The 114,207-nt window shown below is 61.7% G+C and carries 102 protein-coding genes and 1 tRNA gene (1 of these 103 only partly in view); 65 read left to right on the forward strand and 38 right to left on the reverse strand.

Annotation, left to right across the window (positions count from 1 at the left end; translation table 11 throughout):
- From EIY71_RS12790 to EIY71_RS12810, 5 genes are all read left to right on the forward strand, one after another.
- On the forward strand, positions 1-1,383 hold a 1,383-nt coding region (locus tag EIY71_RS12790; RefSeq protein ID WP_256661091.1), incomplete at its 5' end, for an Ig-like domain-containing protein.
- 46 nt (positions 1,384-1,429) lie between these two features.
- Entirely contained in the window at positions 1,430-2,944 is a 1,515-nt protein-coding gene (locus EIY71_RS12795) for a TolC family protein (protein ID WP_134021886.1), read from the forward strand.
- Entirely contained in the window at positions 2,928-3,533 is a 606-nt protein-coding gene (gene cysC, locus EIY71_RS12800; protein ID WP_129973838.1) for an adenylyl-sulfate kinase, read from the forward strand. The genes EIY71_RS12795 and cysC overlap by 17 nt, the downstream gene beginning before the upstream one ends.
- Positions 3,530-4,315 carry an aspartyl/asparaginyl beta-hydroxylase domain-containing protein gene (locus tag EIY71_RS12805; protein WP_134021888.1) on the forward strand — a complete coding sequence of 262 codons (786 nt, stop codon included), beginning with the start codon at positions 3,530-3,532 and terminating at the stop codon, positions 4,313-4,315. Before cysC ends, EIY71_RS12805 begins: the two co-directional genes overlap by 4 nt.
- Positions 4,303-5,277, forward strand: a complete 975-nt coding sequence (locus tag EIY71_RS12810) for a sulfotransferase family protein (protein ID WP_134021890.1) — start codon at positions 4,303-4,305, stop codon at positions 5,275-5,277. Before EIY71_RS12805 ends, EIY71_RS12810 begins: the two co-directional genes overlap by 13 nt.
- Here the strand turns inward: EIY71_RS12810 and EIY71_RS12815 are convergent.
- Positions 5,243-6,001 carry a slipin family protein gene (locus EIY71_RS12815; RefSeq protein WP_007957673.1) on the reverse strand — a complete coding sequence of 253 codons (759 nt, stop codon included), beginning with the start codon at positions 5,999-6,001 and terminating at the stop codon, positions 5,243-5,245. The genes EIY71_RS12810 and EIY71_RS12815 overlap by 35 nt on opposite strands.
- Positions 6,002-6,003: 2 nt before the next feature.
- Positions 6,004-6,531, reverse strand: coding sequence for an NfeD family protein (locus EIY71_RS12820; protein ID WP_085746279.1), 528 nt, complete (start codon positions 6,529-6,531; stop codon positions 6,004-6,006).
- A 196-nt stretch (positions 6,532-6,727) separates the two neighbouring features.
- On the opposite strand from EIY71_RS12820, the gene EIY71_RS12825 reads away from it, so the two are divergent.
- From EIY71_RS12825 to pgaD, 13 genes are all read left to right on the forward strand, one after another.
- Complete coding sequence (locus tag EIY71_RS12825) at positions 6,728-7,189, forward strand: aminoacyl-tRNA deacylase (protein WP_134021892.1); 462 nt, start codon at positions 6,728-6,730, stop codon at positions 7,187-7,189.
- 128 nt (positions 7,190-7,317) lie between these two features.
- Positions 7,318-7,563 (forward strand): DUF2789 domain-containing protein, encoded by a 246-nt coding sequence (locus tag EIY71_RS12830; RefSeq protein ID WP_085697944.1) that lies wholly within the window; start codon positions 7,318-7,320, stop codon positions 7,561-7,563.
- 212 nt (positions 7,564-7,775) lie between these two features.
- On the forward strand, positions 7,776-8,204 hold the full coding sequence (locus tag EIY71_RS12835) for a MarR family winged helix-turn-helix transcriptional regulator (RefSeq protein ID WP_011331882.1): 429 nt from the start codon (positions 7,776-7,778) through the stop codon (positions 8,202-8,204).
- Positions 8,201-10,264, forward strand: coding sequence for an FUSC family protein (locus EIY71_RS12840; RefSeq protein ID WP_134021894.1), 2,064 nt, complete (start codon positions 8,201-8,203; stop codon positions 10,262-10,264). The genes EIY71_RS12835 and EIY71_RS12840 overlap by 4 nt, the downstream gene beginning before the upstream one ends.
- Positions 10,261-10,470 carry a DUF1656 domain-containing protein gene (locus EIY71_RS12845; RefSeq protein WP_007957657.1) on the forward strand — a complete coding sequence of 70 codons (210 nt, stop codon included), beginning with the start codon at positions 10,261-10,263 and terminating at the stop codon, positions 10,468-10,470. Before EIY71_RS12840 ends, EIY71_RS12845 begins: the two co-directional genes overlap by 4 nt.
- Positions 10,467-11,354, forward strand: a complete 888-nt coding sequence (locus EIY71_RS12850) for an HlyD family secretion protein (RefSeq protein ID WP_134021896.1) — start codon at positions 10,467-10,469, stop codon at positions 11,352-11,354. The genes EIY71_RS12845 and EIY71_RS12850 overlap by 4 nt, the downstream gene beginning before the upstream one ends.
- Positions 11,351-12,793: an efflux transporter outer membrane subunit gene (locus EIY71_RS12855; RefSeq protein WP_064382679.1), complete on the forward strand. Its 1,443-nt coding sequence runs from the start codon at positions 11,351-11,353 to the stop codon at positions 12,791-12,793. Before EIY71_RS12850 ends, EIY71_RS12855 begins: the two co-directional genes overlap by 4 nt.
- 93 nt (positions 12,794-12,886) lie before the next feature.
- Complete coding sequence (locus EIY71_RS12860) at positions 12,887-13,522, forward strand: NADH:ubiquinone oxidoreductase subunit N (protein ID WP_085746283.1); 636 nt, start codon at positions 12,887-12,889, stop codon at positions 13,520-13,522.
- A 199-nt stretch (positions 13,523-13,721) separates the two neighbouring features.
- On the forward strand, positions 13,722-15,227 hold the full coding sequence (locus tag EIY71_RS12865; RefSeq protein WP_134021898.1) for a YdgA family protein: 1,506 nt from the start codon (positions 13,722-13,724) through the stop codon (positions 15,225-15,227).
- Between the two features lie 256 nt (positions 15,228-15,483).
- A complete protein-coding gene (gene pgaA, locus EIY71_RS12870) occupies positions 15,484-17,964 on the forward strand; it encodes a poly-beta-1,6 N-acetyl-D-glucosamine export porin PgaA (protein WP_134021900.1) in 2,481 nt (826 codons plus the stop codon).
- Positions 17,965-17,976: 12 nt separating this feature from the next.
- Complete coding sequence (gene pgaB / locus EIY71_RS12875; RefSeq protein ID WP_134021902.1) at positions 17,977-19,974, forward strand: poly-beta-1,6-N-acetyl-D-glucosamine N-deacetylase PgaB; 1,998 nt, start codon at positions 17,977-17,979, stop codon at positions 19,972-19,974.
- A 1-nt stretch (position 19,975) separates the two neighbouring features.
- Positions 19,976-21,331, forward strand: coding sequence for a poly-beta-1,6-N-acetyl-D-glucosamine synthase (pgaC, locus tag EIY71_RS12880; RefSeq protein WP_134021904.1), 1,356 nt, complete (start codon positions 19,976-19,978; stop codon positions 21,329-21,331).
- Positions 21,328-21,861, forward strand: a complete 534-nt coding sequence (pgaD, locus tag EIY71_RS12885; RefSeq protein ID WP_074689361.1) for a poly-beta-1,6-N-acetyl-D-glucosamine biosynthesis protein PgaD — start codon at positions 21,328-21,330, stop codon at positions 21,859-21,861. The genes pgaC and pgaD overlap by 4 nt, the downstream gene beginning before the upstream one ends.
- Here the strand turns inward: pgaD and EIY71_RS12890 are convergent.
- Positions 21,854-23,383: an FAD-dependent oxidoreductase gene (locus tag EIY71_RS12890; RefSeq protein WP_134021906.1), complete on the reverse strand. Its 1,530-nt coding sequence runs from the start codon at positions 23,381-23,383 to the stop codon at positions 21,854-21,856. The two genes, pgaD and EIY71_RS12890, sit on opposite strands and share 8 nt — an antisense overlap.
- Positions 23,384-23,522: 139 nt before the next feature.
- Here EIY71_RS12890 and EIY71_RS12895 point away from each other — a divergent pair, with 139 nt between their 5' ends.
- The 5 genes from EIY71_RS12895 to EIY71_RS12915 all read left to right on the forward strand — a co-directional run bounded on the left by EIY71_RS12895 (position 23,523) and on the right by EIY71_RS12915 (position 27,374).
- Positions 23,523-24,083 carry a YbhB/YbcL family Raf kinase inhibitor-like protein gene (locus EIY71_RS12895; RefSeq protein ID WP_102687455.1) on the forward strand — a complete coding sequence of 187 codons (561 nt, stop codon included), beginning with the start codon at positions 23,523-23,525 and terminating at the stop codon, positions 24,081-24,083.
- 87 nt (positions 24,084-24,170) lie between these two features.
- Complete coding sequence (locus EIY71_RS12900; protein WP_102717904.1) at positions 24,171-25,862, forward strand: VWA domain-containing protein; 1,692 nt, start codon at positions 24,171-24,173, stop codon at positions 25,860-25,862.
- 29 nt (positions 25,863-25,891) lie between these two features.
- Positions 25,892-26,473, forward strand: a complete 582-nt coding sequence (locus EIY71_RS12905) for an RNA polymerase sigma factor (protein WP_240866618.1) — start codon at positions 25,892-25,894, stop codon at positions 26,471-26,473.
- Complete coding sequence (locus EIY71_RS12910; RefSeq protein ID WP_134021908.1) at positions 26,470-27,084, forward strand: hypothetical protein; 615 nt, start codon at positions 26,470-26,472, stop codon at positions 27,082-27,084. Before EIY71_RS12905 ends, EIY71_RS12910 begins: the two co-directional genes overlap by 4 nt.
- A gap of 20 nt (positions 27,085-27,104) precedes the next feature.
- On the forward strand, positions 27,105-27,374 hold the full coding sequence (locus EIY71_RS12915) for a hypothetical protein (RefSeq protein ID WP_011331897.1): 270 nt from the start codon (positions 27,105-27,107) through the stop codon (positions 27,372-27,374).
- Positions 27,375-27,439: 65 nt separating this feature from the next.
- Here EIY71_RS12915 and EIY71_RS12920 read toward each other — a convergent pair.
- A tRNA-Arg gene (locus tag EIY71_RS12920) sits at positions 27,440-27,516 on the reverse strand.
- A gap of 443 nt (positions 27,517-27,959) precedes the next feature.
- On the opposite strand from EIY71_RS12920, the gene gabD reads away from it, so the two are divergent.
- The 3 genes from gabD to EIY71_RS12935 all read left to right on the forward strand — a co-directional run bounded on the left by gabD (position 27,960) and on the right by EIY71_RS12935 (position 32,219).
- On the forward strand, positions 27,960-29,402 hold the full coding sequence (gabD, locus tag EIY71_RS12925; protein WP_102717905.1) for an NADP-dependent succinate-semialdehyde dehydrogenase: 1,443 nt from the start codon (positions 27,960-27,962) through the stop codon (positions 29,400-29,402).
- Between the two features lie 186 nt (positions 29,403-29,588).
- Complete coding sequence (gabT, locus tag EIY71_RS12930; protein ID WP_007957613.1) at positions 29,589-30,866, forward strand: 4-aminobutyrate--2-oxoglutarate transaminase; 1,278 nt, start codon at positions 29,589-29,591, stop codon at positions 30,864-30,866.
- A 141-nt stretch (positions 30,867-31,007) separates the two neighbouring features.
- Positions 31,008-32,219, forward strand: a complete 1,212-nt coding sequence (locus EIY71_RS12935) for a response regulator (protein ID WP_102687459.1) — start codon at positions 31,008-31,010, stop codon at positions 32,217-32,219.
- 27 nt (positions 32,220-32,246) lie between these two features.
- On the opposite strand, the gene EIY71_RS12940 is transcribed toward EIY71_RS12935, so the two are convergent.
- Entirely contained in the window at positions 32,247-33,236 is a 990-nt protein-coding gene (locus EIY71_RS12940) for a sensor domain-containing diguanylate cyclase (protein WP_085746294.1), read from the reverse strand.
- A gap of 145 nt (positions 33,237-33,381) precedes the next feature.
- The gene (desA, locus tag EIY71_RS12945) at positions 33,382-34,566 is read right to left on the reverse strand and encodes a delta-9 fatty acid desaturase DesA (RefSeq protein WP_134021910.1); all 1,185 of its coding nucleotides are present in this window, start codon (positions 34,564-34,566) and stop codon (positions 33,382-33,384) included.
- 146 nt (positions 34,567-34,712) lie between these two features.
- On the opposite strand from desA, the gene dibA reads away from it, so the two are divergent.
- The 6 genes from dibA (at position 34,713) to EIY71_RS12975 (ending at position 40,919) form a co-directional block, all read left to right on the forward strand.
- Positions 34,713-36,632 carry a phosphodiesterase DibA gene (dibA, locus tag EIY71_RS12950; protein WP_134021912.1) on the forward strand — a complete coding sequence of 640 codons (1,920 nt, stop codon included), beginning with the start codon at positions 34,713-34,715 and terminating at the stop codon, positions 36,630-36,632.
- A 190-nt stretch (positions 36,633-36,822) separates the two neighbouring features.
- Positions 36,823-37,005, forward strand: a complete 183-nt coding sequence (oscA, locus tag EIY71_RS12955) for a sulfur starvation response protein OscA (RefSeq protein ID WP_007952821.1) — start codon at positions 36,823-36,825, stop codon at positions 37,003-37,005.
- 132 nt (positions 37,006-37,137) lie between these two features.
- Entirely contained in the window at positions 37,138-38,151 is a 1,014-nt protein-coding gene (locus EIY71_RS12960; protein WP_085746296.1) for a sulfate ABC transporter substrate-binding protein, read from the forward strand.
- 70 nt (positions 38,152-38,221) lie between these two features.
- The gene (gene cysT / locus EIY71_RS12965) at positions 38,222-39,040 is read left to right on the forward strand and encodes a sulfate ABC transporter permease subunit CysT (RefSeq protein WP_007952818.1); all 819 of its coding nucleotides are present in this window, start codon (positions 38,222-38,224) and stop codon (positions 39,038-39,040) included.
- Between the two features lie 13 nt (positions 39,041-39,053).
- Positions 39,054-39,926 (forward strand): sulfate ABC transporter permease subunit CysW, encoded by an 873-nt coding sequence (gene cysW / locus EIY71_RS12970; RefSeq protein ID WP_064361637.1) that lies wholly within the window; start codon positions 39,054-39,056, stop codon positions 39,924-39,926.
- Between the two features lie 3 nt (positions 39,927-39,929).
- On the forward strand, positions 39,930-40,919 hold the full coding sequence (locus tag EIY71_RS12975) for a sulfate/molybdate ABC transporter ATP-binding protein (protein ID WP_134021914.1): 990 nt from the start codon (positions 39,930-39,932) through the stop codon (positions 40,917-40,919).
- 123 nt (positions 40,920-41,042) lie between these two features.
- Here the strand turns inward: EIY71_RS12975 and EIY71_RS12980 are convergent, their stop codons facing one another.
- Positions 41,043-41,567 (reverse strand): DUF962 domain-containing protein, encoded by a 525-nt coding sequence (locus tag EIY71_RS12980; protein ID WP_134021916.1) that lies wholly within the window; start codon positions 41,565-41,567, stop codon positions 41,043-41,045.
- Between the two features lie 85 nt (positions 41,568-41,652).
- Between EIY71_RS12980 and EIY71_RS12985 the strand changes: the two genes are divergently transcribed.
- Together EIY71_RS12985 and EIY71_RS12990 are read left to right on the forward strand one after the other, a co-directional pair.
- Positions 41,653-42,336 (forward strand): Crp/Fnr family transcriptional regulator, encoded by a 684-nt coding sequence (locus EIY71_RS12985; protein ID WP_134021918.1) that lies wholly within the window; start codon positions 41,653-41,655, stop codon positions 42,334-42,336.
- Positions 42,337-42,406: 70 nt separating this feature from the next.
- Positions 42,407-42,727, forward strand: coding sequence for a hypothetical protein (locus tag EIY71_RS12990; protein WP_085746300.1), 321 nt, complete (start codon positions 42,407-42,409; stop codon positions 42,725-42,727).
- A 123-nt stretch (positions 42,728-42,850) separates the two neighbouring features.
- Here EIY71_RS12990 and uraH read toward each other — a convergent pair whose 3' ends face one another.
- Both uraH and EIY71_RS13000 read right to left on the reverse strand, forming a co-directional pair.
- Positions 42,851-43,261, reverse strand: a complete 411-nt coding sequence (gene uraH, locus EIY71_RS12995) for a hydroxyisourate hydrolase (RefSeq protein WP_085746301.1) — start codon at positions 43,259-43,261, stop codon at positions 42,851-42,853.
- 16 nt (positions 43,262-43,277) lie between these two features.
- Positions 43,278-43,760, reverse strand: coding sequence for a heme-binding protein (locus tag EIY71_RS13000; RefSeq protein ID WP_102687467.1), 483 nt, complete (start codon positions 43,758-43,760; stop codon positions 43,278-43,280).
- Positions 43,761-43,896: 136 nt separating this feature from the next.
- Between EIY71_RS13000 and EIY71_RS13005 the strand changes: the two genes are divergently transcribed.
- The 4 genes from EIY71_RS13005 (at position 43,897) to EIY71_RS13020 (ending at position 47,534) form a co-directional block, all read left to right on the forward strand.
- Positions 43,897-44,577 carry a heavy metal response regulator transcription factor gene (locus EIY71_RS13005; RefSeq protein ID WP_085697973.1) on the forward strand — a complete coding sequence of 227 codons (681 nt, stop codon included), beginning with the start codon at positions 43,897-43,899 and terminating at the stop codon, positions 44,575-44,577.
- Complete coding sequence (locus EIY71_RS13010) at positions 44,567-45,955, forward strand: heavy metal sensor histidine kinase (RefSeq protein WP_134021920.1); 1,389 nt, start codon at positions 44,567-44,569, stop codon at positions 45,953-45,955. The genes EIY71_RS13005 and EIY71_RS13010 overlap by 11 nt, the downstream gene beginning before the upstream one ends.
- A gap of 114 nt (positions 45,956-46,069) precedes the next feature.
- Positions 46,070-46,318 (forward strand): helix-turn-helix domain-containing protein, encoded by a 249-nt coding sequence (locus tag EIY71_RS13015; RefSeq protein ID WP_085746304.1) that lies wholly within the window; start codon positions 46,070-46,072, stop codon positions 46,316-46,318.
- A complete protein-coding gene (locus EIY71_RS13020; protein WP_134021922.1) occupies positions 46,311-47,534 on the forward strand; it encodes a type II toxin-antitoxin system HipA family toxin in 1,224 nt (407 codons plus the stop codon). Before EIY71_RS13015 ends, EIY71_RS13020 begins: the two co-directional genes overlap by 8 nt.
- A gap of 14 nt (positions 47,535-47,548) precedes the next feature.
- On the opposite strand, the gene EIY71_RS13025 is transcribed toward EIY71_RS13020, so the two are convergent.
- A complete protein-coding gene (locus EIY71_RS13025) occupies positions 47,549-48,553 on the reverse strand; it encodes an AraC family transcriptional regulator (RefSeq protein WP_134021924.1) in 1,005 nt (334 codons plus the stop codon).
- A gap of 100 nt (positions 48,554-48,653) precedes the next feature.
- Here EIY71_RS13025 and EIY71_RS13030 point away from each other — a divergent pair, with 100 nt between their 5' ends.
- Entirely contained in the window at positions 48,654-49,727 is a 1,074-nt protein-coding gene (locus EIY71_RS13030; protein ID WP_129973823.1) for a fatty acid desaturase, read from the forward strand.
- Between the two features lie 222 nt (positions 49,728-49,949).
- On the opposite strand, the gene EIY71_RS13035 is transcribed toward EIY71_RS13030, so the two are convergent.
- From EIY71_RS13035 to EIY71_RS13045, 3 genes are read right to left on the reverse strand one after another with little or no spacing between them, the layout of a single operon-like run.
- Positions 49,950-51,560: an arylsulfatase gene (locus EIY71_RS13035; protein WP_134021926.1), complete on the reverse strand. Its 1,611-nt coding sequence runs from the start codon at positions 51,558-51,560 to the stop codon at positions 49,950-49,952.
- A 14-nt stretch (positions 51,561-51,574) separates the two neighbouring features.
- Positions 51,575-52,390 (reverse strand): ABC transporter ATP-binding protein, encoded by an 816-nt coding sequence (locus EIY71_RS13040; protein ID WP_085746309.1) that lies wholly within the window; start codon positions 52,388-52,390, stop codon positions 51,575-51,577.
- Entirely contained in the window at positions 52,387-53,985 is a 1,599-nt protein-coding gene (locus tag EIY71_RS13045) for an ABC transporter permease (RefSeq protein WP_134021928.1), read from the reverse strand. Before EIY71_RS13045 ends, EIY71_RS13040 begins: the two co-directional genes overlap by 4 nt.
- Before the next feature lie 304 nt (positions 53,986-54,289).
- Between EIY71_RS13045 and EIY71_RS13050 the strand changes: the two genes are divergently transcribed.
- Positions 54,290-55,303: an ABC transporter substrate-binding protein gene (locus EIY71_RS13050; protein ID WP_011331920.1), complete on the forward strand. Its 1,014-nt coding sequence runs from the start codon at positions 54,290-54,292 to the stop codon at positions 55,301-55,303.
- A 95-nt stretch (positions 55,304-55,398) separates the two neighbouring features.
- On the opposite strand, the gene EIY71_RS13055 is transcribed toward EIY71_RS13050, so the two are convergent.
- Positions 55,399-56,319: a LysR family transcriptional regulator gene (locus EIY71_RS13055; RefSeq protein WP_041475105.1), complete on the reverse strand. Its 921-nt coding sequence runs from the start codon at positions 56,317-56,319 to the stop codon at positions 55,399-55,401.
- Between the two features lie 180 nt (positions 56,320-56,499).
- Here EIY71_RS13055 and EIY71_RS13060 point away from each other — a divergent pair, with 180 nt between their 5' ends.
- Entirely contained in the window at positions 56,500-57,408 is a 909-nt protein-coding gene (locus EIY71_RS13060) for a TauD/TfdA family dioxygenase (RefSeq protein WP_129973819.1), read from the forward strand.
- Between the two features lie 222 nt (positions 57,409-57,630).
- Here the strand turns inward: EIY71_RS13060 and EIY71_RS13065 are convergent, their stop codons facing one another.
- Together EIY71_RS13065 and EIY71_RS13070 are read right to left on the reverse strand one after the other, a co-directional pair.
- Complete coding sequence (locus tag EIY71_RS13065) at positions 57,631-59,241, reverse strand: alkaline phosphatase family protein (protein ID WP_129973818.1); 1,611 nt, start codon at positions 59,239-59,241, stop codon at positions 57,631-57,633.
- A 101-nt stretch (positions 59,242-59,342) separates the two neighbouring features.
- Entirely contained in the window at positions 59,343-60,287 is a 945-nt protein-coding gene (locus tag EIY71_RS13070) for a LysR family transcriptional regulator (protein ID WP_039764502.1), read from the reverse strand.
- A 165-nt stretch (positions 60,288-60,452) separates the two neighbouring features.
- Between EIY71_RS13070 and EIY71_RS13075 the strand changes: the two genes are divergently transcribed.
- From EIY71_RS13075 to EIY71_RS13135, 13 genes are all read left to right on the forward strand, one after another.
- Positions 60,453-62,813, forward strand: coding sequence for a TonB-dependent receptor (locus EIY71_RS13075; protein ID WP_129973817.1), 2,361 nt, complete (start codon positions 60,453-60,455; stop codon positions 62,811-62,813).
- Positions 62,814-62,836: 23 nt separating this feature from the next.
- Entirely contained in the window at positions 62,837-64,180 is a 1,344-nt protein-coding gene (locus tag EIY71_RS13080; protein ID WP_129973816.1) for an aryl-sulfate sulfotransferase, read from the forward strand.
- A 181-nt stretch (positions 64,181-64,361) separates the two neighbouring features.
- Positions 64,362-64,688: a hypothetical protein gene (locus EIY71_RS13085; protein WP_039764506.1), complete on the forward strand. Its 327-nt coding sequence runs from the start codon at positions 64,362-64,364 to the stop codon at positions 64,686-64,688.
- A 381-nt stretch (positions 64,689-65,069) separates the two neighbouring features.
- Positions 65,070-65,882: an energy transducer TonB gene (locus EIY71_RS13090; protein WP_134021930.1), complete on the forward strand. Its 813-nt coding sequence runs from the start codon at positions 65,070-65,072 to the stop codon at positions 65,880-65,882.
- Between the two features lie 45 nt (positions 65,883-65,927).
- Positions 65,928-66,653 (forward strand): MotA/TolQ/ExbB proton channel family protein, encoded by a 726-nt coding sequence (locus EIY71_RS13095; protein WP_085608585.1) that lies wholly within the window; start codon positions 65,928-65,930, stop codon positions 66,651-66,653.
- 1 nt (position 66,654) lies between these two features.
- Complete coding sequence (locus EIY71_RS13100; protein WP_003220570.1) at positions 66,655-67,056, forward strand: biopolymer transporter ExbD; 402 nt, start codon at positions 66,655-66,657, stop codon at positions 67,054-67,056.
- Positions 67,057-67,225: 169 nt separating this feature from the next.
- Positions 67,226-67,807 (forward strand): alpha/beta hydrolase, encoded by a 582-nt coding sequence (locus tag EIY71_RS13105; RefSeq protein WP_007952774.1) that lies wholly within the window; start codon positions 67,226-67,228, stop codon positions 67,805-67,807.
- Positions 67,808-67,863: 56 nt separating this feature from the next.
- On the forward strand, positions 67,864-68,796 hold the full coding sequence (locus EIY71_RS13110; RefSeq protein WP_085746316.1) for a sigma 54-interacting transcriptional regulator: 933 nt from the start codon (positions 67,864-67,866) through the stop codon (positions 68,794-68,796).
- Positions 68,797-68,960: 164 nt separating this feature from the next.
- The gene (locus EIY71_RS13115; protein WP_011331930.1) at positions 68,961-69,758 is read left to right on the forward strand and encodes a MetQ/NlpA family ABC transporter substrate-binding protein; all 798 of its coding nucleotides are present in this window, start codon (positions 68,961-68,963) and stop codon (positions 69,756-69,758) included.
- A gap of 463 nt (positions 69,759-70,221) precedes the next feature.
- Positions 70,222-70,887, forward strand: coding sequence for an amino acid ABC transporter permease (locus EIY71_RS13120; RefSeq protein WP_102718549.1), 666 nt, complete (start codon positions 70,222-70,224; stop codon positions 70,885-70,887).
- Complete coding sequence (locus EIY71_RS13125; protein WP_134021932.1) at positions 70,868-71,527, forward strand: amino acid ABC transporter permease; 660 nt, start codon at positions 70,868-70,870, stop codon at positions 71,525-71,527. The genes EIY71_RS13120 and EIY71_RS13125 overlap by 20 nt, the downstream gene beginning before the upstream one ends.
- A complete protein-coding gene (locus EIY71_RS13130; protein WP_134021934.1) occupies positions 71,524-72,321 on the forward strand; it encodes an amino acid ABC transporter ATP-binding protein in 798 nt (265 codons plus the stop codon). The genes EIY71_RS13125 and EIY71_RS13130 overlap by 4 nt, the downstream gene beginning before the upstream one ends.
- Positions 72,318-73,196, forward strand: coding sequence for a transporter substrate-binding domain-containing protein (locus EIY71_RS13135; RefSeq protein ID WP_134021936.1), 879 nt, complete (start codon positions 72,318-72,320; stop codon positions 73,194-73,196). The genes EIY71_RS13130 and EIY71_RS13135 overlap by 4 nt, the downstream gene beginning before the upstream one ends.
- 230 nt (positions 73,197-73,426) lie before the next feature.
- Here EIY71_RS13135 and EIY71_RS13140 read toward each other — a convergent pair whose 3' ends face one another.
- Positions 73,427-74,587 (reverse strand): AAA family ATPase, encoded by a 1,161-nt coding sequence (locus EIY71_RS13140; RefSeq protein ID WP_085746320.1) that lies wholly within the window; start codon positions 74,585-74,587, stop codon positions 73,427-73,429.
- 144 nt (positions 74,588-74,731) lie between these two features.
- Between EIY71_RS13140 and EIY71_RS13145 the strand changes: the two genes are divergently transcribed.
- The 4 genes from EIY71_RS13145 to EIY71_RS13160 all read left to right on the forward strand — a co-directional run bounded on the left by EIY71_RS13145 (position 74,732) and on the right by EIY71_RS13160 (position 82,301).
- Positions 74,732-75,835, forward strand: a complete 1,104-nt coding sequence (locus EIY71_RS13145) for an efflux RND transporter periplasmic adaptor subunit (protein ID WP_134021938.1) — start codon at positions 74,732-74,734, stop codon at positions 75,833-75,835.
- Positions 75,832-76,896, forward strand: a complete 1,065-nt coding sequence (locus EIY71_RS13150; protein ID WP_129973810.1) for an efflux RND transporter periplasmic adaptor subunit — start codon at positions 75,832-75,834, stop codon at positions 76,894-76,896. Before EIY71_RS13145 ends, EIY71_RS13150 begins: the two co-directional genes overlap by 4 nt.
- Positions 76,893-79,958, forward strand: a complete 3,066-nt coding sequence (locus EIY71_RS13155) for an efflux RND transporter permease subunit (protein WP_129973809.1) — start codon at positions 76,893-76,895, stop codon at positions 79,956-79,958. Before EIY71_RS13150 ends, EIY71_RS13155 begins: the two co-directional genes overlap by 4 nt.
- Positions 79,959-80,048: 90 nt before the next feature.
- Positions 80,049-82,301 carry a glycoside hydrolase gene (locus EIY71_RS13160; RefSeq protein ID WP_134021940.1) on the forward strand — a complete coding sequence of 751 codons (2,253 nt, stop codon included), beginning with the start codon at positions 80,049-80,051 and terminating at the stop codon, positions 82,299-82,301.
- A 3-nt stretch (positions 82,302-82,304) separates the two neighbouring features.
- Here EIY71_RS13160 and EIY71_RS13165 read toward each other — a convergent pair whose 3' ends face one another.
- From EIY71_RS13165 to EIY71_RS13225, 12 genes are all read right to left on the reverse strand, one after another.
- The gene (locus EIY71_RS13165; protein WP_085746324.1) at positions 82,305-82,931 is read right to left on the reverse strand and encodes a bifunctional 2-polyprenyl-6-hydroxyphenol methylase/3-demethylubiquinol 3-O-methyltransferase UbiG; all 627 of its coding nucleotides are present in this window, start codon (positions 82,929-82,931) and stop codon (positions 82,305-82,307) included.
- Between the two features lie 48 nt (positions 82,932-82,979).
- A complete protein-coding gene (locus EIY71_RS13170; RefSeq protein ID WP_085746325.1) occupies positions 82,980-83,624 on the reverse strand; it encodes a methionine ABC transporter permease in 645 nt (214 codons plus the stop codon).
- Positions 83,614-84,738, reverse strand: coding sequence for a methionine ABC transporter ATP-binding protein (locus EIY71_RS13175; protein ID WP_085746326.1), 1,125 nt, complete (start codon positions 84,736-84,738; stop codon positions 83,614-83,616). Before EIY71_RS13175 ends, EIY71_RS13170 begins: the two co-directional genes overlap by 11 nt.
- A gap of 2 nt (positions 84,739-84,740) precedes the next feature.
- Positions 84,741-85,550, reverse strand: a complete 810-nt coding sequence (locus EIY71_RS13180) for a MetQ/NlpA family ABC transporter substrate-binding protein (RefSeq protein WP_007952748.1) — start codon at positions 85,548-85,550, stop codon at positions 84,741-84,743.
- 13 nt (positions 85,551-85,563) lie between these two features.
- The gene (locus EIY71_RS13185; RefSeq protein ID WP_134021942.1) at positions 85,564-86,928 is read right to left on the reverse strand and encodes an LLM class flavin-dependent oxidoreductase; all 1,365 of its coding nucleotides are present in this window, start codon (positions 86,926-86,928) and stop codon (positions 85,564-85,566) included.
- On the reverse strand, positions 86,928-88,121 hold the full coding sequence (locus EIY71_RS13190) for an SfnB family sulfur acquisition oxidoreductase (protein ID WP_134021944.1): 1,194 nt from the start codon (positions 88,119-88,121) through the stop codon (positions 86,928-86,930). The genes EIY71_RS13185 and EIY71_RS13190 overlap by 1 nt, the downstream gene beginning before the upstream one ends.
- A gap of 38 nt (positions 88,122-88,159) precedes the next feature.
- Positions 88,160-89,401, reverse strand: coding sequence for an SfnB family sulfur acquisition oxidoreductase (locus tag EIY71_RS13195; RefSeq protein ID WP_011331944.1), 1,242 nt, complete (start codon positions 89,399-89,401; stop codon positions 88,160-88,162).
- 266 nt (positions 89,402-89,667) lie between these two features.
- Positions 89,668-90,432 carry a hypothetical protein gene (locus EIY71_RS13205; RefSeq protein ID WP_134021948.1) on the reverse strand — a complete coding sequence of 255 codons (765 nt, stop codon included), beginning with the start codon at positions 90,430-90,432 and terminating at the stop codon, positions 89,668-89,670.
- A 456-nt stretch (positions 90,433-90,888) separates the two neighbouring features.
- Positions 90,889-91,638 (reverse strand): L-cystine ABC transporter ATP-binding protein TcyN, encoded by a 750-nt coding sequence (tcyN, locus tag EIY71_RS13210; RefSeq protein WP_085684197.1) that lies wholly within the window; start codon positions 91,636-91,638, stop codon positions 90,889-90,891.
- Positions 91,639-91,642: 4 nt separating this feature from the next.
- Positions 91,643-92,308 (reverse strand): cystine ABC transporter permease, encoded by a 666-nt coding sequence (tcyL, locus tag EIY71_RS13215; protein WP_085746331.1) that lies wholly within the window; start codon positions 92,306-92,308, stop codon positions 91,643-91,645.
- Complete coding sequence (tcyJ, locus tag EIY71_RS13220) at positions 92,308-93,108, reverse strand: cystine ABC transporter substrate-binding protein (RefSeq protein ID WP_085746332.1); 801 nt, start codon at positions 93,106-93,108, stop codon at positions 92,308-92,310. The genes tcyL and tcyJ overlap by 1 nt, the downstream gene beginning before the upstream one ends.
- Positions 93,109-93,353: 245 nt before the next feature.
- Positions 93,354-94,358, reverse strand: coding sequence for a D-cysteine desulfhydrase (locus EIY71_RS13225; RefSeq protein ID WP_007952732.1), 1,005 nt, complete (start codon positions 94,356-94,358; stop codon positions 93,354-93,356).
- 190 nt (positions 94,359-94,548) lie between these two features.
- Here EIY71_RS13225 and epsC point away from each other — a divergent pair, with 190 nt between their 5' ends.
- Both epsC and betT read left to right on the forward strand, forming a co-directional pair.
- Positions 94,549-95,475: a serine O-acetyltransferase EpsC gene (epsC, locus tag EIY71_RS13230; protein ID WP_007952730.1), complete on the forward strand. Its 927-nt coding sequence runs from the start codon at positions 94,549-94,551 to the stop codon at positions 95,473-95,475.
- 288 nt (positions 95,476-95,763) lie between these two features.
- Positions 95,764-97,725, forward strand: a complete 1,962-nt coding sequence (gene betT, locus EIY71_RS13235; RefSeq protein ID WP_164872166.1) for a choline transporter BetT — start codon at positions 95,764-95,766, stop codon at positions 97,723-97,725.
- A 23-nt stretch (positions 97,726-97,748) separates the two neighbouring features.
- On the opposite strand, the gene EIY71_RS13240 is transcribed toward betT, so the two are convergent.
- Together EIY71_RS13240 and EIY71_RS13245 are read right to left on the reverse strand one after the other, a co-directional pair.
- Positions 97,749-98,009, reverse strand: a complete 261-nt coding sequence (locus tag EIY71_RS13240; RefSeq protein ID WP_007952727.1) for a hypothetical protein — start codon at positions 98,007-98,009, stop codon at positions 97,749-97,751.
- 113 nt (positions 98,010-98,122) lie between these two features.
- Entirely contained in the window at positions 98,123-99,160 is a 1,038-nt protein-coding gene (locus EIY71_RS13245) for a LacI family DNA-binding transcriptional regulator (RefSeq protein ID WP_134021949.1), read from the reverse strand.
- 206 nt (positions 99,161-99,366) lie between these two features.
- On the opposite strand from EIY71_RS13245, the gene EIY71_RS13250 reads away from it, so the two are divergent.
- From EIY71_RS13250 to mgrA, 3 genes are read left to right on the forward strand one after another with little or no spacing between them, the layout of a single operon-like run.
- Positions 99,367-101,592, forward strand: a complete 2,226-nt coding sequence (locus tag EIY71_RS13250) for a TonB-dependent receptor (protein WP_134021951.1) — start codon at positions 99,367-99,369, stop codon at positions 101,590-101,592.
- Position 101,593: 1 nt separating this feature from the next.
- Complete coding sequence (locus EIY71_RS13255; RefSeq protein ID WP_134021953.1) at positions 101,594-102,913, forward strand: LLM class flavin-dependent oxidoreductase; 1,320 nt, start codon at positions 101,594-101,596, stop codon at positions 102,911-102,913.
- Positions 102,914-102,952: 39 nt separating this feature from the next.
- On the forward strand, positions 102,953-103,990 hold the full coding sequence (gene mgrA / locus EIY71_RS13260) for an L-glyceraldehyde 3-phosphate reductase (protein WP_134021955.1): 1,038 nt from the start codon (positions 102,953-102,955) through the stop codon (positions 103,988-103,990).
- Positions 103,991-104,224: 234 nt separating this feature from the next.
- Here mgrA and tauD read toward each other — a convergent pair whose 3' ends face one another.
- From tauD to EIY71_RS13295, 7 genes are all read right to left on the reverse strand, one after another.
- Positions 104,225-105,067: a taurine dioxygenase gene (gene tauD, locus EIY71_RS13265; protein WP_129974194.1), complete on the reverse strand. Its 843-nt coding sequence runs from the start codon at positions 105,065-105,067 to the stop codon at positions 104,225-104,227.
- Between the two features lie 57 nt (positions 105,068-105,124).
- Positions 105,125-105,964 (reverse strand): taurine ABC transporter permease TauC, encoded by an 840-nt coding sequence (gene tauC, locus EIY71_RS13270; RefSeq protein ID WP_064382739.1) that lies wholly within the window; start codon positions 105,962-105,964, stop codon positions 105,125-105,127.
- Positions 105,961-106,755 carry a taurine ABC transporter ATP-binding subunit gene (tauB, locus tag EIY71_RS13275; protein WP_011331959.1) on the reverse strand — a complete coding sequence of 265 codons (795 nt, stop codon included), beginning with the start codon at positions 106,753-106,755 and terminating at the stop codon, positions 105,961-105,963. The genes tauC and tauB overlap by 4 nt, the downstream gene beginning before the upstream one ends.
- 16 nt (positions 106,756-106,771) lie before the next feature.
- A complete protein-coding gene (gene tauA / locus EIY71_RS13280; protein ID WP_134021957.1) occupies positions 106,772-107,749 on the reverse strand; it encodes a taurine ABC transporter substrate-binding protein in 978 nt (325 codons plus the stop codon).
- 346 nt (positions 107,750-108,095) lie between these two features.
- Complete coding sequence (gshA, locus tag EIY71_RS13285; RefSeq protein WP_085746339.1) at positions 108,096-109,679, reverse strand: glutamate--cysteine ligase; 1,584 nt, start codon at positions 109,677-109,679, stop codon at positions 108,096-108,098.
- Between the two features lie 214 nt (positions 109,680-109,893).
- A complete protein-coding gene (locus tag EIY71_RS13290; protein ID WP_102687497.1) occupies positions 109,894-110,277 on the reverse strand; it encodes a PaaI family thioesterase in 384 nt (127 codons plus the stop codon).
- Positions 110,277-112,601, reverse strand: coding sequence for a Tex family protein (locus tag EIY71_RS13295; protein WP_134021959.1), 2,325 nt, complete (start codon positions 112,599-112,601; stop codon positions 110,277-110,279). Before EIY71_RS13295 ends, EIY71_RS13290 begins: the two co-directional genes overlap by 1 nt.
- Positions 112,602-112,961: 360 nt before the next feature.
- Between EIY71_RS13295 and ompR the strand changes: the two genes are divergently transcribed.
- Positions 112,962-113,702, forward strand: coding sequence for a two-component system response regulator OmpR (gene ompR, locus EIY71_RS13300; protein WP_007952694.1), 741 nt, complete (start codon positions 112,962-112,964; stop codon positions 113,700-113,702).
- Between the two features lie 114 nt (positions 113,703-113,816).
- Positions 113,817-114,207 carry the beginning of an ATP-binding protein gene (locus EIY71_RS13305; protein ID WP_007952691.1) on the forward strand. The gene runs 923 nt beyond the window's last position, so the window shows 391 of its 1,314 coding nt (coding positions 1-391); its start codon is at positions 113,817-113,819; its stop codon lies beyond the right edge, outside the window.

The following is a 114,207-nucleotide window of genomic DNA, read 5'->3' on the forward strand; positions in this document are numbered from 1 at the left end:
GTCGCCAACGGTTCGTTGTCAAACCTGACCAGCAGCGACGGCGGCGTGACCTGGACCGCAACCTTCACGCCGACAGCCAACGTCAACGATCCGACCAACCTGATCCTGATCGACACCGGCGGCGTCCAGGACCTGGCCGGCAACCTCGGGGCGAGCATCGCCATCTCCAACAACTACATCCTCGACGCGACCCGGCCGACGGTGAACATCGTAGTCGCCAATCCGAATCTGGGCATCGGCCAGAGCACCACGGTGACCTTCACCTTCAGCGAGGCGGTGAGCAATTTCGACCTGTCCGACCTGAGCGTGACCAACGGTGACCTCAGCAACCTGACCAGCAGTGACGGCGGCAAGACCTGGACCGCGACTTTCACGCCGACCGCGAATGTCACCGACCCGAGCAACTTCATCGCGCTGGACACCAGCAACGTCACCGACCTTGCGGGCAACGCCGGCAGCACGGTGGCGGTGTCGAACAACTACGCCCTCGACAGCGAACGGCCGACCGCGACGGTGGTGATCGCCAATCCGAACCTGGGCGTCGGTCAGACTTCGCAGGTGACCATCACCTTCAACGAAGCGGTGAGCGGTTTCGACCTGTCGGACCTCAGCGTGGCCAACGGCACTCTGTCCAAACTGAGCAGCAGCGACGGTGGCAAGACCTGGACCGCAACCCTGACGCCGAACGCCAACGTCAACAGCGCCAGCAATGCGATCAGCATCAACACCGCCGGGGTCAGCGACCTGTCGGGCAACAGCGGCAGCAGCGTCAGCAGTTCCGGCAATTACGTGATCAACACGGTGCCTGTGCCTCCTGTGGCACCGACTACTCCGTTGATCGTGGTGACACCGGATCCGGAGTTCCGCAGCAGCGATCCGGTCGCGCCGCCGCCACCGCCGAACGTTCCGCTGCAGCCGATCGTCTTCACCGCGCCCACTGGCGACCTCGGTTCACCGCTGACTTTCGCGCCGTTGTTCGAGCAACGGGTGATCGGCAACGGCATCCGTCCACTGGGGGATATTTTCATCAATCGCGGTGCGCTGAGCCCCAGCTTCATTGCCCAGGTGTTCAGCAGCAGCGACAACCAGGGTGACGGCTCTGGTCATGGCTTCCTCGGGTTTGGCGGTGGCGATGGCGGGGTGTTCGGCAGCAGCACGCTGTCGAGTCTGTTCAATCAGGACAGCAGCGCCGAGCGCGATTCGCTGAACGCCTTCGGCAGTCAGTCGATCAAGGGCGGCGATATTTCCCAGGGCCTGCGCGGTGTGTTCGGCGCGCCGACCCTTGGCCAGCAACTGCAACAGATCAAGGACAGCGAGCAGCACCGGGTCGACAACCTGGCCGCCGCACTGCAACAGGTCGGCATCAGCGAAATGCCGGCCTGACCAACATTACAACTCAATATATGCGGGACCTAGGGGCGATCCAGGGATGAAGAAAAGTCAGAAGTTGTTCGGCGTCAGCTTGCTGGCGCTGGCGATCAGCGGATGTGCAGTGACCAGTGAACCGATCGAACGCAGCGTCAGCGAGCAACGGGCCAGAGCTGACCTGCAGAGCATGTACAAGGGCCAGGAACCGCTGAGCGGTCCGCTGACCCTGCACCAGGCGATGGCCCGCGCGGTGAAATACAACCTCGAAGGTCGCTTGAAAATCATGGAGGAAGCGCTGGCCAAGCGGCAGCTCGACCTCGCCAGTTTCGACATGCTGCCGCGCATGGCGCTGGACGCCGGTTACGTCGGACGCAACAACGTCAGCGCCTCCAGCAGCCAGAGTGTGCGCACCGGCACCCAGTCCCTGGAACCGTCGACCTCCCAGGACCGCGACCGTGACGTCGCCGACCTGACCATGGTCTGGAACGTCCTCGATTTCGGTGTCAGCTACATCAGCGCCAAGCAGCAGGGCGACCAGCGCCTGATCGTTCAGGAGCGCCGGCGCAAGGTGATCAACACCATCGTTCAGGACGTGCGCTCGGCCTATTGGCGGGCGATGGCTGCCGAACGTCTGCTCAAGCAGATCGACAGCCTGATGGCGCGAGTCGACACCGCCCGCCGTAACAGCGAAAGCATGAGCGAACAGCGCATCGGTGATCCGGTGCAGTCCCTCGGTTATCAGCGTTCGCTGATCGAAGCGACCCGGCAACTGGAAGAACAACGCCGCGCGCTGTCGCTGGCGAAAACCGAACTGGCGACCCTGATCAACCTGCCGCTGGGCACCAACCTGACCCTGGCCACCGATGACGGTTACCGGATCCCGGAACTCAAGGTCGATCTGAGCAAACTCGAGCAGGAAGCCCTGACCAGCCGCCCGGAACTGCGCGAGCAGGATTACCAGACCCGGATCAGCGCCGCCGAAACCCGCAAGGCCATGCTGCGTCTGCTGCCGGGCCTGGAGTTCTCCGCCGGCGGGCACTACGACAGCAACTCGTTCCTGGTCGAACAGGGCTGGGCCGACTACGGCGTCAAAGTCACCTGGAACCTGTTCAACGTGATCTCTGCCCCGGCGGCTATCGATGTGGCGAAGGCCGGTGAAGAAGTGGCTGCCGCGCGACGTCAGGCGATGTCGATTGCGGTGCTGGCGCAGCTCTACGTGGCCAATGCCAACTATCAGGAAGCGCTGCGCCAGTTCAAGACCAACCAGCAACTGTCGGACATCGACGGGCAAATTGTCGGTCAGTTGCGTAACCGTCGTCAGGCCGACGGCATTGGTGAGCTGGACCTGATTCAGGGCGAGCTCAACACCTTGCAGGCCGATCTGCGGCGTGACCTGTCATACGCCGATCTGCGCAATGCTTACGGGCAGATCTTCGCCAGCGCCGGCCTCGATCCGCTGCCGGATCAGGTGCAGTCGACCGAAGTGCAGTCGATCGCCACCGCCCTGGCCAACCGCGAAGCCGCGTGGGCCTCGGGGGATATTTCGCTGCCGGTGGCCCATGCCGCCGCGCAGTGACGTATTGGCGCCGACTGCCAGCATCAGCCGTGCCCAACGCGAGGCCCGCAACGGCCATCGCGGCACGGCGATGCTGCTGACCGGTTTGCCGGCGGCGGGCAAATCGACCCTTGCCCAGGCGTTGCATGCCGAGTTGTTCAGTCGTGGTCTGCAAAGTGTGGTGCTCGATGGCGATGGCCTGCGCGTCGGGCTCAACCGTGACCTGGGTTTTACCGATGCCGACCGCCTGGAAAACATCCGCCGCGCCAGTGAGCTGGCGGCGTTGCTGGTGGAGAACGGGCAGATCGTGATTCTGGCGATGATCGCGCCGTTGGCGGAACTGCGCGAAGTGTTTGCCCGCCGTTTGAGCGAGGACTATCGCGAAGTCTGGTGCAGCGCCGCGCTGGCGGTGTGCGAGCAGCGCGATCCGAAAGGGCATTACGCCCGGGCCCGGCGTGGCGAGCTGGCCGGGTTCACCGGCGTGTCGGCGCCTTACGAGGCACCGGCCCAGGCTTCGCTGGTGCTCGACACCGGCACGCTGACGGTCGAAGCCTGTCTCGACCGGTTGCTGACCTGGCTCGGCGAATCCGCGGTGTTGCCCAAGGCATGAGCCGGCCGGCGTTCTCACGGTTGCCAGTGACGGTGGACCTGCCGTTGCTGTTGCAGGCGCTGGCGGCGATTGAAGACGCTGCCTGGCGCGGTCATTTCAACACCGCTTATTTCGCCGGCGACTGGAGCGGCGTGGCGCTGATTTCCGCCGCTGATGCGCTGACCGAACTGTCCCCCGGCAGTGCCGAACCCGTACGACGCGCCCCTTGGCTGAATGATGGTCGCTGGCAGCAGGCCCTGCGGGATCTGCCGCTGGAAATCGTCAGTGCTCGGTTGTTGCGACTGGGCCCGGGCGGGCAGATTCATGAACATCGCGACTACGACCTTGAGGGCGTGGACGCCGATTTGCGCCTGCACATTCCGCTGCTCAGTCCGCCTGCCGTGGACTTCTGGCTCGACGGCCAGCGGATGCCGATGGCGAAGGGAGAATGCTGGTTTCTCGATCTCGCCCGACCGCATCGGGTCGACAATCGCGACAGCACGGTTCGGGTTCATCTGGTGCTCGATTGCCGCCCCGCGCCCTGGCTGGAGCAGATGATTGTTGACGGTTTGCCGAGCACTCCGCGGCCCGATGGCGCGGAGACGGCGCTGCAGCGTTTTCAACGGTTGCTGGTCACGGATCCGTTGCTGTCCGCAACGTTGCAGGCACTGCACGACCCTGACGCATTCACCGCTCAGACGCTGGCGCTGGCCGCTGAACGCGGTCTGCACTTTTCCCGTGAAGAACTGCTGGCGGCGATGCGCAATGGTCGCCGGTCATGGAACGAACAATGGCGTCTGTGAATTTCGACGGCTGGCTGCCGATCCGCATCTGGAAAACCGCCGGGCAATGGCAGGTCGACTGGTGCTGGTTTGGCGACACACCGCTGCATCAGCCGTTCTTTCGTGAAGCCGTCGAAGACGCGTTGCGCCTGCCGTTCAATCAGGCGTTCCGCCGGCAAACGCCCTTGTCGGCACTCATGGATTGGCAGGCGCTCAGTCCGGGTCTGCCGCCGAGTGCCTTCATCCTGCACGCCTCTCGTTGCGGCTCGACGCTGATCAGCCAGATGCTCGCCCGGCTCGACGATCACATCGTGGTCTCGGAGCCGCCGCCCCTCGATGCCTTGCTGCGTAGTGATCTGCCGGGCGAAGAACGCCGCGCGGCCATCGCCGGATTGCTCTCGGCGTATGGTCAGCGGCGGCGCGGTACGGAGCAGCGGCTGGTGATCAAGCTCGACGCCTGGAACATCGGCGAATGGCCGTTGCTGCAGGAATGCTTTCCCGATACGCCTTGGCTGTTTGTCTATCGCGATCCGCTGGAAATCGCCGTCTCGCACCTGCGCCGCCCCGGCCTGCACATGGTGCCGGGTGCACTCGGCGATTGTGTGCTGGACGACGATTTGCCGTTCGAGGGCAGCGAGGATTTCATCGCCCGGCGGCTGGGGCGCCTGCTGGAGGCGGGGTGGGTGCATTGCCGTGATTCTGCCGGGCTGGCGCTGAACTACAGCGAATTGCCCGACGCGATGAGCGGGCGGCTGGCGCGGTTTTTCGGGCTCAGCGCCACGCAGTGTGAACAGGCGCTGACAGCGACGGCGCAGCACGCGAAGCAGCCGTCACAACCCTTTGTCGTCGATGGCGAACACAAACGCCGGGAGGCATCGGCGCTGTTGCGGGCACGGATCGAAGATTGCGCCCGTGCGCCCTATGCCGCGCTGGAACGCTTGCGCGCGCTTACGATTTCGCCGACAGATCCGCCATCCCCTTGAGCAGTTCGATCGGCAACGGAAAGACGATGGTCGAGCTCTTGTCGCCGGCGATCGAACTCAAGGTCTGCATGTAGCGCAGTTGCATGGCGCCGGGCTGGCGACCAAGCATTTCGGCGGCCTGCATAAGTTTTTCCGAGGCCTGCAATTCGCCTTCGGCGTGGATCACCTTGGCTCGCCGTTCCCGTTCGGCTTCGGCCTGTTTGGCGATGGCGCGCACCATTGATTCGTTGAGATCGACGTGCTTGATTTCGACATTGGCGACCTTGATCCCCCAGGCGTCGGTCTGGGCGTCGAGCACTTGCTGGATGTCGATGTTCAGACGTTCGCGCTCGGCCAGCAGTTCGTCCAGCTCATGTTTGCCGAGCACTGCGCGCAGGGTGGTCTGGGCCAGTTGGCTGGTGGCCATGAGGAAATCTTCGACCTGGATGATCGCTTTCTGTGGGTCGAGCACTCGGAAGTACAGCACCGCGTTGACCTTCACCGACACGTTGTCGCGGGTGATCACGTCCTGCGGCGGCACGTCGAGGACGATGGTGCGCAGATCGACCCGGACCATTTGCTGCACCACCGGAATCAGCAGGATCAGACCCGGTCCCTTGACCTGCCAGAAGCGTCCGAGCTGGAACACCACGCCGCGTTCGTATTCGCGCAGGATGCGGAACGTCGAGCCGGCCAGGGCGATCAGCAACAGCAGCAGCGCGACAAAACCGATTTGCAGACCCATGATCACTCTCCGAGCGGTGCCGCGTCAGTCGCGGCCACTTGCAGCAACAGACCCTTGCGCCCGACCACGCGCACCGGTTGCCCGGTGTGCAGCGGCGTGGCGCTCAGCACCTGCCAGCGTTCTCCTTGTAATTGCACCCAGCCGTTGCGGCTGTCTTCCGGTTGCACCACCGTCACCGCCGTGACACTGCCGAGCAGGCCGGCATCGCCGCTGACCGGTTGGCGCGGTCGGGTTTTCAGGGCGCGGATCAGCAATGCGATCAGCAACAGGGCGCTCACCAACCCGAGGCCGATCATCATCGGCACCGGCAGTTCGGCGTTGCTCAGGATCAGCGCGCCGATCACGAACATGACGATACCGCCGAGGCCGATCAGCCCGTAGTTGGGCAGCGCGGCTTCGGCGATCAGAAATGTGATGCCCAAGGTAATCAGCCACAGGCCGACCGGACTGACGGCGGTAAACGGACCGTCCGCCGCAACCACCGATCCACTCAGCAGCAACAGGGCAAGCGCACAGCAACGGATGTTCACGTGACCCTCCGCGAGAGTCAGGACTTGTTCTTACAGTCTAGTTGAGGCTGCGGCTGGATGATTTTTAACCAGTTTGCCCGCCCCGCCAGTGGGCGGATTTCCCGGTGTTCGCGGCCCGCCGGACTAGACTTTCAAGGACAGCCACAGCGTTTCATTACCGTCCGCCGCGCAGCGTCGGCGGGCACCGAGGTGCATCATGCGTATGGCCAAGAAAGTGCAGAGCAGCCTCAACCGGGCGCAATGCGAATATGACATCGTCACCCACCCGCACTCGTCCAGCAGCCTGGAAACGGCGCGGGTCTCCGGGATTGCCGCAGAGCGGGTGGCCAAATCGGTGATTCTGGACGACCGCCACGGGCACTACCTGATGGCGGTGCTGCCCGCCAGCCGCCACCTGAACTTGAGCAAGGTGCGCAGCAGCGGCGAATGGCAGATCACCCGCGAAAGCAATCTGGCGCACATTTTCGACGACTGCGAACGCGGCGCCGTACCGCCACTGGGCGGCTCCTATGGCCTGGACATGGTCATCGACCCGCTGCTGACCCGGCAAAAAGACATCTACCTGGAAGCCGGCAACCACAACAACCTGCTGCACATGAGCATGCCCGAATTCCTGAAAATGGTGCCGCATGCGCAGGTGCGGGAGTTGAGTCAGTAGGTTTGCGGCGTTTTTGACGACGCTAATCGCGAGCAGGCTCGCTCCCACAGGTTCTGCGCTAGACCTGTGGGAGCGGGCCTGCTCGCGAAAAATCTTTCACACCCTATAAATCTCGCAGGAGTTCCGACATGGAAAACCCGACGCACAGCCTCCCATCCCTGTTCAAGCAACTCGGCCTGGACAACGACCCGGTCAGCATCGACCAGTTCATCGCCACCCATTCTCCGCTCAAACCGGAACTGCACCTGTGCGACGCGTTTTTCTGGACCAAGAGCCAGGCGGATTTCCTGCGCGACGAGATTCTCGATGATGCGGATTGGGCGGAGGTGGTGGATCAGTTGGATGTAATGTTGAGGAAGGGGCGGGGAATGTAAAAAAAAATGATCGAAAAGACCGAAATGTAAAAAAATTTGTGAGTTGTAAAAAAATAGCGCAAAGGTCAGGTTGAGATAGTTTTTCTGAATTCGCCTTCGGACATGAATTTGTTTCAAAACTTGACTGAATTTCCCCACCAATGCGATATTGATAGTTAGCAAACTAACAGTGTGTGCATTCCCTCGTGCCGAATAACCTCGACGCTCTCCAGATGAATATCAGCAGTGCCATGGTGGTGGCCGCCAGGCATTGGCGGAAGATCTGCCAGACCACGCTGGTCAATTATGGAATCTCCGAAGCCTGCGCCGTCCCGTTGTTGATGATCGGGCGGTTGGGCGAGGGTGTGCGCCAGGTGCAGGTGGCGCAGGCGGCAGGGATGGAGTCGCCGTCGCTGGTACGCCTGCTCGATCAGTTGTGTCACGCCGGATTTGTCTGCCGCACCGAAGATGCCCAGGACCGTCGCGCCAAATGCCTGAGCCTGACCGACACCGGCCGTGAGCTGGTGCAAGCGGTGGAGGCGCAACTGGTGCGTCTGCGTCATGAAGTGCTCGAAGGCATCGACCAGCGCGATCTGGAGGCTACGCTTCGGGTACTGAGAGCTTTTGAGGCGGCCACTCCGCCAACGGTGATCAATCCGTGAACGGGTTCTTTTCCGGCATGCCCCCGGCGCGGGACTGGTTCTATGGGGTCCGCACGTTCGCGGCCTCGATGACTGCGCTGTACATCGCCCTGCTCATGCAGATGCCGCGCCCTTACTGGGCGATGGCCACGGTGTACATCGTTTCCAGCCCGTTCCTCGGCCCGACCAGTTCCAAGGCGCTGTATCGGGCGATCGGCACGTTTCTCGGTGCGGCGGCGGCGGTGCTGTTCGTGCCGATGTTCGTCCAGAGCCCGTATGTGCTGGTGGTGGTCATCGCCTTGTGGACGGGGATTCTGCTGTTCCTGTCCCTGCACCTGCGCACCGCCAACAACTACGCGCTGATGCTGGCCGGCTACACCTTGCCGCTGATCGCCCTGCCGGTGGTGGATAACCCGCTGGCGGTGTGGGACGTGGCCGAGTCGCGGACTGAAGAGATCTTTCTCGGCATCGCCGTGGCGGCGGTGGTCGGCGCGATGTTCTGGCCACGACGCCTGGCGCCGGTGTTCAACGACGCCGTGGGCAAATGGTTCGCCGACGCCACGACCTACAGCCTTAAATTCCTCAGCCGCGACGTGCAGCCCGAAGAGGTCGCAGCCCTGCGCATGGCGATGGTCGGCAGTTTCAACAGCCTGGAGTTGATGATCGGCCAGTTGCCGCACGAGGGTGCGCGGCCGCAGACGGTGCGCAACACCAAGGAACTGCGCGGGCGGATGATCCATCTGCTGCCGGTGATCGATGCCCTTGAAGATTCGCTGTACGCCCTCGAACGGGGCACGCCCGAGCTGGTGGAAAAATTCGCCCCGCTGCTCACTGCGACCCGCGAATGGCTTGGCCACAAAGACGCCGATCTGGAGCGCTGGCAAGCCCTGCGGGATCAGCTCGAAGCGCTGCAACCGAGCGCCGAAGCCCTGGAAGATCGCAAACAGTTGCTGTTTTCCAACGCGCTGTATCGCCTCGGCGAATTCATCGATCTGTGGCAGGACTGCCGCAGTCTGCAGGACGCAATCCTGTGCGAGCGCCAGGACAGCTGGCGCGCGGTGTATCGTCACTGGCGCCTCGGTCGCCTGACGCCATTCATCGACCGCGGGCTGATGCTGTATTCGGTGGCCTCGACCATTCTGGCGATCATCGTTGCCTCGGTGTTGTGGATCCTGCTGGGCTGGACCGACGGCGGCAGCGCGGTGATTCTGGCGGCGGTGTCATGCAGCTTCTTCGCCTCGATGGACGACCCGGCGCCGCAGATCTACCGGTTCTTTTTCTGGACCGGGATGTCGGTGCTGTTTGCCAGTCTGTACCTGTTTCTGGTGCTGCCAAACCTGCATGACTTTCCGATGCTGGTGCTGGCGTTCGCGGTGCCGTTCATCTGTGTCGGTACCCTGACGGTGCAGCCACGTTTCTATCTCGGCATGCTGCTGACGCTGGTCAACACTTCGTCGTTCATCAGCATTTCCGGTGCTTACGACGCGGACTTCTTTGCCTTCGTCAATTCCAACCTGGCGGGCCCGATCGGGTTGTTGTTCGCGTTTATCTGGACCCTGATCGCCCGGCCGTTCGGCGCCGAACTGGCGGCCAAGCGCCTGACCCGTTTCAGCTGGAAAGACATCGTCAGCATGACCGAACCGGCCAACCTCGCCGAACACCGGCAACTCGGCGTGCAATTGCTCGATCGCCTGATGCAGCACCTGCCGCGTCTGGCGCTGACTGGCCAGGACACCGGCATCGCCATGCGCGAAGTGCGCGTGGGGCTGAACCTGCTCGACCTGCTCGCGTACACACCGCGAGTGACGGGCGCACCGAACGCGCTGCTCAAGCAAGTGGTGGCAGAGGTCGGCGAGTATTTCCGGGCCTGCCTCAAGGCCGGCGAACGCCTGCCGGCGCCGAGCGCCCTGCTGATGACCATGGATCGCACCCGCCGCGCGCTCAACGGCCACGGCGATGAAGAAACCCGGCTCAACCTGTTGCACGCCTTGAGCGGTTTGCGCCTGGCGCTGTTGCCCGGCGTGGAATTCGTTTCCAACGCAGAGCCCGAAGAACCGCTGCCCGAAGGAGCGCCCCTATGATCGGTGATCTGGATATCAGCGGCATTTTCCTGCCGACCCTGCTGGTGTTGATGGGCATCACTTATGTGCTGTTTGTGTTGGTACACGGCGTGCTCACACGCCTGCATTTCTACCGTCTGGTCTGGCACCGGGCATTGTTCAACGTGGCTCTCTACGCCGTGATGCTGTACGGCGTGGATTCACTCAGTCGATACCTGATGACATGAAAAAACCGTTTCTGACCCTCGGTCGCGTCGTCCTGACGCTGCTGATCGTGACTTTCGCCGTCGTCGTGGTCTGGCGCATGGTGATGTATTACATGTTTGCGCCCTGGACCCGCGACGGCCACATTCGCGCCGACATCGTGCAGATCGCCCCGGACGTGTCCGGGCTGATCCAGCAGGTCGAAGTGAAGGACAACCAGTTGGTGAAGCGCGGCCAGGTGCTGTTCAGCATCGACCAGGACCGTTTCAAACTGGCGCTGCGCCAGGCTAAGGCCGCGGTAGCCGATCGCGAAGAAACCCTGGCTCAGGCGCAGCGTGAAGCCAAGCGTAACCGTGGTCTGGGCAATCTGGTGCCGGCCGAACAGCTGGAAGAAAGCCAGTCGAAAGTGGCGCGCGCGCAATCGGCCCTGGCCGAAGCGCTGGTGGCGGTGGACAGCGCTCGGCTCAACCTCGACCGCTCGGTGATCCGCAGCCCGGTGGATGGCTACGTCAACGACCGTGCGCCGCGTTCGCAGGAGTTCGTCACCGCCGGGCGTCCGGTGTTGTCGGTGGTCGACAGCAATTCGTTCCACATCGACGGTTATTTCGAAGAGACCAAACTCGACGGCATCCACATCGGGCAGTCGGTGGATATCCGCGTGATCGGCGACCGCGCTCGCCTGCGCGGGCACGTCGAAAGCATCGTCGCCGGTATCGAAGACCGTGACCGTTCGAGCGGCAGCAACCTGCTGCCCAACGTCAACCCGGCGTTCAGCTGGGTGCGTCTGGCGCAACGGATTCCGGTGCGCATTGCCTTCGACGACGTACCGGATGACTTCCGCATGATCGCCGGGCGTACCGCAACCGTGTCGATCATCGACGATCAACCGCAGGAGCCCGCAAAATGAGCAGGGCTCTGATGATCGCCGGACTGGGCATGATGCTGTCGGCCTGCTCGATGGTCGGGCCGGATTATCACGTGCCCGAAGACGCGGCGATCCAGCGCAAGGATTTCCAGGGCGACCTGGCGGTGGCCGGCAAACCGGTGGTGTCGGCCCCGGTGCCGGCGGACTGGTGGCGGCTGTATCAGGATCCGCGTCTTGATCAACTGGTGCAGCAGGCCATGGCGTCCAACACCGATCTGCGGGTGGCGGCGGCGAACCTGTCGCGGGCTCGCGCGCAGGTCGATGAAGCCGAGGCGGCCGGTGGCTGGAGCGGCGGCGTGAAAATGGGCGCCCAGCGCTTGCAGGAATCCGGCGAGGCATTCCTGCTGCCGGAGAAAGTGCCGGTGGCCAACATCGGTGATATCGGTATCAGCGCGTCCTACCAGTTCGATCTGTGGGGCACCCTGCAACGCGGGATCGAAGCGGCGAAGGCCAACGCCGACGCGACCCAGGCCGCTGCCGATACCGCGCGCATCACTCTGGTCGCCGACGTGGTGCGGGCCTACACCCAGGTCTGCGCGGCGAACGAGGAGCGGGAAATCGCCCAGCATTCCCTCGACCTGCAATCCCAGAGCACCACCCTGATCCAGCGTCTGCGCGATGCCGGGCGCGGCGACGAAACCCAGGTCACCCGTTCGCAGACCCAGTTCAAATCCTTGCGCGCCGACATGCCGCGTTATGAGGCGGCGCGGCAGGCCGGGTTGTTCCGGCTGTCGATGCTGCTGGCCAAGCCTGTCGATCAATTGCCGGCCGGCACCGCGACCTGCGCCGAACTGCCGAAAATCGCCCAGTTGGTGCCGGTGGGCGATGGCGCTGCGCTGCTCAAGCGTCGGCCGGACATCCGTCAGGCCGAGCGGCGTCTGGCGGCTGCGACGGCTGGTATCGGTATCGCCACCGGCGAGCTGTACCCGGACATCAGCTTCGGCGCGACGATCGGCACTGTCGGCATTCTGGACAACCTTGGCAAACCGTCCACCAACCGCTGGGGCTTCGGCCCGTCGCTGAGCTGGAGCGTACCGACCAACGGCGCCCGGGCCCGAATCCGCGAAGCCGAAGCCACGACCCAGGGCGCGCTGGCGCATTTCGACGGCGTGGTGCTCAACGCCATCCGCGAAACCCAGACCGGCCTGTCCCAGTACTCCGCGCTGCTGCAACGCCGCGATGCGCTGGCCGATGCCGAGCAGTCGGCGAAGCTGGCGGCCGACCAGACGCACCGCTTCTTCCAGGCCGGCCGCGAGTCATTCCTCGCCGACCTGCAGGCCACCCGCACCTACACCGACGTCACTGCGCAACTGGCCGCCGCCAACACCCAGGTTGCCATGAGCCAGATCGATTTATTCCTTGCCCTGGGTGGCGGTTGGGAAAGCGGACGAACGCAAGCCTCGAGCGCCAGCAAACCCTGAGGCCGTTGCTATGCTTTGAAGTATTGAAAGGGCGCCCCGAACCAGGCGCCTTTTCAGTGCACATCGCTAGCGCAGGTCTAGGGGAAACCAATAATGAAAAACCCTTACGCTCTCGGCTTCTGGTGCGCCCTGGTAGCCCTGGTGCTGCTGTCGGCCACCTATTTCTACGGCATCATGCTGGCCCACCAGATCGACAAGGCCATGGTCTTTCTCGACAGCACCGTGGCGCTGATCGCGGTCATGGCGATCGTGGTCGTGGCGTCGGCGCTGGTGCAGACCCAGCGACTCAAGAAACGCCAGCTCGAGCAAAGCAAGACATTGCTGCTGATCTGGGACACCAAGGTCGCGCTGCGCAAAGTCGAAACCGTATTCGACCGCTACTTCTGGGGCGGCTACTGGCAGCCGGGGCGGACCTTCGCCGAAGTCATGGGCGAGCTCACCGGCACGCCGCTGGAAAAAAGCCTCGAAGCCCTGAAAAAACAATGTCTGGCCCTCGACCGACAAGTCGCCGGCGACGGCTGGCACTGGCTCAACAACGCCCGCGAACTGTCGGACGTCGCAACCGCCATGGCCCGCGAGCGTTATCAACTGGACTTCTGCGACCCGCGCAGCGACGGGCCGGGCGGGACGGTGATCGACCGGGATTTCGAAGTGCTGGTGTACACCTGGACCGCACGGCTGAAAAGCTTCGACCATCAGCTCGACGAGATCGAGGTGCAATATTCCTGATCATTAAAAGATCGCCGAACCCGGCGATCTTTTTGTTTGTCCATGTCTCGTGGACATTCTTTAACCTTTAAACATTGGGCCGCGTCGCACTGCCAGTGCTAATCTCCACCGCTAAATTCAGCGGAGTCGCGCCACGGCCCGGTCACGGGTTCAGGGAAGACGACCACACTTTCAGCCACGGAAATCGATCAGGTCATTCATGAATAAATCAGCAGGCGTGCTTCTCGGAATTGTTGTGGCCATTGGCGCCATCAGCGTAGGCGGGGCCTGGTACACGGGCACCAAAATCGAAGGCGTGCTGAACAATGCCGTCGCCAACGCCAACAGCGAGTTGCAGACCGCCATGGCCGGCTCCAACGGCAGTGCATCGCTGGAGCTGGTATCGCTTGAGCGCAACACCTTCAGCAGCACCGCGCACTATCGCCTCAAGGGCGAGGGTGAAATGTTCGGCGAGACGCCGGTCGAGTTGCTGTTCGTCGATCACATCGAACACGGCCCGCTGCCGTTCTCGCGACTGGTGTCGCTGAAATGGCTGCCGGTCATGGCCACCAGTCACTACGAACTGGAAAAAACCCCGATCACCGAAAAATGGTTTGCCGCCACCAAGGGCGCGGCGCCGCTCAAAGGTGTGGTCAACATCGGCTACGACCAGTCCACCACCGGCAACCTCGAACTGCTGCCACTGGAAACTGCGCTGGATGAAAAATCGAACCTGAAGTTTTCCGGTTTGAACATGGATATTTCCGCCAGCGCTCAGGCCCAGAAGGTCAAGGCCGACGGCTACATGGACAGCCTGCACCTGACCACGGTCGCCGAAGACCAGACGCCGGTGCAGATCGAACTCAATGGCCTGACCCTGGCCAGCAACCTCGCCAAGAGCACCTACGGCTACTACACCGGCGAAAACACCCTGGAGTTGACCGCCAGCAAAACCACCTTCGGCGCCAAGCAATCGGTGCTGGGCGTGAAGAACTTCGAAATGAAGAACCGTACCGAAGAGAACGGCAGCAACGCCTCCGGCCGTGCCGACTACAAGGTCGCTGAAGTAACCCTCAACGACAAGAAGATCGGTTCGGCCAACCTGGCCATGAGCCTGAAAAATCTCGACATCCCGTCGGCCATGTCGCTGATGCAGATCTACCAGACCAAGCTGCAGCCATACGAAAAAGCCGCTGCCGAAGCCACCGCCGCCGGCCTGCCGGCACCGGAGCTGAACCTGACCGAAGCCGAGTCCACCCAGGTCAAGGCCGACCTGCAGAAACTGCTGGCGGCCGGGCCGCAATTGGCGCTGGAAGACCTGTCGCTGAAAACCGCCAACGGCGAAAGCCGGGCGAATCTGGTGCTTGATCTGACCAAGCCTGCGTCGATGGACCTGCCACCGGATCAACTGGGCAAACAGTTGATCGCGCTGCTGGACATCAATGTGTTGGTGTCCAAGCCGATGCTGGTCGATCTGCTCAGCGTCCAGGCGCAAATCGATGGCCAGACCGATGCCAAGACCATCGTCGACCAGGCCAGCGCTGGCGCCGACATGTTCGCCGGCATGGCCGTTGGTTCGCAGTTGGCGACACTGGATGGCACCAACGTTGTCACCAAGCTGCATTACGCCGCCAATCAGGTTGAATTCAACGGCCAGAAGATGACCGTCGAGCAGTTCGTGGGCTTCCTGATGAGCAAGTTCGGCAGTATCGAACAGCCTCAGTAAACGCCTCGCGCGTCACCGAAACGCCCGGCCTCTGCACCCGCGGACGCCGGGTGTTTTGCTGTCTGGCATCCGGGTTAACGGTTAGCCGGGGCCAGTCATCGTCACGAATCTGAACAATTATTGTGTTCTGAATATTGATCTACGCTTGCGTGCAAGACTGCTTGGATAGCTTGGCCAGGTGATCTACTTGGCCTCCGTTACGAAATGGGCAAGGGGGGGCGTTGCTACCCGGCTGGCCATGTAAGGATGCTGACGAATGCCGCGTATTGATGTTCCTGTATTACATCGTGGTTTACGCCCTTTGTTTCGAGTCGCGCTGTGCAGCCAGTTGCTCTGGCCGGCGTTCGCGTTCGCCGATACGGCCTACGATCAAATGGTGCTCGACGCCCGGGCCGGGCATTACACGCCCGCGCTAACCGTCTTGCGTCAGGTGCCGCCGGCCCAGGCCACCACCGGCCAGGTCAGCGATCACCTGCAAATCGCCGGTTGGGCCGGGCTCGACGCCGAAGTGGTGCAGGTCTACGAGACTCAGGGTCGTGGCCGGGCACTGCCGGTTCAGGCGCTGACCGCCACCGCCCGGGCCTACCGCAACCTCAAGCGCTGGGATCAGGCGATCCAGGTCTACAACAAGGCCCTGACGCTGGAGCCGGACAACGCCGACCTGCAACTCGGTCTGGCGCTGACCCAGGCCGATTCCGGCAAGCCTGACGAAGGCGTGATCCGCGCCCGTTCGCTGGTCGCCGCCAAACCCGATGATCCTTCCCGCCGACTGGCGCTGGGCTACGCCCTGAATCGCGCCGGCAAGCCGTACGACGCGCTGTTCGAATACGACCAGGCTTTCGTTCGCGCCGGCAACAAACCCGAGGTCGCTCGCGAATACGTGGTCGCCCTGCAAAAGGCGCGTCTGCCGGAGCCGGCACTGCGGCTGGCCAAACAGCGTCCAGGGCTGATCGATCCCGTCACCTTGCGCCGTCTTGAAGGCGATCTGGCTGCGGAACGCGTGCGACTCGCCGAACTGGCCACCCGCAGCGAAAAAGAACGCTACGTGATCGCTGATCGCGCCCTGGCCGACTACGACCAGTTGCTCGCCACCTGGACTCCGGACGCCACTGCCCACGACGACGTGACCCGCTGGCGCATCGACCGCATGGGCGCGCTCAAGGCCCGGGCGCGCACCGCCGAAGTCATCAGCGAATACCAGAAGCTGCAAGCCGAAGGCGTGAAGATCCCGACCTACGCCCTGCGCTGGGTGGCGGCGTCCTATCTGGATCAGCGCCAGCCGGAAATCGCCACCGATCTTTACCGTCAGGTGCTGGCAGCGCCGGACGCCGATGTCGGCGACCGACTCGAAGACACCACGGCGCTGTATTACTCGCTGCTGGAAAGCGACCGCGCCGAAGAGGCGCGCAAAGTCGCTGAAGATCAGGCCAGGGCGCAGAAGCCGCGCGTCGAACTCAAGGGCCTGCCGATCGGCAACCCCAACGACGAATGGATGGACGCCCAGCAACTGGCGGCGCAGGCCGGAACTTACGGTTCCGACCTGCCCCACGGCGAAGAACGTTTGCAGACCCTGGTGGATCAGGCGCCGGGCAACATCGGCCTGCGCCTGGCCCAGGCCGATCTATACCTGGCCCGTAACTGGCCGCGCCGCGCGGAAAACCAGCTCAAGGAAACCGAGAGCATCGCGCCGCGCGACATGGGCCTCGAAGTCGCGCAGGCCCGCACCGCCATGGACTTGCAGGAATGGCGGCAGATGGATGCGCTGACCGATGACGTGGTGGCGCGCTTTCCTGACAACCGTCAGGTCCAGCGTCTGGCCCGTGAACGCGAAGTGCACGACATGTCCGAGCTGCGCGTCGAAGCCTATGGCGGCAAGGCCAACGGAGGCAGCGGTGGCGATGCAGGCGCGGTCTCCGGCAGCCGCGATTTCGGCATCCAGACCACGCTTTACAGCCCGCCGATCGATGAAGACTGGCGGGTGTTCGCCGGGGCCGGATACGCCACCGGCGATTTTGCCGAAGGCACCGGCCACCACCGCTTCCAGCGTGTCGGTCTGGAGCGTCGTACTCGCGACATGACCCTTGAAGCCGAGGTGTCGAATCATTCCTATGGTTTCGGCGACAAGCAGGGCGCGCGTCTGGCGATTGCCCGCGACATCGACGATCACTGGCAATACGGCGGCAGCCTCGAATACCTGTCGGCCGAGACCCCGCTGCGGGCTCTCAACAGCGACATCAAGGCCAACGGCGGCAGCGGTTTCATCCGCTGGCGCGGCAACGAGAGCCGCGAGTGGCGGCTGGCGGTCAGCCCGTCGCACTTCAGCGACGGCAACAACCGCGTCGAAGCCTTGCTGACCGGAAAAGAGGGCGTCTATAGCGCGCCGAACCTGCAAGTCGATGCGGGCCTGGAAGTGGGCACCAGCCACAACTCCAAGTCCGATGACGTGCCGTACTTCAACCCGAAGTCGGACTTCAGCGTCATGCCGTTGCTGAACGTCAATCACGTGCTGTACCACCGCTACGAAACGGTCTGGAGCCAGCAGTTCCAGGCCGGTGCGGGTACTTACAGCCAGCGTGATCACGGCACCGGCGGCATGGCATTGCTCGGTTACGGCCAGCGCTACGCCTGGAACGACGTGTTCGAGGTGGGCGGTTTGTTCAGCGTGATCAACCGGCCCTACGACGGTGACCGGGAAACCGATCTGCGTCTGCTCGTCGACCTCACTTTCCGCTTCTAGAAGAGTTTGAAGATGCCTTTGATTTCGCGTTTCATCCTTCTGCTGGGAGTGCTGCTGGTCAGCGCCTGCGCCCAGCAAGCCCCGGCCTTTGTGCCGCCGTCCGAGCGACCGGTGGCAGCCAATGAAAAGCCCTGGCCGAAAAACCACGTGCTGGGCATTGCCTACCACGACGTCGAAGACCGTGATCCCGATCAGGCAGTGGTGGCGGTGCGCACCGAGCGGCTGCTCGAACAGCTCGCCTGGCTGCGGGAAAACAACTACCAACCGGTGACGGTCGACCAGATCATGGCCGCGCGCAAGGGCGGGCCGGAACTGCCGCCCAAGGCGATCCTGCTCAGCTTCGACGACGGTTACTCAAGCTTCTACACCCGCGTACTGCCGGTGTTGCGCGCCTACAACTGGCATGCGCTGCTGGCGCCGGTCGGCACCTGGATCGATACGCCGCTGAACCAACCGGTGGACTTCGCTGGCACGCCGCGTCCGCGCTCGGACTTCCTGACCTGGGCTCAGGTGCGGGAAATCTCGCAATCGGGCCTGGTGGAAATCGCCGCTCACACCGACGCCAGCCACAAAGGCATCCTCGCCAACCCGCAAGGCAACCTGCAGCCGGCGGCCGCGACCCGACGCTACGATCCAGTGAGCAAACGCTACGAATCCGAAGCCGATTTCCAGGCGCGGATCCGCGCCGACGTGCAGGCGATCTCGGAGAAGATCCGCAAGAACACCGGGAAGAAACCGCGCGTCTGGGTCTGGCCTTACGGGACGGCGGACGGCACGTCGCTGACCGTGGTCAGCGAAGAGGGCTATGAAATGGCCCTGACCCTCGATGACGGTCTCGATGCCCTCGACAACCTGATGAGCGGGCCGCGTTTCCTGGTGGCTTCCGACCCTGATGGCGAGCACTTCGCCAACAGCGTGGTCGGCGTGCAATCGGATTTCACCATGCGCGTCGTGCATGTGGATCTGGACAACGTCTACGACCCGGACCCGGCGCAGCAGGAAATCAACCTCGGCAAACTGATCCAGCGCATGGCCGACATGGGCGCCAACACCGTGTTCCTGCAAGCCTTCGCCGATCCGAAGGGCGATGGCCTGGTGCATTCGCTGTACTTCCCCAACCGTCATCTGCCGATGCGCGCCGACCTGTTCGACCGCGTCGCCTGGCAATTGCGCACCCGGGCTCACGTGAAGGTTTTTGCGTGGATGCCGGTGCTGAGTTTCGAACTGGATTCGAAGCTGCCACGGGTGACGCGCTGGGATCCGAAGACCGGCACGACCGCTGTCGACCCGGATCAATACAAACGCCTGTCGCCGTTCGACCCCGAGGTGCGGCGGATCATCGGCGAGATATACGAAGACGTGGCACGCCTGACCTCGGTCGACGGCATCCTCTACCACGACGACGCAGTGCTTTCGGATTTCGAAGACGCCGGCCCTCAGGCGCTGAAGGCCTATGCCGCCAACGGCCTGCCGGGCTCGATCGCCGCTCTGCGTGACGATCCGGTGGCGATGCAGCGCTGGACGCGCTTCAAGAGCCGCTACCTGATCGACTTCACCAACGAACTGACCGCCAAGGTGCGCGCGATTCGTGGCCCGCAAGTGCTCACCGCACGCAACATCTTCGCCGAGCCGGTGCTCAATCCGCACAGCGAAGCGTGGTTCGCGCAGAACCTCGACGACTTCCTCGGGACTTACGACTGGACGGCGCCGATGGCCATGCCGCTCATGGAAAAACAGACCCATGCGCAATCCGGCCCGTGGCTCGAAGAGCTGGTGGCGAAGATCAAACAGCGCCCTGGTGCGCTGGACCGCACGGTGTTCGAACTGCAAGCCCGAGACTGGACGAAAAAAGATCAGGCCGACATCGACGGTGCACAACTGGCCGACTGGATGAGCCGCCTCAAGCGTCAGGGCGCCACCAGTTTCGGCTACTACCCGGACAACTTCCTCGAGAACCTGCCGGACCTGAAAACCGTGCGGCCTGCGCTCTCCAACAAATGGAACCCATGACATGCTGGATAGACTGCTGGCCCTGCTTGTTCTGGCGATCGTCCTCGGCGTCCCGCTGGGGCTGATCTTCCTGGTCACCGGGCAATTCCTGATGGACTTCGTGTTCTTCTACCCGCTGTTCATGTCCGGGTTGTGGATTTCCGGTGGCCTGTATTTCTGGCTGCACTGGGAACGGCACTGGCCGTGGAAGGACGACACCCTGCCGCCACCGCTGGAAGGCGAACCACTGATTTCGATCCTGATCCCTTGCTACAACGAGGGCGACAACGCCGCCGACACTATCCACGCGGCGCTGGCGCAGCACTACCCGAACATCGAAGTCATCGCGATCAACGACGGCTCCAAGGACAACACCGCCGAAGTGCTGGATGCGCTGGCCAAGGAAGACCCGCGGTTGCGCGTGCTGCACCTGGCGGAAAATCAGGGCAAGGCCGTGGCCCTGCGCATGGGCGCCATCGCGGCGCGCAGCGAATATCTGGTGTGCATCGATGGTGACGCGCTGCTGGCGCCGAACACTGCGGCTTATCTGGTGGCGCCGATGCTCGACAACGCACGACTGGGTGCGGTGACCGGCAACCCACGAATCCGCACGCGTTCGACTCTGGTCGGGCGGGTTCAGGTCGGCGAGTTTTCGTCGATCATCGGGCTGATCAAGCGCACTCAGCGGGTGTTCGGGCGGATCTTCACCGTGTCGGGGGTGATCGTCGCGTTCCGCCGTACGGCGCTGAACCGGGTTGGCTACTGGAGCCCGGACATGATCACCGAAGACATCGACATCAGCTGGAAGCTGCAACTGGATCACTGGAGCATCTTCTACGAGCCCCGTGCCCTGTGCTGGATCCTGATGCCGGAAACCCTGCGCGGTCTGTGGAAGCAGCGCCTGCGCTGGGCCCAGGGCGGTGCCGAAGTGCTGTTCAAGAACATCCGCGGGATCTGGCAGTACCGTCACCGTTACCTGTGGCCGCTGCTGTTCGAATACTGCCTGTCGACCGGTTGGGCGTTCACCTTCCTGTTGTCGGTGATCTTCTGGGGTGTCGGCAAGTTCGTGGTCATGCCTGAAGCGATTGCCGTCGATCACCTGATGCCGCCAGCCTTCACCGGTTTGCTGCTGGCGTTTGTCTGCCTGGTGCAGTTCGCGGTCAGCATCATCATTGACCGGCGCTACGAACCGGGCCTGGGCAAGACCATGTTCTGGGTGGTCTGGTATCCGATTGCGTTTTGGTTCGTCAGCCTGCTGACCACGCTGGTCAGTTTCCCCAGAGTATTGTTCGGCCAACACCAGAAGCGTGCGCGCTGGGTCAGTCCCGATCGGGGTATCAAGCCGCTCGGGGACGATGAAGAGGAGGTTGTCAAATGAAAATCATCCGGACCCGCCAACGGCCGTTTCTGGTGGTGGTCGATGCGTTCTTCACCGTGCTGGCCTGGATCGGCCTGCTGTATCTGCTGGCGCGCGGTTTATGGCCGCTGATCGAGACCCACGAAGGCGGGCCGCGCATCGACAATTCGGCGTTCGAAGCCCTCGGCACTTTGCAGATTTATCTGTGGGTGGCGCTGGTCAACGCAGTTATCCTGATCGGCTGGGCGCGCTATCAGCAACGCAAGAGCCGAAGCTTCGCTCAACGCCGCCTGCCGTCCCCGGTGGTCGACGATGAGGGGCTGAGCCGCAGCTTCAAACTGTGCGACGAGCGCTTTCAGAAGCTGCGCGGGCCGGGCGTGATGACCATCCACAACGATCAGGACGGCGATGTCAGTCATGTGGTGCCGCATCTGTGGCCGGTTCAGCCGCAGGAGCTCCCGCCACCGCTGGCCCCGCTGGAGCATCCTCGGGTGATCTTTCTGCACGCCGAGGACGACGACAACCGCGAGCCGCTGAACCGGATCACCTGACGGCGCGAATCAGCCGCCAGGCTTCCTCCATCGGCAGCGGTTGCTTCATGCGTTCGGCCAGCAGCGCCATCGCCCGTTCCTGCTCACAGGCCACCGCCGCCACCACCACGCCCTTGCTCCCGAACAGCCCGATAAACGGCGGCTGTTCGGGTTCACCGATAAATTCGACCGCATCCCACGCCTCGGCGTGACCGAGATAGTCGTAGTTGCGGCCGAAATGCCAGGTCCAGAAATACGGCACGTCGAGGTAATGCTCATCGCCACCGAGCAGGTTCGCGGCGGCGATCCGCGCGTGCTGCTGGGCCAGGCGCCAGTGTTCGATGCGTTGCGGTTTGCCGTTCAGCGGGAAGGTGGCGATATCGCCAATGGCCCACAGACTGTCCGCGGCACGCAGGCCGGCATCGACTCGCAAGGATTGATCGTCCTCGCGCAGCAGATCGCCGAAGGCTTCGGTGGCCGGATGCACGCCGATTCCCGCCAACACCAGATCCGCCGACAGGCGCAGGCCGTTGTCGAGCAACACCGCCTCGACCTTGCCGTCGCCGGTGATCTCCCTGGCTTCGTGATCAGTGATGAATTTCACGCCGTTTTCTTCGTGCAGCGCACGGATCGCCTTGCCGACGGCTTCACCGAATTGCGCCGCGAAGGGAATCGCATGGCGCGCCAGCACCGTCACCTCGAGACCGTGCTGGCGCAGGGCCGAAGCGCATTCGAGCGCAATGAAACTGTCACCGATGATCACCGCGCGCTGACCGGGTTGGGCGGCGTCCATGATGGATTGCGCCTGGGCTTTGGAGCGCAGGATAAACACCTGGGGCAGGTCGGCACCGGGCAGTTTCAGCGCGTTGGGCGCTGCGCCGGTGGCCAGCACCGCCGCGCTGTAATGCAGTGTGCGGCCATCGCTCAGGTGAAGGGTTTTGGTATCGGCATCGAGCCCGGTGACCTCGCCTGAAACCCGGTTGATGTGCTGTTCGCGGTAAAAATCGTCATCGCGCAGGGGCGGGGTTTCCGGCGGCGGCATTTCCCCGGACAGCACGAATTTGCTCAGCACCGTGCGGTCGTAGCCGGCGTCCGGCTCGCGGTCGATCAGCACGATCCGCCCGCCGAAGCCTTTTTCCCGCAGGGCGGCGGCGCAGGCCGTTCCCCCGGCACCGGCGCCGACGATGACAAAGGTGCGCGGATCGTCCTGCGGCGGAGTGTGCGGATCCGGCAGCGGCTGGTCATCGACCCATACTTCGTCGCCGCGCAGTTCCAGCGGATAGCGCTTGAGACTGTCCAGCGCCGGAGGCTCGCACAACGCGCCATCTTCGGCGCGAAAAGCTGCCTTGTGCCACGGGCAGATCAGCCGGCCGTGGCACAACGCACTTTCCGCCAGCGGCGCGCCGGCATGCGGGCATTGCCCCTGAAAGGCGCGCAACTGGCCGGCGGCGCGCAGCAGGACGATCTTGCAGTCGCCGATCTGCACCTCCAGCCCACGGTCTTCAGGCACATCGGCGAAACGGGCGACACGGTGCAGGGTCATGGTCGTGCTCCTCACAGGCATTTCTCTTACGAGTTTGGGCCGCATTGCGAGGTTCAGCCATTTCCCACTGCCACGGCACGAACGGTACGGCTATAGTTTGCAGGCCGACGAAGGCCCAACTGCACAAGGTGCTCCCGGAATGACCCGATTGACCTCTCTCAACCCTTGGCTGGCGGCCGTTGCCGTCGCCCTTTGCGTGCAGTTTCCGGCGCAGGCCCAGGAGCGTTTCACCCTCAGCATTCCCGGTGTGTCGGATAACCGCCTGTTCACCTCGGCGGCGGCCAGCGATGCGGCCGGTTGCGGCGGCAAGAACCAGTCGCCGGCCCTGAGCTGGAATGCCGGCCCCAGCGGAACCCTGAGCTACGCCATCGTCATGCACGATCCGGACGGCCAGAAAGGTTCGGGTGTCGATCACTGGATTCACTACGGGATCAAGGCCACGACCCGGCAGATTCCGGCGGGTGTCGGCGCCAAATCGGCCCTTGAAGGCGTCGGTGGCACCAACAGCAAAGGCACCACCAGCTACATCGGCCCGTGCCCGCCGGTTGGCGACAGCGCGCACCACTACATCATCCAGATCTACGCCCTGGATCTGGCCCCGGACGCCTTGCCGGCCGGCCTGACCCGCGCCCAGCTGATGGAAAAGATCAAAGGCCACGTGCTGCGCAACAGCAGTGCGGTGCGGCGTTATCACCGCTGAAAAAATTTCGGCGAGGTTTAACCCGAACTGACAGGGCTGCCCGTCTCAGGGGATGAATGGATCAATTCTTCCCCGAGGTCAGCCCCCATGTCCCTTCCTTCCACGCTTCTGCGCCCCCTTGCTGCCAGTGTGTTGCTGGTGGTTGCCGGTTGCGGTGTTTCCTCCAGCCCGGAAACCACCGTCGCGCCGCCTCCGGCGCAGACCGAACTGAAATCCTCCGTGCAGCCCGAATTGGTCATGGCCGATAGCGCGATGGCCAAGCGCAGTGCACTGGCGGCGCCGATCGCCAGTTTTGCACCGATGCCGGCCAGTGAAAGTTATCCACAAGGCTATCGTGACGAACAACGCGAGCAGTACGCCAAGCTGGCCGACAACCCGATCCACAGCGTCGCCGAAACCCCGGTCTCGACCTTCAGCGCCGACGTCGACACCGGCGCCTACGCCAATGTGCGGCGCCTGCTCAATCAGGGTCGACTGCCGCCGGAAGGCGCGGTGCGGCTGGAAGAAATGGTCAATTACTTTCCCTACGACTACGCGCTGCCGAGCGATGGCTCGCCCTTCGGCGTGACCACCGAACTGGCCGCTTCGCCGTGGAACCCACACACACGCTTGCTGCGCATCGGCATCAAGGCCTCCGACCGCGCGGTGGCGGAACTGGCCCCGGCCAATCTGGTATTTCTGGTGGACGTGTCCGGCTCGATGGACCGCCCCGAAGGCTTGCCGCGGGTCAAAAGCACCTTGAAGTTGCTGGTCGATCAATTGCGCGAGCAGGATCGGGTATCGCTGGTGGTGTATGCCGGCGAATCCAGAGTGGTACTGGAGCCGACTTCCGGACGGGAAAAGGCGAAAATTCGCACAGCCATCGAGCAATTGACCGCCGGTGGCTCGACCGCTGGCGCTTCAGGCATCGAGTTGGCTTATCAGATGGCGCAGCAGGCGTTCATCCCCAAAGGGATCAACCGCATCCTGTTGGCCACCGACGGTGACTTCAACGTCGGCATCAGCGACTTCGATAGCCTGAAACAAATGGCTGTGGATAAACGCAAGACCGGGATTTCCCTGACCACCCTGGGTTTCGGTGTGGATAACTACAATGAACACCTGATGGAACAACTGGCCGATGCCGGTGACGGCAATTACGCCTACATCGACAACCTGCGCGAAGCGCGCAAGGTGCTGGTGGATCAACTCGGTTCGACCCTCGCCGTGGTAGCGAAAAACGTCAAGTTGCAGGTCGAGTTCAACCCGGCGCAGGTCAGCGAATACCGCCTGCTCGGTTACGAGAACCGCGCGTTGAAGCGTGAGGATTTCAGCAACGACAAGGTCGATGCCGGTGAAATCGGTGCAGGCCATACGGTGACGGCGTTGTATGAAATCGTCCCGACAGGCGAGAAGGGCTGGCTGGAACCGCTGCGTTACGGAAAAACCGATGCAGTGGTTTCCGAAAAGAAAGGAGAATTGGCAATGCTGCGTGTGCGATATCAAAAGCCTGAGGGTGGGAAAAGTCTGCTGATCGAGCGGCCGATTGCCAGTCAGGTTGCTCCGGCCAGTGAAGACCTGCGCTTTGCTGCCGCCGTCGCCGCGTTTTCCCAGCAACTCAAGGACGGCCGCTACACTGGCGAATTCAGCTTGAAGGACACCGAAGCCCTGGCGCGAGGTGCCCGTGGTGATGACCGCTTCGGCCTGCGCAACGAATTCGTGCAGCTGGTTGAACTGGCGCAGAGCCTGCGTACTTCTACTGCCTCCAGCGCGATGTCCACTGAGCGACGGATTGAATAGTGAGCCGCCTCAAAGGCTTCATCACACAGCTGTTTGCCTCCGCCGACAGCCTTGAGGCCAGCAGCGACGAATCGCTGCTGGCCCGTTATCGCGAGGGTGACGGCAAGGCGTTCGAGATCCTGTACGCCCGTCATCGGCAAAGTCTTTATCGGTTTCTGCTCGGTTTGAGCGGCAAACCTGAACTGGCCGACGAGGTTTTCCAGGAGACCTGGCTGAGCCTGATCCGCAGTGCCAGTCAGCCACAAGGCCGGGCGACCTTTCGTACGTGGTTGTTCCAGATTGCCCGCAATCGCCTGATCGACCACTGGCGCAAACACGGCGCCCGGCAACCGTTGCATGACAGCTACGACGAACAGACCCACGCCGTCAGCGACGACGCCTCCGATCCCGAACAACTGCTCAACCTCAGCCGCGACAGCCAGCGCTTGGAGAGCGCTCTGCAATCCTTGCCCGCCGACCAGCGCGAAGTGTTCATGCTGCGCGCCCACGGCGACCTCGATCTGGCGCAAATCGCCAGCCTCACCGAAACACCGCTGGAAACCGTCAAGAGCCGCTTGCGCTACGCCCAGCAAAAACTGCGTCGGCTGCTGGCCGAGGAGGTACTGACATGACGGACGCCCGCCCGACACCCGAAGAGCAAGTGCTCAAGCACGTGCGCGAACAGCACGACGCCGAGCCGCCGGCGCATCTCGATGCGCTGATCCTCAACGCCGCCCACCGTGAAACCCCGGCACCACGGCAAAACCTGTGGCAACGCTGGCTCAAGGCCTGCCAGCAACCGCGCTATCAGGTGGTTTTTGCCAGTCTGGTCGGCATCGCGCTGATGCTGTCGCTGGTGCAACGCGCGCCGGAACCCGTGGCTCAATACGATTTCGCCCCCGCCGCGAAACCGGCTGCGCCAGTGGCCCGCCAGGAGGCCCGATCATTGTCGGCGCCCGCCGGCGCGCTTTCTGCGCCTGCACCCGCAATGGCTCCCGCGCCAATGGCGGAAATGGCCGCACCGATGCAGAGCGAATCGATCAGCGCCGACACGGCGGACGAAGCCAAGGTCAGCAAGCGCGCCGCCGCCCCGGTCAACGGTCTTGACGCGCAACTGCGTGAAGTCCTGCGCCTGCGCGAGTCCGGCCAGTCGCAAGCGGCCGACAGCCTGTTCAACAACCTGCACAAGCGCTACCCGAACGTGAATCTCGACCTGCGACTGGAAAAAATCCGCAAGAACTGACCGTATCAGCCATCCGCCATTTGGCATTGACCCGCAAAAACGCGCACTATCGGGTCATTGCCGATGCGCTGGAGGATGCCGTGGCCCAAAAAATCGACCGCATCGCCCAAATGCTCAACTGCCCGGTGAAGGGTGAGGAACTGCGGCGGGCAGTGACGGAGAGTCGCAAGGAGTTTCTTCTGGCCAAGCAGGCCGAAGAGGATCTGGAGGAAGACGTTCTCGATGATGACTTGATCGAGGACGAAGAAGACGATGATGAATACGACGAGTTTGACTGGACGACGGAGTGAGTCGCCAGCCAGCAGGCACAAAAAAGCCCCGGACCTTGCAGTCCGGGGCTTTTTCGTTTTGTTCATGGCGCACCAGGCGGGATTCGAACCCACGACCCCTGCCTTCGGAGGGCAGTACTCTATCCAGCTGAGCTACTGGTGCAGCGGGCGACATCATACCTAGGTCGGCTCGGGGCGTCCATGCCGGGTTTTGGTGCGTATTGTCAGTGCGCATGTCGGTTGAAAAGCACTGCATTCCATAAAGCTGTAACGTCCTGCAAAAGGCTCGCTTGGCGCTTTTGAGAGGCTGTTCTATGGTTTCCCTGCGACCCGAGCTGTTGGTACGTTGATCTGAAATGTTCAGCAATTGCGGCGTTTTTGTTCTTTTTTTCGAACGCCCTATTGTCCTTCAACCCCTTTGAACCTAGGATTCGTTTGAGATTTCAAACGCTCCTTATCCAGGTGCTGAGCCGCACGCGTTTTGAGTCGTGCGCTATTGATGTGCCAGCCCGGTGAATGATTTCCCTGACGGCAGCCTTGCGAGGCGCCTTTCTACAATCATAATTTTGCTCCGCGCCTTGCGCGGTGCTGTTAAGGAAAGCCGACATGCAGCTTAAAGACACCCAGTTGTTCCGCCAGCAAGCCTTCATCGATGGCGCATGGGTCGACGCGGACAGCGGTCAGACGATCAAGGTCAACAACCCGGCCACCGGCGAGATTCTGGGCACCGTGCCGAAGATGGGCGCTGCCGAAACCCGCCGCGCCATCGAAGCCGCCGACAAGGCGTTGCCGGCCTGGCGTGCACTGACCGCCAAGGAGCGTGCAGGCAAGCTGCGTCGCTGGTTCGAACTGATGATCGAGCACCAGGACGACCTCGCTCGCCTGATGACCCTCGAGCAGGGCAAACCACTGGCCGAAGCCAAGGGCGAAATCGTTTACGCCGCTTCGTTCATCGAGTGGTTCGCCGAAGAAGCCAAGCGCATCTACGGCGACGTGATTCCGGGCCACCAGCCGGACAAGCGCCTGATCGTGATCAAACAACCGATCGGCGTTACCGCTGCCATCACCCCGTGGAACTTCCCGGCGGCGATGATCACTCGTAAAGCAGGTCCGGCGCTGGCCGCCGGTTGCACCATGGTGCTCAAGCCTGCTTCGCAAACTCCGTTCTCCGCATTCGCTCTGGCCGAACTGGCCCAGCGCGCCGGCATCCCTAAAGGTGTGTTCAGCGTGGTGTCCGGCAGCGCCGGCGACATCGGCAGCGAGCTGACCAGCAACCCGATCGTGCGCAAACTGTCCTTCACCGGCTCGACCGAAATCGGTCGTCAGCTGATGTCGGAATGCGCCAAGGACATCAAGAAAGTCTCCCTGGAACTGGGCGGCAACGCGCCATTCATCGTGTTCGACGACGCGGACCTGGATAAGGCCGTCGAAGGCGCGATCATTTCCAAGTACCGCAACAACGGCCAGACCTGCGTCTGCGCCAACCGTCTGTACATTCAAGATTCGGTCTACGATGCGTTCGCCGAGAAGCTGAAAGTGGCAGTCGCCAAGCTGAAAATCGGCAACGGTCTGGAAGAGGGCACCACCACTGGCCCGCTGATCGACGAGAAAGCCGTGGCCAAGGTGCAAGAGCACATCGCTGACGCGGTGAGCAAAGGCGCAACCGTTCTGGCCGGTGGCAAGCCGATGGAAGGCAACTTCTTCGAGCCGACCATCCTGACCAACGTGCCGAAAGACGCTGCCGTGGCCAAGGAAGAAACCTTCGGTCCGCTGGCGCCGCTGTTCCGCTTCAAAGACGAAGCCGACGTGATCGCAATGTCGAACGACACCGAGTTCGGTCTGGCTTCGTACTTCTACGCTCGCGACCTGGGCCGTGTGTTCCGTGTGGCTGAAGCCCTGGAATACGGCATGGTCGGCGTCAACACCGGGCTGATCTCCAACGAAGTCGCGCCGTTCGGCGGCATCAAGGCCTCGGGCCTGGGCCGTGAAGGCTCCAAGTACGGCATCGAAGATTACCTGGAAATCAAATACCTCTGCCTGGGCATCTAAGCCTCGGTAGAAGATCGCTGTAAACGCAAAGGGCACGAGAGCGCTGTCCCTTTGCGTCGTTTCAAACCGGAATTTTCTCTGCGGCCGGGAACGCCGTGGCAGTCGATCATCGCATGCTGCCACCGCCGATTCCTCCCGCTTTATCCTTGAACCACGCCGCCCGATGAGCGGCGAATGAGGACTGTAATGAGCAAGACTAACGCTGAACTGATGGCCCGTCGTACCGCAGCTGTTCCACGTGGTGTTGGCCAGATTCACCCGATCTTCGCCGAGTCCGCGAAAAACGCGACCGTGACCGACGTTGAAGGTCGTGAATTCATCGACTTCGCTGGCGGTATCGCTGTACTGAACACCGGCCACGTGCACCCGAAAATCATCGCCGCCGTGACCGAGCAGCTGAACAAGCTGACTCACACCTGCTTCCAGGTTCTGGCTTATGAGCCGTACGTTGAGCTGTGCGAGAAAATCAACGCTCGCGTACCGGGCGACTTCGCCAAGAAAACCCTGCTGGTGACCACCGGTTCCGAAGCCGTTGAAAACGCCGTGAAGATCGCTCGTGCCGCCACTGGCCGCGCTGGCGTGATCGCCTTCACCGGCGCTTACCACGGTCGCACCATGATGACCCTGGGCCTGACCGGTAAAGTCGTGCCTTACTCGGCCGGCATGGGCCTGATGCCAGGCGGCATCTTCCGCGCGCTGTACCCGAACGAACTGCACGGCGTGAGCATCGACGACTCGATCGCTTCCATCGAACGCATCTTCAAGAACGACGCCGAGCCGAAAGACATCGCCGCGATCATCATCGAGCCTGTACAGGGTGAAGGTGGTTTCTACGTCGCACCGAAAGAATTCATGAAGCGTCTGCGTGCCCTGTGCGACCAGCACGGCATCCTGCTGATCGCTGACGAAGTGCAGACCGGCGCTGGCCGTACCGGCACGTTCTTCGCCATGGAACAGATGGGTGTTGCTGCCGACCTGACCACCTTCGCCAAATCCATCGCTGGCGGCTTCCCGCTGGCCGGTGTGTGCGGCAAGGCCGAGTACATGGACGCCATCGCTCCAGGCGGCCTGGGCGGCACCTACGCCGGTAGCCCGATCGCTTGCGCCGCGGCCCTGGCCGTGATGGAAGTGTTCGAAGAAGAAAAACTGCTGGACCGCTGCAAGGCTGTCGGCGAGCGTCTGGTCACCGGCCTGAAAGCCATCCAGGCCAAGTACCCGGTGATCGGCGAAGTCCGTGCCCTGGGCGCCATGATCGCGGTCGAGCTGTTCGAAAACGGCGACAGCCACAAGCCAAACCCGACCGCAGTCGCTGCCGTCGTGGCCAAGGCGCGTGACAAGGGCCTGATCCTGCTGTCCTGCGGCACCTACGGCAACGTGCTGCGCGTCCTGGTACCGCTGACCTCGCCGGACGAGCAACTGGACAAAGGTCTGGCGATCATCGAAGAGTGCTTCTCGGAGCTGTAATCCGTAGCACCGCGTGATCGGATCGACAAAAAACCCGCTTCGGCGGGTTTTTTCATGCCTGGAGAAACACGGGCGCGGTTTTCAGGTTGTACCGAATCGCCAGCATTGGCTAAGGTTCAAGCATTGCAAGGGAGGGCGAGCATGACGGCCGTCGATTTACCCGCTGTACCAAGAGTCCTGATTGCCGAGGCCGACCCGTGGTCTCGTGACCTGCTCAAACAAGTGTTGCTGAATGTGCGCTGCGATGCGCGGCTGGACCTGTGCGCTGATGGCCAGGAGGCGATGACGCTGCTCAGCGAAGTCCCCTATGACCTGGCGATCGTCGACTGGGAGTTGCCCGGCGTCGATGGCTTGAGCGTGTTGCGCAGTGTCCGCCAGCGCAAACGCAATCCGCCGCTGCCGTTCATTCTGATGAGCAGTCGCAACGACAGCGCCAGCGTGCGCGAAGCCCTGCCGCTGGCGCCGACCGCCTACCTGGCCAAACCCCTGAACATGGAAAGCCTGACCGAGCGTTTGCAGGGATTGCTGCTGAATGCCGGCGAAGAAGTGTTCTGTGAAGTACCGGCGCTGGCGCCGGGCATGACCCTCTCGGTTTTCCTCGAACGTCGCCGCGAGCAGGCCGACGGCGCACCGCTGATGACTGACGTGCAGGTGGCGGTCAAACGCAGCCTCAACCCCAACGGCCTGGACCTGAAGCTGCTGGAAGAGGAAATCCGCACCGATCCGCAGATCACCGCCGTGTTGATTGCAGCGTCGAACAGCGCCGCTCAGCATCATGGCGCGCCGGTGCAGACCCTGGCGCAGGCGCTGCATCGCCTGGGCACCGGGCAAAGCATGAATCTGATTCTTGGCCTTGCACTCAAACGCAGCGCCCGACTTAGCGACCCGTGCCTGGCGGATTACGCCGAGCGCTATTGGGGCTTGTCGCTGCACACCGCCGAGTACGCCCGCACCTTGGCGCGTCTGCTCGATCTGGATCAGGAACGCTGCTACTGCGCCGGGATGCTCCATCGCCTCGGCGATCTGGCGTTGCTGCGTTGTCTTCAAGAGTGGAAGCAGGCCGGCGGCGAGCTGGATGAACTGGAAGAAGTCGGCGATGCGCTGGCGGAATTCGGTGCGGCGTACGGTTCGGCGTTGCGCACTCGCTGGCGCCTGCCGCTGGAACTGCGCGAGCTGATTGCCTCGGTCTACCAGCTCGGTGGCGGGGTGTATTCCCGCGAGGCACTGGTGATGAACATGGCGGCGCAGATGGCGCGGCTGACCGAGCATGAGGGCGTTGAGGAGCTGGCGAAGAGCCGCACGGCGCGCTTGCTCAAAATCGGCTTGCCGGAGCTGATGCGGATGCGCAAATAGCGGCTTGATTGCGCATCCGCTCTTGAATCAGGCGGAAATGATCCGGTTCTTGCCCTGCCGTTTGGCCTCGTACATCGCCGCGTCTGCGCGGGCGAACAGGGTGTCGAGGCTTTCATCTTCCGGGGTAAGGCTGGTCAGGCCCTGGCTGACGGTGATGCCGAACGTCTGATCACCGTGGTTGAAGTTCAAGCGCTGAATTTCCCGTTGCAGCCGCTCGGCCACCTGCATCGCCATGTCCGGCGCACAGCCAGGGAAAACCGCAGCAAACTCTTCACCGCCAATCCGCCCGAACAGGTCTCCCCGGCGTAACGACGCACGACCGCATTCGGCGATTCGTTGCAGCACGTTGTCGCCTTCCGGGTGGCCGTAGGTGTCGTTGATCACTTTGAAGTCATCGATGTCCAGCAGCAGGAACGCCATTTGCGCACCTTGCAGGCGGGCTTGTTCAAATTCCCGGTGGGCGCATTCGAAGAAGTGCCGGCGATTGCTGCTCTGGGTCAGCACGTCGGTGGTGGCCAGTCGCTGGAGCTCGGTTTCCATCTGCTTCTTGTCGGTGATGTCTTCGGCGATGCCGACGATGATCACCGGTTGCCCTGGTTCCTCCTGACGGTTTATGAAGCACTTGTCGCTGATCCAGCGCACCTGGCCGTCGGCGGCGATGATCCGGTATTCGCGGTCTTCCACGGCGCCTTTGTGCAGCACTTCGGCGAGGCTGCGTTCGGCGTATTCCAGATCGTCCGGGTAGATGCTGTCGCGCCACTGGTTGTAGTCGGCCAGCAGCAGGGCGGCGGAGCGGCCGAAAATCCGTTCGTAGGCGGGGCTGACGTACAGCACCTGACGGGTTTCCCAGTTGAAGGCCCAAAGCACGGCGTTGACGCTAACCAGCAGCGAACTGAACAGCTGCTCGCGTTCGCTAAGCCGGGCGACTTCGCCCTGGGCGTGCATCAATGCCATCAGGGTTTGCGCGGCCTCGGGCCACTGGGGAGGGGATGAGTCTTTTTGATTGTTGTTGACCATCGACACGAATCTCAAAGGGCGTGCCGGGAAGTCGACAACGGCCACGGGAAAGCCCGCCGGGGGTGGCGAAGTGTCTTTGAGATAGGGGAACGGGGGTGAAGTTCCGAAGGGTGCGCCCGGGAATGGGGCGCACCGATCAACGGCATCAGACGGCTGTTGGGCGCAGCGAGTAGGTTTTCAACTGGTCGGCGAATTCACGCAAGGACTGGATGCCACTGGCCTCGGCCTCGTGTACCCATTCCTTGATGGCGGCGAGCATGTCGTGGCCATTTGCGCTGGTCTTGACCCAGATCTGCTGCAGGGCCAGACGTTTCTCGTAGATTACCTTCAGCGCCTGGCTGTGCTCGAGCATGTTCTGGATGCGCGCGTGGTGGCGATCTTCCAGCAGGCTGGTTTCTCGCGACAGCAGGCGTTTGGCCCGGTGGAACTGGTGGCGTACGGAATGATCGACCTTGGCCAGTTCCTGTTTGACCAGCGGGCCGATCACCAGCTTGCGGTACTGGGCCATGATCTGGAAGCGGTTGTTGAGGATCGCCATGGCGGTGTCCATGTCCAGGCTGCCCTTGCCTTCGACGCGGTGGGCGATCGGGGCGACCCGTTGCACCTTGGCCAGACGCAGGAAGCTGAAGACCTGGATCCACGCCCAGCCGAGGTCGAACTCCCACTTCTTGACCGACAGCTTGGCCGAGTTGGGGTAGGTGTGATGGTTGTTGTGCAGTTCTTCGCCGCCGATCAGGATGCCCCATGGCACCAGATTGGTCGCCGCGTCGCGGCATTCGAAGTTGCGGTAGCCGACGGCATGGCCCAGACCGTTGACCACACCGGCCGCCCAGACCGGGATCCACATCATCTGGATTGCCCAGATGGTGATGCCGATGGTACCGAACAGCAGCAGGTCGACGACGGCCATGATCGCCACGCCCAGCAGCCGGTAGCGGCTGTAGAGGTTGCGCTCGATCCAGTCTTCGGGGCAGTTCTTGCCGTAGATGCGCAGGGTTTCCGGGTTCTGCGCTTCTTCGCGGTACAGCTCGGCACCTTTGCGCAGGACGGTGGAAAGACCTTTGACGACCGGGCTGTGCGGGTCGTCTTCGGTTTCGCATTTGGCGTGGTGTTTGCGGTGGATGGCAGTCCACTCGCGGGTGTTCTGCGCCGTGGTCAGCCACAGCCAGAAACGGAAGAAATGCTTCAGCCCGGCATTCAGCTCCAGGGAGCGATGGGCCGAGTAGCGGTGCAAGTAGACCGTGACGGCAACGATCGTCACGTGGGTCATCACCAGGGTGACGGCGACCAGCGACCAGGCCGACAAGCCAAGAAAACCTTCGTACCACATAGGCTATAGGGCCCTCGATAAAGAAAAAACAGCCGTTGCATTATCACCAAGCACACAGATAAAACCAGTCGCCCTTTCAGATAAGAGATGGCTGGATGTTTCTTGACCTATAATCCCGACATTTTTGTAGGGACATGGACGGCCGAATGTCTGCCACATACCGCGATGCCTTGCGTGCAGCGCTGCTTTATCTGGTCCTTGCCGTAGTCTGGCTGCAAGGCACTGGTTATTTATTGAACAGTTTCTTCGATAGCTCTGACCAGTTGCTGCGCTGGCAACTGATCAACGGCTACCTGTTCGTAGTGCTCAGCGCGGGGTTGATCTTCCTGGCCCGGGCGCGGCTGTTCGAATGTCTGGGCATCGGTGCCCGCTTGCGTGAACGCCAGGCGGATCGCGAACGCCTGCGTCAGGCCGCTGCGGTATTCGATTGCACCCGCGAAGGCGTGCTGGTCACGGACCGGCAGGGGCTGATCGTGCACGTCAATCGCGCCTTCATGGAAATCACCGGTTATCAGCGCGAGGAAGTCATTGGCCAGCAGCCCAGCCTGTTCAAGTCCGGGCACCATCCGCCGGGGTTCTATCAGGCGATGTTCGCCACCTTGCAGGCGAAGGACGAGTGGAGCGGCGAGATCTGGAACCGGCGTAAAAGCGGCGAGATCTACCCGCAGTGGCAGACGATCCGGGTGATCCGCGACGAAGACGGTCGGCTCAGCCACTACGTCGCGGTGTTTTCCGACATCAGCGCGATCAAGGATTCCGAGCACGAACTCAAGCATCTGGCCCACCACGATCCGCTGACCGACCTGCCCAACCGCCTGCTGTTCAGCGACCGCGCCGAACAGGCGCTGGCGTCGGCGCAGACCCACAAGCGCGGTTGCGCGCTGCTGATGATCGATCTGGACCACTTCAAACTGATCAACGACAGCCTTGGCCACACCATCGGTGACCGTTTGCTCAAGGCGGTCGCCGCGCGTTTGCAGGCGTTGTTCGGGCCGGGCATCACCTTGGCGCGGCTGGGCGGCGACGAGTTCGCGGTCCTGCTGGAAAGTTGTCCACAGCCGGCGCAGGCGGCGGCGCTGGCTCAGCGCATTCTCGATGCGCTCAAGGAGCCGTTCTGCCTCGACGGACATGAGCTGTTCATCAACGCCAGTCTCGGCATCAGCCTGTTTCCCAGCGATGCACTGAGTGCCGAACAGCTGTTGCGCAACGCCGACGCGGCGCTGTTCAAGGCCAAGAGCAGTGGCCGCAACGGTTACGCGCTGTACACCGAAGAACTCACGGCCCACGCCCAGCAGCGGGTCGAAATCGCCTTCGAATTACGCCGCGCGCTGGAACAGCAGGAGCTGCGGGTCTACTACCAACCGGTACACGACCTGAAAACCAGTCGCCTGATCGGCGTCGAAGCGCTGGTGCGCTGGGAACATCCGCAACGTGGCCTGGTGTCGCCGGCGGAGTTCATCCCGATTGCCGAACGCACCGGGCTGATCTCGGAAATCGACGCCTGGGTCATGCAGCAGGCCTGCCGGCAGATGTGCCAATGGCAGCAGGCCGGAGTAGTGCTGTCGTTCGTTGCAGTGAACGTGTCGTCACGATTGTTCGCCCGTCGCGAGTTGTACGAGCAGGTTGCGCAGGTGCTGCACGAGACCGGTCTGGACCCGGCCTATCTGGAATTGGAAGTCACCGAAAGCGCGGTCATGGACGATCCGGAGGTCGCGCTGGAGCAGATGCATCGTCTGCGCGAGCTGGGCATTCGTCTGGCCATCGACGACTTCGGCACCGGTTATTCGTCGTTGCTGCGGCTCAAGCGCCTGCCGGTGCAAAAGCTCAAGATCGATCAGGGATTCGTCGCCGGCCTGCCGTGGGACGAGGACGACGCGGCGATCGTCCGGGTGATCATCGCCCTGGCCCGCAGCATGGGCATGCAGGTGCACGCCGAGGGCATCGAGCAGGCGGAACAGGCGGCGTTCCTGCTGGGCCAGGCCTGTGATCTGGGGCAGGGCTACTGGTTCGGGCGGCCGGTTCCGGAAGCGCAAATCGACTGGAATCGGGCGCCCTTGATCGGTTAAGGGCGGCCTGCGGCGGGTTTGTCGGCGGGCAAATCCGCCGCAAACCCTTGCTGCATCACATAATGTTTTCCAGTTATATAAACATTCTTAAATAGTCTTTTTAAGAATATCCAAAGCTCTCTTATATTGCTCCCACGCCGAACGCAGTGCCGCCCACTGCCAGGCATATCCCATACAAAGGAGCAGCACCATGAGCGCATCCCTGCGTAGCGTTGACGGTCAGGACGAAAGCACCATTTTGCGCGAAATCCAGAGCGCCTTGCGCGACCTGCGTTTCGGCGCGGTGGAAATCACTGTGCATAACGCCCAGGTGGTCCAGATCGAACGCAAAGAGAAATTCCGTCTGCAGCAACCGGGTAACAAACCGGCCTGATTCGTAGTCTGCGGCAGCTCCTGCGGGGAGCTGTTGGCAGAAGCTGCCACAGGCTGCGGTCGTTGAATGAGCAACCCGATTCCAGCAATCCATAAGAAAAAGCCACCACCAAGAATTCCAGGAGCTTTCACCATGTCGTCGATTCGCCGTTACGCTTTGGCCGCCCTGGCCAGTGCTGTGTTTGCCGGTTCCGCGGTTGCCAAGGATTACGAACTGCTCAACGTGTCGTATGACCCGACGCGCGAGCTGTATCAGGATTACAACGCCGAGTTCGTGAAGTACTGGCAGTCGGAGCACGCCGGCGACACCGTGAAGATCCAGCAATCCCACGGCGGTTCGGGCAAGCAGGGCCGTGCGGTGATCGATGGTCTGCGCGCCGATGTCGTGACCCTGGCCCTGGCCGGCGACATCGACGAAATCGCCAAGCTCGGCAAGACCCTGCCGGCTGACTGGCAGAAGCGTCTGCCGGAAGCCAGCACCCCGTACACCTCGACCATCGTATTCCTGGTGCGCAAGGGCAACCCGAAAGGCATCAAGGACTGGGGCGATCTGATCAAGAACGACGTCTCGGTGATTACCCCGAACCCGAAAACCTCCGGCGGTGCGCGCTGGAACTTCCTCGCGGCGTGGGCCTACGGCCTGAAAGCCAACGGCGGCAACGAAGCCAAAGCCAAGGAATACGTACAGACCCTGTTCAAGCACGTTCCGGTTCTGGACACCGGTGCCCGTGGCTCGACCATCACCTTCGTCAACAACGGTCAGGGTGACGTGTTGCTGGCCTGGGAAAACGAAGCCTTCCTGGCGCTGAAAGAAGACGGCGGCAAGGACAAGTTCGACATCGTCGTGCCTTCGCTGTCGATCCTCGCCGAACCACCGGTGGCGGTGGTCGACAAGAACGCCGAGAAGAAGGGCAACGAGCAGATCGCCGAAGCCTACCTCAAGCACCTGTACAGCCCGGCCGGCCAGGAAATCGCGGCGAAGAACTTCTACCGTCCGCGTGACAAGGACGTGGCCGCCAAGTACGCCCAGCAGTTCCCGAAACTGGAGCTGGTGACCATCGACAAGGACTTCGGCGGCTGGAAAACCGCACAGCCGAAATTCTTCAACGACGGAGGCGTGTTCGACCAGATCTATCAGGCGCAGTAAGTTTCAATAGCCTAAAACGAGCCCCGGATTTATGTTCGGGGCTTTGCGCGTTCTCAAACCAAGGACTTTTATGTCGCGTCGTATCTCCCCCGTCATACCCGGCTTCGGGCTGACGCTGGGCTACACCTTGGTGTACCTCAGCCTGATTGTGCTTATCCCGCTGGCGGCGATGTTCGTCCACGCCGCCCAACTCACCTGGGATCAGTTCTGGACGATCATCTCCGCGCCCCGCGTTCTCGCCGCATTGAAGCTGAGCTTCGGCACCGCGCTGTGCGCCGCGATCATCAACGGCATCATCGGCACGTTGCTGGCCTGGGTGCTGGTGCGCTACACGTTCCCGGGACGCAAGGTGATCGACGCGATGATCGATCTGCCGTTCGCCCTGCCGACCGCCGTGGCCGGTATTGCGCTGACGGCGCTGTACACGCCGACCGGGCTGGTCGGGCAGTTCGCCGCTGACCTCGGTTTCAAGATCGCCTACACCCCGCTTGGGATCACGTTGGCGCTAACCTTCGTGACCCTGCCGTTCGTGGTGCGCACGGTGCAGCCGGTGCTGGCCGACATCCCGCGTGAAGTCGAAGAAGCCGCGGCGTGCCTCGGTGCCAAACCATTGCAGGTGTTCCGTCACATCCTGCTGCCGGCGCTGTTGCCGGCCTGGCTGACCGGTTTTGCACTGGCGTTTGCCCGTGGCGTCGGCGAGTACGGTTCGGTGATTTTCATCGCCGGCAACATGCCGATGAAAACCGAGATCCTGCCGCTGCTGATCATGGTCAAGCTCGACCAGTACGATTACACCGGCGCTACCTCCATCGGCGTGTTGATGCTGGTGGTTTCCTTCGTCCTGTTGCTGCTGATCAACTTGCTGCAGCGGCGCATCGAAACCCCATAAGGAGGCGCGAACCATGTCCCAATCGTCTATTGCGGCCGCTTCCTCGGCCAACGCCGCCCGCCGTGGCAGTGCCACTTCGCGGCGGATCCTGATCGGCCTCGGCTGGCTGATTTTCTTCCTGTTTCTGCTGCTGCCGCTGTTCATCGTGGTGTCGCAGGGATTGAAGAACGGCCTTGGCGCGTTCTTCACCGCGATCTTTGAGCCGGATGCCTTGTCGGCCCTGAAACTCACCGTGATTGCGGTGCTGATTTCGGTGCCGCTGAACTTGGTGTTCGGCGTCAGCGCCGCATGGTGCGTGAGCAAATACTCGTTCCGTGGCAAAAGTATGCTGGTGACGCTGATCGACCTTCCGTTCTCGGTGTCGCCGGTGATCGCAGGTCTGGTCTACGTGTTGATGTTCGGCGCCCAGGGCCTGTTCGGGCCGTGGCTGCAGGATCACGACATCCAGATCGTCTTCGCCCTGCCGGGCATCGTGCTGGCGACGATCTTCGTCACTGTGCCGTTCGTGGCCCGTGAGCTGATCCCGCTGATGCAGGAACAAGGCACTCAGGAGGAGGAAGCCGCGCGTCTGCTCGGCGCCAATGGCTGGCAGATGTTCTGGCACGTGACCGTCCCCAACATCAAATGGGGCCTGATCTATGGCGTGGTGCTGTGTACCGCGCGGGCCATGGGTGAGTTCGGTGCGGTGTCGGTGGTCTCCGGGCACATTCGCGGGGTGACCAACACCTTGCCGCTGCACGTCGAGATCCTCTACAACGAATACAACCACGTGGCCGCGTTCGCCGTGGCGAGCCTGTTGCTGATCCTGGCGCTCTTCATCCTGCTGCTCAAGCAGTGGAGCGAAAACCGTATCAACCGCCTGCGCGCCAGCGCCGCGGAGGAATAATTCATGTCGATCGAAGTGCGTAACGTCAGCAAGAATTTCAATGCGTTCAAGGCGCTGGACAACATCAGCCTGGACATCCACAGCGGTGAACTGGTAGCGCTGCTCGGCCCGTCGGGCTGCGGCAAGACCACGTTGCTGCGCATTATTGCCGGTCTGGAAACCCCGGATAACGGCAACATCGTGTTCCACGGCGAAGACGTATCCGGCCACGACGTGCGGGATCGCAATGTCGGTTTCGTGTTCCAGCACTACGCTTTGTTCCGCCACATGACGGTGTTCGACAACGTCGCGTTCGGCCTGCGCATGAAGCCGAAGAACCAGCGCCCGACTGAAAGCCAGATCGCGACCAAGGTCCACGAGCTGCTGAACATGGTGCAACTGGACTGGCTGTCGGATCGTTATCCGGAGCAACTGTCCGGCGGCCAGCGTCAGCGTATCGCCCTGGCCCGCGCCTTGGCGGTGGAGCCGAAAGTGCTGCTGCTCGATGAGCCGTTCGGCGCCCTCGACGCCAAGGTGCGTAAAGAGCTGCGCCGCTGGCTGGCGCGCCTGCACGAAGACATCAACCTGACCTCGGTGTTCGTGACCCACGACCAGGAAGAGGCGATGGAAGTGGCCGACCGCATCGTGGTGATGAACAAGGGTGTGATCGAGCAGATCGGTTCACCGGGCGATGTCTACGAAAACCCGGCCAGCGATTTCGTCTATCACTTCCTCGGCGATTCGAACCGCCTGCATCTGGGCGATGACAATCACGTGCTGTTCCGTCCGCACGAAGTATCGCTGTCGCGGCATGAGCTGGAGGATCACCACGCCGCTGAAGTCCGCGATATCCGGCCGCTGGGCGCGACCACGCGGGTGACGTTGAAGGTTGAGGGGCAGAGCGATCTGATCGAGGCGGAGGTGGTGAAGGACCACGACAGCCTGACCGGTTTGGCGAAAGGTGAGACGTTGTTCTTCAAGCCGAAGGTCTGGCAGAAAATCGCCAGCCTTTGATCTCGCTCGTTCCCACGCTCTGCGTGGGAACGCCGCTATGGACGCTCCGCGTCCACTGTGACGCGGAGCGTCACGGGATTCATTCCCACGCAGAGCGTGGCAACGAGCGAGCCGGGCAGTGGTTCAGACAGCCGCACGATTCGGATTGACCCGCACCACACCCGCCCGCGCCTCGATCTGCTCTTTCAGCTCATGCCGCATCCCGAGGATGAACGCCAGCTCGGCCACTACAAACAGCGGCCCGACAATCAACCCGCTCAAGTCATCCACAAACGCCGGTTTGCGCCCTTCATAGTGGTGCCCGACAAACTGGATCACCCAGCCGATCACAAACATCGCAAGACCTGCGCTCAGCCAGACCATGGTGCTCTGCTGCGCCAGAACATGCCCGGCCCAGACCGACAGCCCCATCAACACGGTCATCAAAGCCCCAAGCTTCAGCTCCAGACGCAGGTAAAACCACGCCGAAGCAAGGGCAGCGATCACCGCCGGGGAAATCCACAATCCGCCCACCGACCATTCCGGCCGCGACAACAGCACGGCCACCGCCACCACAATCAGCGGAATCCCGATAAAGTGGCTGGCGATGTTGCGCGGGTCACGGTGGTAAGCGGCGTATTGACTCAAATGATCGACGAGGCTTTTCATTGTTATTCCTCCTGTAGGGTGATCGAATCATGCCCCGGGTTCACGGATCGCTCTGTCAGGCAGGCGACAATCTTTAGGAGAACGCATGGATAAGGTCTGGCGCGAGCGCCTGCTGACCGGGCAATGGTTCAGTCATCTGCCTTCGTCCTTTCAGGATAGTCTGCTGGCGGCGGCCCGGGAGCGGCGGCTGGCGGCGGGGCAGCGCTTGTTTCAGCGCGGTGATGCGCCGTGCGGGCTGTACGCGGTGCTCGACGGCGCGGTGCGCATCGGCGCGGTCAGCGAGCAGGGCAAGGAGGCGTTGCTGAGCCTGGTGGAAGCGCCGCACTGGTTCGGCGAAATCTGCCTATTCGACGGCCAGCCCCGCACCCACGATGCCTACGCGGTCGGGCCTTGCACCTTGATGAACATTCCCCAGGCCACGCTGCTGAAAATGCTCGACGAGCAACCCGTCTACTGGCGGCATCTCGCTCTGTTGATGAGCCACAAACTGCGCCTGACCTTCATCAATCTCGAACAGCTGAGCCTGCTGCCGGCCCCGGCGCGTCTGGCTCATCGCTTGCTGATGATCGCCGAAGGCTACGGCGAACTCGATCCGCCACGCCGCGTGCTGCAACTGCCCCAGGAACAGCTGGCGTCGATGCTGTCGCTGTCGCGGCAGACCACCAACCAGATCCTCAAGGACCTGAAAGATCAGCGAATTATTGGTCTCGGCTATGGGGAAATCGAGATTCTGGACATGGAAAAACTGCGTGCCACCTGTCAGATCTGACAGTGGTGGGCTCCTATTGGGCGGTGTACAACAAGTGTGTCAAATACGACCGCCCAAGGAGTTGGAACCGATGAACAGTAAAGCTACCGGCACCGCTGATTACTCTAACCTCCCTATCAATAAAAGCGTCCCCGCACCAGTCGTTGTCAAACCCCAAGGTGACGTCAACAACCCGGTTGAATTTTCGGGTACTGGTCTGGCTGGGTGGTGGGTATGGATCATGAAAGTTCCGATTGATGGTGACTCGTTTGCTTCAACTCAAGTCGGCCCGGATGGTATTTGGTCTGTGAAAGAGAAACTGCTTGCAGCTGAATATGAGGCTTTCGCTGTGCAGACGGATAATCGTGAAAGGTCTGATTGGAGCCCGTTTTTCAAGTTCAAGGTCGAATAAGGACGCACCAGCCGCAAGCTGATTTCCAACCCTGCGCACTGGGACGGTTAGTGAAGTAGAAAGCCCCTGAACATTCAACATTGCTGTCGATGGGCAGGGGCTTTTTTGAGGAGTCTGTTTGAGTTACGAACCGCGATAAGTGGAGAAGCCATACGGGCTCAGCAGCAACGGAATGTGATAGTGCTGATCCGTCTGCTTCACTTGAAAGATCACCGGAATCTCCGGAAAAAACGTCTCGTGCTTCGTCTTTTCGAAGTACTCGCCTGTCTTGAATACCACCCGATATTCACCCGCCTCGAACGTTTTGTTCGCCGGGAACAGTTCGGCGATCCGCCCCTGTTCATTGGTGGTGCCCTGCGCCAGCGGCTGCCAGTCCTGGCCGACATGGCGCTCCAGCGTCACGTTGATGCCCGGCGATGGCAGGCCGTTTTCCAGATTGAGTACATGCACGCTCAGCGGATTGCCGGCGGCCAGCGCCAGGCTCGAAAAAGCGCTCAGGCCGAGCGCGGCAAAAGTCATGCGCAGTGGGGTCATGGTGATGCTCCTGGGTTCAAATACGGTTGATGGAAAGGCCGACGATGTCGGCAGCCTTGATCGCGCAGTTCTCGTCTTGCTCGCCGCCGCCGGAACCGGCCACGCCCATGGCGCCGACCAGTTCCTTGCCAGCGAACAGAGGGATGCCGCCGCCGAGCAAAAGCAGCTCGTCGAGGGTGTTGAGGTTGGCGGTTTCCGGGTTGCTGCGGGCGCGCTCGGCGAACAACCGGGTCGGGGTTTTCGTTGACAGCGCGGTGTAGGCCTTGCGTTGGCTGGCGACGGTGTTGTGCGGGCCGATACCGTCGCCGCGCAAGGTCACCAACAGGTTGCCGCCACGGTCGAGCACCGATACCGTGCCGGTGCAGTTTTCCAGCGCTGTGTCGGCCAGCAGCCGTGCGGTTTTCAGATCGAGATCGGCGTGACGGGGTAGCTCAGGCGCGGCGATTGCGGCAGTGCCGAGGCCGATTGCCAGGCTGGCAACCAAGTATTTAGCGGACATGGGCAGGCTCCAGAAGCGAAGGCCGCCACCTTATCCGCCGGTCCCCGTCGAAACCTCGTCAGCCGGATTACAAGTTTGTAATGGGCAACGGCGGCGAAGGGGCCTAGCCTGTGCCTCTGATCAATCGAGGTGTGCCATGCGTTTGCTGGTCGTAGAAGATGAAGCCAAAACTGCGAATTTCCTCGCCAAAGGGCTGGGCGAGTCGGGTTTTGCCGTGGATGTGGCGCTCAATGGTCTCGACGGGCGCTACTTCATCGAGCAGCAGGAATATGACCTGATCATCCTCGACGTGATGTTGCCGGGCCTCAACGGCTGGCAATTGCTGCAGTTGATCCGCCAGCGCGGCGCCACGCCGGTGCTGTTCCTGACGGCGAAGGACGCTATCGAAGACCGCGTGCGTGGCCTCGAACTGGGGGCGGATGACTATTTGCTCAAGCCATTCGCCTTCGCCGAACTGCTGGCGCGGGTGCGCACGTTGTTGCGGCGCGGGCCGATGCGCGAGGCCGAGTCGTACAGCATCGCCGACCTGGAAATCGACGTGCTGCGCCGCCGGGTCAGCCGTGGCGGCCAGCGCATCGCCCTGACCAACAAGGAATTCGCCCTCCTGCATTTGCTCGCCAGCCGACAGGGTGAAGTGCTGTCGCGCACGCTGATTGCTTCGCAAGTGTGGAATCTGAATTTCGACAGCGACACCAACATGGTCGAAGTCGCGGTGCGCCGGCTGCGTTCGAAAGTCGATGATCCGTACATGCCTAAGCTGATCCACACCGTGCGCGGGGTCGGCTATCAACTCGAAGCGCCCGACGATGCGCGCTAGATCCATCGCCTGGCGCCTGGCCCTGGCGTTCGCCGCCGTCTGTGCGTTGGTGCTCAGCGCGATTGGCGTGTTCCTGTATCGCTCGCTGGCCTCGGAAATCGCCTGGCGCGACGACATGGCGTTGCTCGGTCGTTTGGAACAGGTGCGCGCGCTGCTCGCCGACAGCGACAGCCTCGACGCCTTGCAGGCGCGGCCACGGCTGTACCAGAACATGCTCGGCAATCTCGACAGTCTGCTGCTGGTGCAACGCGCGGACGGCTCGAATGTGATCACGATCAACCCTCGCCAACGCGCACTGCCGTCCGTGCAGGCCATCCCCCGGGATCAACCGCCGCAACGCCGCGATGTGCTGACCTGGCAGGCAACGGACGGTGTCGAGCTGGCCTTGTTGTCAGGTCAGGCCCAAGGCCCGAACGGCGAAGCGCTGACCGTGATCGCCGGCAAGGTTCTGAGCGAGCGCGAGCAGATGCTCGGCAGCTATCGCCTGCGCTTGTATCTGGCCGTCGGCCTGGGTGCCGTGCTCGCCTTCACGCTGGGCCTGGTGCTGTTGCGCCGTGGTTTGCGGCCTCTGCGCAAGCTGAGTGAAGCGCTGCGCGGCATCGACCTGCGCAGCCTCGACCAACGCGTCCCCACCGCCGGCACGCCAGCGGAATTGCTGGAGCCGGTGCACGCGCTGAACGGCATGCTGGTGCGGCTGGACGACGGCTTCCAGCGCCTCTCACAGTTTTCCGCCGACCTCGCCCATGAAATCCGCACGCCGCTGCACACCTTGCTCGCAAGCAACGGCCAGGCACTGAATTATCCGCGCAGCAGCACCGAGTATCAGGAAGTGCTGGCGTCGAACATGGAAGAGTTCGAACGGCTCAAGCGCATGGCCGAAAACCTGATGTTTCTCGCCCGCGCAGAGCAGGCTGAGCGGGCGCTCGATCTGCGCACGCTGGAACTGCACGAAATCGGCGATGAGTTGTGCGACTACTTCGAAGCCCTGGCCGATGACCGGGAAATCCGCCTCGAAAACACGTTCAGCGGAGAGTTGCTGGCGGATCAGCAACTGCTGCAACGCGCCTTGGGCAATCTGTTGGCCAACGCCGTACGCCATGCCGATGCCGGCTCGGTCATCAGCCTGCGCCGACGCGATGAGCCAGGCCTGTGCTGGCTGCAAGTGCACAACCTCGGCCCGGTCATCGCGGATGAGCATCTGGGCAAACTGTTCGACCGCTTCTACCGCGTCGACCCGTCCCGCGCGGAGCCGGGAGATTCCGGCGGATTGGGACTGGCGATCGTGCAGTCGATCATGCAGTTGCATGGGGGCCGGGTGCGGGTCAGCAGTGATGCAACGGGTACGGTTTTTGAGCTTGGATTTGTAACCAGTCGCTAATCGACCCGCACATGCCGTTTCATCTGAGCTAGACTCGCCCTGAATTGGCATCAAATGCGATGCATATTTCTTTATTTACGATTTATTGCACTGTATATAATGCACTGGTGTGTCATGGAACAGTTGGGCGAACTGATCAGAACTCTGCGCAAAGCGCAAAAACTCTCGCAACAGGCGTTGGCGCAACGTTACGGCATGAGCCGCGCCACCATTTCGGGTATCGAAAACAATACGATTTCTGAAATTGGTCTGCGCAAAGTCGAGGCGATCCTCAACGGCTTTGGCTATGAGCTGACGGCGGTTCCCGTGAGAGCGCAACGCCCGACACTCGACGCGTTGCAGAAGGTCAATTTCCATGACTGAGCCGACAGATCGCTTGCACATCACAGTCGCTGATAGCCCGGTCGGAACGCTCGGTCGAGGGCAGCCGGGCATGGACAGTGTGTTCAGTTATCGCGAGGACGCCATCGACGAGAATGCAGTGTCGCTGACAATGCCGACTCGGCTGGAGAGCTACGGCTGGGAGCGGGGCATTCATCCCGTCTTCGAAATGAATCTGCCGGAAGGCGCGCTGCGCGATGAGCTGGTTCGACGCTTCAGTAAAGCAGTGCGCGGTTTTGATGATTTCGCCTTGCTCGCTATCGTCGGACCGCATCAGTTGGGACGGCTGGCGATTACCAGCGAGTCGGCAACCGAGCGTCAGCCCGAAACATCATTGGCCGAGCTTTTGGTGCATGACGGTGCCCAGGGATTGTTCGATGATTTGCTACAGAAGTACAGCCAATACTCCGGGGTTTCGGGCGTACAGCCCAAAGTTCTGGTGCGCGACAGTGCGGCAGCAGTTGATCGCCTGACTCACCGAGGCTCCACACATCTGGTCAAAGCCTTCCGTCCCGAAGAGTTTCCCGAGCTGGCGACCAACGAGTACTTCTGTATGCGCGCCGCAGCGCTTAGCGGACTTGAAGTGCCAAAGTTTGAATTGAGTGAGCAGGGCAAATTTCTGGTGGTCGAGCGTTTTGACCTGATTGAGCACGGCTATCTGGGTTTCGAGGACTTCTGCGTACTCAATGGCTGGCCTTCCAGAGCCAAATACGATGGTTCTTACGAAGGCGCTGCCCGACAGATCAAGGCCTTTGTTTCGCCTGCGCTGTTGAGTCAGGCGCTGGAAGCTTTTTTCAAGATCGTAGCGCTGTCGGCGGGACTGAAAAATGGCGATGCGCACCTGAAGAACTTCGGTGTGCTGTATGACCAATGCGGTGCGCAGGCTTCGATCCGGCTGGCCCCGGCTTACGACATCATCACCACATCGGTTTACATCAGGAACGACAGCCTGGCCTTGCTGCTGGGCGGGTCGAAGGCATGGCCCAAGCAGAAGGCGCTCATCCGCTTCGGCCGTACGGCGTGCAATCTCACTGAAGGCCGGTGCAATGAACTACTGCAGCAGGTTGTTCATGGCATGCAGACGGCGATGGCGGAAATGCTCGAGTATTGCCGAACCCATCAGTCATTCGCCGAGGTGGGTACGGCAATGATCGAGCAGTGGGAGTCCGGGATTGAACGCAGTCTGACCAAGGGTTGAATGCCCATGTGCGCTCAGCGCAACTGATCCCGAAACTGCCCCGGCGTCATCCCGGTCCAGCGTTTGAACGCGCGGCTGAAGCTGCTGGTATCGGCAAATCCCAACAGATAACTGACCTCGCTCAGCGAGCATTGCGGATCGCGCAGGTGCAGCAGCGCGAGGTTCTCGCGGCTTTCATTCAGCAGGGTGTCGAAGCGACAACCCTCGTCCGCCAGGTGCCGTTGCAGGCTGCGCAGGCTCAGGTGCAGGGCCTGGGCGATGCGTTCAGCGCTGGGTTCGCCTTCGGGCAGTTGTTCTTCGATGGCGTCGCGCACCTTGCGCTCCCAGGTCAGCGGCTTGAGTTGGGCGAGGGTGCGTTTGAGCACTGCTTCGTTGTGCTCGGCCAGTTCAGGGTTGGCGTCGTCGAGGTGACTGTCGAAGTCGGCGAGGGCGAATTCGATGCGGTCTTCTTCGGCGGAAAAATGCACCGGCGAGCGGAACACCTTGTGCCACTGATGCGCATCGGCCGGCTCCGGGCGGCGCAGGTACACCGCCAGTGGTGCGTAGTTGCGACCCAGGCGATTGCGGCAGGTGCGCACGTAGATCGCGGCAAACGCGTCGATGGCCTCGAAGGCGGGCGCCGGGTTGTCGGCCGGAATTTTCAGGCGAAACCGATAGCGGTCTTCGGTGCGGGTCAGCTCCAGTTCCAGCGCGTCGCTGACCACCTGGTGATAACGCACGATCCGCTCGAACACTTCCCGCAGGCTGCCGCTGGCCACTAACGCATAGCCCAGTGCGTGAAAGGTGGTGGGGCTGACGAACCGCGACACCCGCAAGCCGATTGCCGGATCGCCGCTGACCTGCACCGCGATTTCCCACAGACGCGTGGTGGCGGACAACGGATAGCGGGCGTTCGGGTCGTCCATCAGTTGCGGATCGAGCCCGGCCTGCTGACACAGGGCAGTGCTGTCCAGCCCCAGCGCGTCGAGTTGCTTGCGCAGGGCACGGGTCCAGCTAGCGAGAGAAGTCGGTTCCTTCATGCTGATTGGCGCTTCCGGTCAACAGGTTGGCGTTCTCGGCTACCGCGTTTGGAGTCCGCGCGGGGCAGGATGCGAACATCAATAACCAGAGGATGGAAGCATGGACCGTACTTCTGCAAGTCCCCAGCGACACAATGCTGCCCAGCGATCAGCGCATATTCGCGAAGTGGTGCTGGCCAAGGGCGTGGAACTGCGCGAGCGCTACCCGATTCTCAAGCATCAGGATGCACTCGGCGCCGGGATTCTCGCCTTTGCTCTGGCCGGAATGATCGGTTCGGCGGCGCTGTATATCAGCGGGCACCTGGCGTGGTGGGTATGCCTGTTGCTCAACGCGTTTTTCGCTTCGCTGACCCACGAACTCGAACACGACCTGATCCACAGCATGTATTTCCGCAAACAGCGCGTGCCGCACAACCTGATGATGGGCCTGGTATGGCTGGCGCGGCCGAGCACGATCAACCCGTGGATCCGCCGCCATCTGCACCTCAATCATCACAAGGTGTCCGGTACCGAAACCGACATGGAAGAACGGGCGATCACCAATGGCGAGCCTTGGGGTTTCGCGCGGTTGCTGATGGTCGGCGACAACGTGATGTCGGCGTTCATCCGCATGCTGCGGGCCAAGACCTGGGCGCACAAGTTCAGCATCATCAAACGCACTTTGAAGGTCTACGCGCCGCTGGCGCTGGTGCATTGGGGGGCGTGGTATGTGTTTCTCGGGTTCCATGGGGCCAATGGCATCGCCTACCTGATGGGCTCGCCGATCGAATGGTCGGCGACCACGTTGTCGGTGATGCAGGTGATCGACATCGCCGCCGTGGTGATCATTGGCCCGAACGTATTGCGCACTTTCTGCCTGCACTTCATCAGTTCGAACATGCATTACTACGGGGATGTGGAGCCGGGTAATGTGCTTCAGCAGTGCCAGGTGTTGAATCCGTGGTGGCTGTGGCCGTTGCAGGCGTTCTGCTTCAATTTCGGCAGCAGTCACGGGATTCATCATTTCGTGGTGAGGGAGCCGTTTTACATTCGCCAGTTGACGGTGCCGGTGGCGCATAAGGTGATGCGGGAGATGGGGGTTCGGTTCAACGATTTCGGGACGTTTGGGCGGGCGAACAGGTTTGTTCGCAAGGAAAATGAAGGGTTGGCGGGTAAGGCGATAGAGGTGAACTGACTTTGTGTTTTCGGCTGGAGATCCAGCCCTCACCCTAACCCTCTCCCGGGGGGAGAGGGGACTGATTGGGGGATATTGGGGAAGTACGCCGACGTGAACGAACTGTTCTGAATCCATAGTCGACTGGTTTTTTCAGGTCGATGTATAGCGAAAGACACCTCGGTAGGCTCCCTCTCCCTCCGGGAGAGGGCTGGGGTGAGGGCAGCTCTTGATCTTGCCACCTCAATCCGGCTGAAACGGCGACTCACTCAAAATCACCCCCGTCTCCTCCACATACCGCTGCCAATGCTCGATCAGCGCTTCAAGCTTCTGCGGCTGACTTAACGCCAGATCATGAATCTCCCCCGGATCACTCCCCAGGTCGTAAAGCTGCCAGGTCGCCGGCCCGACTGGACCGGGGATCCACACCGCCTTCCACTGCCCCTGCCGAATCGCCCGGCGCCCGAACAATTCCCAACCGGTAACGGTGTGTTCGTCATGCACCTGCGCCGTCTCGCCAGACAAAAAGCCCAGCCACGATTTACCACGCAACTGTGCCACCGGTTTGCCGTGCCATTGCTTGCCGGGATGGCGCACGCCGGCCAGATCGAGGATGGTCGGCGTGATGTCCATCACCGTGCCGAAACCATGGCTGATCTGCCCCTTCAGCGGCAGCTGCGGATAGTGCAACAGTGCCGGAACGCGAATCCCGCCCTCGGTGGTGAACGCCTTGAACAGGCGCGACGGCGCGGTCGCCACCTGCGCCCAGTTCGGCCCGTACCAGACGTAGGAATTGGCGCGGCCGATGTTGTCGAGGCTGTTGTCGTAGTGCTGGCTCAGGTAGGTCACCAGCTCCGGACCGAATTTCGGGAAGGCTTCCAGCAGCGCGCCTTCGGCACCGTTGTCGGACATGAACAGGATGAAGGTGTTGTCGAGCTGGCCCTGCTGGCGCAGATAGTCGACGACGCGGCCGATGTTCCAGTCCATGCGCTCGACCATCGCCGCGTAGACCTCCATCGCCCGGGCGGAAATGCGTTTTTGTTCATCGCTCAGCGCGTCCCATTGCGCGGTCAGCTGGATCAGCGGATGCGGTTCGACATCCGGCTCGATCAATCCCAGCGACTTGAGTTTTTCCAGACGCTCGAGGCGCAGCACTTCCGGCCCTGCGTCGTAGCGGCCACGGTATTTTTCGACGATGTCGGCGGGCGCCTGCAACGGCCAGTGCGGCGCGGAAAACGGCAGGTAGGCGAAGAACGGCCGGCTCTGGTCGCGCTCCTTGAGGTACTGCAACAGCTTGTCGCCGAAAGCGTCGGAGGAATAGAAATCCTTGGGCAATTCGTCGATGAACGTGTCGTCTTCGATGTACAGCGCCGGGGTGGATTTCAGCAGGCCGGGCGTGTGTTCATCGTAGGTCGGTTCGAATCCGTAGTGGTTCGCCGCGCCGGGCAGCAACGAGAACGAGCGCTCGAAGCCTCGGGCGTGAGGCGCCAGTTCGGCGGTCAGGCCCAGGTGCCATTTGCCGCTCATCAAGGTCTGGTAACCGGCCTCGCGCAGCAACTCCGGCAACGCGACGACACGGTCGTTGAGATAGCCTTCGTAACCCGGTTTGCCGATCAGCTCCGGGGTCAGGGTTTCGGCCATGGTGCCGATGCCGGCGATGTGGTGGTCGGTGCCGGTGAGCAGCATCGAGCGGGTCGGCGAACAGGTTGGTGCAGTGTGAAAATCGGTCAGGCGCAGGCCATTGTTGGCCAGGGCATCGAGGTTCGGCGTGGCGATTTCGCCGCCGAACGCGCCGATGTCGGAGAAACCGAGGTCATCGGCCAGAATCACCAGAAAGTTGGGACGTTGCGGCATCAACAAGCTCCTGTTCAGCAGGCAATGAACGACAACGGCAGATCACGGATCTGCACCGGTGCGCTCGGTTGGTAATGGTCGTCACTGGTCAGCTCGTGCAGCAGTTCTTCGCGCAACTGGTGGAAGTCGAAACTGCTGCGCTGGCGCGGATGGGGCAGGGCGATGTCCACCACCCGCTTGATCCGGCCGGGGCGCGGTTCCATCACCACCACGCGGTCGGCGAGGAAAATCGCTTCCTCGACATCGTGGGTGACCAGAATCGTGGTGATCTTTGCCCGCTCGCGAATCGCCAGCAGTTCGTCCTGCATCTGCTGGCGGGTCAGCGCATCGAGGGCGCCGAAGGGTTCGTCGAGCAACAGGATCCGTGGGCTCGCCACCAGCCCGCGAGCAATCGCCACGCGCTGGGCCATGCCGCCGGAGAGTTGATGCGGGTAGGCGCGGGTGAAGTCGCGCAGGCCCACCAGCTCGATGAAATCGTTGACGCGTTGCTGCTTTTCGGAGGCAGCCAGCGGCTCGTTGACCAGGCCCAGACCGATGTTGTCGGCCACCGTCAGCCACGGGAACAAACGATGCTCCTGAAACACGATGCCGCGCTCGCCGCCGATGCCGCTGACGGCTTTGCCATCGACCGTGATCTGCCCGCGAAACTGCGTGTCGAGGCCCACCAGCAAACGCAGCAGGGTGGATTTGCCGCAGCCGCTGGAGCCGACGATGGCGACGAATTCGCCCTCGGCGATGTCGAGGTTGAATTCGCGAATCGCCTCCAGTTCGAAACCGTCGACGTCGAAGGATTTGCCTACATGGTTGAAGCTGACAATCGGTGCGTTCATGCGTGTCTCCAGCGGGTGGCGCGGATTTCCATGCGTTGGCCAATGAGGTTGAGCAGGGCGCCGGTGAGGCCGACCAGCAGCATCCCGGCCATGATCAGGTCCATGCGCAGCAGTTGTTGGGCGCCGATCATCTGGCTGCCGATGCCGCCGTTGGACGGCATGAAGTATTCGGCGCCGATGGTGCCGAGCCAGGCGTAGATCAGGCTCAGGCGCAAGCCGGCGAAAATCCCCGGCGCGGCGCCCGGCAATACCAGTCGACGCAGGCGCTGGCCGAGGCTCAGGCGCAGGACCTGCGCGGCTTCGTTGAGTTGTGGCGAGAGGTTGGCGACGCTGCGTTGAGTCGCGACAAACAATGGAAAGAAAGCGGCGAGGGCGACGAACACCCACTTCGCCAGTTCGCCTAGACCGAACCAGGCGGTGAGCAGCGGCACCCAGGCGAAAATCGCGATCTGGCGCAGGGCGGCGAGGGTCGGGCCGAGCACGCGTTCGCTGGTGCGCGACAGACCCAGCAGCAAACCCAGCACGAGGCCGAGGCCGCCGCCAATCAACAGACCACCTAGTGTGCGGCCCAGGCTCAGGGCCATGCCCGAGATCAACGTGCCGTCGAGCAATCCGTTTTTCGTCGCCTCAAGCACCACCCACGGACTGACCAGAATGTTGGCATCGATCCATTGCTGATCGACCGCCAGTTGCCACAGCGCAAACAGCGCCAGCGGCAGCAGCCACGGCTGTACGCGTTGCCAGCCTTCGTAGCGTGGGCCGCGACGGATTTCTGCCGTGGCCGGGTGCGGCCAGTGCACCAGTTTTTTGTCCAGCAGACCGATGCCGCGATCCATCGCCACGCCGATCAGGCCGATTACGACGATGCACACGAAGACGATGTCGAGCATGAACAGCTGTCGCGCCCAGACCATCAGGTAACCGATGCCTTCGCTGGAGGCCAGCAGCTCGACGGCAAGCAATGAAGTCCAGCCAGCGGCGAGCGCCAAGCGTACGCCGGCCATGAATGCGGGGAGGGCGGCGGGCAGCACCAGACGACGGATCAACAGTCGTGGCGGCAAACGTAAAACAGCGGCGGCTTCACGCAATTTGGGTTGCGCATCACGCACGCCGACCAGCGTGTGCAGGGTTACCGGCACCACGATGGCCTTGACCAGCACCACCAGTTTCAGCGTTTCGCCGATGCCGAAAAACACCATGAACAACGGAATCCACGCCAGCGTCGGCACCTGGGCCAGGCCGGCGAATGTCGGGAAGATCAGGCGCTCGAGGCGGCGGCTGAAGCCCAGCGCCGCACCGAGCACTGCGCCGGCGCTAACACCCGCCAGCAGTCCCCAGAACAACCGTTGCAGGCTGATCCACAAATGACTCCACAACTCGCCCTGGGACAGTTCGATCGCGCTGCTCCACACCAGTGACGGCGCGGGCAGGATCTGTTCGCTCATCCATTGATTGCGCGCCGCCAGCCACCACAGGGCGAACAGTCCGAGCGGTAATATCCAGGGTAAAACGCGGTGGCTCAGGCTTGGCCAGGTGCGCCGGCTTTTCAACGGCGGTGCGGCCAGTGGCAGGCTGAGCAGGGATTCACGGGCCATGGGTGACCTCCGTTGTCGGGTTGGATCGAGTCAGCGGAATTAGCTAAAAACCAATTGTTATAAGTGAGTTAGAAAATAATCATTTTGGAGATAAGCAGCGCCATTTAAGGCCTCCAGCCCTGCGCGCATCCAATGCATTCGAAGAATATTTTCGATGCTCTCCATGCATACGGCTCTGCATGTCCCGACTTTGCTGGCTTAGCTTGAAAAGCTATAAAAATGTGCTTTTTAAGTATTTAAGCGCTGATACGGATTGCGCCTACTTTCGGCTCCTCAATGCCCGCCGTGATCAGGAGCCGCACCCATGAACCTTCCCTTCAAACGTGTCATCAGTCTGTTTGCCGCGCCGGCGCTGGCGGGTCTGCTGGCGTTCTCTGCCCAGGCCGACGAGCTCAAGGAAATCAGGATTGCCGTGCCTGATCTGAGCGCGGGTACTCAACACAGCGGCGGGGGCATCGTGGACGTGCTGCGTGATCAGCAGATTTTCGAAAAGGCTTTCGCCGATCAGGGCATCAAGATTCAGTGGAGCTTCTTCAAGGGCGCCGGACCTGTGATCAACGAGGCGTTCGCCAACGGTCAGGTGGATCTGGCCTATCTCGGAGATCTGGCGGCCATCATCGGCAAGTCCAACGGTCTCGATACGCGCCTGCTCAGCGCCAGCGCCCGGGGTGTGAAGCAATACCTCGGCGTGGTGCCGGGTTCGGGGATCAAGACGCTGCAGGATCTCAAAGGCAAGCGCGTGGCGATCTTTCGCGGCACCGCGACCCAGTTGTCGTTCGATGCGGCGCTGGCCAGCGTGGGCCTGAGCGAGAAGGACGTGAAGGTGATCAACCTCGATTTCAACGCAGCGGTTGCGGCGCTGGCGGCGAAGCAGATCGATGCGTCGTGGGGCAGCTCCGGGCTGACTGCATTGCAGGCCAAAGGCTTGGCCGAGTTGCCGCTTAACACCAAAGACCTCGGTGGCGCCGGCAGTGTGCAGTCGGTGCTGGTGGGTACCGGCAAGTTTGTCGATGGGCATCCGGAAGCCGTGGCAAAACTGCTCAAGGCGCAGCAGCAGGCGGTGGAGTGGTTGACGCAGGACAGCAACAAGGACGCCTATGTGCAGCTTGTGTCGGGGCTGGCGAGCTATCCGCCGGTGATCCTGACCCAGGATCTGAAGGATCAGAACCTGAGCGAAGTGTTCCCGTCGACACTGGACCCGCTGTTCCTCGAAAACCTGCAGGGCAAGGTGGACCTGGCGGCGCAGCAGAAGCTGATCCGCAAGCCGTTCAAGGTGAACGAGTGGGTCGCGCCTGAGCTGGCGGCTGCGAAGCTCTGAATTTTTAGCGTCAGAACAGCCCTCATCGCCAGCAGGCTGGCTCCCACAATTGGATTCATTTTCATGTGGGAGCCAGCCTGCTGGCGATGACGACCTCAGACCGCGACGCTGATCGCCTGTTTATCCACCGCCACCAGCGTCTCGATCATCGCCCGCGCCGCCGGCGACAAGCGGAATCCCGTGCGGCTGACGATCCCGCACCGCGCATTCATGCTCTCCAGGTTCTGCGGCAGGTTGCGCCAGTGCAGCAGCGCCAGCGAGCCCTGGGCGATGTCCTCGACAAACGCCTCTTCGGTGCCAACGCCAATCGCGTTGGATTGCAGCACCACTTTCACCAGCGCCGGAAAATGCTCGGTCTCGATGGTCGGTGAAAAATCGATCCGCCCGCTGAGATTCGCCAGCAGTTTGCGAATGCCTGGCGGGATCAGCGTGGTCGCCAGCGGGTAGTCGAACATGTCGTTGGTCGACAGGCTTTCCTTGGCGAGCAGCGGATGCCCCGGCCGGCAGAAAAACACCCCGCGCTTGGGCGTCAGCGGCTGGGTCTGGAAGTTCGGGTCGGACTCGAAATGGCGGATGTCGGCAATGAAGAATTCGATCTCCTCGCGGCTCAGGGCGCGGCTGAGTTTTTCCCAGTTATCCACCTGAAAACAGGTGCGCACTTTCGGGTGCGCATTGATGAATTGCGCCACCGCGTCCGGCACCAGTTTCACTGCCGGCGCCGGGCCGCAACCGAAGTGCAGTTCGCCGGCGTCGAGCTTGGTCATCTGCGTCACCTCGGCGCTGAGCAATGCCGCGCCCTGCACCAGGGTCAGGGCGTGCTGAAGCACCACCTGGCCTTCGGGCGTCGGGCGCAGATCCTTGTTGCCGCGATCCACCAGCACGCAGCCGAACTCCTGCTCCAGCCCTTGAATGCTGCGGCTGAATGCCGGTTGAGTGATGCCCATGGCGTCGGCTGCGCGGACAAAACTGCGGTGTTCGTTGAGGGCGATGAAGTAGCGCAACTGGCGAAGATCCATATGCTTTTCCGGCATCCTAAAAATAGCTCGAAGGCATTTGCGACGAGGTTGCTTGAGGTTTTAAATGCAAGCTCTTATTCCGTCAACGAAGCATGTGAATATCTATTAGATGTAAATGGAATATAGATAGAGCGTTGTTTCGCTGCCGTCCAACCGCAAGCAGTCGATGAGGGTCTACCCATGAGCAATGCCGCACTCGCTGTAAAACCCGCTGTCCACACGCTGGACGTTCATCCGGTGGCCGGCCGTATCGGCGCCGAAATCCGTGGCGTGCAGCTGTCCGGTGAGCTGGATGCCGCGACGGTTGAAGCCATTCAACAGGCGTTGATCCAGTACAAGGTGGTGTTCTTTCGCGAGCAGACCCAGCTCGACGATCAACGTCAGGAAGCCTTCGCGCATCTGCTCGGCGAGCCCGTAGCGCACCCGACCGTGCCATCCCGCGAGGGCACCCGCTATCTGCTGGAACTGGACGGCGCCGAAGGGCAGCGCGCCAACTCGTGGCACACCGACGTGACCTTCGTCGATGCCTACCCGAAAGCCTCGATCCTGCGCTCGGTGGTGGCCCCGGCGTTCGGTGGCGACACGCTGTGGGCGAACACCGCGACCGCGTACAACGAACTGCCGACTGAATTGCGTGAGCTGGCAGACAAACTGGTGGCCGTGCACAGCAACGAATATGACTACGCCGCCGTGAAGCCGGACGTGTCGGCGGAAAAGCTTGAGCGCTATCGCAAGATCTTCACCTCGACCGTCTACGAGACCGAGCACCCGGTGGTGCGTGTGCACCCGATCAGCGGCGAAAAGAGCCTGCTGCTGGGGCATTTCGTCAAGCGCATCAAGGGTTATTCCCAGGCCGATTCGGCGCACCTGTTCGGCTTGCTGCAAAGTCATGTGATCCGCCAGGAGAACGTCGTGCGCTGGCGCTGGAAGGCCGGTGATGTGGCGATCTGGGATAACCGTTCGACGCAGCATTATGCGATTGATGATTACGGCACTCAGGATCGGGTGGTGCGTCGGGTGACGCTCAAAGGGGAAGTGCCGGTCGGGGCGAATGGGCAGCGTAGCCAGACCATCAAAGGGCGTGAGTAAGAGCAGAAGATCAAAAGCCCCTCACCCCCGCCCTCTCCCGGAGGGAGAGGGAGCTGACCGAGATGTCTGGCGCCATACATCGACCTGAAGGATCAAGTCGATTATGGATTCAGCAAAGCTCATACAGGTCAGCGCAAATCACCAATATCCCGCGGTCAGTCCCCTCTCCCTCCGGGAGAGGGTTAGGGTGAGGGGGCTCTTGCTCTTGCCTTCGCTCGATCACTACCAAACGCCAATCTGAACGAGCTTCTCGGTCTCGGGCTCCCCATAGCGAAACCGCTGCCCGCGCAAATCAATCTCCTGATGACTGATCGTCGTGCGCCGCTTCAACCCGCGCACCCACTCGAACAGATACCCCGCATGCTCCTCGCGCACCGCCGCATACGCCGGGTCCGCGCCCAGATCCTGCAGCTCCTGCGGGTCATTCAACAGATCGAAAAGCTGCGGCCGGAAGCCGTCGTACGCCAGGTATTTCCAGCGTTCACTGCGCACCATGGTCATGCGGCAACGGTCGATCGGCTGGCCCAGTCGCTCCCGTGCCGGGGCCTGGAAGGCGTAGTCGTATTCGCTGATCGCATAGCGGCGCCAGTCAGGATTTTCACCGTGCAGCAGCGGAATCAGCGAGCGACCTTCCAGGCGATGCTCGGCCCCCGTAACGCCCAGCGCGTCGAGAAAGGTCGGCACGCCGTCGATGGTTTCCGCCAGTCGCTCGTCCACGGTGCCCCGTGTGACATCCGCCGCCGCACGCGGGTCGCGCACGATCAATGGAACGCCCACCGCCTGCTCCAGCAAAAACTCCTTCTCGCCCAGCCAGTGATCGCCCAGGAAGTCGCCGTGATCGCTGGTGAACACAATCAGCGTGTCCTCCCAGCGGCCGTTGCTTTGCAGGAAATCGAACAGCCGCCCCAACTGATCATCGACCTGTTTGACCAGGCCCATGTACGTCGGGATCACGTTCAGTCGTACCGGATCTTTGGAGAAATTCAGGCTTTCCTCATGCTGGCGAAAGGCCTGATAGACCGGGTGGTCGCTTGGAGAGGCATTACGTACCGGTTCGAGAATCGATTTCGTACTGTACAAAGTGTGGTACGGCGACGGTACAATGTAGGGCCAGTGGGGTTTGATATAGGACAGGTGTAAAAACCACGGTTTTTCACCTTGCTCACCGATGAAGTCGATGGCTCGATTTGTAGTGTAGACAGTCTCTGAATGTTGCTCGGGAATTCGTGCCGGCAAATGGGCATTACGCATTTTCCAGCCGCTGAGGATTTCGCCGTTGTCGCCTTCGGCCGCGTTGGCCCAGTCATGCCAGGGGTTACGCCCTTCGAAACCCTGCTCGCGCAGGTAGTGGGTGTATGGCGCGGATTCGCGTTTGTCATCGAACAGCGGGTTGTCGGGGAAGATGCCGTCGTGACGAAAGTACGGCTCGAAGCCGACTTCATTGAGCACTTCGGCCTGGGCGCTTTCGGGGTTGATCGCCAACCGCTGCAAGGCGTCCACATTGGCCGTGGCGTGGGTCTTGCCGACCAGCGCAGTACGAATGCCGTGGGGTCGCAGGTAATCGCCGATGGTCAGTTCTTCCAGCGGCAGCGGCACGGCGTTCCACGCCACCTGATGGCTGCTGACATAGCGCCCGGTGTAGGCCGACATCCGCGACGGTCCGCAAATCGTGCCTTGGGTGTAGGCACGGCTGAAGCGCACGCCGGCCGCAGCCAGGCGATCGATGTTCGGGGTGTGCAGGTGTGGGTGGCCGTAGCAGGACAGGTAATCGCGGCGCAGTTGATCGCACATGATGTACAGCACGTTGCGCACAGGGTTTTGCGGGTTGGACATGGGGTTCACCAGTCAGAAAGACAGGCGAGGTTTTTCGCTTTCGGCGAGGGTGTTCGGCAAGTGCATTCGGGGAATGCTTGCCATGCATGAAACGCATGGGCTCAGACGGCGAGGTTCGCCAGTGAGCACACCTCCTCATCCACCGCATCGATCGCCTTGATCTGCTCGATCATCGCCTCGGCCAACGGTGACAACCGATACCCGGCGCGGCTGACGATTCCATAACGGGTGTAAAGCTCCTCCAGATCATCCGCCAACCCTTCGACCTTCAAGCACACCAGCTCACCCCGGGCCTGATGCAGTGCATCCGAATAGGCGCCGACGATGCCGATCGCATCCGAACGCAACACCACGCCGAGCAGGCTGGCGCTGTTCTCGCACTCCACGTTCGGAACGAAATCCGGGCGACCACTGAGGTCAACGATGACCTTGCGCAGGTTTGGCGGGCGAATGCTGACGGCCAGTGGATAACTCATCAATTGCTCGGCGGTGACCCGATCCGATGCGGCCAGCGGATGCCCGGCGCGGCAGCAGAAATGCCATTTGCGCGGCCTCAACCGGTGGGTCAGATAATCCGGATCTGCCTCGAAGTGCCGAGTGTCGGCAACGAAGAATTCGAACTCTTCGCTCAGCAGCCGTTTGCTCAGGCTCTGCCAGTCATCGACCTGGTAATGCACCCGCGCTTTCGGGTAGCGGCCGATGAAGCTGCCGATCGCTCGGGGGATCAATCCTGCCGCTGGCGCCGGGCCACAACCGAAGCGCAATTCCCCCGCCTCCAATCCGTTGAACTGGCTGATCTCGTTGGCCATCTGCTGCGCACCGCTGACCAGTCGCCGCGCGTGTTCAAGCAGCACCTGGCCCTGTTTGGTCGGCGGCAATTCCTTGCGTCCGCGATCCACCAACTGGCAACCGACGCTGTGTTCCAGCGCCTGAATGCTGCGGCTGAATGCCGACTGCGACAGGTTCACCGCCTGCGCGCCCGCGACGAAGCTGCGTTGTTCGGCGAGGGCGATGAAGTGTCTGAGTTGGCGCAAGTCGATATGCATTTTTCACATAAAAAATATCCGGGAAATGCATTGGATATGCATTAGGTCGACTCCTTATAAAGGCAATCTCTTATGCAGTAAATCTTTGTAAAAACATAAATAAATAACTTAAAAGAATATGCGGCACGGAAGATGTCTGCGTGTTTTTTGACCAGGAGCAGTCCCATGAGTCCGTTGAACCTCGCTTCACCGCCGCCGCCACGACGGCTCAAACGTCTGCCTCTGGCCCTGTTGCTGGCGGGGAGTGCCAGCTGCACCCACGGCTACGCTGCGGAAACGGAAACCCCTGTGCCGGCACCGGCAGGCAAGACCGCGACCGCCACTTCGCAACTGGAAACCGTGACCGTCACCACCCGCCGTCGCGAAGAAAGTTCTCAGGACGTGCCGACACCCATGAGCGTGGTCAGCGGCCAGACTCTGGAGACGCAGCGGATCTACCGGATTCAGGATCTGCAGCAACTGGTGCCCAGCGTCAACGTCGCCTACATGCATGCGCGTCAGTCCAGCGTGTCGATCCGGGGCCTCGGCAACAACCCGGCCAGCGATGGTCTGGAAGGCAGCGTCGGGCTGTACATCGATAACGTTTATCTGGGCCGTCCGGGGATGGCGGTGTTCGACCTGATGGACATCGAACAGCTCGAAGTCCTGCGCGGGCCGCAGGGGACGTTGTTCGGCAAGAACACTACCGCTGGGGTAATCAACATCAGCACCCGCGCGCCGAGTTTTACCCCGGAGCGCAGCATCGAAACCTCGGTCGGCGAGGACGGTTATTTCCAGACCAAGGGCACGATTTCCGGGCCGCTCAACGATGTGCTGGCCGGGCGTTTGTCGGCCTATCGCACTCGTAGCGACGGCGACATCAAGAACGAATTCAACGGCCATGATCTGAACGGCGGTTCCCGCGACGGTTTCCGTGCGCAGTTGCTGTTCAAGCCCAACGAAAACTTCAACCTGCGCTGGATCGGTGATTACAACGAAGAGGATTCCAGCGCCGGCACCCGCGTGCTGTACAACACCGGGCCGACCATCAATGGCGTCAATCTCTACTCGGCCCGCGCCGCCGCTGCCGGCGCGACGCTGGTCAACGGCTCGCACCGCAAGGTCAATCTGGACAATGACCAGCACGTCACCGTGCATCAGGGCGGCACGTCGGTGGAGGCCAACTGGACCCTGCCGAGCGACTTCACCCTGACCTCGGTCAGCTCCTACCGCTTCTGGAATTTCACCCCGCGCAACGATGATGGCCTCAACGTGCCGGCAACCTACAACGCCGGGGTGTCGGTGGAGGACAAACAGTATTCCCAGGAATTTCGTCTCGCCTCGCCCAAGGGCGAGTTCTTCGATTACGTCCTCGGTGCCTACTATTTCGGCTCGGACCTGGACAACAAATCCTTCGCCTATTACGGCCCGCAGGCAGACATCTGGAACGGCACGCCACGGGGCGCGCTGGCCAACGTCAACAGCGTCGGCCGTGGCCATATCAAGACCGACAGCTTCGCGCTGTTCGCCCAAGGCACCTGGCACCTGACCCCGCGTCTGGATTTCACCGCCGGGGTGCGTGGCACCTATGAAGAGAAGAACGCCTGGGTCAATCGTGATGCACCGGTCGGTGGCGCCGCTGTCACGGGTGCCGCAGCCACTGCGCGACGCGGCCGGACCGGCGCCTACGATTCCGGCGACCTGAATCAGTACAGCTCCAGCCCGTCCGGATTGCTCAACCTCAGCTATCGCTTCACCGATGATCTGCTCGGCTACGCTACGTTGTCTCACGGCGAAAAATCCGGTGGGGTCAACCTTGTGGTCGGCTCGGCCCCGACCGCTGGTGCCGACTCGCTGCTTATCGGTACCGAGCGCGCCAACAACGCCGAACTCGGTTTCAAGAGCACGCTCTGGGATCGCCGTTTGCAGTTCAACGCCAACGTGTTCTGGACTCAGGTCAACGCTTACCAGACCAACGCCTACGACGACGTCAACCGTGTGCAATACCTGACCAACGCCGGTTCGGTGCGCTCGCGCGGCGTGGAGTTCGAGAGCACCGTGATCCCGTTGCGCGGCCTGACGCTGAACTTCAACGGCTCGTACAACGACGTCAGTTACCTCTCGTACAAGGACGCGCCGTGCCCGCCGGAGGTCAGCCAGGCACCGGGTGCTCCAGCCTCTTGCGACCTCAGCGGTCATCAGGTGGTCGGCGCCTCGAAATGGATCGGCAATGCCAACGGCAAGTACGAATGGAATATGGATAACGGCCTGCAACCTTACGTCACCGGCAGCTACGCGTTCCGCTCAAAAGCGGTGGGCACGGTCGAAGATTCCGACTACGGCCAGATCCCGAGTTACGCGGTGGTCAATCTCTCCACCGGCCTGCGCGGCGATTTCAATCAGGGTCAGTGGGACGTCTCGCTGTGGCTGAAAAACGCCTTCGACAAAACCTACTACACGACCCTGTGGACCGGCGGCAACGGCGGCTATGAAGGCCTGCTCGGTACGCCGCGTACCCTCGGCGTCACCGGTCGCTACGACTTCTGATCGATCCTTCAAGGAGCTGCATCATGTTGCGCATCAAAACCGCTTTACCGGTGTTGCTGTCCGGCGCAGTGCTCAGTGCCGGGGCGCTCGCCGCACCCAGCGTCTACCCCACCGGCGTCACCCGTTACGACCCGGCCAAGGCCTTCAATCAATATGTGATCTTCAGCGGTGCCGACAAGCAGACGCACCTGATCGACATGAACGGCAACGAGGTGAAGAACTGGCCGCAGTCAGGTTTCCCGTCGGCGATCATCGACCCGCAACTGGTGGGTGGCGAGCGTGGCCATGTGTTGCTGCAACTGAGCGAAAAGGATCCAGGCAAGCTCGGTTCCGCCGGTAACGGTCTCGGCAATCAGAGCGTCGGCGAGCTGGACTGGAATGGCAAAGTCGTCTGGCAGTGGGGCGACAAGGCCCCCGGTGGGGCGGCGCAACAGCATCACGATCAGCGTCGCCTGAGTAACGGCAACACCGTGGTGCTGGCGAACAAGGTGCACCAGGTCAAAGGCTTCAAGGTGCCCGAGGTGATCGACGATGCGATCTATGAAGTCAGCCCCGCCGGCGAGGTGAAATGGCAGTGGCTGGCGTCGGATCACTTGAACGAATTCGGCTTCACCGCCGAGCAGTTGAAGCTGGTTCGTGCCAGTGAAAATCCTGATTACCTGCACATCAACAACCTCAGCCTGGTCGGGCCGAACAAATGGTTCGATGCCGGCGACAAGCGTTTCAACCCGGACAACCTGCTGATCGATTCGCGCAATGCCAATTTCATCGCGATCATCGACAAACACAGTGGCAAGGTGGTCTGGCGCCTGGGGCCGAATCTGCCGTTGGCCAATCCGAAAACCGCGCAGAAAATCCCGCGCCCGGTGGACCAGTTCGTCGGTCAGCATGACGCGCACATCATCCCGGCCGGATTGCCCGGCGCGGGCAATCTGCTGGTGTTCGACAACCAGGGTTCGGCGGGGTACCCGAACGTCACGCTGGGGCTGATTTCCGGTTCGCGGGTGCTGGAGATCGACCCGATGAAAAATGAAATCGTCTGGCAGTACAGCGCGGCGAATTCGAAGCAGCCGGGGTGGGCGTTCTACAGCTCGTTCATCAGCAGCGCACGGCGCTTGCCCAACGGCAACACGCTGATCGATGAAGGCATGAACGGACGGTTCTTCCAGGTGACAGCCAGCGGTGAAAACGTCTGGGAATACGTCAGCCCTTATCTGGGCAAAGCGCCGGGCAGCGACGCGATCAGCAACTGGGTCTATCGGGCCCTTCCTGTGAGTTATGACTGGGTGCCGGCAGGAACTCCGCGCTCGGAGACGGCAGTGATTGCGCCGGCCATTGGTGTGCAACAAACCAATGCCAGTCGTTAGTTATTAAGAGTCTTCCGAATCGAAATAAGTTATGAGCGACATGAATAGTGCATATAGCAATTTCGTTGAAAAGTCGCGTGGACAATAAATGAATGTCCAACCATCCTGAGTGTCGTGAGTTTCCAGGAGGAAACTTGCTCTCATCGGAAGACACTTATCCAACGATAAAGGAAATCTCGTTATGTCGAGCATTAATGGCACTTACGTAAATGCCAACTCTGGCGCCAAGCTGGTTATCACCGACGGTAATGATTCCAATGGCAGCTTCAGCGGCACCCTCAGCCAGGGTGGCGTGAATTACGACATCCGTTACGGGAACTACCACTTCCAGAACAGCACCGGCAACCCGACCACAATCGCGGTGCTGGCTCAGAACGGAAATAGTGGTTATCAGACCTGGACGCTGTTTTCGCCTGATCACAACTACGCGAAACTCCGGGCTACCGGTTCCCGCGTGAACTTCGATGGTGAAGTGGTGAACTTGGGTGGTGAGTTTCTGAAGCAATAAGAAATTCCGTAAATCGAAGGCCGATGCATTAAACATGCATCGGCCTTTTTTATTTTACTTTTTATAAAGCTCGTCAACTATCACCTTGGAATTAGTTGTCACTGAATCCCGGGTCATCGATAACCCGATGCCTTGGATGAATACTTTTTATGCCGGGAAAGCATGTCGATTCCGGCGAATCGCTGGAAGCCTTGCGGGCCGTGGCTTTGGCGAAAATGACTGTTTCATATATTCCATAAACATCTATTCATAACATGAAAGATTACTTTCGGAGATAAGCGTCTAGCCCAATGATTGACCCATCGATCACGCCGTGGGGGATTCAACAAGCGGCGAATCGGCTACGCGAAAAAACGCAAAGAGACCGCAGGGAGTAAATCAATGGGCAATGTCCAGACCGCCGCCAGTGCACAGGAGGTGCTGTGGCGCCAGGCGCCGAGCGGCGAGTTGGTCGATCTCGGCCGGCCCCATCGCGTGCCGTTGGGGCAGCTGCGTTTGCAGCGCGCGCCCAAGGGCATTCTGAGCCGCCGCGAAACGATTCTGCTCGGCGTTCTGGCGCTGGTGGTGCATGGCGCGGTGATCTACTGGATCAACCAGCATCCGACGCCGGCACTGCCGATCGTGCCGCCGGAAATTCCGCCGATGACCATCGAGTTTTCGCGCCCGGCGCCACCAGCTCCACCTGTGGTTGTACCGCCGCCACCGGCACCTGTGGTTGAGCCTCCGCCCCCGGTGGAAGACGAACTGGCAACCAAGCCGCCACCGAAACCAAAGCCGATTCCCAAACCGAAACCGGTCGCCAAACCTGTACCGAAACCAACGCCAAAAGCCGTCGAGCAACCACCGGCGCCGCCACAACCGGCCGCTCCGGTCGCCGCGCCAGCGCCACCTGCACCACCGGCGCCTGCTCCGGTGACGCCGGCCTCGGCCAACGCGGCGTACCTGAAGAACCCGGCGCCGGAGTATCCGTCGCTGGCCCAGCGTCGCGGTTGGGAAGGCACGGTGTTGCTGCGGGTACACGTGTTGGCCAGCGGCAAACCGGGCGAGATCCAGATTCAGAAAAGCAGTGGCCGGCAACAGCTCGACGACGCGGCGCTGGACGCCGTGAAGCGCTGGAGCTTCGTGCCGGCCAAGCAGGGTGATGTCGCCCAGGACGGCTGGGTCAGCGTACCCATCGATTTCAAGATTCATTAAACCGAAACCAATTTCGCGCTAAACGTTTACACGAGGGAACACATCATGACGTTACTGGCATCTCCACTGGAATCCATCGAAAGCGCGGTGATCTGGCTGCTGGTGGTCTTCTCTGTCGCCACTTGGGGGCTGGCATTGCTCAAGGCTTTGCAGTTCGGCCGGTTGAAGGCGCAGGACCGCAAATTTCACAAGCGCTTCTGGGCGGCGTCGAGTCTGGACTCCGCCGCCGAGTTGAGCGAAACCCAGCCCGGCGCGGCAGCGCGGGTGGCACAGGCCGGTTATGCGGCGATACAAGTGGGCGAGGCGCCGCAGGCCAATGACCTGAGCCAGGCGATCAATCATCAGGATCGCCTCGAACGTGCCTTGCGCCAGCAGATCGTCCGCGAGCGCCGTTCGCTGGAAACCGGTCTGGCGGTGGTCGCGAGTATTGGCAGCACCTCGCCGTTCATTGGTCTGTTCGGCACGGTGTGGGGAATCATGGAAGCGTTGAAAGGCATCAGCGCGGCAGGTTCGGCGAGCCTGGAAACGGTCGCAGGGCCCATCGGTGCAGCGCTGGTCGCCACCGGGGTGGGGATCGCGGTCGCGGTGCCGGCGGTGCTGGTTTACAACTACTTTTTGCGTCGTCTGAAACTGACGGCGGCGGACCTGGACGATTTTGCCCACGACTTCTACAGCCTGGCGCAAAAGAGCGCGTTCCGCGTGTTGATCCACCCGACCGCGCACAAGGCTGCGGCCCAGGGCAATGCAACAAAAGTGAAGGAGGCGTCCTGATATGGCCTTCTCCACGCAAGACAGCGACGAGGTGCTGAGCGAGATCAACGTGACGCCGCTGGTGGACGTGATGCTGGTGCTGCTGGTGGTGTTCATCGTCACCGCGCCGCTTTTGACCAACGCGATACCGATCAACCTGCCGAAAACCGAAGCGGTGGCGCCGGTCGAGCAGAAAGACCCGTTGGTGGTGAGCATCGACGGTGCTGGAAAACTGTTTATCAACAAGGACGAAATCCAGCCGGACCTGCTGGAGTTCAACCTCAAGTCGGCCAAGGCCAAGGACCCGGAAGTGCGCGTGCAATTGCAGGCCGACGACGGGGTGAATTACGGCGAAGTGGCGCGAGCCATGGCTTCGATTGAGCGGGCGGGCATCACCAAGCTGTCGGTGATCACTGCACGATAAGGGTTTCACGTTTTTCCGGGGCCGTCTCCTTGGCAGGGTGCGGCCCCTTTTTTTGCCGAATGCTTAATATGCTTTTCAGGTCTTAATAAATAGCTTCTTATTCCTTAAAGAATATATATCCCGTCCCTATACTCGTTCAGGAACAGACACGACGCAGGAGAGCTCCCCCATGCGCAACGAATCAATCCGTTATCTGATTGTGCCGGGCTGGCAAGGATCGCCAGAAGATCATTGGCAAACCCACTGGCAGAACAGTCTGCCCAACAGCGCGCGGGTGGAGCAGGCCGACTGGCTGACGCCGCGTCGTGAAGACTGGGTCGCGGCGCTGGCCGAGGCGATTGCCGCCGACAGCTCGCCGGTGATTCTCATTGCTCACAGCCTGGGCTGCATCACCGTGGCGCACTGGGCTGCTACTGCGCCACTGCATCATTTGCGTCAGGTGCGCGGGGCGCTGCTGGTTGCGCCGGCAGATGTCGAGCGCCCGGCGTGTGTGCCGGCACTGCGCAATTTCGCACCGATCCCGACCGATCTGCTGCCATTCCCGAGCCAGGTCGTCAGCTCCGACAACGACGCCGCCGTCAGTGCGCCGCGTGCGCTGGAACTGGCGCGCAACTGGGGCGCCGAGGCGGGGATTCTCGCAGGTGCCGGCCATATCAACGTGAAGTCCGGGCATCAACGCTGGGAGCAGGGATTCGCTTATCTGTATCGCCTGCAAAACCGCATGGAACACCACGCCCGGCGCCGTGCCTGACCACTTTTATTTTTTCAACGCCCCCGTCTCCCGGCGATTTGGGGCGGGAGTCTGCCATGAGTTTTGAAACCTTTGGCCAGCCGTTGCTGACCTTTCCCGATGCGGAAAAAAGTCCCCTGAGTATTCGCGCCAAGGCGCTGGTGTTCGTCGATCCACGCTCGCGCCAGTTGCGCGAGGAAATGGCCCAGCTCGCACCGCGCTCGATCTCGGTGTTGATTCGCGGCGAGACCGGCACCGGCAAGGAATTGCTCGCCCGCCACATCCACCGCGCCAGTGATCGCAGCGGCTTGTTTGTCTCGGTCAATTGCGGGGCGATCAGCCCGACCTACGCCGATGCCGAATTGTTCGGCTACGCCGCCGGCAGCTACAGCGGATCGGCCAGCAGTCGCGCCGGCTGGTTCGGTTCGGCCAACGGCGGCACCTTGTACCTGGACGAGATCGGCGACCTGCCGCTGCCGATCCAGATCAAGTTGCTTTCCGCACTGGAAAACCACGAAGTCACCCGCGTCGGTGCGCATCAACCGAGCCCGGTGGACGTACGGCTGGTCGCCGCGACCAGCATCGATCTGGCCCAAGCGGTGGCGGCGGGTAAATTCCACGAGCGGCTTTATCACTATCTCAGCGAAGGCCATCTGGAACTGCCGGCATTGCGCGCGCGGGTCGGCGACATTCTGTCGTTGGCCGAGTACTTCCTCGGCATCTACAGCCAGCGTCTGGATCTGCCGGTGCCGCTGATCAGCGAAGCGGCGCAACAGGTGCTGGAGCAACACAGCTGGCCGGGCAACACCCGGGAGCTGGAAAACGTCATTCATTTTGCGCTGCTGGTGAGCACCGGCGACGAAATCCTGCCGGAGCACCTGAACCTGCCCGAGGTGTCTGGGCCGCTGGTTCAGATCGAACGTCAGGTGGCGAGCGTCAGCCTCAACGGCACCGTCGACGAACGTAAGGCATTGAAAGAGTTGCTGTTGAGCCTGAGCGAGGCGTTGTAACCATTTTATTCAACATGAACAAAATGGAATATGAAGCTGAATAAACGTTATTGTCCGGGAATAAAAAATCCCGGTATTGTCCGCTTCACGCCAGCAGTAGCACATCGCTGGCACACGTATTAATGCCGTCGTCGATGACGACCGATTTTCGATAAGGACACTGCATGAAAAAGGTTCTGTTGTTTACCGCATTGGCGGCTGCTCTGACGGCTTCCCTGGCCCAGGCCGGCGAGAAACTGGTGGTGGCCGCGACGCCGGTGCCGCACGCCGAAATCCTCGAGCTGATCAAGCCGACCCTCGCCAAAGAAGGCGTGGATCTGGAAATCAAGGTTTTCACCGACTACGTTCAGCCGAACGTACAGGTGGGCGAGAAGCGTCTGGACGCCAACTACTTCCAGACCAAGCCTTACCTGGACAGCTTCAACGCCGGCAAATACAAGGATGACAAGGCCAAGTACCTGGTGACCGTGCAAGGCGTGCACGTTGAACCGTTCGGTGGCTACTCGAGCAAGTACAAGACCCTGGCCGAACTGCCGGACGGCGCCACCATCGCCATTCCGAACGAAGGCAGCAACAGCGGTCGCGCACTGATCCTGCTGCAGAAGGCTGGCCTGATCGAGCTGAAAGATCCGAAGAACGCCCTGGCGACTCCAAAAGACATCGCCAAGAACCCGCACAACTTCAAGTTCAAGGAACTGGAGTCGGCCCTGCTGCCGCGCGTTCTGAAAGAAGTCGATCTGGACATGATCAACACCAACTACGCGCTGGAAGCCAAGTTGAACCCGACCAAGGACGCCCTGGTGATCGAAGGTGCGGATTCGCCTTACGTGAACTTCCTGGTTGCCCGTGAAGACAACAAGAACAGCGACGCCATCAAGAAACTGGCCGCTGCCCTGACCAGCCCTGAAGTCAAAGCGTTCATCGAGAAGAAGTACAACGGCGCGGTACTGCCGGCGTTCTGATCCGACGCAACAGCAACCCCCTTCAAGGTTGAAAAAAGACGCCGATGACCAGCGATGGTCATCGGCGTTTTTTCTTGCGTGTGGATAACTCAGGCAGCGCTGGTTTTCAGCGCCCTGCGCAAAGCCACCAGCCATTTCACGAAATCCTGCGGGTCCGGTCGCTGCGGCACTTTTACGTCCATGTTCTCTTCCTTGTTATGGGGTTGGCCGGGGGAGTCTGGCCAAAAGCTGTTCGTCCTTGGAGGGCTTTTACGAAAAAAAGATCCGTCCTACAGCGAAAGGAAAAATAGCCTTCTTATTCTGTCGGGGCAAACCCGCAGGATAGTTTTTTGCGTGATATCAATATGCTTTAACGGTATTTAAATTCTTTTTCTTATACCTTTAAAGTCGGTGCCTGCCGGACAGTTACCCGCTGTCCATGGACTGCACCACCGTCGCTTACCGAGCGGCGTCAGGATGTTTCATGACCTTCGATTACGCATTTATCCTCAGCACCCTGCCGGCGTTTCTCAAAGCCGTGGGCGTGACGCTGCAGGTCGGTTTGATCGCCATTGGCACCTCGCTGCTGGTGGCGTTGCTCAATGCAACGATTCTGGTGTTCCGCACGCCTTACCTGCAAAAACTGGTCGGGCTGTATGTGGAACTGGCGCGCAACACGCCGCTGCTGATTCAGTTGTTCTTCGTCTACTTCGCGCTGCCGGCCCTTGGGATCAAGGTTTCCGGATTCAGCGCCGCGATCATCACCATGACGTTTCTCGGCGGGGCCTACCTCACCGAAGTGCTGCGCGCCGGCGTCGATGCGGTGCCCCAGACGCAGCTTGAATCGGGCCGCTCAATCGGCCTGTCCCACGGTCAGTTGCTGCGCTACGTGATCCTGCCGCAAGCGGGGATCCTCAGCCTGCCGTCGCTGTTCGCCAATTTCATTTTCCTGCTCAAGGAGACCACCGTGGTCTCGGCAGTGGCGGTGCCGGAAATTCTCTACACCACCAAAAGCTACATCGCGCTCTACTACAAAACCTACGAAATGCTCGCCGTGCTGACGCTGATCTGCGTGCTGCTGTTCCTGCCGCTGTCGCTGCTGTTGAGCCGTCTGGAAAGGAGGCTCCAGCATGGCCAGTTCGGGTCTTGAACTGCTCTGGGTGTCGTTGCCGCAACTGGCCAAAGGCGCCGGGCAAACCCTGTCGATCTCGTTCCTCAGTATCGCCATCAGCACCGTCGGCGGCGTGCTCTACGGCGTGCTGCGCACGCTCAACGTGACGTGGCTGAACGCGCTGCTGCGGATCTATCTGGAGCTGTTCCGGGCGATCCCGGTGCTGGTCTGGTTGTACCTGCTGTTTTTCGGCCTGCCAATTTTCTTCGGCCTGAGCCTGCCGAGCTTCTGGTGTGCGGTGTTGGTGCTGTCGCTGTGGGGCGCCAGCGAGGTTGGCGAAGTGGCGCGCGGTGCGCTGCATTCGTTGCCGCGCGGGCAGCGTGAGGCGGGGCTGTCGATCGGTCTGAACGCGGCGCAGCTCTACGGCTACGTGTTGCTGCCTCAGGCGCTGAAACGCATGACGCCGCCGACCATCAACGTCTACACGCGGATCATCAAGATCAGTTCGCTGGCGGTGCTGATCGGCGTTGTCGATGTGATCAAGGTCGGCCAGCAGATCATCGAGCGCACCTACGAATCGGTGCTGATCTACGGCGCGCTGTTTCTGTTTTTCTTTTTTATCTGCTACCCGCTGTCGGCCGCCTCGCGCGTGCTGGAGCGGCGCTGGACGCAAGCATGAGCGCATTGATCGAGTTTCAGGGTTTCAACAAATTCTTCGGCGAACAGCAGGTGCTCAAGGGCATCGACCTGCAGGTGAAGTCCGGCGAAGTCATCGTCATCCTCGGCCCCAGCGGCTGCGGCAAAAGCACCTTGCTGCGCTGCCTCAACGGTCTGGAAACCGCCCACAGCGGTCACCTGAAGTTCGCCGGCCGTGAATTGCTGGACAAGGCCACCGACTGGCGCGAAGTGCGTCAGCAGATTGGCATGGTGTTCCAGAGTTATCACCTGTTTCCGCACATGAGCGTGCTCGACAATTTGCTGCTCGGCCCGCTGAAAGTGCAGAAGCGCGAACGCCGCGAAGCACAGCAACAAGCCGAAGCGTTGCTCGCGCGCGTCGGCCTGGCGGACAAGCGCGACTCCTTCCCGCGCCAGCTCTCCGGCGGCCAGCAGCAACGCATCGCCATCGTCCGTTCGTTGTGCATGAACCCGCGGGTCATGCTCTTCGACGAAGTCACTGCCGCCCTTGATCCGGAGATGGTCAAGGAAGTGCTGGAAGTGATTCAGGGCCTGGCCCGCGAAGGCATGACCCTGTTGATCGTCACCCACGAAATGGCCTTCGCCCGCGCGGTGGCCGATCGCATCGTGTTCATGGATGGCGGGCGCATCCTTGAGCAGAACCCGCCCGAGCTTTTCTTTACGAACCCGCAAACCGCACGCGCGCAGCAGTTCCTGGAGAAGTTCTCCTACGTCGAAGCGCTGACTTCAACGACTTCGCCCACAACGACTCAACCCAAGGAACTGGAACTGCCATGAAAACTGCCAAAGCCCTATTTGCTTTACCGCTGATCAGCCTCGTGCTGCTGGCCGGCTGCAACAAGACCGAAGAACCGGCCAAGCCGAAAGTCGCCACCGAAAGCACCGCACCGGCCGGTTACCTGGACAAGATCAAAGCCCGCGACAAGCTGATCGTCGGCGTATTCACCGACAAGCCGCCGTTCGGTTTCGTCAACGAAGCGGGGCGTTACGTCGGCTTCGATACCGACATCGGCCGTCAATTCGCCAAGGATCTGCTGGGCGATGAAAACAAGGTCGAGTTCGTGGCCGTGGAACCGGCGAGCCGTATTCCGTTCCTGCAAAGCGACAAGGTCGACCTGATCCTCGCCAACATGACCGTGACCCCGGAGCGCAAGGAAGCGGTGGAATTCACCAACCCGAACCTCAAGGTCGCGGTGCAGGCGCTGGTGCCCCAAGGCAGTGAGGTGAAAAAGCTGGATGACCTGGCGACCCGCACCACCATCGTCACCACCGGCACCACCGCCGATATCTGGCTGACCAAGAACCACCCGGACTGGAAACTGCTGAAGTTCGAGAAAAACTCCGAGTCCCTGCAAGCCCTGGCCAACGGCCGTGGCGATGCCTACGCGCAGGACAATCTGGTGCTGTTCAGCTGGGCCAAGCAGAACCCGGGCTACCGCGTGCTGGACGAAAAACTTGGCGCCGAAGCGCCGATTGCCCCGGCGGTGAAGAAGGGCAATATCGAATTGCGCGACTGGGTGAATACTGAACTGGCCAAGCTTGGTGAGGAGAAATATCTGCTCAAGCTGTATGACCAATATGTGCGTAAAGAGCTGAGTGATGACACCAAGCCCGAGAGCGTGATTGTTGAGGGTGGGAAGTGGCAGGGCTGATTGCCTGACAGGTCGGCGGTGAGGATGCAGAGCAACCCCTCACCCCAGCCCTCTCCCGGAGGGAGAGGGAGCCGACCGAGGTGTTTTGAGAGTTACATCGACCTGAGACACCGAGTCGATTATGGATTCACAGAAGCACTTTCAGGTCGGCGTAACTCTTGAGCTTTCCCCAATCGGTTCCCTCTCCCTCCGGGAGAGGGTTAGGGTGAGGGGCTCTCCAACTGACACACCTAATCAGGCCAATTCCACGCCGGCTCATCCAGAACCCTCTGCCCGACGATCCCCGTCTGGCCGAGGGTTTTTTCCAGCACGATGCAATTGCATTCCGGGTCTTCCTGCAGCGCCGAAATCAATCGCCGGGCATGGGACACCACCCACACCTGACACTGCTCCGACACCCGGATAATCAAACGCGCCAGCGCCGGCAGCAGATCCGGATGCAGGCTGGTTTCCGGCTCGTTCAGCACCATCAGCGATGGCGGGCGTGGCGTCAGCAGCGCGGCGACCAGCAGCAGATAGCGCAACGTGCCATCCGACAGTTCCGCCGCCGACAGCGGCCGCAGCAACCCTTCCTGAAAGAACTCGATAGCGAAGCGTCCGCCTGCCAGCGGCGCAATGTTCAGCCGTGCACCGGGAAACGCATCGCTGATCGCCGCCTGCAGCGCCTCGGGATCGCCGATCTCGCGGATGGTCTGCAACGCCGCCGCCAGATCGCGCCCGTCGTGATGTAGCACCGGCGTGCGCGTGCCCAGTTGCGGCTGGCGCACCGGGGCGTCGGCGTCGCTGCGAAAGTGGTCGTAGAAGCGCCAGCGGCGGATGAACTCACGCATCTGGAAAACTTCCGGCGAGGTACGCAGGCTGCCGACCTGATCGAACAGGCTGTCGAAGTTCGGCGTGTATTGCGCCAGAACATCCCAGCCACGACCTTCACGGGTACGGATCATCGGCCCGTCGCGATCCACCAGCAGACTGGCCGGACGATAGAGCGGTCCGGCCCAGATGCATTCCTTTTTGATTTCCGGGTCGAGGGAAAAAAACGAGAGGCTTGGCTCCGGCAAACCCAGGGCGATCGAATAGCTGAAATCTTCCCCGGCAAAGCCCAGACGCAGGCGTTTCACACCCTGGCGCACGGTGGACTGGATCGGCACCTCGCCGTTGCGCATGCGCCGGCTGATGGTTTCCGGTCCGGCCCAGAAGGTCGAGTCGAGACCACCCTCACGGGCCAGCGCATTGACCACGCCGCCCTGAGCGGTTTCCGCCAGCAGCCGCAGCGCCCGATAAAGGTTGGACTTGCCGCTGCCGTTGGGGCCGGTGATCAGGTTCAGACGGCCCAGCGGAATCACCAATTTATTGATCGAGCGGTAATTGGCCACCGCGAGGGTCTTGAGCATGAAAATCCTTCTTGAGTGCCCCGAAATCCGGGTCAGGATACTCGCTGCACAGAAATGCATATATCGCCCGGACGAAGGTTGAACCCTGTTCTAAGCTCACAGTCGTATCGTCACTTGCACGTTCGTACACAGGAAGGAGTCTGCATGGCGAGTCCCGGATTGAAAACAGCGGTCATGCTGAGTCTGCTCGCTTTATTGAGCGCCTGCGGCGAGAAAAAGGCCCCCGCCGAATACCTGCCCCGGGTCTTCGTGCAGGAGGTGAACCCCGCCAATTACGCCGCCGCCGTGACCCTCACCGGCGATGTGCAGGCCCGCGTGCAGACCGAACTGTCGTTCCGGGTCGGTGGCAAGATCATCCAGCGCATGGTCGATGTCGGTGACCGCGTCTCGGCCAAACAAGTGCTGGCCAAGCTCGATCCGAAGGATTTGCAGACCAACGTCGATTCCGCCCAGGCTCAGGTAGTGGCCGAGCAGGCGCGGGTCAAACAGAGCGCCGCCGCGTTCGTCCGCCAGCAGAAACTGTTGCCCAAGGGCTACACCAGCCAGAGCGAATACGATTCGGCGCAGGCCGCCTTGCGCAGCAGCCAGAGTGCCTTGAGCGCGGCCCAGGCGCAGCTGGCCAACGCCAAGGATCAACTGAGCTACACCTCGCTGATTGCCGATGCGCCGGGCGTCATCACCGAGCGTCAGGCCGAAGTCGGCCAAGTGGTTCAGGCCACGGCACCGATTTTCAGCCTGGCCCGGGACGGTGACCGCGACGCCGTGTTCAACGTTTACGAATCCCTGCTGGCCGAGCGGCCGGCGGAGCGTTCGATCGTCGTCAGCCTGCTCGACAACCCCGCCATCAAGACCACCGGCACCGTGCGCGAAATCACCCCGGCGGTGTCCGCGCAATCCGGCACGGTGCAGGTCAAGGTCAGCCTCGACAGCCTGCCGCAGGGGATGCAACTGGGCTCGGTGGTGAGCGCCACGGCCAAGGGCACCGGCAAGTCGGCCGTTGAATTGCCCTGGTCGGCGCTGACCAAGAACGTCAGCGATCCGGCCGTGTGGATGGTCGACGATAAAGGCGAAGCTCAGTTGCACAACGTCACCGTCAGCCGCTATCTGATCGGCAAGGTCATCATCAGCGAGGGCCTCAAGGGCGGGGAAAAAGTCATTGTCGCGGGTGGGCAGTTGCTGCATCCGGGCATGAAGGTCGAAATTGCCGAAAACACCTACAAGGATCTGCAACCGGGAGCACAGCCATGAAGCGTCTGGGGCTGTTATCCATTGGCGTGTTGCTCGCCGCCTGCTCGAAAAGCGAGCCACCGCCGGAGCCGGTACGGCCGGTGTTGTCGGTCAAGGTCGAAGCGATGAGCGAGGAAAACCTCGGGCGTTTCGCCGGCAGCATTCAGGCACGCTATGAAAGCAACACCGGTTTTCGTGTTGGCGGGCGCATTGCCAGCCGTAACGTCGACGTCGGTACCGAGGTGCAGAAGGGCACGCTGCTCGCCACCCTCGATCCGACCGACCAGCAGAACCAGTTGCGTTCGGCCCAGGGCGACCTGGCCAGGGTTCAGGCACAGCTGATCAACGCCCAGGCCAATGCCCGCCGTCAGCAAGCGCTGTTCGACCGTGGTGTCGGCGCGCAGGCGCAACTGGACATTGCCATGACGGACCTGAAAACCACCCAGGCTTCGCTGGATCAGGCGCGCGCGGCGGTCAACCAGAGCAAGGATCAACTCGATTACACCCAGCTACGCTCCGACCACAAGGCGGTGGTCACCGCGTGGAACGCCGAGACCGGGCAGGTGGTGACGGCGGGCCAGCAGGTGGTGACCCTGGCGCAACCGGACATCAAGGAAGCCGTGATCGATCTGCCGGACACCCTGGTCGATGAGATCCCGTCCGACGTGGTGTTTCTGGTGGCCGGGCAGCTCGACCCGAGCATCAACTCCACGGCCACCCTGCGCGAGATCGAACCCCAGGCACAAAGTGCGACGCGCACCCGCCGCGCACGGTTGACCCTGGCCAATACGCCCGACGGCTTTCGCCTCGGCACCGCGATCAGCGTCACCCTCAGCTCGGCGATCAAGCCGCGTATCGAATTGCCCGTCACCGCGTTGCAGGAGGTCGACGGAAAAGCGCGGATCTGGGTCATCGACACCCAGAGCAAAACCGTCAACCCGCGCGACGTCAGCGTGATCAGCCGCACCGATAGCAGCGTTGTACTTGCGGGGGGCGTGAAGAACGGCGAGCGTGTGGTCAGCGCCGGCGTCAACAGTCTCAAACCCGGACAATCCGTGAAACTTGACGAGGACAGTCAATGAAAGGCTCTTTCAATCTCTCCGAATGGGCCCTCAAGCATCAGTCTTTCGTCTGGTATCTGATGTTCGTCGCATTGCTCATGGGGGTGTTCTCCTACTTCAATCTGGGGCGCGAGGAAGACCCGTCGTTCACCATCAAGACCATGGTGATCCAGACCAAATGGCCGGGCGCGACCCAGGAAGAAACCCTCAAGCAGGTCACCGACCGCATCGAGAAAAAACTCGAAGAACTCGATTCCCTAGACTATGTGAAAAGCTACACGCGCCCCGGCGAATCGACGGTGTACGTGTACCTGCGCGACACCACCAGCGCCAAGGATATTCCGGAGATCTGGTACCAGGTGCGCAAGAAGATCGACGACATTCGCGGGCAGTTTCCTCAAGGCATTCAGGGGCCGGGATTCAACGACGAATTCGGTGACGTGTTCGGCTCGGTGTACGCCTTCACCGCCGACGGCCTGACCATGCGCCAGTTGCGCGATTATGTGGAACAGGCGCGGGCCGAGATCCGCAATGTGCCGGGGCTGGGCAAGATCGAAATGATCGGCCAGCAGGACGAAGTGATTTACCTGAACTTCTCCACCCGCAAACTCGCGGCGCTGGGCATCGATCAGCGCCAGGTGGTGCAGAGCCTGCAATCGCAGAACGCCGTGACTCCGGCCGGTGTCATCGAGGCGGGCCCGGAGCGGATTTCCGTGCGGACTTCGGGGCAGTTCGCTTCGGAGAAAGACCTGGCCGAGGTCAATCTCAAGCTCAACGACCGCTTCTATCGCCTGGCAGACGTCGCCGACATCACTCGCGGTTACACCGATCCGGCCACGCCGGAATTCCGTTTCGACGGCAAACCGGCGATCGGGCTGGCGATTGCCATGCAGAAGGGCGGCAACGTCCAGGAGTTTGGCAAGGCCCTGCACAAGCGCATCGATGAACTGACGGCGGATCTACCAGTCGGCGTCGGGGTGCACACGGTGTCGGATCAGGCCGTGGTGGTGGAGGAGGCCGTTGGCGGCTTCACCAGTGCCTTGTTCGAAGCAGTGGTGATCGTGCTGGTGGTCAGCTTCATCAGCCTCGGCGTGCGCGCCGGGCTGGTGGTGGCGTGCTCGATCCCGCTGGTGCTGGCGATGGTGTTTGTGTTCATGGAGTACAGCGGCATCACCATGCAGCGGATTTCCCTCGGTGCTCTGATCATTGCCCTCGGCCTGTTGGTGGACGATGCGATGATCACCGTGGAAATGATGGTCACGCGCCTGGAAATGGGCGAGAGCAAGGAAGAGGCCGCGACGTTCGCCTACACCTCGACCGCGTTCCCGATGCTCACCGGTACGCTGGTGACGGTCGCCGGTTTCGTCCCCATCGGGCTCAACGCCAGTTCTGCCGGCGAGTACACCTACACGCTGTTCGCGGTGATTGCCGTGGCGATGATCGTGTCCTGGATTGTGGCGGTGTTCTTCGCCCCGGTGATCGGCGTGCACATTCTCAGTACCAACGTGAAAGCCCATGAAGCCGAACCGGGGCGCGTTGGCCGCGCATTCAACGGCGGTTTGCTGTGGTGCATGCGCAATCGCTGGTGGGCCATCGGCATCACCGTGCTGTTGTTTGTGCTGGCGGTGTTCTGCATGCGGTTTGTGCAGAATCAGTTTTTCCCGTCTTCGGATCGACCGGAAATCCTGGTCGACCTCAACCTGCCGCAAAACGCCTCGATCGACGAGACCCGCAAGGCCGTCGACAAGCTCGAGGCCACGCTCAAGGGCGATGCGGACATCGTGCGCTGGAGCACCTATATCGGCCAGGGTGCGATCCGTTTCTACCTGCCACTCGACCAGCAATTGCAGAACCCGTACTACGCGCAACTGGTGATCGTCAGCAAAGACTTCGAAGCCCGCGAGGCCCTGAGTCAGCGCCTGCGCGAACGGCTGCACAAGGACTTCGTCGGCATCGGCAGTTACGTGCAGGCGCTGGAAATGGGCCCGCCGGTGGGGCGTCCGATCCAGTACCGGATCAGCGGCAAGGACATCGATCAGGTGCGCAAGCACGCCATCGACCTGGCGACTGAACTGGACAAGAACGAGCACATCGGCGAGATCATTTACGACTGGAACGAGCCAGGCAAAGTCCTGCGAATCGACATCGCCCAGGACAAGGCGCGCCAGCTCGGGCTGTCGTCCGAAGACGTGGCGAACCTGATGAACAGCATCGTCAGTGGCGCGCCGCTGACCCAGGTCAACGACGACATCTACCTGATCAATGTGGTCGGTCGCGCAGTGAGTTCGGAACGCGGTACGCCGGAAACCCTGCAGAACCTGCAGATCGTCACGCCCAACGGCACGTCGATTCCGCTGCTGGCCTTCGCCACGGTTCGTTATGAGCTGGAGCAGCCGCTGGTGTGGCGTCGTGATCGCCTTCCGACCATCACCATCAAGGCGTCGGTGCGTGACGAGATTCAGCCGACCGATCTGGTGAAACTGTTGAAGCCGTCCATCGACGCGTTCGCCGAAAAACTGCCCGTTGGCTACAAGGTCGCCACCGGCGGTACGGTCGAGGAGAGTGGCAAGGCCCAAGGGCCGATTGCGAAAGTGCTGCCGTTGATGCTGTTTTTGATGGCGACTTTCCTGATGATCCAGCTGCACAGCGTGCAGAAGCTGTTCCTGGTGGCCAGTGTCGCGCCGCTTGGGCTGATCGGCGTGGTGCTGGCGCTGGTGCCGACCGGTACGCCGATGGGCTTCGTGGCAATCCTCGGGATCCTGGCGCTGATCGGCATCATCATCCGCAACTCGGTGATCCTCGTGACCCAGATCGACGAGTTCGAGCGCAAAGGCTACGCGCCGTGGGATGCGGTGGTGGAAGCCACCGAGCACCGACGTCGCCCGATCCTGCTCACCGCCGCGGCGGCGAGCATGGGCATGATCCCGATCGCCCGGGAAGTGTTCTGGGGGCCGATGGCCTACGCGATGATCGGCGGGATCGTGATTGCGACCCTGCTGACGCTGCTGTTTCTGCCAGCGCTGTACGTGGCCTGGTACAAGATTCGCGAGCCGAAGAAGGACGCTTCGCCATCGGCACAGTGAGTACGCCTGTTACATATTTGCGAAGGGCCTGACTTACAGCGTCGGCGTATTCGGTTAACGTCCCTCCTCCTTTAGGAGAAGGGACGTCTGATGCTTACCGTTACCTGCTGGCTGCGCGCGCTATTGCTGATTGCCGGTTTATGCCTGTCGTCCCTGTCCTGGGCCGACACATTATTGGAAAACTCGTTGTGGCACGTGCAACTCGATCCGGCAACGCTGGCTGTCCGTGTCACGCCTGCAAACGATGCGACGGTGCAGGTCTCGGCGGGCGTTGCCGCACATAAGGTCAGCCACTTGATCAGGCGTGGTGATCGCATCGATTGGCAATGGGATGACGGGGCCTGGACCCTCAGCGCGAGCCTGGATCAACATGAACTGTCCTTCTCGATCACCGCGCGTGAACCCGCGGAACTGGAATTTCTTCGTCAGCCCGCCAGCGTGATGGGCAAGGGACTGATCTGGCCCCTGGCCGAGGGGCACTATGTGCCGCGTGGCGATCCGGTGTGGCAGGCATTCCTTTTGAGTCAGGGCGAATTCAATACCACTCAGGATCTGAGCCTGCCGCTGTGGGGTGTTGAGCATGACGGATTCAGCCTGCATTGGCTGATGACCAATCCCTTCAACAATCGGCTGTTGTTCAGTGCCCAAGGCGAGGCTTTGGCACTTTCCGCCCGGCATCGCTTCACCTCACTCGATCCGTCCGCACCATTGACGTTCACGCTGTTCCTCGGGGCGGACGACCCGTTGGCTGGTGCCAAACGCTACCGGCAATGGCTGATCGATAACGGTCGCTATGAAACTCTGAGCAGCAAATTCGAGAAAACGCCTCAGGCGAAGCGGCTGCTGGGTGCCAGTCATCTGTACCTTTGGGGCAACGATCTGCTGGGGGCCAAAGATGTGCGCAGTTGGCCCTTGCTGCTCGACACCTTGCGTGGCGGTGGCCCACTGGCCCGTGAGCTGAAAACGGGAATGGACCGTGAGGCGTTGCAGACTCTCGTCACCGACAGGGAGTTGAGCGGGTATCAGAAAACCGTGCTTTTACGCGGTCTCAACCGTGCCGTGAATACCCTGGCGCGCAAGACCTGGCAGGCCCGAGCGGTGCCGGACATGCAGGCTCTCGTCAACGGTTACGCTGAAGTCCGCGCGAAAGTGGCGTCCGACCTCGGTGAGGCGCTGACGCCCGAACCCGAACGCTGGGGCAGCACCTTGTCACTGGATACGATCAAGCAATTACAGAACGCCGGGCTGTCCCGTTTGTGGTTGGGACTGGGTGAAGGCTGGGAGGGTGGCCTCTGGCACCCCGAGACGATCAAGGCCGGCGTGGCGGCGGGTTATCTGATCGCGCCTTACGATTCCTATGAGACGGCGCTGAGCCGCAGCGAGAACCCTGATTGGACCACTGCACATCTGGGGGACAAGGCGAATCTCGAGTGCGCAATCGTGAAGGGCGACGGAACGTTGAAAAGCGGTTTCCAGCAATCGGGGCATTACACCGACCCCCGTTGCGTGCGACCGCTGCTTGAGCAGCGCGTCGAAGCGATTCGCGACGCCGCCGGTTTCAACAGCTGGTTTCTCGATGCCTATGCCACCGGCATGCTGTTCGACAGCTACCGTCCCGGAGCAACGATGACCCAGGCACAAAATGCCGAAGGCAACATCGGCGCATCACGCTGGATCAATGAAGTATTGAAACTGCCCACCGGTTCAGAAGATGGCAACGCAACGACCGCGCAAGGCGTGCTGTTCGCCCATGGCATGCAGACGCCAGTGATCGGTTGGGGTGACGTCGAAATGAGCAAGAACACCAAGTCCAGGTATTTTGCAGGCAAGTGGTATCCGCCGGAGCAGCCAGAGGTTTTCTTCAAACCTGTGCCGATCAAAGAGTCGTTGCGGCGTATTCACTTTGATCCGGCCAGCCGTTTGCCGCTGTACCAAGCGGTTTTTCATGGCTCGGTGATCACGTCCCACCATTGGCTGTTCGATAGCCTGAAATTGACCAACGTTCGGGCGGACAACGAGCTCGCTCAGCTTCTCTACAACGTTGCGCCGCTGTATCACCTCAGTGTCGATACGTTTGCGCAGCGATTGCCGCAGATTGCCCGTCAGGATGCGTTCTTCCGGCCTTTGCATAAACGTCTGGCAACTCAGGCGCTCACCGGTTTCGAATGGTTGAGTGCGGACCGGCTGGTTCAGCAGACATCCTTTGAAGACGGCACGCGATTGCTGGCCAATTTTGATGTGCAGGCGCGTGAGGTGCAGGGGCTGACATTGCCCGCACGGAGCATCACTGTGCGCTCGCCCGAGCAAGCGCCAGCTTACTTTCAGGTTGAGACGGGGCCCTGAGTCTCAGGTCTTGCGCCAGACACTCGCCAGCCAGGGCTGCTGCTCACGCGGCAGCCCCGCCGGCCGGTAGTAGTGCTCCAGCTCGACGAACCCGGCAGCGGTCAACAATCCGCGCCACGCTTGCAGGTCGTGATACGAGCCATAACGCGGCCCGTTCCAGCCCTCACGGTTATCCCCGCGCGGATTGGAACTGAACAACACGCCGCCCGGTTTCAATGTCTCGTGCAGCTGTTTCAAGACCCGGGGCAATTCCTGCAACGGCACATGAAACAGCACCGCATTGGCGAAGATCCCGTCGAAGCGTTCTGCCGGCAGATCCAGCTTCAAAAAGTCCTGGCACCACACTTCACAGCCACTGTCTTCCCGAGCCATCTGCGCGAATTTCTCCGCGCCGTCGAGGCCGACGGCGACGTGTCCCATCCGGGTGAATGTCTGCAAATCCCGCCCCGGCCCACAGCCGAAATCGAGGATGGAAAACGGCGCCTCACCAAGGATGTGCCGCAACAGGGCGTCGATGTTCTGGCTGACATCGTGATCGCGGGTGCCTTCACGAAAATCTTCGGCCACCGCGTTGTAGTGGCCGAGGGTGGTGGAGGTGATCTGCTCCAGATCGGTGGGGGTCTGCTTCATGGTCGGGCTGCGCTGGCAAAGGAATCTGCCGACTATACGCCATGCCATTCAGCGCTTGTTCAACCCTCGCGCCAGGCGATCACCGCCCAGCTGAATCACTGCCACCAGCGCCACCAGCAACACGATCACCGTCAGCATGATCTGGCTGTCGAAGCGCTGATAGCCGTAGCGATAGGCAATGTCGCCCAGACCGCCGGCGCCGATCGCTCCGGCCATGGCCGAGGAGTTGATCATCGTCACCAGGGTGATGGTGAAACCGCCGACGATCCCCGGCAGCGCCTCGGGCAGCAGCACATGCCAGACGATGTGCCAGCGCCGGCAGCCCATGGCTTGCGCTGCTTCGATCAGGCCGTAGTCGACTTCACGCAGGCTCACTTCGGCGATCCGCGCAAAGAACGGCGTGGCCGCGATGGTCAAGGGCACGACGGCTGCCCACACGCCGTAGGTGGTGCCGACGATCAAACGGGTGAACGGAATCAGGGCGACCATCAGGATCAGAAACGGGATCGAGCGAAACAGGTTCACGAACGCGCCCAGAGCGCGGTTCAGAAGTGGCGCTTCGTAGATCCCGCCCTTGTCGCTGGTGACCAGAATCACTGCCATCGGGATACCCGCCAGCAGTGCGATCAGCGACGACACGCCGACCATCAGAAACGTGTCGATAAAACCCTGCAGCAAGCGATCAAACCACATAACCCAGCACCTCCGTGCGTTGTGCCCACTGGCTGGCACGCTGACGCAATTGCTCGGCGTTCAGCTTTGATCCCGCCACCGCCAGCAGCAGTTGCCCGAGCGCGTGGCCCTGAATCCGTTCCACACCGCCCTGGAGCAATTTCACCCGGCCACCGAGGGCGGCGAACAGTGCGGCCAGATCCGGTTCGTCCTGCTGACTGCCGGTGAACTGCAAGCGCAGCACCACGGCCGCGTCCGCCGACAAAGGCTGTGCCTGCAAACGGCTTTGCAACTCTTCGGGCAAGGCGTGTTGCAGCGGCGCGAGCAAGGTCTGGCTGACCTCGTGCTGTGGGTTGCCGAACACTTCCCAGACCGGGCCTTGCTCGACGATGCGACCATGTTCGAGCACGACGACGCGGTCGCAGATTTCCCGGATCACCGCCATCTCGTGAGTGATCAGCACGATGGTCAGGCCAAGGCGTTTGTTGATCTCGCGCAGCAGGCCGAGGATCGACTGAGTGGTTTCCGGATCGAGGGCCGAAGTGGCTTCGTCACACAGCAGAATGTCCGGGTCATGCACCAGCGCGCGGGCGATGCCGACACGTTGTTTCTGGCCACCGGAAAGCTGCGCCGGATACGCCTTGTGCTTGGCTTGCAGGCCCACCAGTTCCAGCAGTTCGCGAACCTTTTTCTCCCGTTGTTCTTTCGGGACACCGGCGACTTTCAGTGGCAGTTCGACGTTCTGCCACACCGTTTTCGCCGACATCAGGTTGAAGTGCTGAAAAATCATGCCGATCCGCCGACGCAGAGCGACGAGGCGATCCTCGTCGTACTCGCCGATATCCACCTGATCGATCAGCACCCGGCCCGAGGTCGGTTGTTCGAGACGGTTGATGGTGCGGATCAGCGACGACTTGCCGGCGCCGCTGCGGCCGATGATGCCGAACACTTCACCGCGCTGGATCGCCAGGTCGATGCCTTGCAGGGCGGCGACCGGGCCTTGTTTGCCGTCGTAGGTTTTGCCGAGCCCGACGAAACGCACGTGGGCGCGGTTCAGTTCGGGATGCAGTTCGGTGCGTTGCGCAAGCGCGGGTGGCTCTGGAAGATCCAGTCGCCGTTGAATGGCTGCCGTCATCCTCAGCTTTCCCAACCGGCCTGGTACAGCTTGCCGTGGGCCTTGTCCAGTGCGGCGCGAACGGCCGGCGAATGCTGGTAGATGTCGACGAACTTGATCAGGCGCGGGTCGGTCTTGCTCTTCGGCTGGATCACGAACTGGATCACGTATTCCTTGTGGTCGAGGCCATCGAACAGCAGCGCGGAGCCGGCATCGAAGGTCTTCGCCAGACGGATGTAGGCCGGGTAGCCCTGGACCAGATCGGCGTCATCGTAGGCGCGCACCAGTTGCACGGCTTCGACTTGCAGGATCTTGATCTTCTTCGGATTGGCGACGATATCGTCTTCGGTAGCCTTGTAGCCGACACCCGGTTTGAGGGTGATCAGACCGGCCTTGGCCAACAGTTGCAGGCCGCGTCCGCTGTTGATCGGGTCGTTGGCGATGGCGACGCTAGCGCCTTCCGGCAGTTCGTCGAAGCTTTTGTATTTCTTCGAGTACAGGCCGACGTTGTTGATGATCCCCGGGGCGAACGGTACCAGGTCGAAACCGGAGGCGGCCTTGGCGTTTTCCAGGAACGGGATGTGCTGGAAGTAGTTCACGTCGATGTCACCGGCGGCGAGGCTGACGTTCGGTGCGATCCAGTCGGTGAACTCCACCAGCTCGACTTTCAGGCCCTGTTTGGAGGCCTCTTCGACGGCGGCTTCCAGCGGAATCGCGAAGGCGGCGGTGGTGCCGATTTTCAACGGGGCATCGGCGGCGAACACCGCCGAGCTGAACAGGCCGAAGGCCAGGGCCAGTGCTTTGACTGGGTGGGACAGGAGCTTCTTGGTCATGGTGGTTTTCCAGTCAGTGCGAGGAGGAGTGTCGGTAGTGGGCGCCGGTGTGTTGCTGCGGCAGGTGCGCTTCGCCGTGAAACAGTTTTTCCCGCAGGCTGCCGGTGTCGTACGCGGTCTTGTACGAGCCGCGCCGTTGCAGCTCCGGAATCACCAGATCGATGAAATCCACATAGCTTTCCGGGGTGACGATGCGAGTCAGGTTGAAGCCGTCGAGGCCGGTTTCGGCGATCCACGATTCCAGTTCATCCGCCACTTGCTGCGGCGAGCCGACCACGGTGATGTAGCGCCCACCCAGAGCGTGCTGGTCGAGCAACTTGCGCCGGGTCCAGTCGTTGTTCTGCAGGTTTTTGGTGGCGGACTGGATCGCGTTGCTCTTCACGTACTGGATCGGTTCGTCGATTTCGTACTGGGAAAAGTCGATGCCAGTGGACGCCGAAAAATGCGCCACGCCCGCTTCGGCGCTCGCGTAGCTCAGGTATTCGGCATGCTTGGCCCAGGCCGCTTCCTCGGTCTCGCCGACGATCACGTTGAGGCCCATGAACACCTTGATGTCCTCGGGATTGCGACCCGCTTCGACAGCGCTGGCGCGGACCTTGTCCACCTGCACCTTGGTCGACGGCTTGTTCTGGCCGCTGATGAACACGCACTCGGCATGTCGCCCGGCGAACAGCAGACCACGCTCCGAACTGCCGGCCTGGAACAGCACCGGCGTGCGCTGCGGCGACGGTTCGCACAGGTGATAACCCTCGACCTGATAGAACTCGCCCTTGTGTTCGACCTTGTGCACCTTGTCCGGCTGCGCGTAGATCCGCTGCTGTGGATCGTTGAGCACCGCACCGTTTTCCCAGCTGCCTTCCCAGAGTTTGTAGAGCACTTCGAGGTACTCGTCGGCCTGGTCGTAACGCCGGTCGTGCTCGACCTGTTCGCTCAGGCCCATGGCCTTGGCGGCGCTGTCCAGGTAACCGGTGACGATGTTCCAGCCCACCCGTCCACGGCTCAGATGATCGAGCGTCGACATGCGTCGGGCGAACAGATACGGCGGCTCGTAGGTGAGGTTGGCGGTCAGGCCGAAACCGAGGTTTTTGGTCACCGCGGACATCGCCGATACCAGCAGCAGCGGGTCGTTGACCGGCAGTTGGATCGACTCTTTCAAGGTCACGTCCACCGAGTTCTGGTAGACGTCGTACACGCCGACGATGTCGGCGATGAACAGCCCGTCGAACAGCCCGCGCTCCAGCAGTTGCGCCAGTTCGGTCCAGTATTCGATGGTCTTGTACCGGGTCGAGGTGTCGCGAGGATGCGTCCACAACCCGTGGTTGATGTGGCCGATGCAATTCATGTTGAACGCATTGAGCAGGATCTTTTTCTTGCTCATCAGATGGTCCCTCGCAGCGGAGGGTTTTCATCGTTGAGGTAGTAGTTGCCCACCGCGTGATACTTCCAGCGCACCGGGTCGTGCAGCGTATGTACCCGGGCGTTGCGCCAGTGACGGTCGAGGCCGTGCTCGATCAGGGTGGCCTGGCTGCCGGCCAGTTCGAACAGGGTGCTGCCGGCGGCCAGGGAGATTTCGGTGCTGATCGCCCGTGCTTCGGCGACGGCAATCGAAGCCGCTGCAACCGTCTCGGCGTTGGTCTCGGTCTGGGCCGCATCGAGGAATTCGCCGGCGCGTTCGAGCAGGGCTTCGGTGGCGTGCAGGCGAATGCTCAGGTGGCCGAAGCTCTTGAGGGTCAGCGGGTCTTCGGTGGCCTTGTCGTTGCCCGAATCGATCCATGGCCGGGTCTTGCTGCGCACGAAGTGCAGCGCATCTTCGTAGGCAGCGCGGGCGATGCCGGTGTCGATGGCGGCGTGAAGGATCTGCGCCAGCGGGCCGACCGGGGTCGGGCGCTCGAAAGCGCTCTGGAACGGGATGACATCTTCGGCGGCGACATACACGTCTTCGAACACCACCGAACCGCTGCCGGTGGTGCGCTGGCCGAAGCCGCTCCAGTCGTCGATCACGGTCAGGCCTTTGCTGTCGCGGGGGACGAAGGCCAGTTGCTGCACGCCGTGTTCATCGACTACCGACGTTGGAATGCGTTGGGCGTAAATCGCACCGGTCGCATAGAACTTGCGACCGTTGATGCGATAACCGCTGCCGTCACGTTCGAGGCGGGTGACCCGGTCGTGGGCGGTCCTGGTGCCCAGTTCCGCCAGGGCATTGCCGAAGCGCTGGCCGGCGAGGACTTCGGTGTACAGGCGTTGTTTCTGCTCGTGGCTGCCGTTCACCCGAAGCACTTCCAGGGCATAGAAATGGTTCTGTGGAATCTGCCCCAGCGAGCCGTCGGCCCGGGCAATCAGGGCGATGACTTTGGCCAGGGTCACGTTGGATACGCCGGCGCCGCCGTACTCCTTGGGCACGCTGATGCCCCACAGGCCGGAGCGGGAAAACACGTCGAGCTCCGGCAGCGGCAGGCGGCGTTCGCGGTCGCGCAGGTTGCTGTCACGCTGGAAATCTTCGGCTAGGTCGCTGGCGACGATCAGGGCTTGCTCGTCGCTGGTGATGAGCGCGACGGGATGGGAAAGAGTCATGTGTTTCTCCAGAGATCTGGTCAAAAGTGTTCGGGTCGTCAGATCCAGGAATGGCGAGCCGGCAACTTGCCGTTGAGGCGATAGGCGCCGACCGCGTGGTACTTCCAGCGCACCGGGTCGTGCAAGGTGTGCACCCGGGCGTTGCGCCAGTGACGGTCGAGGTTGAATTCGGCGAGGGTCGCGCGGCTGCCGGCCAGTTCGAAGAGTTTTTCGCTGGCCAGCAGCGAGATCTCGGTGGTCAGCACCTTGGCTTCGGCCACGGCAATCGAGGCGCGGGCGGCGGATTCGGCGGTCAGTGGCGCGGCGTGCACCTGATCCAGCACCTGCCCGGCCTTGCGCAGCAGCGCTTCAGCGGCGTGCAGTTCGATTTTCAGTTTGCCGATATCGGCGATCACGTAGAGATCGTCGCTGGCGCGTTCGACGTTGGCGTCGATCCACGGCCGGGCGCGAGTCTTGACGAATTCGATGGCGTCATCGATCGCGCCACGGGCGATGCCGGCGTCGATCGCGGCCTGAATCAGCTGCGACACCGCGCCTTGGGTGTTGGGCTTTTCGTTGATCTTCCAGTTGTCCACCACGAGGCCGGCATCGACCCGCACGTTGTTCAACAGGATCGTGCCGCTGGCGGTGGTGCGCTGGCCGAAACCGGACCAGTCATCGACGATGCGCAATCCCGGCGTGCCGCGACGGACGAAGGCCAGGACTTGCTTGCCGTCATCGTTGAGCGCCTTGACCGCCACCCAGTGGGCGAACAGGGCGCCGGTGGAGTAGAACTTCTGGCCGTTGATTACGTAGTCGTCGCCGTCGGCGGTAATGCGCGCTTTCAGTTCCAGGGTGTTCTTGGTGCCGCGTTCAGGCCCGGCGTTACCGATGCGCCAGCCTTCGAGCACGCTCTGCAGCAGATGCTTTTTCTGCTGCTCGGTGGCGCTGCCGAGGATCAGGTTGATGATGCCGAACTGGTTCTGCGGGATCTGCCCCAATGCCGGGTCAGCCGCGGAAATGATCGCGAACACTTCGGCCAGGGTGACGAAGGAAACCTGCGGGCCGCCGTACTCGCGCGGAATCGCGATGCTGCCGAGGCCGCTGCGGGTGAACTGTTCGATTTCCGACCACGGCAGCTTGCGCTGGCGGTCACGTTTGGCGGCCTGCACGCGGGCGACTTGCGCCAGCTCATGGGCGGCCTTGATGGCTTGAGCGTCGTTGCGCAGCACTTGTGCGGGCAACAACAATGGGGCGATGTCCAGGTCACTCTGGACGTTTGCGTCTGCCAGACTGGACATCAGTGCCGCTCCTTGGCTGCACGCAATGCCCTGGCGATCCGCACTGGGGTGATTGTGTTCCGGACCATGTTACCTACCTCACATCTCATGAAAAACGCCGCAAAAGTGCGGCGAACGAAAGAATGTCCGGTGGTCCGGTTCATATACCCTAAGCGCGTATAAAATTTAAATAAACTAACTTTTAGGAATATGTATAGAAGGGGGCGTGGTCCGGTTGGTTAAGCGGGCGGCGGCGAGGGAAGGCGCCCCTCGCCGGTTGTCGTGGATCAATTTTTTTGCGGCTCTGCCGCCTTCAGCGTTTCCTTGAGCGGCACCTTGAGGTAGGGATTCACACAACCGATCTTCAGTGTTCGCGGCGGCGCCCAGCGCGAGTTGTTGCCGACCCGGTCGAGGATGCAGTAGGTCACGTCCAGCCGCAGGTCCTCGCCGGCCTCGGTGATGATCGCCGGCGGCACCCAGACCTGAATCGGCTTGTCGATATCGGCCGTGGTGATGCGCGCCAGATCCATCCGTACATCGCCCCAGCGCAGGGTGATGGCGTCGCCTTCGGCCATGTTCAGATAGGGCTCGATGGTCAGCGGTACGCCGCGTTTGATCTGGTTCGCGTTGACGCCTTGACGACGAATGGTGTCGGGCAGGGTCACGGGGGCGAGTTGCTGGTTTTCGTCGCCACACAGCGCTGGAGGCTGTCCACCTGGGCAGTCGAGTTTGACCGTGACCCGCGCCGCTGCCGACAACGATGGTCCGTGACCCACCCGCATGACCCGGTAGTGGATGCGAGACGGACCGCTGGCGATAAAGCTCTCCGGCACACGCAGACTGACGGGGGTGGCGACGTCCTGCGCTGTCAGCACGTGAGAGGCGACATAGCAGTTGTTCCAGAACAGTTCGATCAGATCGCCGATGTCCATGTCCGGGTAGGGCGGCACATCGACCAGCAGATGAGCCGCTGCTGCGAGGTTGATGCCGTGGTTTTGGGATGGCGCCAGGCTCGGCGCGGCCAGTTCGGGGATGTGCGAAGTGCGGGTCATGAAATCCTCTCCTTGAAGCCTTGCAGCGAAATCCGTTTCTGAAAGTTCAAAAGGCCAGAATTGCCTGGTAATAAAAACAGGATCTTTCGGCCAGTCGTTATTGGGTTTTGTTGATGTAGCGGGTTGCGATGAGTGACTAGATAAAAGTTCGCCGAATGGCATGTCAACGGACAGGATTATTTAATTGAAGAATTACGGATTTATCAGAAGCTTCCTACGCGGATAAGGCACTCTACTTATTCTCCATAGCGAATCGGGCCACAGCTTTTGCCGGATTTTATTGCTCTGCCGTCGGTCGGTTTGTACAGCTGGAAATTTGGAGGGGACGAACTTTAATCGCGGGGAGACTGTTGCAGGACATATATATGTAATGCAGTCGCTTGATTAAGTTTTTATTTGGGAGGGTGTAAGCGAAACTTCCGTCCATGGAAGTTTGTATTCGGGGAAGTTTGCAGGTCAGCCGTTGTTTCTGAACTTGCTGAGGAACTGTCGAGTGCGTTCTTCTTTCGGATTGGCAAACAACGCTTTCGCTTCACCTTGTTCGACGATCACGCCTTTATCGAAAAACACCACGCGGTTGGCCACATCACGGGCGAACGCCATTTCGTGGGTGACGATGACCATGGTGCGTTTCTCCTCGGCGAGGCCGCGGATGGTTGCCAGCACTTCACCTACCAGTTCCGGATCGAGGGCCGAGGTCGGCTCGTCGAACAGGATCACTTCCGGCTCCATCGCCAGCGCCCGGGCAATCGCCACGCGCTGTTGCTGGCCACCGGACAGGCGCCGTGGGTAGGCGTCTTCCTTGCCCGCCAGGCCGACCTTGGCCAGCAGCTTCTTGCCCAGGGCAATGGCTGCATCGCGGGGCGTCTTCTTGACCACGATCGGGCCTTCGATGACGTTTTCCAGAGCGGTGCGGTGCGGGAACAGGTTGAAGTTCTGGAACACGAAGCCCACGTGCTGGCGCAGGTTGCGCACCAGGCTCTGCTGCTGGTTCAGCGGGCGGCTGGTATCGATCTCGATCTCGCCAACCTTGATCCGGCCGCTGGTGGGTTGTTCGAGGAAGTTCAGGCAGCGCAGGAACGTGGTCTTGCCCGAGCCGCTGGGGCCGATGATTGCCACGACCTCACCTTCCTTCACCTCCAGATCAATGCCGTTGAGCACGACTTGACCCTTGAACTGCTTTGTCAGTTTTTCCACGACAATCATGGGGTCAGGACTCCTGGTCGTGCCGATTGACCCGCTCTTCCAACTTGTTCTGGAAGTGCGACAGCACCGTGGCCAGAATCCAGTAGATCAGCGCGGCGGCAAGATACATGGTGAAGACTTCGAAAGTCCGGGCGGTAATCAGCTGTGCCTGACGGAACAGCTCCGGCACCTGAATGGTGGCGGCCAGTGCGGTGTCCTTGACCAGCGAAATGAAGCTGTTGCCCAGCGGCGGCAAGGCCGTGCGCATGGCCTGCGGCAGGATGGCCCGGCGCAGGGTCTGCGCGCGGGTCATGCCGATGCTCGCAGCGGCTTCCCACTGGCCGCGTTCGATCGAACCGATCGCGGACCGCAGGATTTCACAGGCGTAGGCAGCCATGTTCAGCGAGAAGCCGATCAGCGCCGCCGGCAGCGGGTCGAGTTCCAGACCCATTTGCGGCAAGCCGTAATAGATCACGAACAGCTGGACCAGCAACGGCGTGCCGCGAAAGAACGACACGTAGATGCGGGCCAGCCAGCTGACCGACTTGAAGCGCGACAGGCGCATCAACGCCAGGCCAAAGCCCAGCAGCAGGCCGAAGAACATGCCGCCCAGGCTGAGGATTACCGTGTAGTACGCGCCCTTCAACAGGAAGGGCGCGGAGTCCAGAGCGAGTTGGAAAGCTTCTTCCATTATTGGGTGACGTCAGCGTTGAAGTATTTCTTGGACAGCTTCTCAAGGGTGCCGTCGGCACGCAGTTCGTCGAGGGCCTTGTTCACGGCGGCCAGCAGTTCAGGCTCGCCTTTGCGCAGGGCGATACCGGCTTCCTGACGCGAGAAGGCTTCACCGGCGGCGACGGTTTTCGGCGCTTTCTTGGCGTATTCCAGTGCAGCCAGACGGTCGATCAGGATCGCGTCGGTACGGCCGTTGTTCAGGTCGGCGAACTTGGTCGGATCATCGTCGTAGGTGCGCACGTCGGCCCCCGGCACGTTGGCGCGGACCCATTGTTCGTAGTTGGTGCCCAGGCCTACGCCGACTTTCTTGCCGGACAGGTCAGCGGCGGACTTGATGTTCAGCGCAGCTTCCTTGTCCTTCAGCACCAGCGCCTGAATCCCGGAGATGGTGTAGGGCTCGGAGAAGTCATACTTCTTCTTGCGCTCGTCGGAGATGGTCACTTGGTTGACCACAACGTCCAGACGCTTGGATTCCAGGGCCGCGAGGATGCCGTCCCATTTGGTCGGCTGAATCTTGGCCTTCACGCCCAGCTTCTTGGCCAGGGCTTCGGACAGCTCGACTTCGAAACCCGACAGCTTGCCGTCGGCATCGACGAAGCTGAACGGTGGGTAAGTGCCTTCCAGGCCGACGTTGATAACGCCTTTGTCCTTGATCTGTTGCAGTTGCTCACCGGCAACGGCGTTGCTGATCAGACCGGCGCTCAGTGCCAGGCCCAGCGAACCTACCAGCAGATTTCGACGTAGTGCGGAAAGAATCATGACAAGCCCCTGTGTTTTCTTATGGAAGACGCTTAAGGAAAGTTGGCGAATCCGGGAATTGGACGACAGCGCTATCCTGCCTTAAAGCAGCTTATGCGTCTCTCGCGAAATTCGCCTGCGGCGAGACTATATGACGGTTCTTTTAGAATGGAAAATAATGAATTTTCCGTTTGTTATTCATGTGTGGAATATGTGTTTTTCGTATTCCGGGATGCATTCCCACGCAGAGCGTGGGAACGAGCGCGTCAGAGAAAATCCTTGTACGCAAACAGCGCCGGGGCGCCGCCGGTGTGCAGGAAGATGATCGGACCGTCGTCGAAACGCCCGCGACCGATGCCGTCGAGCAACCCGGCCATGGCCTTGCCGGTGTAGACCGGATCGAGCAGCACGGCGTCCTGACTCGCCAGCAGTTTCACCGCCGCCAGGGTTCCGGCATTCGGCTCGCCGTAGCGCGGGCCGAAGTATTCGTCCCACAACTCGACCTTGAAGCTGTCCGGCAGCGCCACGCCCAGCAGGTCGGCAGTGCGTTCGGCAAGGCCCTGGACTTTCGGGCGCTGATCTTCTTCGCTGCGCGACACCGTCACGCCGATCACCGGCAGTTGTGGCAGGGCTTCACTCAACGCCAGCGCCAGACCGCTGTGAGTGCCGGCACTGCCCGAGGCCAGGACCACGGCGGAAAATTGCAGGCCGGTGTCCTTGATCTGTTCCGCCAGTTCCAGGCCGGCACGCACATAACCCAGCGCGCCGAGGGCGTTTGAGCCGCCGATCGGCACCAGATACGGCTTCTTGCCGTTGCTGCGCAGGCGCACGGCGAGGGCGGCCAGTTGTTCGTCGGCGTTGTCGAGGTTGTCGACCAGCTCGACCTTGGTGTCGAACAGGTCCAGCAGCAGGCGATTGCCGTTGCCGGTGTAGTTGCTGTCATCGGTGCCCAGCGGGTTTTCCAGCAGGGCCACGCAGCCCAGACCCAGTTTCGCGGCCAGCGCTGCGGTCTGGCGAACGTGGTTCGATTGCAGTGCGCCGGCGGTGATCAAGGTGTCCGCGCCTTGGGCGAGGGCATCGGCGGCGAGGTATTCGAGCTTGCGCAGCTTGTTGCCGCCCATGGCCAGCGGCGTCAGGTCATCACGCTTGATGTAGACATCGCGGCCGAGCCAGGTGGACAGGCGCTCGAGTTTTTCCAGTGGGGTCGGTTGGCCGAGCAGGTCGAGGCGGTTAAAGCGGTCCAGCTGTTGTTTGATCGGTTGTGTGGACATGGTTCCGTACTGATGCAAGGAGATGTCAGGACTATAGGCACGCCGATTTACCGGGGCAACCGCCAATCGCTTATAGCCAAATGTGCTTAAGCCAGCACTATCGGTTCTTAATTCGCCCCGGTGGGCTTGCCGTAAAGTAGTCGCCGTTGACGCGGCCAGACAGTCCGGCCGCCCGTGAGGAGTCTTTACCGTGAGCGAGCGTTCCAGCCATTGGCAATTGCAGACCATCGTCAGCCAGCTGCGTACCGCGCGGGATCAGTGGCGTGCGCAAAATGGCCGTGCTTCCGGCGAGCAGGGCGGGCGCGAGTTGCCGTCCCGTGATGCGATGGCGCAAATCCTTGAAGCCCTGTGCGGCGCACTGTTTCCGATGCGGCTGGGGCCGGTGGATCTGCGTGAGGAAAGCGAAGATTTTTACGTCGGCCATACCCTCGACGTTGCCTTGAATGCATTGCTGGCCCAGGCACGACTGGAACTGCGTTATGTAGCCCGCCACAGCGCCCAGGCTGACACTGAAGTCGAGGCGCAGGCGATCAGGATCATCCAGGATTTCGCCCTCGCGTTGCCGGGCTTGCGCAGCCTGCTCGACACCGATGTGCTGGCCGCGTATCACGGCGATCCGGCGGCGCGCAGCGTCGATGAAGTGCTGCTGTGCTATCCGGGGATTCTGGCGGTGATTCACCATCGTCTGGCTCACCATTTGTATCGCGCGGGCCTGCCGCTGCTGGCGCGGATCAGTTCGGAAATCGCCCACTCGGCGACCGGCATCGATATTCACCCGGGCGCGCAGATCGGCCGCAGTTTCTTCATCGACCACGGGACCGGCGTGGTGATCGGCGAGACCGCGATCATCGGCGAGCGCGTCAGGATCTATCAGGCGGTGACCCTCGGCGCCAAACGCTTCCCGGCGGACGAGGACGGCCAGTTGCAGAAGGGCCATCCACGCCATCCGATCGTCGAGGACGACGTGGTGATCTACGCCGGGGCGACGATTCTCGGGCGGATCACCATCGGCAAAGGCTCGACCATCGGCGGCAACGTGTGGCTGACCCGCAGCGTGCCGGCCGGGTGCAACCTGACCCAGGCCAATCTCCAGCATGATGACGGGACGCAGAAGTAATTTTTCTGTCTGATCGTTCCCGCGCAACGCGGGAACGATCGTCCTCGCCACAGCGTCATACCCCCTCTTGAGCTAGCGTACGAAAGGTACCGCTGAGCCCTGCGATTAGTCCTGAGCGTACTATCCATGTTTAACTTGAACGTTCATTCAAGTTAAACCGGCGGTTCGCTGCCCGCTCACAACAGGAGGCTTGCCTTTGCTGAGTCCGATCATTTCAGCCATTTTCCAACCCCTTGAGGTGCACCGTTCATGAGTGCATCGTCCACCCCCGCCAGCGGTCTGGTGCGCATGAATCCGCCGGTGTTCTGGTTCGCCGCGACGGTGATCCTGCTGTTCGGCCTGACGGTCATCGCCATGCCGGAACAGGCCGGCGCCTGGCTTCTCGAAGCGCAAAACTGGGCGGCCAATACGGTCGGCTGGTACTACATGCTCGCGATGACCCTGTATCTGGTCTTCGTGGTGGTCACCGCGTTATCGGGCTACGGCAAGATCAAACTCGGTGCCGACCACGACGAACCCGAATTCAGTTACCTGTCCTGGGCCGGCATGCTGTTCGCCGCCGGGATCAGCATCACGCTGTTTTTCTTCTGCGTGTCCGAGCCGCTGACCCACATGCTTCAGCCGCCGCAAGGCGAGGCCGGCACCGCGGAGGCGGCGCGTCAGGCGATGCAGATTCTGTTCCTGCACTGGGGCCTGCACGGCTGGGGCGTGTTCGCCTTCGTCGGGATGGCGCTGGCGTATTTCGCCTACCGGCATAACCTGCCGCTGGCCCTGCGTTCGGCGCTGTATCCGCTGATCGGCAAGCGCATCAACGGCCCCATCGGCTACGCGGTGGACGGCTTCGGCATCATCGCCACGGTGTTCGGCCTCGGTGCGGACATGGGCTTCGGCGTGCTCCATCTCAACTCCGGTCTGGACTACCTGTTCGGTATCGCCCACACCCAGTGGATTCAGGTCGGCCTGATCACGCTGATGATGGGCGCGGCGATCATCGTCGCCGTCTCCGGTGTGGATAAAGGCGTGCGGGTCATGTCCGACATCAACATGCTGCTGGCCTGTGCGCTGCTGTTGTTCGTGTTGTTCGCCGGCCCCACCCAGCATTTGCTCAACACCCTGATCCAGAATCTGGGCGACTACCTCGGCGCGTTGCCGATGAAGAGTTTCGACCTCTACGCCTACGACAAACCGAGCGACTGGCTCGGCGGCTGGACAGTCTTTTACTGGGCCTGGTGGATCGCGTGGTCGCCGTTCGTGGGCCTGTTCATCGCACGGATTTCCCGTGGCCGGACCATTCGCGAATTCGTCTTCGGCGTGCTGCTGATTCCGCTCGGTTTCACCCTGGCGTGGATGTCGATCTTCGGCAACAGCGCCATCGACCAGGTGCTCAATCACGGTATGTCGGCGCTGGGCATGTCGGCCCTCGACAACCCGTCGATGACTCTCTATCTGCTGCTGGAAACCTATCCGTGGAGCAAGACCGTCATCGCGGTGACGGTGTTCATCAGCTTCGTGTTCTTCGTCACCTCCGCCGACTCCGGCACCGTAGTGCTCTCGACCCTGTCGGCCAAGGGCGGCAACCCGGATGAAGACGGTCCGAAATGGCTGCGGGTGTTCTGGGGTGCGATGACCGCGCTGATCACCAGTGCGCTGCTGTTCTCCGGCAGCATCGATGCGCTGAAGTCGGCGGTGGTGCTGACCTCGTTGCCGTTCTCGCTGATTCTGCTGCTGATGATGTGGGGCCTGCACAAGGCGTTCTACCTGGAGTCGCAGAAGCAGATCGCGCAACTGCATTCGCTGGCGCCGGTGTCCGGTTCACGGCGGGGCAAGGGCGGCTGGCGTCAGCGTCTGAGCCAGGCCGTGCACTTCCCGTCGCGCGACGAGGTGTACCGCTTCATGGACACCACGGTGAAACCGGCCATCGAAGAAGTGACGGCCGTGTTCGCCGAGAAAGGCCTGAACGTGGTCACCCAACCGGATCCGGCGCACGACAGCGTCAGCCTGGAAATCGGTCACGGTGAACAGCACCCGTTCATCTACCAGGTGCAGATGCGCGGCTACTTCACGCCGTCGTTCGCCCGTGGCGGCATGGGCTCCAAGCAGCTCAACAATCGCCGCTACTACCGCGCTGAAGTGCACTTGAGCGAGGGCAGTCAGGACTACGATCTGGTCGGTTACACGAAAGAGCAGATCATCAACGACATCCTCGACCAGTACGAACGGCACATGCAGTTCCTGCATCTGGTGCGTTGATCGGGGCAGGGCGCCGGGACGATTCAGGTCTCGGCGCTCAGCACCATGAACAACACCATCGCCGCCAGCGGCACGCCATAAACGGCGCTGCCGATCGCAATCTCCGAACCCAACGGCTGCCCGGCGTGGACCACACCGACCGCACCATTGATCACCGTCAACGCCAGCCACAACGCCGCGAAACCATAGGCCAGCGTCTGCCGACTGAAGCCGATGCGCTCGCCGATGTAAAACATCAGCGCCAGCAGGATCAGGCCGAAGAAGATGATGATTGCGGTGTGCATGGATGTGCCTGCGGGATGTGCGGTGTTTGATCGGACGATTTCGCGGGCAAGCCCGCAAAGGCGCCACCTCGGTTTCATTTAGAGCATAGCCAAACCCGCCCACGCCATATTCGTCAGGTACTTTCCCGCTCAATGACCGTGCACTGCAGCAGGTTCAGCCGCTGCACCTCATCGCTCGGCAACACGCCAAGGCTTTCCAGCACCCGCGTCGCTGCCAGTACGCCGATCTCCAGCGCCGGCGGTTTGATCGTGCTCAGGCTCGGCAGCAGCATCTCGGCGAACGGGTAGTCGCCAAAGCCGAGGACGGCGCAGTCTTCGGGGATGTTGAGGCCGGCGCGTTGTCCGGCGAGCAGGCCGCCGGCGGCGAGGTTGTCGTTGGCGAAGATGATCGCGTCCGGGCGTGGGGAGGCGTTCATCAGCGCTTGCATCGCTTGCTTGCCGGCCTCGAACGGGGCGCGATCGGCGTCGGGTGCGAATACCCAGGGCTCAAGTCCTAGCTTGCGCACGGTCGCGGCGTAACCGTCGCGGCGTTCCAGTGCGCTGAAGTCGCCGGGTGCGCTGTTCTGCACGAAGGCGATGCGTCGATAGCCTTTGTCGTGCAGATAACGAGCGGCGCTGACACCCACTTCGAAGTGAGAAAAGCCGATCTGCATCGGCTCACGCTCCGGTTGGTAATCCCAGGTTTCGATCACCGGGATATCTGCCTCGGCGAGCATCTTTTCCGTGCCCGCGCTATGGAAGTGACTGGTGACCACCAACGCTGCCGGCGACCAGCCGAGGAATGCCCGCACCGCGTTTTCTTCCTGCTCGGCGCTGAAGTAACTCGATGCCAGAAGTAGCTGATAGCCGTGACGGCTGAGGGTGTCGCTGAAGCCCTGAATGGTGTTGGCGAAGATCGGCCCGGAGATGTTCGGGATCACCATGCCGACGATTTTCCCCCGCGCCGAGGCGAGCCCGCCGGCCACCAGATTCGGCACGTATCCCAGCTCGGCGACCACCGCCGCGATCCGTTCGCGGCGTTCGGGCGAGACCTGTTCCGGCTGGTTGAAGTAGCGCGACACGGTGATCGCCGAAACACCGGCCTGGCGCGCCACCGCGTTGAGGGTCACGCGACCGGCGCCACGGCGTTTGCGGGGCTTTTCTTCGCTCAAGGCTCGATCCTTCTTAAAAACCAAAACGCATATAAAAGTAATTTTTCAGTATTGGACGGTCTATGTCCGGCTTGCCAATACTGGCGATGTTAGCGCTAACAAAGCGCGTTGTCTGCTACTCGCTCGAGCGAATGCCCAAGACACCGAGACAGGCGCTGTCGTCGCAGAACGGCAGCGGTTCAGGGCAACTTTTCGAGCGGGCAAACATGCACAACATTCCTGGGGCGACACATAAACTGGCGCAATCGATCCGCGCTGCGGGCTGGCTACTCACCGGGCTGGCTGCGCTGCCGCTGCCCGCCGCGTTCGCCGCGGACAGCACCGATCAGGAGCCGACACTCAAGTCCGTCACGGTCACCGCCACCCGCCGCGAAGAGTCGCTGCAAAAGGTGCCGGTGGCGGTGTCGGTGATCGATGGCGAGCAGCTGGAACGCGACAACCGCAACAGCGTGGCGAGCATCGTCCAGCAGGTGCCGTCGCTGAATTTCCGCACTGGCGCATCGAACAAGGACACCTCGTTGTTCGTGCGCGGCGTGGGGACGATTTCCACCTCGCCGGGCGTCGAACCGACGGTGGCCACGGTGATTGATGGCGTGGTTTATGCGCGCCCCGGCCAATCCACTCTGGATCTGCTGGACCTGGAACGCGTCGAAGTCCTGCGCGGCCCGCAAGGCACGCTGTTCGGCAAGAACGCCTCGGCCGGTGTGCTGAACATCACCAGCAAGGCGCCGACCGCCGAGACCCACGGCTACATCGATCAGTCGTACTACAGCGGCAACGAAAGCCGCACCCGTTTCGGCATCGGCGGCAGCCTGATTCCGGACACGCTCAAGGGCTCGATCAGCACCTTGTTCGGCAGCTACGACGGCAACGTCGACAACCAGCACAACGGTCAGGAGGTCAACGGCTACAACCATCGCGGCGTGCGCGGCAAACTGGAATTCACCCCGAACGACGACATCACCTTCACCCTGATCGCCGACTACATGCAGTCCCACGATGACGGCCCCAACGGCGTCGTGACCAAGGCTCTGACCCCGGCCTTCGCGAATGCGTTGAGCCCGGTCGGCGCCACCAGCCACAATCGCGACATCAACACCGACACCCGTTCCCACGTTGAGGACACCAACAAGGGCCTGTCCGGCCAGCTCGACTGGCAACTGGGCGATTACACCCTGACGTCGATCACTGCGTGGCGTGGCTGGGACAACACCCAATATCAGGACGGCGACCGCCTCGGCACGGTGACGGCCGCGTTCCCCGGCACGGCGGACAAGGGCGATCTGGCTTTCGACCAGTACTCGCAGGAGTTGCGTCTGGCCTCGCCGAAAGGCGAGTTCCTCGAATACGTCGGCGGCCTGTTCTACATGCACGGCAAGGACGAGGAAACCTATCAGCGCACGCTGACCACCACCACGCGCACTGATCGCGGCGTCGCCGATTACAGCACCACCAGCGACAGCTACGCAGTGTTCGGCGAGAGCACGCTGAACTTCACCTCGGATTTGCGTGGCATTGCCGGCCTGCGCTACACCCACGACGATCTTGAATACGATCACCGTCGCGTCTCCACTTCCGCCACAACTGTCAGCGGCATTCAACCGGCGACCCGCGGTTCCGGCTCGGTGGATGAGGACGGCTGGTCGGGACGGCTCGGTTTGCAGTACGACCTGAGCGATACCGTCACCACTTACCTGACCTACTCGCGCGGCTACAAAGGCCCGGCCTACAACGTGTTCTTCAACATGCAGCCGCGCGACACGGAAGCGCTGAAACCGGAAACCTCCAACACCTGGGAGGCGGGGATCAAAGCCTCAAGCTGGAACAATCGCCTGACCACCAACCTGGCGGTTTTCCACAGCGACTACGACAACTATCAGGCGAACTTCTTCGACACCGTCGCCGGGCAAGTCGTAACGCGCCTGATCAACGCCGGCAGCGTCAGCACCGAGGGTGTGGAACTTGATTTCGCCCTGCAGGCGACCCAGCAACTGAAGTTCTCCGGCGCGCTGGCCTACACCCGCGCCCGCATCGACGAGTTCGCCTGCCCGGCGGGCGCGGCGGCGTCGTGCAACGTCAACGGCAAACCGCTGCCGTTCAGCCCGGACTGGAAAAGCTACGTGCGGGCCGACTACACGATCCCGCTGGATAACGGCCTGGATATCGAACTCGGCACCGATTACAGCTGGCAGAGCGAAGTGCAGTACGACATCAGCCAGAACGCCGATACCAAACAGGGCGCCTACGGCCTCTGGAACGCCAGCGTGGCTCTGGCCGATTACACCAACGGCTGGCGCGTGGCGTTGCTCGGCAAGAACCTCACCGACAAGTCGTATTCGCCATTGCTCGCCAGCGGTGGCAACTACATCTACCGCGCTGTGCCTCGCGACGACGAGCGCTACTTCGGCGTGCAACTGCGCAAGGACTTCTGAGATGAGCAGACAGCTGAAACTCGGCGCGTTCCTCATGGCCACCGGGCACCACGTTGCCGCGTGGCGTCACCCGGGAGTGCCGGCCAACGCCGGGCTGGATTTCGCCCATTACAAACGCCTGGCGCAGATTGCCGAGGCGGCGAAGTTCGACACTCTGTTCGTCGCCGACAGCGTCGCCGCCCCGACCCAGGACATCGCCAGCCGCATGGCCCGTTCGGATCACTTCGAACCGTTGACGTTGCTCTCGGCCTTGAGCGCGGTGACCGAGCACATCGGCCTGATTGCCACCGCGACCACCAGCTACAACGAGCCGTACCACGTGGCGCGCAAGTTCGCTTCGCTCGATCACCTGTCCGGCGGGCGAGCGGGGTGGAACTTGGTGACCTCGGACAACGCCGCCGAAGCGCAGAACTTCGGCCGCGACGAACACATCGGTCACGCCGAACGCTACAGCCGCGCCCGGGAATTTCATCAGGTGGTCACCGGGCTTTGGGACAGTTGGCAGGACGATGCCTTCATTCGCGACAAGGCCAGCGGCGCGTATTACCACCCGGAAAAGCTGCACGTGCTGAATCACGTCGGCGAGCACTTCAAGGTCAAAGGCCCGCTGAATGTCGCGCGTTCGCCACAGGGGCAGCCAGTGATCGTGCAGGCCGGCTCGTCGGAAACCGGGCGTGAACTGGCGGCGCAGACGGCCGAAGTGGTGTTCACCGCGCAGACTTCACTGGCCAGCGCCCAAGCCTTCTACGCCGACCTCAAGGGCCGCTTGCCGAAGTACGGACGCAGTGCCGATTCGCTGAAAATCATGCCCGGCGTGTTTGTCGTGGTCGGGCAGACGGAAGCCCAAGCGCAGGAAAAATGTGAAACGTTTCAGCAATTGGTCGAACCCGAGGTTGGCGTCGCCCTGCTTGGGCGTATGCTGGGCAACTTCGATCTGTCGAAGTACCCGCTGGACGGGCCGCTGCCGGAGTTGCCGCTGACTGACAGCGGCCAGCAAAGCCGACAGAAACTGCTGACCGAACTGGCCGGCCGAGAACATCTGACCCTGGCCGAACTGGGTCGCAGAATCGCTGGCGGTCGCGGGCATTACAGCGTCGTCGGCACTCCGGCGCAGATTGCCGACCGTTTGCAGGAATGGTTCGAGCAGGGCGCGGCGGACGGTTTCAACGTGCTGGTGCCACATCTGCCCGGCGGGCTCGAAGACTTCGCCAATGGCGTGGTCCCGGAACTGCAACGGCGTGGGCTGTTCAGAACCGAATACGAGGGCCGGACCTTGCGCCAGAACCTTGGCCTCGCCCGGCCCGGCAATAGATTTGCGTAGCAATCGACACCTGATTCAAGACCGACAAGAGAGGATTCGATGACTTACACCGCTGCCGAAAACCGCTATGACTCCATCCCTTACCGCCGCGTCGGACGCAGCGGTCTGGTGCTGCCGGCGCTGTCCCTGGGCCTGTGGCACAACTTCGGCGACAGCACGCCGATCGACACCCAGCGCTCGTTGCTGCGCACGGCGTTCGACCTGGGCATCAACCACTTCGACCTGGCCAACAACTATGGCCCGCCCTACGGCAGCGCCGAGATCAACTTCGGCCGTCTGCTGCGCGAAGACTTCAAGCAGTATCGCGACGAACTGATCATCTCCAGCAAGGCCGGCTGGGACATGTGGCCCGGCCCTTACGGCCAGGGTGGTGGTTCGCGCAAATACGTGCTGGCCAGCCTCGACCAAAGCCTGCAACGCCTGGGCCTGGACTATGTGGATATCTTCTATTCGCACCGCTTCGACCCGGACACCCCGCTGGAAGAAACCGCCAGCGCCCTCGCCACTGCGGTGCAGCAGGGCAAGGCGTTGTACATCGGTATCTCGTCGTACTCCGGGGTGAAAACCCGCGAAATCGCCGCGTTGCTCAAAGAGTGGAAAGTGCCGCTGTTGATTCACCAACCGGCCTACAACCTGCTCAACCGCTGGGTGGAAAAGGACCTGCTCGACACCACCGACGAACTCGGCACCGGCGTGATTGCATTCACTCCGCTGGCGCAAGGTTTGCTGACCGACAAATACCTCAACGGCGTGCCGGCGGATGCGCGGGTCAATCGTCCGGGCGGTGGCTCGTTGCTGTCTTCGCACTTGTCCGAGGCCAACATTGCTCATGTGCGGGCGTTGAATGAAATCGCCAAACGTCGTGGCCAGAGCCTGGCGCAACTGGCATTGGCGTGGACGCTGCGGGATCCGCGGGTGACTTCGGCGCTGATCGGTGCGAGCCGACCAGAGCAGATTGTCGAGAACGTCGGGGCGTTGAAGAACCTGAGCTTCAGTGCGGAGGAACTGGCGGAGATTGACCGGTTTGCCCAGGAGGGCGGGATCAATCTTTGGGAGAAGCCTTCGACGGCGGAGTGATCGAAACTGGGGTGGGTCAGATAGATCCACCCCCTCACCCCAGCCCTCCCGAAACGTCGGACCGCCCCCAGGGGGGCGAGGGGGAAAGGGAGCAAATCTCCGTGCTTTTCAAACCTGAGTTCGATTCGATATTTCAGGTCGGTGTATAGCGACAAAACACCTCGGTCAGTCCCCTCTCCCTCCGGGAGAGGGTTAGGGTGAGGGGGCTCTTGATTTTGCTCTGGCGTTAAAGGCTCAGCGAAAAAACGGCACATCCCCCAACACCGTAGCCCGCTGCATCACTCGCCGCGCCGGCCGGTAGTCATCCACCGCGTAATGCTGGGTCACGCGGTTATCCCAGAATGCAATGTCATCCTTCTGCCAGCGCCAGCGAATGGTGAACTCCGGCCGCGTCGCATGCGCGAACAAGAACTTCAACACCGCTTCGCTCTCGGTCTCCGACAGCTCATTGATCTTCGACGTGAACCCTTCGTTGACGAACAGCGAACGCCGTCCGCTCACCGGATGCGTGCGAATCACCGGGTGCGACAGCGGTGGATTTTTGCGCCTCGCGGCTTCCCACTGCGCCAGTGCTTCCGGCGTGGTGCCGTAGCGCTCCAGCGGGAAGGATCGGGTGAAATCGTGAGTCGCAGTCAGCCCTTCAAGCAGCGCTTTCATTGGCGCCGACAGCGCCTCATACGCGGCAATCCCGCTGGCCCACAATGTGTCGCCACCGAATTCCGGCAGCAGCTTGGCGCTGAGCACCGCGCCCATGGCCGGGGTCGGCAGGAAGGTCACGTCGGTGTGCCAGATCGCGTTGTCGCGCACGTCGGTGACGGCGGTGTCGAGGATCAGCACTTCCGGCTGTTCCGGCACGTTCGGGTAGATCGGGTGAATGTGCAGATCGCCGAAGTAAGCGGCGAAACGCGCTTGCTGCGACGGCTCGATCGGTTGATTACGGAAGAACAGCACCTGGTATTTGAGCAGTGCCTGCTCGATGGCGTCGCGCTGTTCCAGGTTCAGCGGCTGGCTGATGTCGACGCCGCTGATCTGTGCGCCGAGGGCCGAGCTTAAAGGGGTGATGTTCAGGCTGCTCATGGTGGTTCTCTTCAATTCCGGGGCCCCGAAACTGTCGGGGTAGTCAGTGCTGAAAAATCAGTGGGCCTGGCCGTGCCACGGCACCAGTTTGCGTTGCAGGGCGCGCAGGCCCATCTCCATCGCGAAGGCGATCAGGGCGATGACCAGAATCCCCAGCACCACCACATCGGTGACCAGGAACTGCGCGGCCGACTGCACCATGAAGCCCAGGCCGCTGGTGGCCGCGATCAGTTCGGCGGCGACCAGCGTCGACCAGCCGACACCGAGGCCAATGCGCACACCGGTCAGAATGTCTGGCAGGGCGCTTGGCAAAATCACATGGCGGATCAGTTGTGCGCGAGTGGCGCCCAGTGACTGCGCGGCGCGCAATTTGGCCGGGTCGACGGTGCGCACGCCGGTGGCGGTGGCAATCGCGATCGGGGCAAAAATCGCCAGGTAGATCAGCAGCACTTTCGACAACTCGCCGATACCGCACCAGATCACGATCAGCGGCAGATAGGCGAGTGGCGGAATCGGCCGGTAGAACTCGATCAGCGGATCGAGCACGCCACGGGCGATGCGGTTGGCACCGATGGCAATGCCCACCGGCACCGCGGTCAGAATCGCAAAACCGAGGCCCAGACCGATGCGGCTGAGGCTCGCACCCAAGTGCTGCCACAGCGTCGAATCCATGTAGCCCGTGGTCGCCAGCAACCAGCCTTTTTGCAGCACGGCGGACGGTGGCGGCAGGAACAGCGGTTCGATCAGACCGGTGGCCGTGACGGCCCACCAGATCACCAGCAACGCGAACAGGGTCAGCAGGCTGATCCAGCGGGTGCTGAGGCTGCGACGCACGGGAATCACCACCGATGTGGCGGCGGGTTTCACGGCGGTGGCGGAAACGTCGTAACTGCTCATGCGCGCTCCTGCCGCTGAACGGCGCTGCGTTGCGAGAACACTTTGGCCAGCACGTGTTCGCGGGTTTCGATGAAGCGCGGATCGGACTTGATCGCCCGTGCCGATTCGCCGGCGGCGTAACGCTGGCCGAAGTCGAGATGCAGGCGCTCGACGATCTGCCCCGGATTCGGCGCGAGCAGAATCAGGTCAGTGGCGAGGAACACCGCTTCTTCAATGTCGTGAGTAATCAGGAACACCGGTTTGGCGGTGCGTTGCCAAACTTGCAGCAACAGCTCCTGCATCTGTTCGCGGGTGAAGGCGTCGAGGGCACCGAAGGGCTCATCCATCAGCAAAACACGCGGATCGGCGGCGAGGGCGCGGGCCAGGCCGACGCGCTGCTTCTGGCCGCCGGAAAGCTGCCAGATGCGACGGTGTTCAAAACCGGAAAGGTCGACCAGCGCGAGCATTTCCCGGGCACGCTGTTCGCGTTTGTCCTTGGCCACACCGGCCAGTTCCAGACCGAAAGCCACGTTGGCCAGCACGTCCTGCCAGGGCAGCAGGGCGTCGTCCTGGAACACCACGCCGCGTTCGGCGCTCGGACCTTTGACCGGCACGTTGTCGAGGGTGATGCGGCCGGCGCTCGGTTCGACGAAACCGGCAATCAGGTTCAACAGCGAAGTCTTGCCACTGCCGGACGGGCCGAGGGCCACCAGCAATTGCTGAGGGCCGAGGGTCAGGGAAATGTCGGACAGTACCGGTTCCGGGCTGCCGGGATACTGTGCGCTGATGCGCTCCAGCTGTAGCAAGGCCATCGCAGTTAACTCCCGATCAGTTGGTGATGTACTTGGCGCTGACGTACGGCGCGTAGTCCGGCAGTACCGCTTCGACCTTGCCTTGCTCCTTGAGGAACGCAGCGGTGTCGGTGATGGCTTTGGTGGTCGGAGCGCCGAGGTCGCTGACTTGATCCGCTGCCAGCGGGTAGACGTTGCCTTGCAGCAGCAATGGGATGTCGCTGGCTTTGGCGCCGGAGAGTTTCACCAGCTTGTCGACGTTGCTCTGATTGGCCAGCCAGGCTTTCGGATCCTTGCGGTAGTCGGCGTAGGCGTCGAGGGTGACCTTGGCGAATGCGGTGACGATTTCCGGGTGCTTCTCGGCGAAGTCCTTGCGCACGATCCAGGCGTCGAAGGTCGGCGCGCCGAACTTGGCCAGCTCGCCGGAAGTGATCAGCACTTTGCCGTTTTCCTTGGCCACACCCAGCGCCGGATCCCAAACGTAGGTGGCGTCGATGTCACCGCGTTTCCACGCGGCAATGATCGCTGGCGGGGCGAGGTTGAGGACGGTGACTTTCGACGGGTCGATGTTCCAGTGCTTCAGCGCGGCCAGCAGGCTGTAGTGACCGGTGGACACGAACGGCACGGCGATTTTTTTGCCGATCAGATCCTGCGGGGTCTTGATGCCGGAGCCGTCGCGGGCGACCAGTGCTTCGGCGGCGCCGATCTGGGTGGCGATGAGGAAGGTTTCCACCGGAACTTTGCGGGTGATCGCAGCGGTCAGCGGGCTGGAACCGAGGTAGCCGATCTGCACGTCGCCGGAGGCGATGGCGGCGATGATGTCGGCACCGTTATCGAATTTGCGCCAGTTGATGTCGGCCTTGGTGGCTTTCTCGTAGGCGCCGTCGGCCTGGGCGACTTTCGCCGGGTCAACGGTGGTCTGGTAGGCGACGGTGAGGTCGGCGGCCTGAGCCAGGAAACTCGCAGCAGCCAGAGAGGCCACGGCCAGCAGGCGAAGCGGGAAATTCAGTTTCATTGAAGAGCTCCATATCAGGCGACCGAGCGTCGGCGTGAAAGGAGACTAAATGATCTAAGAATCTAAAAATAAATAACTTTTTAGAATGAGCTTATGAGCGGAAAAATCTAAGCGTGGGAGAGTGGGGGCTTTTCGGATTATCGGTTCGGACTTGAAATCCTTACCCCCTCACCCCAGCCCTCTCCCCCAAGGGGGCGAGGGGGAAAGGGAGCCGATCGAGGGCTTTTCACAATCGGAGTTCGGCTCGGTATTTCAAGTCGGCGTAGCTCTGATAAACACTGCGGTCAGTCCCCTCTCCCACCAGGAGAGGGCTAGGGTGAGGGGGCTGCGATCCAACGCCGATCAATCAGTTGCTGATCGCCAAAATACTCGCCTGATACGACCCGACAAACACGTCGAAATCGCCCACCTCGTTCTGCTCAAGGTCAGCCTGTTGCGCCAGCGACGAACGCGCCAGTTCTTCAAACTTCGCCTGTTCCTCAGCCGCCAACGGTTCGCTGCGGAAGAACTCGGCGTGGGCCTGGCTCTGGCGCAGGGAGAATTGCGCGAAGCTTTCCTTGTGCGTGGCCATCGCCGCCAGCACCTGAGCCGAAGGCGTCAGGGACGAATCCTTGACCTTGGCCAGTTGCGCATCGAGCGCCTTGCTGTGGGCATCGCCGCCGTGGCTTTGATCCAGCAGCGCCGCCAGCGGAGCGATTTTTTCCAGCAGTTCGGCGGCCCATTCCTTCAGCTCCACCGGTTGGCCGTCGCGCTGCAATTGCAGGCCCGGACGGCGACCTTCCTTGACCACGCTGAGGAAGTTGGAGGTGGCGTTGCCGCAGGAGTTGTTGGTCAGCAGCGGGCTTTCGTTCAGCGCGCAGTACAGCAGGAACGCGTCGAGGAAGCGCGACTCGGTGAGGTCGATGCCCATCGGCAGGAACGGGTTGATGTCCAGGCAGCGTACTTCGACGTACTGAATGCCACGGGCCATCAAGGCCTGGATCGGCCGCTCGCCGGTGTAGGTCACGCGTTTCGGGCGGATGTTGGAGTAGTACTCGTTTTCGATCTGCAGGATGTTGGTGTTCAGTTGCACCCACTCGCCATCCTGGTGCGTGCCGACTTCGACGTACGGCGCGTACGGCGTGGCCACCGCTTTGCGCAGGCTGTCGGTGTAGCTCGCCAGGTCGTTGTAGCAAGGGGTCAGACCGGCCTGGGCGTTGCTCTGGTAACCGAGGTCGCTCATGCGCAGGCTGGTGGCGTAGGGCAGGTACAGGGTGTCCGGATCCAGCTGTTCCAGCTGGTGCGCACGACCGCGCAGGAAACCCGCGTCCAGCGCCGGCGAAGCACCGAACAGGTACATCAGCAGCCAGCTGTAGCGGCGGAAGTTACGGATCAGCGCGATGTAAGACGACGACTGGAAATCCCGGTCGGTGCCGATGAAGCCTTCGGCTTCCTTGAGCAACGGCCAGAGTTTTTCCGGCAGGGAGAAGTTGTAGTGAATCCCGGCGATGCACTGCATGGTCTTGCCGTAACGCAGAGCCAGGCCCTTGCGGTAGACGTACTTGAGCTGACCGATGTTGGAGGTGCCGTAATAGGCGATCGGGATATCTTCCTCGGCCGGCAACGGGCACGGCATCGATGGACTCCACAGGTACTCGTTGCCGAGCTTGCTGTAGGCGAAGCGATGAATCTTGTCCAGGCTCGCCAGGGTATCGGCCGGGTCTGGCAGGGCAGGCGTGATGAACTCCAGCAGCGACTCGGAATAGTCGGTCGTGATCTGTTCGTTGGTCAGCGCGGAACCCAGGGCTTCAGGGTGCGGCGTTTGGGCCAGGCGGCCTTCGCCGTTCACGCGCAGGCATTCACGTTCGATACCGTGAAGGCACTGCTCAAGCAGAGAGAGGTTAGCGCGCTCGCCGAGCAGAGCCAGGCGGCGGTTGAGAAGTTCGCTCAATTTGGATTCCTTCACGCGTCAGTCGCCCCAATATGGGGGTGGGCAGGACGGTCTACAAGGGTGAAGTTGAAACTGGCGTTTTCGCCTGGTTTTCGGGCCATGAAAGCCCCATTGGAAACGCCAACTTCAGTCCCTGAATCTGGCAGACGCGGGCGAGGAAAACTCCGACGCTGCGATCACAGCGCCGAAATTAACTCAAAATGATGAACAACATCTACAGGACAGCGAACGTGCCTTGCGCTTTTGCGACCAGTTTGTCGCCCTGCATCACGTCGGCTTCGACCACCAGCGTGCGCCGGCCCGGGTGGATCACCCGCGCCGTGCACATCACCTCGCCTTCGGAGACGGCGCGGATGTAGTTGATCTTGCACTCGATGGTCGCGCTCTGCTGGTCAAAGCCGTGGGTGCTGGAGCAGGCCAGCCCCATGGCGATATCGACCAGACTGAACAGCGCGCCGCCGTGCAGCTTGCCGCCGCGATTGCGCAGTTCGGGTTCCAGCGCCAGGGCGACTTGCGCCACCCCGGTTTCCAGGCTGTGCAGGCGGCAGCCCAACAGCTTGAAAAACGCGCTCTCGACGAGCCCGGCTGGCATATCCATCAGCGTTTCTTCAACTGCTTGGCGTTGGCAAACAGCGACGCCATCGCGTTATTCACCGGAGCCGCCGGGGTGCTTTCCTTGCGTGGCGCCGAACCCTGCGACTGGCGTGGCGCCGAGCCCGGACGCGAGCCACGGGCACCATCGATCTTCTCGCCCGGGGTGTCGCTCATGCGCATCGACAGGCCGACGCGCTTGCGCGGGATGTCGACTTCCATGACCTTCACTTTCACCACGTCACCGGCCTTCACCGCTTCGCGCGGATCCTTGATGAACTTCTCCGACAGCGCCGAGATGTGCACCAGACCGTCCTGATGCACGCCGATGTCGACGAACGCACCGAACGCGGTCACGTTGGTCACCACGCCTTCGAGGATCATCCCCAGTTGCAGGTCCTTCAGGTCCTCGACGCCTTCCTGGAACTCGGCAGTCTTGAACTCCGGACGCGGGTCGCGGCCCGGTTTTTCCAGTTCCTGCAGAATGTCGGTGACGGTTGGCAGACCGAAAGTCTCGTCGGTGAATTTCTTCGGATCCAGACGCTTGAGGAACGCCGCGTCACCGATCAGCGAGCGAATGTCGCGGTCGGTTTCAGCGGCGATGCGTTGTACCAGCGGATAGGCTTCCGGGTGAACGGCCGAGGAATCCAGCGGGTTGTCGCCGTTCATCACACGCAGGAAGCCGGCGGCCTGTTCGAAGGTTTTCTCGCCCAGACGCGCGACTTTCTTCAAGGCCGCGCGGGTCTTGAACGCGCCGTGTTCGTCACGGTGGGCCACGATGTTTTGCGCCAGGGTCGCGTTGAGGCCGGAGATCCGCGCCAGCAGCGCCACGGAGGCAGTGTTTACGTCCACGCCCACGGCGTTCACGCAGTCCTCGACCACGGCGTCCAGGCCGCGCGCCAGTTTCAGCTGCGACACGTCGTGCTGGTACTGGCCGACACCGATGGATTTCGGATCGATTTTCACCAGTTCGGCCAGCGGATCCTGCAGACGACGGGCGATCGATACCGCGCCACGGATCGACACGTCCAGATCCGGGAATTCCTTGGCTGCCAGTTCCGATGCCGAATACACCGATGCGCCGGCTTCGGAGACCATGACTTTGGTCATTTTCATCGCTGGGTATTTTTTGATCAGTTCGATCGCCAGTTTGTCGGTTTCACGGCTGGCGGTGCCGTTGCCGATGGCGATCAGATCGACCGAGTGCTTGGCGCACAGGGCGGCCAGGATGGCGATGGTCTGATCCCATTTGTTGTGCGGCACGTGCGGGTAAACCGTGGCGTGATCCAGCAGCTTGCCGGTGGAGTCGACCACCGCAACCTTGCAACCGGTACGCAGGCCCGGGTCGAGGCCCAGAGTCGCGCGCGGACCGGCCGGGGCGGCCAGCAGCAGGTCGTGCAGGTTGTGGGCGAACACGTTGATCGCTTCGGTTTCGGCGCCGTCGCGCAGCTCGCCCAGCAAGTCGGTTTCCAGGTGGGTGTAGAGCTTGACCTTCCAGGTCCAGCGCACCACTTCGCTCAGCCATTTGTCGGCCGGACGGTTCTGGTTCTGGATGCCAACGTGCTGGCCGATCATGCCTTCGCACGGGTGCAGGGTGCCCGGCAGCTCTTCGCCGACTTTCAGCGCGGAGCTGAGAATGCCTTCGTTGCGGCCACGGAAAATCGCCAGCGCGCGGTGCGACGGCATGCTTTTCAGCGGTTCGTCGTGTTCGAAGTAATCGCGGAATTTCGCGCCTTCCTCTTCCTTGCCGGCGATCACGCGGGCACTGAGGGTGGCTTCCTGCTTCAGGTAGGTGCGCAGTTTTTCCAGCAAGTTGGCGTCTTCGGCGAAGCGCTCCATGAGGATGTACTTGGCGCCTTCCAGTGCAGCCTTGGCATCGGCCACGCCTTTTTCGGCGTCGACGAAGCGCGCGGCTTCGGTTTCCGGGGTCAGCGACGGGTCGTTGAACAGGCCGTCGGCCAGTTCGCCGAGGCCGGCTTCCAGGGCGATCTGGCCCTTGGTGCGGCGCTTCTGCTTGTACGGCAGGTACAAGTCTTCGAGGCGGGTCTTGGTGTCGGCGAGTTTGATTTCGCGCTCCAGCTCAGGGGTGAGTTTGCCCTGCTCCTGAATGCTGGAAAGAATGCTGATGCGCCGTTCGTCGAGTTCTCGCAGGTAGCGCAGACGCTCTTCCAGATGACGCAGTTGGGTGTCATCGAGGCTGCCGGTCACTTCTTTCCGGTAACGGGCGATGAAGGGAACGGTAGAGCCTTCATCGAGTAGCGCGACGGCCGCTTCGACCTGTTGTGGGCGTACGCCGAGTTCCTCGGCGATGCGGCTGTTGATGCTGTCCATAAAACCACCTGACAAATTGTGAAAGCAGTCTCGCAGGCGCGTAAATAAAGGCCCGGAGTCTGGTAGGGCGGCTTGATGCTGGCCGCTGCCTGGGTCAAAAGGCATCCCATTGACCCGTGAAATCGAACAATTACTGCGGCGCCCATGAAAATAAGGGACGGCCACCTGCGGTAACGATTCAGACGTTGCCTGACACAAAAGGCCGCGCATTATAACCAGCGTTCTGTCATTCGGGGGCGACGCAGTCTGTAGGCACAAGCCCCGGTTTTCTGGCAGTGAAGGAAAAATCTGCTAACAATGCACACGGTGCGTATAACGGCAGCTACGCCATAATGCGCGCCGAGCTAAAAGGAGCATCCAATGAGCAGCACTGCACAAACTGCTGAAGGCGAAAAAATTCTCATCGTTGACGACGATCCGGGGCTGAGCAGCCTGCTGGAACGCTTTTTCGTCAGCAAGGGCTACCGTGCCCGCGCCGTACCGAATACCGAGCAGATGGATCGTCTGCTGTCGCGTGAAGTGTTCAACCTGGTCGTCCTCGACCTGATGCTGCCGGGCGAAGACGGCCTGACCGCTTGCCGCCGCCTGCGGGGCGCGAACAATCAGATTCCGATCATCATGCTTACCGCCAAGGGCGACGAACTGAGCCGTATCAAGGGCCTGGAACTGGGCGCCGACGATTACCTGGCCAAGCCCTTCAACCCGGACGAGCTGATGGCTCGCGTCAAAGCCGTGCTGCGCCGTCAGGCCGCGCCGGTGCCGGGCGCGCCGGGCAGTGAAGAAGAAAACGTCACGTTCGGCGATTACGTGCTGTCCCTGGCTACCCGCGAACTCAAGCGCGGCGACGAAGTGCACATGCTCACCACCGGTGAGTTTGCGGTACTCAAGGCCCTGGTGATGAACGCTCGTCAGCCGCTGACCCGCGACAAGCTGATGAACCTGGCCCGTGGCCGTGAGTGGGATGCCCTTGAGCGTTCCATCGACGTGCAGATTTCCCGTCTGCGCCGGATGATCGAACCCGATCCGTCCAAGCCGCGCTACATCCAGACCGTCTGGGGTGTCGGCTACGTGTTCGTGCCGGATGGCAACTCCACCAAGTGATGGGTGATTTGTAGGAGCGGGTCTGCGGGAAACGGTCGGAAACGCCGTCAGCGCAGACTCGCAATCCGCAATATGCGAGCATTGCTCGCTCCTGCAAGTGTGTAGCGGTTATCCATGAAAACCCCCGTCTGGTTCCCCCAAAGTTTTTTCTCCCGCACCCTGTGGCTGGTGCTCATCGTCGTATTGTTTTCCAAGGCATTGACCCTGGTTTATCTGTTGATGAACGAGGACGTGCTGGTGGATCGCCAATACAGTCACGGCGTCGCCCTGACGTTGCGTGCCTACTGGGCCGCCGACGAAGAGAACCGCGCGAAAATCGCCGATGCCGCGACCCTGATCCGCGTGGTCGGTGCCGGTGTGCCGGAAGGCGAACAGCACTGGCCGTACAGCGAAATCTACCAGCGGCAGATGCAGGCGGAACTGGGTGCCGACACCGAAGTGCGCTTGCGCATGCACTCGCCGCCGGCCTTGTGGGTTCGCGCGCCGAGCCTGGGGGATGGCTGGC

The organism is Pseudomonas sp. CH235 (assembly GCF_004368175.1).
GTDB lineage: Bacteria > Pseudomonadota > Gammaproteobacteria > Pseudomonadales > Pseudomonadaceae > Aquipseudomonas > Aquipseudomonas paraglycinae.

What these genes read in the sequence shown, in the direction of transcription:
- EIY71_RS12795 (WP_134021886.1), top strand. Translation starts at nt 1,430, where the DNA reads ATGAAGAAAAGTCAGAAGTTGTTCGGCGTCAGCTTGCTGGCGCTGGCG.
- cysC (WP_129973838.1), top strand. Translation starts at nt 2,928, where the DNA reads ATGCCGCCGCGCAGTGACGTATTGGCGCCGACTGCCAGCATCAGCCGT.
- EIY71_RS12805 (WP_134021888.1), top strand. Translation starts at nt 3,530, where the DNA reads ATGAGCCGGCCGGCGTTCTCACGGTTGCCAGTGACGGTGGACCTGCCG.
- EIY71_RS12810 (WP_134021890.1), top strand. Translation starts at nt 4,303, where the DNA reads ATGGCGTCTGTGAATTTCGACGGCTGGCTGCCGATCCGCATCTGGAAA.
- EIY71_RS12815 (WP_007957673.1), bottom strand. Translation starts at nt 6,001, where the DNA reads ATGGGTCTGCAAATCGGTTTTGTCGCGCTGCTGCTGTTGCTGATCGCC.
- EIY71_RS12825 (WP_134021892.1), top strand. Translation starts at nt 6,728, where the DNA reads ATGCGTATGGCCAAGAAAGTGCAGAGCAGCCTCAACCGGGCGCAATGC.
- EIY71_RS12830 (WP_085697944.1), top strand. Translation starts at nt 7,318, where the DNA reads ATGGAAAACCCGACGCACAGCCTCCCATCCCTGTTCAAGCAACTCGGC.
- EIY71_RS12835 (WP_011331882.1), top strand. Translation starts at nt 7,776, where the DNA reads ATGAATATCAGCAGTGCCATGGTGGTGGCCGCCAGGCATTGGCGGAAG.
- EIY71_RS12845 (WP_007957657.1), top strand. Translation starts at nt 10,261, where the DNA reads ATGATCGGTGATCTGGATATCAGCGGCATTTTCCTGCCGACCCTGCTG.
- EIY71_RS12850 (WP_134021896.1), top strand. Translation starts at nt 10,467, where the DNA reads ATGAAAAAACCGTTTCTGACCCTCGGTCGCGTCGTCCTGACGCTGCTG.
- EIY71_RS12855 (WP_064382679.1), top strand. Translation starts at nt 11,351, where the DNA reads ATGAGCAGGGCTCTGATGATCGCCGGACTGGGCATGATGCTGTCGGCC.
- EIY71_RS12860 (WP_085746283.1), top strand. Translation starts at nt 12,887, where the DNA reads ATGAAAAACCCTTACGCTCTCGGCTTCTGGTGCGCCCTGGTAGCCCTG.
- EIY71_RS12865 (WP_134021898.1), top strand. Translation starts at nt 13,722, where the DNA reads ATGAATAAATCAGCAGGCGTGCTTCTCGGAATTGTTGTGGCCATTGGC.
- pgaA (WP_134021900.1), top strand. Translation starts at nt 15,484, where the DNA reads ATGCCGCGTATTGATGTTCCTGTATTACATCGTGGTTTACGCCCTTTG.
- pgaB (WP_134021902.1), top strand. Translation starts at nt 17,977, where the DNA reads ATGCCTTTGATTTCGCGTTTCATCCTTCTGCTGGGAGTGCTGCTGGTC.
- pgaC (WP_134021904.1), top strand. Translation starts at nt 19,976, where the DNA reads ATGCTGGATAGACTGCTGGCCCTGCTTGTTCTGGCGATCGTCCTCGGC.
- pgaD (WP_074689361.1), top strand. Translation starts at nt 21,328, where the DNA reads ATGAAAATCATCCGGACCCGCCAACGGCCGTTTCTGGTGGTGGTCGAT.
- EIY71_RS12890 (WP_134021906.1), bottom strand. Translation starts at nt 23,383, where the DNA reads ATGACCCTGCACCGTGTCGCCCGTTTCGCCGATGTGCCTGAAGACCGT.
- EIY71_RS12895 (WP_102687455.1), top strand. Translation starts at nt 23,523, where the DNA reads ATGACCCGATTGACCTCTCTCAACCCTTGGCTGGCGGCCGTTGCCGTC.
- EIY71_RS12900 (WP_102717904.1), top strand. Translation starts at nt 24,171, where the DNA reads ATGTCCCTTCCTTCCACGCTTCTGCGCCCCCTTGCTGCCAGTGTGTTG.
- EIY71_RS12910 (WP_134021908.1), top strand. Translation starts at nt 26,470, where the DNA reads ATGACGGACGCCCGCCCGACACCCGAAGAGCAAGTGCTCAAGCACGTG.
- gabD (WP_102717905.1), top strand. Translation starts at nt 27,960, where the DNA reads ATGCAGCTTAAAGACACCCAGTTGTTCCGCCAGCAAGCCTTCATCGAT.
- gabT (WP_007957613.1), top strand. Translation starts at nt 29,589, where the DNA reads ATGAGCAAGACTAACGCTGAACTGATGGCCCGTCGTACCGCAGCTGTT.
- EIY71_RS12935 (WP_102687459.1), top strand. Translation starts at nt 31,008, where the DNA reads ATGACGGCCGTCGATTTACCCGCTGTACCAAGAGTCCTGATTGCCGAG.
- EIY71_RS12940 (WP_085746294.1), bottom strand. Translation starts at nt 33,236, where the DNA reads ATGGTCAACAACAATCAAAAAGACTCATCCCCTCCCCAGTGGCCCGAG.
- desA (WP_134021910.1), bottom strand. Translation starts at nt 34,566, where the DNA reads ATGTGGTACGAAGGTTTTCTTGGCTTGTCGGCCTGGTCGCTGGTCGCC.
- dibA (WP_134021912.1), top strand. Translation starts at nt 34,713, where the DNA reads ATGTCTGCCACATACCGCGATGCCTTGCGTGCAGCGCTGCTTTATCTG.
- oscA (WP_007952821.1), top strand. Translation starts at nt 36,823, where the DNA reads ATGAGCGCATCCCTGCGTAGCGTTGACGGTCAGGACGAAAGCACCATT.
- EIY71_RS12960 (WP_085746296.1), top strand. Translation starts at nt 37,138, where the DNA reads ATGTCGTCGATTCGCCGTTACGCTTTGGCCGCCCTGGCCAGTGCTGTG.
- cysT (WP_007952818.1), top strand. Translation starts at nt 38,222, where the DNA reads ATGTCGCGTCGTATCTCCCCCGTCATACCCGGCTTCGGGCTGACGCTG.
- cysW (WP_064361637.1), top strand. Translation starts at nt 39,054, where the DNA reads ATGTCCCAATCGTCTATTGCGGCCGCTTCCTCGGCCAACGCCGCCCGC.
- EIY71_RS12975 (WP_134021914.1), top strand. Translation starts at nt 39,930, where the DNA reads ATGTCGATCGAAGTGCGTAACGTCAGCAAGAATTTCAATGCGTTCAAG.
- EIY71_RS12980 (WP_134021916.1), bottom strand. Translation starts at nt 41,567, where the DNA reads ATGAAAAGCCTCGTCGATCATTTGAGTCAATACGCCGCTTACCACCGT.
- EIY71_RS12985 (WP_134021918.1), top strand. Translation starts at nt 41,653, where the DNA reads ATGGATAAGGTCTGGCGCGAGCGCCTGCTGACCGGGCAATGGTTCAGT.
- EIY71_RS12990 (WP_085746300.1), top strand. Translation starts at nt 42,407, where the DNA reads ATGAACAGTAAAGCTACCGGCACCGCTGATTACTCTAACCTCCCTATC.
- uraH (WP_085746301.1), bottom strand. Translation starts at nt 43,261, where the DNA reads ATGACCCCACTGCGCATGACTTTTGCCGCGCTCGGCCTGAGCGCTTTT.
- EIY71_RS13000 (WP_102687467.1), bottom strand. Translation starts at nt 43,760, where the DNA reads ATGTCCGCTAAATACTTGGTTGCCAGCCTGGCAATCGGCCTCGGCACT.
- EIY71_RS13005 (WP_085697973.1), top strand. Translation starts at nt 43,897, where the DNA reads ATGCGTTTGCTGGTCGTAGAAGATGAAGCCAAAACTGCGAATTTCCTC.
- EIY71_RS13010 (WP_134021920.1), top strand. Translation starts at nt 44,567, where the DNA reads ATGCGCGCTAGATCCATCGCCTGGCGCCTGGCCCTGGCGTTCGCCGCC.
- EIY71_RS13015 (WP_085746304.1), top strand. Translation starts at nt 46,070, where the DNA reads ATGGAACAGTTGGGCGAACTGATCAGAACTCTGCGCAAAGCGCAAAAA.
- EIY71_RS13020 (WP_134021922.1), top strand. Translation starts at nt 46,311, where the DNA reads ATGACTGAGCCGACAGATCGCTTGCACATCACAGTCGCTGATAGCCCG.
- EIY71_RS13025 (WP_134021924.1), bottom strand. Translation starts at nt 48,553, where the DNA reads ATGAAGGAACCGACTTCTCTCGCTAGCTGGACCCGTGCCCTGCGCAAG.
- EIY71_RS13030 (WP_129973823.1), top strand. Translation starts at nt 48,654, where the DNA reads ATGGACCGTACTTCTGCAAGTCCCCAGCGACACAATGCTGCCCAGCGA.
- EIY71_RS13035 (WP_134021926.1), bottom strand. Translation starts at nt 51,560, where the DNA reads ATGCCGCAACGTCCCAACTTTCTGGTGATTCTGGCCGATGACCTCGGT.
- EIY71_RS13040 (WP_085746309.1), bottom strand. Translation starts at nt 52,390, where the DNA reads ATGAACGCACCGATTGTCAGCTTCAACCATGTAGGCAAATCCTTCGAC.
- EIY71_RS13045 (WP_134021928.1), bottom strand. Translation starts at nt 53,985, where the DNA reads ATGGCCCGTGAATCCCTGCTCAGCCTGCCACTGGCCGCACCGCCGTTG.
- EIY71_RS13050 (WP_011331920.1), top strand. Translation starts at nt 54,290, where the DNA reads ATGAACCTTCCCTTCAAACGTGTCATCAGTCTGTTTGCCGCGCCGGCG.
- EIY71_RS13055 (WP_041475105.1), bottom strand. Translation starts at nt 56,319, where the DNA reads ATGGATCTTCGCCAGTTGCGCTACTTCATCGCCCTCAACGAACACCGC.
- EIY71_RS13060 (WP_129973819.1), top strand. Translation starts at nt 56,500, where the DNA reads ATGAGCAATGCCGCACTCGCTGTAAAACCCGCTGTCCACACGCTGGAC.
- EIY71_RS13065 (WP_129973818.1), bottom strand. Translation starts at nt 59,241, where the DNA reads ATGTCCAACCCGCAAAACCCTGTGCGCAACGTGCTGTACATCATGTGC.
- EIY71_RS13070 (WP_039764502.1), bottom strand. Translation starts at nt 60,287, where the DNA reads ATGCATATCGACTTGCGCCAACTCAGACACTTCATCGCCCTCGCCGAA.
- EIY71_RS13075 (WP_129973817.1), top strand. Translation starts at nt 60,453, where the DNA reads ATGAGTCCGTTGAACCTCGCTTCACCGCCGCCGCCACGACGGCTCAAA.
- EIY71_RS13080 (WP_129973816.1), top strand. Translation starts at nt 62,837, where the DNA reads ATGTTGCGCATCAAAACCGCTTTACCGGTGTTGCTGTCCGGCGCAGTG.
- EIY71_RS13085 (WP_039764506.1), top strand. Translation starts at nt 64,362, where the DNA reads ATGTCGAGCATTAATGGCACTTACGTAAATGCCAACTCTGGCGCCAAG.
- EIY71_RS13090 (WP_134021930.1), top strand. Translation starts at nt 65,070, where the DNA reads ATGGGCAATGTCCAGACCGCCGCCAGTGCACAGGAGGTGCTGTGGCGC.
- EIY71_RS13095 (WP_085608585.1), top strand. Translation starts at nt 65,928, where the DNA reads ATGACGTTACTGGCATCTCCACTGGAATCCATCGAAAGCGCGGTGATC.
- EIY71_RS13100 (WP_003220570.1), top strand. Translation starts at nt 66,655, where the DNA reads ATGGCCTTCTCCACGCAAGACAGCGACGAGGTGCTGAGCGAGATCAAC.
- EIY71_RS13105 (WP_007952774.1), top strand. Translation starts at nt 67,226, where the DNA reads ATGCGCAACGAATCAATCCGTTATCTGATTGTGCCGGGCTGGCAAGGA.
- EIY71_RS13110 (WP_085746316.1), top strand. Translation starts at nt 67,864, where the DNA reads ATGAGTTTTGAAACCTTTGGCCAGCCGTTGCTGACCTTTCCCGATGCG.
- EIY71_RS13115 (WP_011331930.1), top strand. Translation starts at nt 68,961, where the DNA reads ATGAAAAAGGTTCTGTTGTTTACCGCATTGGCGGCTGCTCTGACGGCT.
- EIY71_RS13120 (WP_102718549.1), top strand. Translation starts at nt 70,222, where the DNA reads ATGACCTTCGATTACGCATTTATCCTCAGCACCCTGCCGGCGTTTCTC.
- EIY71_RS13125 (WP_134021932.1), top strand. Translation starts at nt 70,868, where the DNA reads ATGGCCAGTTCGGGTCTTGAACTGCTCTGGGTGTCGTTGCCGCAACTG.
- EIY71_RS13130 (WP_134021934.1), top strand. Translation starts at nt 71,524, where the DNA reads ATGAGCGCATTGATCGAGTTTCAGGGTTTCAACAAATTCTTCGGCGAA.
- EIY71_RS13135 (WP_134021936.1), top strand. Translation starts at nt 72,318, where the DNA reads ATGAAAACTGCCAAAGCCCTATTTGCTTTACCGCTGATCAGCCTCGTG.
- EIY71_RS13140 (WP_085746320.1), bottom strand. Translation starts at nt 74,587, where the DNA reads ATGCTCAAGACCCTCGCGGTGGCCAATTACCGCTCGATCAATAAATTG.
- EIY71_RS13145 (WP_134021938.1), top strand. Translation starts at nt 74,732, where the DNA reads ATGGCGAGTCCCGGATTGAAAACAGCGGTCATGCTGAGTCTGCTCGCT.
- EIY71_RS13150 (WP_129973810.1), top strand. Translation starts at nt 75,832, where the DNA reads ATGAAGCGTCTGGGGCTGTTATCCATTGGCGTGTTGCTCGCCGCCTGC.
- EIY71_RS13155 (WP_129973809.1), top strand. Translation starts at nt 76,893, where the DNA reads ATGAAAGGCTCTTTCAATCTCTCCGAATGGGCCCTCAAGCATCAGTCT.
- EIY71_RS13160 (WP_134021940.1), top strand. Translation starts at nt 80,049, where the DNA reads ATGCTTACCGTTACCTGCTGGCTGCGCGCGCTATTGCTGATTGCCGGT.
- EIY71_RS13165 (WP_085746324.1), bottom strand. Translation starts at nt 82,931, where the DNA reads ATGAAGCAGACCCCCACCGATCTGGAGCAGATCACCTCCACCACCCTC.
- EIY71_RS13170 (WP_085746325.1), bottom strand. Translation starts at nt 83,624, where the DNA reads ATGTGGTTTGATCGCTTGCTGCAGGGTTTTATCGACACGTTTCTGATG.
- EIY71_RS13175 (WP_085746326.1), bottom strand. Translation starts at nt 84,738, where the DNA reads ATGACGGCAGCCATTCAACGGCGACTGGATCTTCCAGAGCCACCCGCG.
- EIY71_RS13180 (WP_007952748.1), bottom strand. Translation starts at nt 85,550, where the DNA reads ATGACCAAGAAGCTCCTGTCCCACCCAGTCAAAGCACTGGCCCTGGCC.
- EIY71_RS13185 (WP_134021942.1), bottom strand. Translation starts at nt 86,928, where the DNA reads ATGAGCAAGAAAAAGATCCTGCTCAATGCGTTCAACATGAATTGCATC.
- EIY71_RS13190 (WP_134021944.1), bottom strand. Translation starts at nt 88,121, where the DNA reads ATGACTCTTTCCCATCCCGTCGCGCTCATCACCAGCGACGAGCAAGCC.
- EIY71_RS13195 (WP_011331944.1), bottom strand. Translation starts at nt 89,401, where the DNA reads ATGTCCAGTCTGGCAGACGCAAACGTCCAGAGTGACCTGGACATCGCC.
- EIY71_RS13205 (WP_134021948.1), bottom strand. Translation starts at nt 90,432, where the DNA reads ATGACCCGCACTTCGCACATCCCCGAACTGGCCGCGCCGAGCCTGGCG.
- tcyN (WP_085684197.1), bottom strand. Translation starts at nt 91,638, where the DNA reads ATGATTGTCGTGGAAAAACTGACAAAGCAGTTCAAGGGTCAAGTCGTG.
- tcyL (WP_085746331.1), bottom strand. Translation starts at nt 92,308, where the DNA reads ATGGAAGAAGCTTTCCAACTCGCTCTGGACTCCGCGCCCTTCCTGTTG.
- tcyJ (WP_085746332.1), bottom strand. Translation starts at nt 93,108, where the DNA reads ATGATTCTTTCCGCACTACGTCGAAATCTGCTGGTAGGTTCGCTGGGC.
- EIY71_RS13225 (WP_007952732.1), bottom strand. Translation starts at nt 94,358, where the DNA reads ATGTCCACACAACCGATCAAACAACAGCTGGACCGCTTTAACCGCCTC.
- betT (WP_164872166.1), top strand. Translation starts at nt 95,764, where the DNA reads ATGAATCCGCCGGTGTTCTGGTTCGCCGCGACGGTGATCCTGCTGTTC.
- EIY71_RS13240 (WP_007952727.1), bottom strand. Translation starts at nt 98,009, where the DNA reads ATGCACACCGCAATCATCATCTTCTTCGGCCTGATCCTGCTGGCGCTG.
- EIY71_RS13250 (WP_134021951.1), top strand. Translation starts at nt 99,367, where the DNA reads ATGCACAACATTCCTGGGGCGACACATAAACTGGCGCAATCGATCCGC.
- EIY71_RS13255 (WP_134021953.1), top strand. Translation starts at nt 101,594, where the DNA reads ATGAGCAGACAGCTGAAACTCGGCGCGTTCCTCATGGCCACCGGGCAC.
- mgrA (WP_134021955.1), top strand. Translation starts at nt 102,953, where the DNA reads ATGACTTACACCGCTGCCGAAAACCGCTATGACTCCATCCCTTACCGC.
- tauD (WP_129974194.1), bottom strand. Translation starts at nt 105,067, where the DNA reads ATGAGCAGCCTGAACATCACCCCTTTAAGCTCGGCCCTCGGCGCACAG.
- tauC (WP_064382739.1), bottom strand. Translation starts at nt 105,964, where the DNA reads ATGAGCAGTTACGACGTTTCCGCCACCGCCGTGAAACCCGCCGCCACA.
- tauB (WP_011331959.1), bottom strand. Translation starts at nt 106,755, where the DNA reads ATGGCCTTGCTACAGCTGGAGCGCATCAGCGCACAGTATCCCGGCAGC.
- tauA (WP_134021957.1), bottom strand. Translation starts at nt 107,749, where the DNA reads ATGAAACTGAATTTCCCGCTTCGCCTGCTGGCCGTGGCCTCTCTGGCT.
- EIY71_RS13290 (WP_102687497.1), bottom strand. Translation starts at nt 110,277, where the DNA reads ATGGATATGCCAGCCGGGCTCGTCGAGAGCGCGTTTTTCAAGCTGTTG.
- EIY71_RS13295 (WP_134021959.1), bottom strand. Translation starts at nt 112,601, where the DNA reads ATGGACAGCATCAACAGCCGCATCGCCGAGGAACTCGGCGTACGCCCA.
- ompR (WP_007952694.1), top strand. Translation starts at nt 112,962, where the DNA reads ATGAGCAGCACTGCACAAACTGCTGAAGGCGAAAAAATTCTCATCGTT.